The 111378-nt window shown below is 72.5% G+C and carries 108 protein-coding genes and 1 pseudogene (2 of these 109 cut by a window edge); 54 read left to right on the top strand and 55 right to left on the bottom strand.

Going from position 1 to position 111378, the window contains the following annotated elements; translation table 11 throughout:
* A protein-coding gene (locus ACWDX7_RS05270) for a roadblock/LC7 domain-containing protein (RefSeq protein ID WP_451488161.1) crosses the window boundary here: on the bottom strand, positions 1-5 show its beginning. It extends 394 nt beyond the left edge of the window; only the first 5 of its 399 coding nucleotides appear in the window; the start codon lies at positions 3-5; the stop codon falls past the left edge of the window.
* A gap of 109 nt (positions 6-114) precedes the next feature.
* Here ACWDX7_RS05270 and ACWDX7_RS05265 point away from each other — a divergent pair.
* Positions 115-549, top strand: a pseudogene (locus ACWDX7_RS05265) (PPOX class F420-dependent oxidoreductase); the annotation flags it as partial.
* A gap of 33 nt (positions 550-582) precedes the next feature.
* Here the strand turns inward: ACWDX7_RS05265 and ACWDX7_RS05260 are convergent.
* The 5 genes from ACWDX7_RS05260 to ACWDX7_RS05240 form a co-directional block, all read right to left on the bottom strand.
* On the bottom strand, positions 583-1311 hold the full coding sequence (locus ACWDX7_RS05260) for a GTP-binding protein (protein WP_451488160.1): 729 nt from the start codon (positions 1309-1311) through the stop codon (positions 583-585).
* Positions 1311-1691 (bottom strand): DUF742 domain-containing protein, encoded by a 381-nt coding sequence (locus ACWDX7_RS05255; protein WP_451488159.1) that lies wholly within the window; start codon positions 1689-1691, stop codon positions 1311-1313. The genes ACWDX7_RS05260 and ACWDX7_RS05255 overlap by 1 nt, the downstream gene beginning before the upstream one ends.
* A gap of 15 nt (positions 1692-1706) precedes the next feature.
* Positions 1707-2195 carry a roadblock/LC7 domain-containing protein gene (locus ACWDX7_RS05250; RefSeq protein ID WP_451488158.1) on the bottom strand — a complete coding sequence of 163 codons (489 nt, stop codon included), beginning with the start codon at positions 2193-2195 and terminating at the stop codon, positions 1707-1709.
* Complete coding sequence (locus ACWDX7_RS05245) at positions 2192-4852, bottom strand: sensor histidine kinase (RefSeq protein WP_451488157.1); 2661 nt, start codon at positions 4850-4852, stop codon at positions 2192-2194. The genes ACWDX7_RS05250 and ACWDX7_RS05245 overlap by 4 nt, the downstream gene beginning before the upstream one ends.
* A gap of 147 nt (positions 4853-4999) precedes the next feature.
* Complete coding sequence (locus ACWDX7_RS05240; RefSeq protein WP_451488156.1) at positions 5000-5887, bottom strand: MHYT domain-containing protein; 888 nt, start codon at positions 5885-5887, stop codon at positions 5000-5002.
* 160 nt (positions 5888-6047) lie between these two features.
* Here ACWDX7_RS05240 and ACWDX7_RS05235 point away from each other — a divergent pair, with 160 nt between their 5' ends.
* A complete protein-coding gene (locus ACWDX7_RS05235) occupies positions 6048-6647 on the top strand; it encodes a class I SAM-dependent methyltransferase (protein ID WP_451488155.1) in 600 nt (199 codons plus the stop codon).
* A 73-nt stretch (positions 6648-6720) separates the two neighbouring features.
* Here the strand turns inward: ACWDX7_RS05235 and ACWDX7_RS05230 are convergent, their stop codons facing one another.
* The gene (locus ACWDX7_RS05230) at positions 6721-7635 is read right to left on the bottom strand and encodes an oxygenase MpaB family protein (RefSeq protein ID WP_451488154.1); all 915 of its coding nucleotides are present in this window, start codon (positions 7633-7635) and stop codon (positions 6721-6723) included.
* A 133-nt stretch (positions 7636-7768) separates the two neighbouring features.
* On the opposite strand from ACWDX7_RS05230, the gene ACWDX7_RS05225 reads away from it, so the two are divergent.
* Positions 7769-8548, top strand: coding sequence for a hypothetical protein (locus ACWDX7_RS05225; protein ID WP_451488153.1), 780 nt, complete (start codon positions 7769-7771; stop codon positions 8546-8548).
* Positions 8549-8672: 124 nt separating this feature from the next.
* On the opposite strand, the gene ACWDX7_RS05220 is transcribed toward ACWDX7_RS05225, so the two are convergent.
* Both ACWDX7_RS05220 and ACWDX7_RS05215 read right to left on the bottom strand, forming a co-directional pair.
* Entirely contained in the window at positions 8673-9227 is a 555-nt protein-coding gene (locus ACWDX7_RS05220; protein WP_451488152.1) for an MOSC domain-containing protein, read from the bottom strand.
* A gap of 20 nt (positions 9228-9247) precedes the next feature.
* On the bottom strand, positions 9248-9430 hold the full coding sequence (locus ACWDX7_RS05215; protein WP_451488151.1) for a hypothetical protein: 183 nt from the start codon (positions 9428-9430) through the stop codon (positions 9248-9250).
* 666 nt (positions 9431-10096) lie between these two features.
* Between ACWDX7_RS05215 and ACWDX7_RS05210 the strand changes: the two genes are divergently transcribed.
* Together ACWDX7_RS05210 and ACWDX7_RS05205 are read left to right on the top strand one after the other, a co-directional pair.
* Positions 10097-11161, top strand: a complete 1065-nt coding sequence (locus tag ACWDX7_RS05210) for a globin domain-containing protein (RefSeq protein ID WP_451488150.1) — start codon at positions 10097-10099, stop codon at positions 11159-11161.
* Positions 11162-11196: 35 nt separating this feature from the next.
* On the top strand, positions 11197-11841 hold the full coding sequence (locus tag ACWDX7_RS05205) for a pyridoxamine 5'-phosphate oxidase family protein (protein ID WP_451488149.1): 645 nt from the start codon (positions 11197-11199) through the stop codon (positions 11839-11841).
* A gap of 7 nt (positions 11842-11848) precedes the next feature.
* On the opposite strand, the gene ACWDX7_RS05200 is transcribed toward ACWDX7_RS05205, so the two are convergent.
* Complete coding sequence (locus ACWDX7_RS05200) at positions 11849-13816, bottom strand: helix-turn-helix domain-containing protein (protein WP_451488148.1); 1968 nt, start codon at positions 13814-13816, stop codon at positions 11849-11851.
* Positions 13817-14151: 335 nt separating this feature from the next.
* On the opposite strand from ACWDX7_RS05200, the gene ACWDX7_RS05195 reads away from it, so the two are divergent.
* Complete coding sequence (locus ACWDX7_RS05195) at positions 14152-14790, top strand: methyltransferase domain-containing protein (protein WP_451488147.1); 639 nt, start codon at positions 14152-14154, stop codon at positions 14788-14790.
* Positions 14791-14802: 12 nt separating this feature from the next.
* Positions 14803-16944: an aminodeoxychorismate synthase component I gene (pabB, locus tag ACWDX7_RS05190; protein WP_451488146.1), complete on the top strand. Its 2142-nt coding sequence runs from the start codon at positions 14803-14805 to the stop codon at positions 16942-16944.
* Here the strand turns inward: pabB and ACWDX7_RS05185 are convergent.
* The 6 genes from ACWDX7_RS05185 to ACWDX7_RS05160 all read right to left on the bottom strand — a co-directional run bounded on the left by ACWDX7_RS05185 (position 16934) and on the right by ACWDX7_RS05160 (position 25062).
* Entirely contained in the window at positions 16934-17923 is a 990-nt protein-coding gene (locus tag ACWDX7_RS05185; RefSeq protein ID WP_451488145.1) for a transaldolase family protein, read from the bottom strand. The two genes, pabB and ACWDX7_RS05185, sit on opposite strands and share 11 nt — an antisense overlap.
* Positions 17924-18126: 203 nt before the next feature.
* Positions 18127-19572, bottom strand: coding sequence for a glyceraldehyde-3-phosphate dehydrogenase (locus tag ACWDX7_RS05180; RefSeq protein ID WP_451488144.1), 1446 nt, complete (start codon positions 19570-19572; stop codon positions 18127-18129).
* Between the two features lie 119 nt (positions 19573-19691).
* Entirely contained in the window at positions 19692-20345 is a 654-nt protein-coding gene (locus ACWDX7_RS05175; protein WP_451488143.1) for a hypothetical protein, read from the bottom strand.
* 98 nt (positions 20346-20443) lie between these two features.
* Positions 20444-22510 carry an RICIN domain-containing protein gene (locus ACWDX7_RS05170; RefSeq protein WP_451488142.1) on the bottom strand — a complete coding sequence of 689 codons (2067 nt, stop codon included), beginning with the start codon at positions 22508-22510 and terminating at the stop codon, positions 20444-20446.
* A 392-nt stretch (positions 22511-22902) separates the two neighbouring features.
* The gene (locus ACWDX7_RS05165) at positions 22903-24522 is read right to left on the bottom strand and encodes an MFS transporter (protein WP_451488141.1); all 1620 of its coding nucleotides are present in this window, start codon (positions 24520-24522) and stop codon (positions 22903-22905) included.
* Positions 24523-24588: 66 nt separating this feature from the next.
* Complete coding sequence (locus tag ACWDX7_RS05160) at positions 24589-25062, bottom strand: MarR family winged helix-turn-helix transcriptional regulator (RefSeq protein WP_451488140.1); 474 nt, start codon at positions 25060-25062, stop codon at positions 24589-24591.
* Positions 25063-25235: 173 nt separating this feature from the next.
* On the opposite strand from ACWDX7_RS05160, the gene ACWDX7_RS05155 reads away from it, so the two are divergent.
* The 6 genes from ACWDX7_RS05155 to ACWDX7_RS05130 all read left to right on the top strand — a co-directional run bounded on the left by ACWDX7_RS05155 (position 25236) and on the right by ACWDX7_RS05130 (position 30751).
* Positions 25236-25913: a CBS domain-containing protein gene (locus ACWDX7_RS05155; protein WP_451488139.1), complete on the top strand. Its 678-nt coding sequence runs from the start codon at positions 25236-25238 to the stop codon at positions 25911-25913.
* A 379-nt stretch (positions 25914-26292) separates the two neighbouring features.
* On the top strand, positions 26293-27984 hold the full coding sequence (locus tag ACWDX7_RS05150; protein ID WP_451749590.1) for a sensor histidine kinase: 1692 nt from the start codon (positions 26293-26295) through the stop codon (positions 27982-27984).
* Positions 27981-28388: a roadblock/LC7 domain-containing protein gene (locus tag ACWDX7_RS05145; RefSeq protein WP_451493081.1), complete on the top strand. Its 408-nt coding sequence runs from the start codon at positions 27981-27983 to the stop codon at positions 28386-28388. The genes ACWDX7_RS05150 and ACWDX7_RS05145 overlap by 4 nt, the downstream gene beginning before the upstream one ends.
* Positions 28385-28744, top strand: coding sequence for a DUF742 domain-containing protein (locus ACWDX7_RS05140; protein WP_451493082.1), 360 nt, complete (start codon positions 28385-28387; stop codon positions 28742-28744). Before ACWDX7_RS05145 ends, ACWDX7_RS05140 begins: the two co-directional genes overlap by 4 nt.
* A complete protein-coding gene (locus tag ACWDX7_RS05135) occupies positions 28725-29375 on the top strand; it encodes a GTP-binding protein (protein ID WP_451493083.1) in 651 nt (216 codons plus the stop codon). Before ACWDX7_RS05140 ends, ACWDX7_RS05135 begins: the two co-directional genes overlap by 20 nt.
* A complete protein-coding gene (locus ACWDX7_RS05130; RefSeq protein WP_451493084.1) occupies positions 29372-30751 on the top strand; it encodes a cytochrome P450 in 1380 nt (459 codons plus the stop codon). Before ACWDX7_RS05135 ends, ACWDX7_RS05130 begins: the two co-directional genes overlap by 4 nt.
* A 10-nt stretch (positions 30752-30761) precedes the next feature.
* Here the strand turns inward: ACWDX7_RS05130 and ACWDX7_RS05125 are convergent, their stop codons facing one another.
* The 6 genes from ACWDX7_RS05125 to ACWDX7_RS05100 form a co-directional block, all read right to left on the bottom strand.
* Positions 30762-31871 (bottom strand): terpene synthase family protein, encoded by a 1110-nt coding sequence (locus tag ACWDX7_RS05125; protein WP_451493085.1) that lies wholly within the window; start codon positions 31869-31871, stop codon positions 30762-30764.
* Between the two features lie 3 nt (positions 31872-31874).
* Positions 31875-32786, bottom strand: coding sequence for an SAM-dependent methyltransferase (locus tag ACWDX7_RS05120; protein WP_451493086.1), 912 nt, complete (start codon positions 32784-32786; stop codon positions 31875-31877).
* Between the two features lie 199 nt (positions 32787-32985).
* Positions 32986-33252 (bottom strand): DUF4235 domain-containing protein, encoded by a 267-nt coding sequence (locus ACWDX7_RS05115; protein WP_451493087.1) that lies wholly within the window; start codon positions 33250-33252, stop codon positions 32986-32988.
* A complete protein-coding gene (locus tag ACWDX7_RS05110; RefSeq protein WP_451493088.1) occupies positions 33249-33395 on the bottom strand; it encodes a hypothetical protein in 147 nt (48 codons plus the stop codon). Before ACWDX7_RS05110 ends, ACWDX7_RS05115 begins: the two co-directional genes overlap by 4 nt.
* A 134-nt stretch (positions 33396-33529) precedes the next feature.
* The gene (locus tag ACWDX7_RS05105; protein WP_451493089.1) at positions 33530-34624 is read right to left on the bottom strand and encodes a baeRF2 domain-containing protein; all 1095 of its coding nucleotides are present in this window, start codon (positions 34622-34624) and stop codon (positions 33530-33532) included.
* A 167-nt stretch (positions 34625-34791) separates the two neighbouring features.
* Entirely contained in the window at positions 34792-35550 is a 759-nt protein-coding gene (locus ACWDX7_RS05100; protein WP_451493090.1) for an STAS domain-containing protein, read from the bottom strand.
* Between the two features lie 124 nt (positions 35551-35674).
* Here ACWDX7_RS05100 and ACWDX7_RS05095 point away from each other — a divergent pair, with 124 nt between their 5' ends.
* The 5 genes from ACWDX7_RS05095 to ACWDX7_RS05075 all read left to right on the top strand — a co-directional run bounded on the left by ACWDX7_RS05095 (position 35675) and on the right by ACWDX7_RS05075 (position 40279).
* The gene (locus ACWDX7_RS05095; RefSeq protein WP_451493091.1) at positions 35675-36082 is read left to right on the top strand and encodes a helix-turn-helix transcriptional regulator; all 408 of its coding nucleotides are present in this window, start codon (positions 35675-35677) and stop codon (positions 36080-36082) included.
* Positions 36083-36466: 384 nt separating this feature from the next.
* Positions 36467-37204, top strand: coding sequence for a VOC family protein (locus ACWDX7_RS05090; protein WP_451493092.1), 738 nt, complete (start codon positions 36467-36469; stop codon positions 37202-37204).
* 129 nt (positions 37205-37333) lie between these two features.
* Positions 37334-37609, top strand: coding sequence for an isoamylase early set domain-containing protein (locus ACWDX7_RS05085; protein WP_451493093.1), 276 nt, complete (start codon positions 37334-37336; stop codon positions 37607-37609).
* 135 nt (positions 37610-37744) lie between these two features.
* Positions 37745-38434, top strand: a complete 690-nt coding sequence (locus tag ACWDX7_RS05080; protein WP_451493094.1) for a HemK2/MTQ2 family protein methyltransferase — start codon at positions 37745-37747, stop codon at positions 38432-38434.
* 372 nt (positions 38435-38806) lie between these two features.
* Entirely contained in the window at positions 38807-40279 is a 1473-nt protein-coding gene (locus ACWDX7_RS05075; RefSeq protein ID WP_451493095.1) for a nucleobase:cation symporter-2 family protein, read from the top strand.
* Positions 40280-40412: 133 nt separating this feature from the next.
* Here the strand turns inward: ACWDX7_RS05075 and ACWDX7_RS05070 are convergent, their stop codons facing one another.
* A complete protein-coding gene (locus ACWDX7_RS05070; RefSeq protein WP_451493096.1) occupies positions 40413-41144 on the bottom strand; it encodes a transcriptional regulator in 732 nt (243 codons plus the stop codon).
* A 322-nt stretch (positions 41145-41466) separates the two neighbouring features.
* On the opposite strand from ACWDX7_RS05070, the gene ACWDX7_RS05065 reads away from it, so the two are divergent.
* The 3 genes from ACWDX7_RS05065 to ACWDX7_RS05055 all read left to right on the top strand — a co-directional run bounded on the left by ACWDX7_RS05065 (position 41467) and on the right by ACWDX7_RS05055 (position 46851).
* Positions 41467-41832, top strand: coding sequence for a hypothetical protein (locus ACWDX7_RS05065; protein ID WP_451493097.1), 366 nt, complete (start codon positions 41467-41469; stop codon positions 41830-41832).
* A 149-nt stretch (positions 41833-41981) separates the two neighbouring features.
* The gene (locus ACWDX7_RS05060) at positions 41982-45869 is read left to right on the top strand and encodes an nSTAND1 domain-containing NTPase (RefSeq protein WP_451493098.1); all 3888 of its coding nucleotides are present in this window, start codon (positions 41982-41984) and stop codon (positions 45867-45869) included.
* 142 nt (positions 45870-46011) lie between these two features.
* Positions 46012-46851 carry an NlpC/P60 family protein gene (locus ACWDX7_RS05055; RefSeq protein WP_451493099.1) on the top strand — a complete coding sequence of 280 codons (840 nt, stop codon included), beginning with the start codon at positions 46012-46014 and terminating at the stop codon, positions 46849-46851.
* A 20-nt stretch (positions 46852-46871) separates the two neighbouring features.
* On the opposite strand, the gene ACWDX7_RS05050 is transcribed toward ACWDX7_RS05055, so the two are convergent.
* The 6 genes from ACWDX7_RS05050 to ACWDX7_RS05025 form a co-directional block, all read right to left on the bottom strand.
* Positions 46872-47066, bottom strand: a complete 195-nt coding sequence (locus ACWDX7_RS05050; protein ID WP_451493100.1) for a hypothetical protein — start codon at positions 47064-47066, stop codon at positions 46872-46874.
* 98 nt (positions 47067-47164) lie between these two features.
* On the bottom strand, positions 47165-47824 hold the full coding sequence (locus ACWDX7_RS05045; RefSeq protein WP_451493101.1) for an ABC transporter ATP-binding protein: 660 nt from the start codon (positions 47822-47824) through the stop codon (positions 47165-47167).
* Positions 47817-48902 (bottom strand): ABC transporter ATP-binding protein, encoded by a 1086-nt coding sequence (locus ACWDX7_RS05040; protein WP_451493102.1) that lies wholly within the window; start codon positions 48900-48902, stop codon positions 47817-47819. Before ACWDX7_RS05040 ends, ACWDX7_RS05045 begins: the two co-directional genes overlap by 8 nt.
* A gap of 62 nt (positions 48903-48964) precedes the next feature.
* On the bottom strand, positions 48965-49879 hold the full coding sequence (locus tag ACWDX7_RS05035) for an ABC transporter permease (protein WP_451493103.1): 915 nt from the start codon (positions 49877-49879) through the stop codon (positions 48965-48967).
* Positions 49872-50837, bottom strand: coding sequence for an ABC transporter permease (locus ACWDX7_RS05030; RefSeq protein WP_451493104.1), 966 nt, complete (start codon positions 50835-50837; stop codon positions 49872-49874). Before ACWDX7_RS05030 ends, ACWDX7_RS05035 begins: the two co-directional genes overlap by 8 nt.
* Positions 50838-50869: 32 nt before the next feature.
* Positions 50870-52471: an ABC transporter substrate-binding protein gene (locus ACWDX7_RS05025; protein ID WP_451493105.1), complete on the bottom strand. Its 1602-nt coding sequence runs from the start codon at positions 52469-52471 to the stop codon at positions 50870-50872.
* A gap of 172 nt (positions 52472-52643) precedes the next feature.
* Here ACWDX7_RS05025 and ACWDX7_RS05020 point away from each other — a divergent pair, with 172 nt between their 5' ends.
* Together ACWDX7_RS05020 and ACWDX7_RS05015 are read left to right on the top strand one after the other, a co-directional pair.
* Positions 52644-53594, top strand: a complete 951-nt coding sequence (locus tag ACWDX7_RS05020) for a fibronectin type III domain-containing protein (RefSeq protein WP_451493106.1) — start codon at positions 52644-52646, stop codon at positions 53592-53594.
* Between the two features lie 62 nt (positions 53595-53656).
* Entirely contained in the window at positions 53657-55756 is a 2100-nt protein-coding gene (locus ACWDX7_RS05015) for an ATP-binding protein (RefSeq protein WP_451493107.1), read from the top strand.
* 162 nt (positions 55757-55918) lie between these two features.
* Here the strand turns inward: ACWDX7_RS05015 and ACWDX7_RS05010 are convergent, their stop codons facing one another.
* Positions 55919-56104, bottom strand: a complete 186-nt coding sequence (locus tag ACWDX7_RS05010) for a DUF5999 family protein (RefSeq protein WP_451493108.1) — start codon at positions 56102-56104, stop codon at positions 55919-55921.
* 154 nt (positions 56105-56258) lie between these two features.
* Between ACWDX7_RS05010 and ACWDX7_RS05005 the strand changes: the two genes are divergently transcribed.
* A complete protein-coding gene (locus ACWDX7_RS05005; protein WP_451493109.1) occupies positions 56259-56708 on the top strand; it encodes an SRPBCC family protein in 450 nt (149 codons plus the stop codon).
* A 57-nt stretch (positions 56709-56765) separates the two neighbouring features.
* Here ACWDX7_RS05005 and ACWDX7_RS05000 read toward each other — a convergent pair whose 3' ends face one another.
* Positions 56766-57995 (bottom strand): acyl-CoA dehydrogenase family protein, encoded by a 1230-nt coding sequence (locus tag ACWDX7_RS05000; protein WP_451493110.1) that lies wholly within the window; start codon positions 57993-57995, stop codon positions 56766-56768.
* Between the two features lie 194 nt (positions 57996-58189).
* Here ACWDX7_RS05000 and ACWDX7_RS04995 point away from each other — a divergent pair, with 194 nt between their 5' ends.
* A complete protein-coding gene (locus ACWDX7_RS04995) occupies positions 58190-58834 on the top strand; it encodes a TetR family transcriptional regulator (protein ID WP_451493111.1) in 645 nt (214 codons plus the stop codon).
* A gap of 52 nt (positions 58835-58886) precedes the next feature.
* Here the strand turns inward: ACWDX7_RS04995 and def are convergent, their stop codons facing one another.
* Complete coding sequence (gene def / locus ACWDX7_RS04990) at positions 58887-59441, bottom strand: peptide deformylase (RefSeq protein ID WP_451493112.1); 555 nt, start codon at positions 59439-59441, stop codon at positions 58887-58889.
* Between the two features lie 123 nt (positions 59442-59564).
* On the opposite strand from def, the gene ACWDX7_RS04985 reads away from it, so the two are divergent.
* The 6 genes from ACWDX7_RS04985 to ACWDX7_RS04960 all read left to right on the top strand — a co-directional run bounded on the left by ACWDX7_RS04985 (position 59565) and on the right by ACWDX7_RS04960 (position 64785).
* Positions 59565-60803: a MurT ligase domain-containing protein gene (locus ACWDX7_RS04985; RefSeq protein WP_355412910.1), complete on the top strand. Its 1239-nt coding sequence runs from the start codon at positions 59565-59567 to the stop codon at positions 60801-60803.
* 29 nt (positions 60804-60832) lie between these two features.
* A complete protein-coding gene (locus ACWDX7_RS04980; RefSeq protein ID WP_451493113.1) occupies positions 60833-61561 on the top strand; it encodes a type 1 glutamine amidotransferase in 729 nt (242 codons plus the stop codon).
* Between the two features lie 190 nt (positions 61562-61751).
* Positions 61752-62777 carry a 6-phosphofructokinase gene (locus tag ACWDX7_RS04975; RefSeq protein WP_451493114.1) on the top strand — a complete coding sequence of 342 codons (1026 nt, stop codon included), beginning with the start codon at positions 61752-61754 and terminating at the stop codon, positions 62775-62777.
* Between the two features lie 103 nt (positions 62778-62880).
* Complete coding sequence (locus tag ACWDX7_RS04970) at positions 62881-63831, top strand: cytochrome c oxidase assembly protein (RefSeq protein ID WP_451491992.1); 951 nt, start codon at positions 62881-62883, stop codon at positions 63829-63831.
* Between the two features lie 32 nt (positions 63832-63863).
* Positions 63864-64022, top strand: a complete 159-nt coding sequence (locus ACWDX7_RS04965; protein WP_030711544.1) for a hypothetical protein — start codon at positions 63864-63866, stop codon at positions 64020-64022.
* A gap of 49 nt (positions 64023-64071) precedes the next feature.
* On the top strand, positions 64072-64785 hold the full coding sequence (locus tag ACWDX7_RS04960) for a lysophospholipid acyltransferase family protein (protein WP_451491907.1): 714 nt from the start codon (positions 64072-64074) through the stop codon (positions 64783-64785).
* Positions 64786-64814: 29 nt separating this feature from the next.
* On the opposite strand, the gene ACWDX7_RS04955 is transcribed toward ACWDX7_RS04960, so the two are convergent.
* The 6 genes from ACWDX7_RS04955 to ACWDX7_RS04930 all read right to left on the bottom strand — a co-directional run bounded on the left by ACWDX7_RS04955 (position 64815) and on the right by ACWDX7_RS04930 (position 69422).
* Positions 64815-65579 (bottom strand): urease accessory protein UreD, encoded by a 765-nt coding sequence (locus ACWDX7_RS04955; RefSeq protein WP_451491993.1) that lies wholly within the window; start codon positions 65577-65579, stop codon positions 64815-64817.
* 80 nt (positions 65580-65659) lie between these two features.
* Positions 65660-66355 carry an urease accessory protein UreG gene (gene ureG / locus ACWDX7_RS04950; protein ID WP_451491908.1) on the bottom strand — a complete coding sequence of 232 codons (696 nt, stop codon included), beginning with the start codon at positions 66353-66355 and terminating at the stop codon, positions 65660-65662.
* Between the two features lie 22 nt (positions 66356-66377).
* Positions 66378-67052 (bottom strand): urease accessory protein UreF, encoded by a 675-nt coding sequence (locus ACWDX7_RS04945; protein WP_451491909.1) that lies wholly within the window; start codon positions 67050-67052, stop codon positions 66378-66380.
* 28 nt (positions 67053-67080) lie between these two features.
* Positions 67081-68802 (bottom strand): urease subunit alpha, encoded by a 1722-nt coding sequence (locus ACWDX7_RS04940; protein WP_451491910.1) that lies wholly within the window; start codon positions 68800-68802, stop codon positions 67081-67083.
* Complete coding sequence (locus ACWDX7_RS04935; protein ID WP_451491911.1) at positions 68795-69106, bottom strand: urease subunit beta; 312 nt, start codon at positions 69104-69106, stop codon at positions 68795-68797. The genes ACWDX7_RS04940 and ACWDX7_RS04935 overlap by 8 nt, the downstream gene beginning before the upstream one ends.
* Before the next feature lie 13 nt (positions 69107-69119).
* A complete protein-coding gene (locus ACWDX7_RS04930) occupies positions 69120-69422 on the bottom strand; it encodes an urease subunit gamma (RefSeq protein WP_355412892.1) in 303 nt (100 codons plus the stop codon).
* Between the two features lie 326 nt (positions 69423-69748).
* On the opposite strand from ACWDX7_RS04930, the gene ACWDX7_RS04925 reads away from it, so the two are divergent.
* Positions 69749-70141 carry a VOC family protein gene (locus ACWDX7_RS04925; RefSeq protein WP_451491912.1) on the top strand — a complete coding sequence of 131 codons (393 nt, stop codon included), beginning with the start codon at positions 69749-69751 and terminating at the stop codon, positions 70139-70141.
* Positions 70142-70276: 135 nt separating this feature from the next.
* Here ACWDX7_RS04925 and ACWDX7_RS04920 read toward each other — a convergent pair whose 3' ends face one another.
* Positions 70277-70726: an ATP-binding protein gene (locus ACWDX7_RS04920; RefSeq protein ID WP_451491913.1), complete on the bottom strand. Its 450-nt coding sequence runs from the start codon at positions 70724-70726 to the stop codon at positions 70277-70279.
* 196 nt (positions 70727-70922) lie between these two features.
* On the opposite strand from ACWDX7_RS04920, the gene ACWDX7_RS04915 reads away from it, so the two are divergent.
* On the top strand, positions 70923-71807 hold the full coding sequence (locus tag ACWDX7_RS04915) for a helix-turn-helix domain-containing protein (RefSeq protein WP_451491914.1): 885 nt from the start codon (positions 70923-70925) through the stop codon (positions 71805-71807).
* Between the two features lie 11 nt (positions 71808-71818).
* Positions 71819-72043 carry a DUF397 domain-containing protein gene (locus ACWDX7_RS04910; RefSeq protein WP_451491915.1) on the top strand — a complete coding sequence of 75 codons (225 nt, stop codon included), beginning with the start codon at positions 71819-71821 and terminating at the stop codon, positions 72041-72043.
* Positions 72044-72151: 108 nt separating this feature from the next.
* On the opposite strand, the gene ACWDX7_RS04905 is transcribed toward ACWDX7_RS04910, so the two are convergent.
* Positions 72152-73330, bottom strand: coding sequence for an 8-amino-7-oxononanoate synthase (locus tag ACWDX7_RS04905; protein WP_451491916.1), 1179 nt, complete (start codon positions 73328-73330; stop codon positions 72152-72154).
* A 276-nt stretch (positions 73331-73606) separates the two neighbouring features.
* On the opposite strand from ACWDX7_RS04905, the gene bioB reads away from it, so the two are divergent.
* The 4 genes from bioB (at position 73607) to ACWDX7_RS04885 (ending at position 77973) form a co-directional block, all read left to right on the top strand.
* Complete coding sequence (bioB, locus tag ACWDX7_RS04900) at positions 73607-74866, top strand: biotin synthase BioB (RefSeq protein WP_451491917.1); 1260 nt, start codon at positions 73607-73609, stop codon at positions 74864-74866.
* Between the two features lie 190 nt (positions 74867-75056).
* A complete protein-coding gene (locus ACWDX7_RS04895; RefSeq protein WP_451491994.1) occupies positions 75057-76289 on the top strand; it encodes an adenosylmethionine--8-amino-7-oxononanoate transaminase in 1233 nt (410 codons plus the stop codon).
* An 8-nt stretch (positions 76290-76297) separates the two neighbouring features.
* On the top strand, positions 76298-77056 hold the full coding sequence (bioD, locus tag ACWDX7_RS04890) for a dethiobiotin synthase (protein WP_451491918.1): 759 nt from the start codon (positions 76298-76300) through the stop codon (positions 77054-77056).
* Positions 77057-77298: 242 nt separating this feature from the next.
* Complete coding sequence (locus ACWDX7_RS04885) at positions 77299-77973, top strand: class I SAM-dependent methyltransferase (protein ID WP_451491919.1); 675 nt, start codon at positions 77299-77301, stop codon at positions 77971-77973.
* 13 nt (positions 77974-77986) lie between these two features.
* Here the strand turns inward: ACWDX7_RS04885 and ACWDX7_RS04880 are convergent, their stop codons facing one another.
* The gene (locus ACWDX7_RS04880) at positions 77987-78412 is read right to left on the bottom strand and encodes a GNAT family N-acetyltransferase (protein ID WP_451491920.1); all 426 of its coding nucleotides are present in this window, start codon (positions 78410-78412) and stop codon (positions 77987-77989) included.
* 225 nt (positions 78413-78637) lie between these two features.
* Here ACWDX7_RS04880 and ACWDX7_RS04875 point away from each other — a divergent pair, with 225 nt between their 5' ends.
* The 5 genes from ACWDX7_RS04875 (at position 78638) to mug (ending at position 83892) form a co-directional block, all read left to right on the top strand.
* Positions 78638-79969, top strand: a complete 1332-nt coding sequence (locus ACWDX7_RS04875; protein ID WP_451491921.1) for a hemolysin family protein — start codon at positions 78638-78640, stop codon at positions 79967-79969.
* On the top strand, positions 79966-80985 hold the full coding sequence (locus ACWDX7_RS04870; protein ID WP_451491922.1) for a hemolysin family protein: 1020 nt from the start codon (positions 79966-79968) through the stop codon (positions 80983-80985). Before ACWDX7_RS04875 ends, ACWDX7_RS04870 begins: the two co-directional genes overlap by 4 nt.
* Positions 80986-81050: 65 nt before the next feature.
* Complete coding sequence (locus ACWDX7_RS04865) at positions 81051-81842, top strand: SGNH/GDSL hydrolase family protein (protein WP_451491923.1); 792 nt, start codon at positions 81051-81053, stop codon at positions 81840-81842.
* A gap of 71 nt (positions 81843-81913) precedes the next feature.
* A complete protein-coding gene (purB, locus tag ACWDX7_RS04860; protein ID WP_451491924.1) occupies positions 81914-83347 on the top strand; it encodes an adenylosuccinate lyase in 1434 nt (477 codons plus the stop codon).
* Entirely contained in the window at positions 83344-83892 is a 549-nt protein-coding gene (gene mug, locus ACWDX7_RS04855; protein WP_451491995.1) for a G/U mismatch-specific DNA glycosylase, read from the top strand. The genes purB and mug overlap by 4 nt, the downstream gene beginning before the upstream one ends.
* Before the next feature lie 101 nt (positions 83893-83993).
* Here the strand turns inward: mug and ACWDX7_RS04850 are convergent, their stop codons facing one another.
* From ACWDX7_RS04850 to ACWDX7_RS04840, 3 genes are all read right to left on the bottom strand, one after another.
* Positions 83994-84431, bottom strand: coding sequence for a hypothetical protein (locus ACWDX7_RS04850; RefSeq protein WP_451491925.1), 438 nt, complete (start codon positions 84429-84431; stop codon positions 83994-83996).
* A gap of 40 nt (positions 84432-84471) precedes the next feature.
* A complete protein-coding gene (locus ACWDX7_RS04845) occupies positions 84472-85224 on the bottom strand; it encodes an ABC transporter permease subunit (protein ID WP_451491926.1) in 753 nt (250 codons plus the stop codon).
* A 75-nt stretch (positions 85225-85299) separates the two neighbouring features.
* On the bottom strand, positions 85300-86214 hold the full coding sequence (locus ACWDX7_RS04840; protein WP_451491927.1) for an ATP-binding cassette domain-containing protein: 915 nt from the start codon (positions 86212-86214) through the stop codon (positions 85300-85302).
* A gap of 107 nt (positions 86215-86321) precedes the next feature.
* Between ACWDX7_RS04840 and ACWDX7_RS04835 the strand changes: the two genes are divergently transcribed.
* The 3 genes from ACWDX7_RS04835 (at position 86322) to ACWDX7_RS04825 (ending at position 89408) form a co-directional block, all read left to right on the top strand.
* On the top strand, positions 86322-87497 hold the full coding sequence (locus ACWDX7_RS04835; RefSeq protein WP_451491928.1) for a sensor histidine kinase: 1176 nt from the start codon (positions 86322-86324) through the stop codon (positions 87495-87497).
* Positions 87498-87501: 4 nt separating this feature from the next.
* On the top strand, positions 87502-88152 hold the full coding sequence (locus tag ACWDX7_RS04830) for a response regulator transcription factor (protein WP_451491929.1): 651 nt from the start codon (positions 87502-87504) through the stop codon (positions 88150-88152).
* A 98-nt stretch (positions 88153-88250) separates the two neighbouring features.
* Positions 88251-89408 carry an ROK family transcriptional regulator gene (locus ACWDX7_RS04825; protein WP_451491930.1) on the top strand — a complete coding sequence of 386 codons (1158 nt, stop codon included), beginning with the start codon at positions 88251-88253 and terminating at the stop codon, positions 89406-89408.
* Positions 89409-89838: 430 nt separating this feature from the next.
* Here ACWDX7_RS04825 and ACWDX7_RS04820 read toward each other — a convergent pair whose 3' ends face one another.
* Together ACWDX7_RS04820 and ACWDX7_RS04815 are read right to left on the bottom strand one after the other, a co-directional pair.
* The gene (locus ACWDX7_RS04820) at positions 89839-90240 is read right to left on the bottom strand and encodes a hypothetical protein (protein WP_451491931.1); all 402 of its coding nucleotides are present in this window, start codon (positions 90238-90240) and stop codon (positions 89839-89841) included.
* A 97-nt stretch (positions 90241-90337) separates the two neighbouring features.
* A complete protein-coding gene (locus tag ACWDX7_RS04815; protein WP_451491932.1) occupies positions 90338-91114 on the bottom strand; it encodes a GntR family transcriptional regulator in 777 nt (258 codons plus the stop codon).
* A 299-nt stretch (positions 91115-91413) separates the two neighbouring features.
* Between ACWDX7_RS04815 and ACWDX7_RS04810 the strand changes: the two genes are divergently transcribed.
* The 4 genes from ACWDX7_RS04810 (at position 91414) to ACWDX7_RS04795 (ending at position 97547) form a co-directional block, all read left to right on the top strand.
* Positions 91414-92292: an alpha/beta fold hydrolase gene (locus tag ACWDX7_RS04810; RefSeq protein WP_451491933.1), complete on the top strand. Its 879-nt coding sequence runs from the start codon at positions 91414-91416 to the stop codon at positions 92290-92292.
* 115 nt (positions 92293-92407) lie between these two features.
* Positions 92408-94048 carry an alkaline phosphatase D family protein gene (locus tag ACWDX7_RS04805; RefSeq protein WP_451491996.1) on the top strand — a complete coding sequence of 547 codons (1641 nt, stop codon included), beginning with the start codon at positions 92408-92410 and terminating at the stop codon, positions 94046-94048.
* 164 nt (positions 94049-94212) lie between these two features.
* Positions 94213-95685: a GNAT family N-acetyltransferase gene (locus ACWDX7_RS04800; protein ID WP_451491934.1), complete on the top strand. Its 1473-nt coding sequence runs from the start codon at positions 94213-94215 to the stop codon at positions 95683-95685.
* Positions 95686-95843: 158 nt separating this feature from the next.
* Positions 95844-97547: a DUF885 domain-containing protein gene (locus ACWDX7_RS04795; RefSeq protein ID WP_451491935.1), complete on the top strand. Its 1704-nt coding sequence runs from the start codon at positions 95844-95846 to the stop codon at positions 97545-97547.
* Positions 97548-97679: 132 nt separating this feature from the next.
* Here the strand turns inward: ACWDX7_RS04795 and ACWDX7_RS04790 are convergent, their stop codons facing one another.
* The 4 genes from ACWDX7_RS04790 to ACWDX7_RS04775 form a co-directional block, all read right to left on the bottom strand.
* The gene (locus tag ACWDX7_RS04790) at positions 97680-98234 is read right to left on the bottom strand and encodes a rhodanese-like domain-containing protein (protein WP_451491936.1); all 555 of its coding nucleotides are present in this window, start codon (positions 98232-98234) and stop codon (positions 97680-97682) included.
* Positions 98235-98283: 49 nt separating this feature from the next.
* Positions 98284-101295, bottom strand: a complete 3012-nt coding sequence (locus ACWDX7_RS04785) for an AAA family ATPase (protein WP_451491937.1) — start codon at positions 101293-101295, stop codon at positions 98284-98286.
* Positions 101292-102461 (bottom strand): exonuclease SbcCD subunit D, encoded by a 1170-nt coding sequence (locus tag ACWDX7_RS04780; protein WP_451491938.1) that lies wholly within the window; start codon positions 102459-102461, stop codon positions 101292-101294. Before ACWDX7_RS04780 ends, ACWDX7_RS04785 begins: the two co-directional genes overlap by 4 nt.
* 76 nt (positions 102462-102537) lie before the next feature.
* Positions 102538-103164 (bottom strand): YigZ family protein, encoded by a 627-nt coding sequence (locus ACWDX7_RS04775; protein ID WP_451491939.1) that lies wholly within the window; start codon positions 103162-103164, stop codon positions 102538-102540.
* A gap of 349 nt (positions 103165-103513) precedes the next feature.
* On the opposite strand from ACWDX7_RS04775, the gene ACWDX7_RS04770 reads away from it, so the two are divergent.
* Positions 103514-103921, top strand: coding sequence for a CoA-binding protein (locus tag ACWDX7_RS04770; protein ID WP_451491940.1), 408 nt, complete (start codon positions 103514-103516; stop codon positions 103919-103921).
* 38 nt (positions 103922-103959) lie between these two features.
* Here ACWDX7_RS04770 and ACWDX7_RS04765 read toward each other — a convergent pair whose 3' ends face one another.
* Positions 103960-104754 carry an acyltransferase gene (locus ACWDX7_RS04765; RefSeq protein ID WP_451491941.1) on the bottom strand — a complete coding sequence of 265 codons (795 nt, stop codon included), beginning with the start codon at positions 104752-104754 and terminating at the stop codon, positions 103960-103962.
* Positions 104755-104894: 140 nt separating this feature from the next.
* Here ACWDX7_RS04765 and ACWDX7_RS04760 point away from each other — a divergent pair, with 140 nt between their 5' ends.
* Positions 104895-105440 (top strand): gamma carbonic anhydrase family protein, encoded by a 546-nt coding sequence (locus ACWDX7_RS04760; protein ID WP_451491942.1) that lies wholly within the window; start codon positions 104895-104897, stop codon positions 105438-105440.
* 46 nt (positions 105441-105486) lie between these two features.
* On the opposite strand, the gene ACWDX7_RS04755 is transcribed toward ACWDX7_RS04760, so the two are convergent.
* From ACWDX7_RS04755 to ACWDX7_RS04740, 4 genes are all read right to left on the bottom strand, one after another.
* Positions 105487-106167, bottom strand: coding sequence for a DedA family protein (locus ACWDX7_RS04755; protein ID WP_451491943.1), 681 nt, complete (start codon positions 106165-106167; stop codon positions 105487-105489).
* A gap of 58 nt (positions 106168-106225) precedes the next feature.
* Positions 106226-108739 carry a beta-glucosidase gene (locus tag ACWDX7_RS04750; RefSeq protein WP_451491944.1) on the bottom strand — a complete coding sequence of 838 codons (2514 nt, stop codon included), beginning with the start codon at positions 108737-108739 and terminating at the stop codon, positions 106226-106228.
* A 115-nt stretch (positions 108740-108854) separates the two neighbouring features.
* On the bottom strand, positions 108855-109055 hold the full coding sequence (locus tag ACWDX7_RS04745) for a DUF2191 domain-containing protein (protein ID WP_451491945.1): 201 nt from the start codon (positions 109053-109055) through the stop codon (positions 108855-108857).
* A gap of 78 nt (positions 109056-109133) precedes the next feature.
* The gene (locus ACWDX7_RS04740; RefSeq protein WP_451491946.1) at positions 109134-109586 is read right to left on the bottom strand and encodes a DUF4442 domain-containing protein; all 453 of its coding nucleotides are present in this window, start codon (positions 109584-109586) and stop codon (positions 109134-109136) included.
* A gap of 96 nt (positions 109587-109682) precedes the next feature.
* On the opposite strand from ACWDX7_RS04740, the gene ACWDX7_RS04735 reads away from it, so the two are divergent.
* Both ACWDX7_RS04735 and ACWDX7_RS04730 read left to right on the top strand, forming a co-directional pair.
* Positions 109683-110738, top strand: coding sequence for a hypothetical protein (locus ACWDX7_RS04735; protein WP_451491947.1), 1056 nt, complete (start codon positions 109683-109685; stop codon positions 110736-110738).
* A gap of 149 nt (positions 110739-110887) precedes the next feature.
* Positions 110888-111378 carry the beginning of an MFS transporter gene (locus ACWDX7_RS04730; RefSeq protein ID WP_451491948.1) on the top strand. It continues 841 nt past the right edge of the window, so the window shows 491 of its 1332 coding nt (coding positions 1-491); its start codon is at positions 110888-110890; its stop codon lies off the right edge, out of view.

Below are 111378 nucleotides of genomic sequence, written 5' to 3'. Positions count from 1 at the left end.
GCCATTGCCAGCCCCTCCCCGTCGACGCGGCGGACGTGGCCGCGCCCCACCCGCCCGCTCCGTAGTTCCGCAAGCCTTCCCCAGCGGTCCCTCTCCGGCAAGGAGGATGTCTCCATGGCGAAGAAGATGACTCAAGAGGAATGGCGGGCATTCGTCTCCTCCTGCACGCGCACCGGGAAGCTCTCCACCGTCCGCGAGGACGGAAGCCCGCACATCGCGCCGGTCTGGTTCGTACTCGACGGCGACTCCTTCGTCTGCACCACCGGCAGGGACACGGTCAAGGGGCGGAACCTGGCCCGCGACGGCCGAGTCGCCCTCTGCGTGGACGAAGAGCGGCCGCCGTTCTCCTATGTCGTCCTCCAAGGCCGTGCGGAGATCGGCGAGTACACCGAGCACAGGGAGGAGATGCTCGCCTGGGCCATGAGGATCGCCGTCCGTTACATGGGTGAGGCGGGCGCCGAGGCCTTCGGGCGCCGCAACGCGGTCCCCCGTGAGGTCCTCGTACGGGTGCCGATCGACAAGGTGATCTCGGCGGCCGGCGTGGCCGACGGAGGCCGCCGCGTACGGGCCGGCCCTGCCCCTTCACGCAGAACCGGCCTGTGGCCCCACCGAGTCCAGCAGCCGGGCGGTGTGGACCCGGCCGGCGTACTCCACCAGTCTGATCAGCACTTCCTTCCCCGAATCCTTGTCCCGCGCGTCGCACAGGACTACGGGCGTGCCCTGGTCCAGGTCGAGCGCCCGCGATACGTCGGGCGCGCCGAACCGCCGGGCGTCCGTGAAACAGTTGACGGCCACGACGAAGGGGATGCGCCGGTGTTCGAAGTAGTCCACCGCCGGGAAGCAGTCCTCCAGCCGCCGCGTGTCGGCGAGCACGACCGCGCCGAGCGCCCCCTGCGACAACTCGTCCCACAGGAACCAGAAGCGGTCCTGGCCCGGCGTCCCGAACAAGTACAGCGACAGCCCGGACCGGATCGTGATCCGCCCGAAGTCCATGGCCACGGTCGTGGTCGACTTCCGCTCCACCCCGCCGGTGTCGTCGACCAGTTCACCGGCCTCGCTCAGCAATTCCTCCGTACGCAGCGGACGGATCTCGCTCACCGCACCCACCAGTGTGGTCTTGCCGGCCCCGAAGCCGCCCGCCACAAGGATCTTCAAGGCGAGCCCGGCCGATTCGCCGTCGTCCTCGGACCCGGGCTCGGACCCGGACCCGGACCCGGACCCAAGCTCGGACTCGGGGTCGATGTGCGCGTGCGCGTCCGCGTCCGCGTCCGTGTCGGTCGCCGGCTGAGGCCCGCTGTCGTCTCGTCCCATCACAGCGCTCGCAATCCCTCGATGACTTCCCGCAGAATCCGCCCGCCCGGCAGCCGGGCGGGCGGTACCGGCCTGCTGACCTTGACGTGCCCGCCCTCCAGCAGATCCCCGAGCAGCACCCGCACCACCCCCACGGGCAGGCCGGCGTCGGCCGCCAGCTCCGCCACGGACTGCGTCCGCGACCGGCAGAGCCCGAGCAACGCCCGGTGTTCGGGGCCGAGCAGCGATTCGGCCGCCTCGTCGGCGCCTTCCGGGAGGACGACGACCAGGGCGATCAGGTCGAAGGCCACCCCGTGGGGTCCCGGTTCCGTACGCCCGCTGGTCATGGCGTACGGACGGACGAGCGGGCCTGCGTCGGCGTCGTACCAGTGGCCGTGCATGTTCCGGACCGCCCCTCAGCCGGCGCTCGGCGGCCGCGCCGCGAACCGGGGCGGGGTGTGCAGGTGCTCCCCGACCCGCTTCACCAGCCGGGCCATCTCGTAGGCGACCAGCCCGACATCGGCTTCGGCGGCGCTGAGCACGGCGAGGCAGGAACCGTCCCCGGCGGCCCCGACGAAGAGGAAGCCCTTGTCCATCTCCACCATCGTCTGGCGCACGCCGCCCGTGTGGAAGTGGCGGCCCGTGCCCTTGGCCAGGCTGTGGAAGCCGGAGGCCACCGCGGCCAGGTGCTCGGCGTCCTCACGGCTGAGCCCGGTGGAGGCTCCGACCACCAGCCCGTCGTTGGAGAGCACCACGGCGTGCCGCACTTCGCGGACCCGGAGCACCAGATCGTCCAGCAGCCAGTCCAGCCCGCCGGACCCGCCGATGCCACCGAGGCGGTCGACGCCAGCGAGGCGGTCGGGGCCGTCGGCACCGTCGAGGCCGGTTCTGCCGTGTTCGGTCATGCTCTTTCTCCTTCTTTGCCTGCCTGACGGGAGGTCTCCTGGACGCCGCGGACCCAGCCGGCCCGGTAGGCCGCCATCCGGGCCCGTGCCTGCTCCGGGCTGCGGCCCGGCCGCTCCTCGGGCGGGCGCACGCCGGCCGCAGGCTTGGCCACCGGGGCCTCACGCAGCTGAGGGACGAGACTGGCCTGGCGTACCCGGCGCGGCAGTTCGGTCACCGTGGCAGCGACGGGGGCGGCCTGCACCGTCCCCCCGGCGACCGCCGCCGCGTGCGTACGGGTGCCCCCGCCGCCAGGACCGCGCGGCCGGAGCGGCGCCACCGGCGCGGGGCGCGGTCCCTGTGGTACGGGAGTCCCGTCCCGGGCCGGGATGCCGCGCGCGGCGCCCCGTACGGCCTGGGCCCCCGCGTCCTCCCGTACCGCCGCTTCCCGCAGGTCCTCCCGTACGGCGCTCACCGCGGAAGGCGGGGGCGGCGCCGGGGCAGGGCCGTGGGTGGTGGCCGCCGCCCCGGCTTCCTCCGTACCGGGCTCGGCGCCAGCCGTCATCCCGCTCTGGAGCAACGGCTTCGGCAGCAGCACCACGGCGGTGGTGCCACCGTACGGCGACGTGCGCAGGTGCACCTTCACACCGTGGCGGGCGGACAGGCGGCTGACGACGAAGAGCCCGAGCCGGTCACTGTCGAAGAGGTCGAGCGCCTCGCACTGCTGGATGCGCCGGTTCGCCTCGCTGAGGGATGCGCGGCCCATGCCCAGCCCTCGGTCCTCGACCTCCAGGACGTATCCGGCGCCGACCGGCTCGCCGCTGACGCGGACCTTGGTGTGCGGCGGGGAGAACTGGGTGGCGTTTTCGATCAGTTCGGCCAGCAGGTGCGTGAGATCGGCGACGGCGCCGCCGATGACCCCCGCCTCGCCGAGCCTGCTCACCTCCACGCGCTGGTAGTCCTCGATCTCGGAGACGGCTGCGCGGACGACGTCCGTGAGCGGGACCGGCATCCGCCAGGCCCGGCCCGGGGCGGCGCCCGACAGGATGATCAGACTTTCGGCGTGCCGGCGCATCCGGGTGGTGAGGTGGTCGAGCCGGAAGAGGTCGCCCAGTTCGTCGGGGTCGTCCGCGCGCCGTTCCATCGAGTCGAGCAGTGTCAACTGCTTGTGCACCAGTACCTGACTGCGACGGGCGAGGTTGACGAAGACCCCGGACACCCCGCTGGCCAGCTCGGCCCGCTCGACCGCGGCACTGAGCGCGGCCCGGTGGACGGTGGCGAGCGCCTCGCCGACCTCGGTGATCTCGTCATCGGCCGGGGGCCCGGGCGGCGTCTCGGCGGCGACGTCGATGTCCTGGCCGGCGCGCAGCCGGTCCATGGCCTGCGGGAGCGTGCGGCGGGCGATCTCCAGGGCCCGGTTGCGCAAGGAGACGAGTTCCACGACCAGGGCGCGCCCGATGCGCACGGAGATGAGGAGCGAGGCGGCGACGGCGGCCAGGCCCAGGAGTACGGCGGCTCCCGCCGGGCTGAGAGCTCCCTCGGTGAACGGATCCGCGCGCTCGGCGGCCGCCGCGTGCGCGGCCTCGTCGATCTCCCGCATCGAGGCGGCGACGCTCGTACAGGCGGCATCCCAACCGGCGGCATCCCAACCGGCAGCGTCCCAACCGGCAGCGTCCCAGCCGGCGGGCGCTCCGTGGGGCTCCTGAGCGGCGCCGGCGGCCAGCACCCGGTCCTCGGCGGCGGTCAGTTCGGCGTAGGCGCCGCTCTCGGCGACGGCCTGCCAGGCGGCGCGCTGGGCGGGGGCGAGGTCACGGGCGGCGACGGCCGTGAGGGCGCGGCGGGTCTCGATGGTGCCGCTCAGCCGGCGAAGCGTTTCGGCGGTGCGCGGGCCCGGTGCAGCGAGCAGCGCGTTCTCGCGGGCGAGGAACTCCTGAGCGCGGGCGAACTCGTCCAGGACCCGGGCGTCGGAGCCCAGTTCGGCACCTTGGCCGCCGGAGAGGGCGCCGCCGACGGCGAGGGCCGCGTCGATGGCCCCGGTGTAGACCTCGTAGACGGCGTCCGCGGTGGCCCGGCGGCCGGTGATGTCCTCACGGCTGGCGGCGAGCGCCTCGGCGGCGGCGACGAACACGCCCAGCCGGAGCACCACGTCGGAGCCGTAGTCGCCGGTGTCGGCGACCGTGTGCCGGTCGCCGAGCCGCAGCCGCTGCACGGCGGCGTCGGTGCGGCGGGCCTGCGCGTCCAGGGCCGCCCCCCGGTCGGCGGCGGGGCTGGCGAGGAGCCGGACGGCGGCGCGCCGTTCCGCTTGGAGCTCGGTGACGGCGGCGGCTACGGGCGTACGGATCTGCGTGTCAGCCCGCTGGACGCGGCTCAGGCGGGCGATGTCCTGGGCGGTGCTGACCGTGGCGAAGGCCCAGAGCGCGAGCAGTGAGACGACCGGGACCATCAGCAGCGCGACGATCTTCGCGCGCACGGTACCGAGGCGCAGCCGCGGCCGTCGCCCCGGCAGGGCAGCGGCAACGGAGGGCGGGGCAGCGGCGGCGGACGAGTCGGCGCCGGCGGGGGCGGCGTGCTGTGCCACCGGTTCCGCGGCCGGCGGACCGGCGTGGGCCCGGCGGCCGCGCGCCGGGGGCGCGGGCAGTCCCGGCGCCGTTGCTTCCGGTTTCCTGCGGGGTGTGCGCATGGGCTCCTCGATCTGGGGCGGTACGTACGGGTGCGGTGCTCGGTCGCGGGCCGGACGGCGGCCACGTACGCGGCTGGGTGCTGTGGACGGCGGCCGGGCGGGGCAGCTGTACGGGGGCCGCGGCCGGGCTCGCCCCCGCCGGCCGGCTCAGTGCGCCGCGGCGGCCCGCTCCGCCGGCGGCTGCACGGAAGCGGAAGCAAGAGCGGAAGCGGGAGCCAAATCGAAACCGGAGCCAGAACCAGAAGCAGAAGCAGAACCGGAACCAGAAGCAGAACCGGAACCAAAGGCCGAAGCAGAAGCCGATGCGGCGCGCTCGTCGGCGGTCGGGGAGAGCGCGACGAAGGCGGAGGTGATGAAGAGGTAGGAGCCGAGTCCGACGGCGAGCGGGAAGACGAACTGCATGGCTGCGGCGCCGGGCAGGGCCGCGTCGGACGGGGAGACGCTGACCGCGACGGCCGCCATCCCGGTGTAGTGCATGCTGCTGACGGCGGCGCCCATGACCAGCGAGGCGACCGCGACGGCGACCGGTGACTTGATGTTGAGGGCCGCCCAGAGGGCCGCGGTGGCGGCGACCACGGCGATGGCGAGGGAGAGTCCGACGGTCAGCGGCTCATAGCTCACGTCACCGTGCAGCCGGAGGGCCGCCATGCCGAGGTAGTGCATGCTGGCGACCCCGAGGCCGGTGGTGAGGCCGCCGAGTACGAGGGCGCGGCGGCGGTCTTCGCCGTAGCCCACGGCGAAGACCCCGGCTCCGGTGACCAGCATCGCGACGAGCAGGCTGAGGACGGTCAGCGGCACGTCGTAGTGGACGGCGGTTCCGGTGACGTGGAAGCCGAGCATCGCGACGAAGTGCATCGTCCAGATGCCGGTGCCGATGGCGGAGGCCGCGGTGAGGAGCCAGTTGCGGCGGGAGGGTCCGGTGGCGGCGAGCGCGCGGACGGTGCAGCGCAGCCCGAGGGCGGCGCCGATGCATGCCATCACGTATGACAGTGCGGGTGTCAGCCAGCCGTAGGCGGCGTGGTCCAGGTGTCCCATGGCCACCGGACGCTAGTCCGGGTGAGGGCGCGAACAAGGGGAGCATTTCGAAAGCCGCTGGAACTGCTGGAATATGACAGACATGCGTTCATCTTCGATCGCAGCGCGTATCACCTTGCACACGGAACGCAGGCGTGCGGGCATGGGGGATCATGACTGTATGAGCGAAGACCACACACACGTGCAGGAGTTCTTCGGGGCCCGCGCCGCCGACTGGGACACCAAGTTCCCGCAGGACGCGCCCGCCTTCAAAGCCGCCGTGGCGGATGTCGGGCTCCGGCCCGGGGATCGCGTGCTCGACGCCGGCTGCGGCACCGGGCGGGCGCTCACCGCGCTGCGGGCGGCCGTCGGCCCCTCCGGGATGGTGCTGGGCGTGGACCTCACCCCGCAGATGCTGGCCGCCGCGCGGGAGGCCGGGCGGGGCGCCGAGGGCACGCTGCTGCTCGCGGACGTGGCCCGGTTGCCGCTGCGCGATGAGGTCCTGGACGCGGTCTTCGCCGCCGGGCTCATCGCCCATCTGCCCGACCCGGCGGCGAACCTGCGCGAACTGGCACGGGTGGTGCGCCCCGGCGGCCGGCTCGCGCTCTTCCATCCGATCGGCCGGGCGGCGCTCGCCGCACGCCACGGGCGCGAGCTGACTCCCGAGGACCTGCGGGCCGAGCCCAACCTCCGCCCGCTGCTGTCGGCTTCGGGCTGGGAGATGACCTCGTACGCCGACGAGGACACCCGCTTCCTGGCGCTCGCGGTACGTCACCCGTGACCGCCCGCCGTATCCCCATGACCATGCGCCTGTACGTCGGCACCGCGGCCGGCGTGCGCGGACCGGGCCCGGATCACGCCGGAGGCTGGGCCTCGGCTCCGGCGGGCCGGCGGGGATGCGGCACGGGGCAGCCGCCCGTGCCGGGCATGGGGAACGTGCCGAGCTCACCCACGTCATAGCCGCCGGGGTAGCTCTTGATCTCCCGGTTCTGGCGCGCGTAGTGCGGGGCGCCGCGCGGGGGCAGCAGCCGCACCGCGCGGCCGCGCAGCCGCAGGGCTCCCCGGACCAGCCGCCGGACCGCGGGGCGCGGGGGCTCGTACCGGAAGGCGCTCAACAGCGGCTCGTCGAGCAGGGCGAGGCTCGCGCCGCGGACGGCCGGGGCGAGCGGCGCCGGGTACCAGGAGGCCATCAGGTCGAGGGTCGAGTCGGCGACCTTGCGGCCGCCCTCGTCCCAGCCGAAGTGCGCCTCTTCGTAGGCGTTCAAAGTGGCTTCGAACTCCTCGTAGGAGCCCGGGACGTCCTTGATGCCCATGTGCCGGCCGAGGGTGGCGTAGTAGTTCGCGCAGGCCCGGCGTTCGTGGTGCGTCAGCGGGCGCCAGCCGTAGGCGTCGAGCCAGCGCGCCGGAATCACCACGAAGGTGCACAGGACATAGCGCATCTCCTCCTGGGAGATGTCGTAGCTGCGGTGCATCTGGTTGACGCGGCGGATCGCGGTGCGGGCGGTGTCGCTCTCGAAGCCGTGCTCCACGATCGCGTCCAGGAGCAGCGCAGTGTCGTCGTAGCGCTTCTGGCCGCGGTCGGTGAACTCGGCGGTCTCGGCCAGGAGGCGGCCGATGCCGGGGACGGCGTACGTGCGGAAGAGGGCGAGCTCCAGGGCGCGGGTGAAGTCCCAGGGGAACTCGTAGGTGGCGGTGAGCCGGTAGATGGCCAGGAAGTCCTTGTCGGGGTCCAAACGGAGGATCTCCCTCAGCCGGTCGTATCGCTGCACCCGGTGTCCCTTTCGGTGGCGGGTACCCAACTCTACGTGCAGGTAGTGGGCTTGGAAATCGTCACCGGCGGGCTCTCGACTGCTGGTTACCGGCTCGTTAAGGTGCGCCGGAGACAGAGCTACGGGAGGCAAGGTGTCCGACGACGAGGGCGACGGCTCGCTGTACGTGCTGACCGCCGTGCTGCTGACCCCGGCGCAGTTCCCCGGCATCCTGGGCGATGACTTTCCGGAAGCCTGCGCCCTGCTGGGCGTGGAGTCGGCTGCGGACGGGTACGGGCTGGTGCTGGGGCAGGACGGATCGGGGGCGCGCTGGACGGTCGTCGTGGACGACGTCTCACTGGTGGCCACGGCGATCGCCGCCTGGGACTGCGGGATGGAATACGAACTGTCCCCCGACGAAAGCTCGATCGTGGTCTCCCTGGCGGGGTGGCCACTGGAGCTCACCGTGGCGGCACCCGGGATTCCGGAACCACATGATCCGGAGCAGGGCGCGGACGGCACGGGGCGGGTGCCCCTGACGCCGCCCTCGGCCGAGACCTGGGGACCCGTGCAGCGGCGGATGGGCGCTGACCAGATCGCCCGGGAGTGGGCGGACTGGCGCGGGCGCGTGGTGACGGACGGCGGGGCGGCGGCCGCCGCCCACCCCGGTCTGGCCCGCGCGCTGCGGGAGGCCCTGGAGTACACGCGGACAGCGCCGCCGCCGGGCCGGGTGCGGTCCTCCTTCGCCGGTGAGGGGTCGCGGACGCTGCGGGCCGACGGGCCGGGGTGGTCGCTGGTGGCCCGGACCGGCGACACGGCCTTCGTCCTGCTGGACGAGGAACCGAGCGAGGTGCTGCCGGTCCCGCAGGACGCGGGCGAGGCCCTGCCGGAGCTGCTGGCGGCGCTGGAGCGCGTCGCGGTGCGGCCGACGTGATCACGAGCGGAAGCGTGGGAGAAGGCAGGGTCCTGATCGTCCGTGCGGGGGCCCGACGGCTGGGCCCGTGCGCAAGGCCCGGCGGCTGGGCCCGCCGGACCGGTCCTCGTATGCGGGCCGTACCTCAGACCCGGTCGAGCGGAGTGTGCGGAGCCGGAGGCAGCGTCACCGTGATCGGGTCGCCGGGACGGATCGTGCCGCCCCGGTGGACCACGCCCATGACGCCGGCTTTGCGGATCAGCCGGCCCTGGTCGTCCCGCCCTACGACCTGCTTGAGCAGCCCTGGCTGGAAGCCTTCGATCTGACGGCAGGGATTGCGCAGCCCGGTCACCTCCACCACCGCCTCCTCGCCGAGACGCAGGAGCGTCCCGGCGGGCAGCCCGAGCAGGTCTATGCCCTCGGTGGTCACATTCTCCCCGAGCTGGCCCGGTTCCACGCTGAAGCCCGAACCGGCCACCTCGTCGAAGAGCTCCCGGTGTATGAGATGCACCTGGCGGAGATTCGGCTGCGTCGGGTCCTGCGCCACCCGGGAGCGGTGCTTGACCGTCACCCCGGCGTGCACATCCCCCTCCACACCGAGCCCGGCGAGCAGGGTGATGCTCTCGCGTGTGGGCTTGGTGAAGGAATACACACCGTTGCTGCTGACCGCCGCCACCCGGGCGAGCTCTGCTGCGCTCATGAACATCCCCCTTGCCGCCGTCAGCGGCCGATCTGCTTCCTGGACATGCCCCGCAGGCGACGACGCTGGGAGGAGTCGAGCAGCAGATAAGCGGCCGCCGGCACCCCGATGAGGACCAAGAGCCCCGCCCAGAACCCGACCGCCCAGAACAACACGATGGCTGCCACGACTCCGGCAACCGCGATCTTTCCGCTCGTGGACATCCGCGGACACCTCCTCCTGTCGTCGACTACTACCCCCCTCAACGCGCCGCACCGGTCGCGCGTTCCCGGAGGCCGGACTCCGCGCGAAGCAACCGGACGACCAGCGGGCGGCCCACCGGCCCTTGCCGCACTCCGCTCGCACTCCGCTCGGGCCGGACCGGTCGCGAAGCATCCCTTAAAGGGGGATACCGACGCGCCCGGAACGGATCCGAGCCAGTCGGACCCCGTAGCTACTTCTGAGTCACCACCACGATCATGTAGCCTCCGGAGCCGCCTGATCCGTTTAAAGGCTCCACCAAGACCTCCACCCCCACATCGAGGAATCATGCTCGCCACCACCGACGCCACGACCAGCGCCTTCCCGAGACTGCGCTCCGACGACACTCCCGCCCGCGGCGGGCTGCGGGAACGTGACTGCGCGAGCGGCGCCGCCATGCGGTCCGGTGGACGGAAGCCATGCCGAATACCGGCTGGAGGAGCGTTGGTCTCTTGAGGTTCCGGATCAATCGCTCACGGCACGCGTCCGCGCACCCCTCTGCGGAGGAACCGGGACCCGCCCCGGCCTTCATCAGCAGTGAGCCTGAGCCCGTCCAGGCGGTTCTGTCGCCCCGCGAGATAGAACTCATCCGGGCTTCCGTCGCCGTGGTCGAGCCGCTTGCCGCGGACATGACGGTTTACTTCTACGCGATCCTCTTCGCCCGCTACCCCGAGGTCCGTCCGATGTTCCCGCCGGGAATGGACGCCCAGCGCGGTCGCCTGCTGCGCGCGCTGCTGCGTATCGTGGACCTCGTCGACGACCCGGAGAGCCTGGTCCGCTTCTGCGGGCACCTCGGTCGCGATCACCGCAAGTTCGGCACGCTCAGCGCACACTTCCCGGCCGTGGGCGAATGCCTCCTGGCCTCCCTGGCCCGCTACGCCGGCCCCGCGTGGACCGAGGACATCGCCGCCGCCTGGACCAAGGCCTACGGCGCGGTCGCCGGGGTCATGATCAGTGCGGCGGAGGAGGACGAGGCGCTCCGCCCCGCCGTCTGGCCGGCCACCGTGGTGCACCGCGTCTCGCGCGGACACGGCATCGCGGAGATCACCGTACGTCCCCACCTGCCCTACGCGTATGCCGCCGGGCAGTACGTCAGCGTGGAGACCCCCTGGTGCCCCAAGCAGTGGCGCTACTACTCCCCCGCCAACGCTCCCCGCCAGGACGGCACGCTCACCTTCCACGTGCGCGCGGTGTCCGGCGGCTCGGTCAGCACCGCGCTGGTGCACCGCGCCGCGGTCGGCGATGTGCTGCGTCTGGGCGCCCCGATGGGGGAGATGGTGCTGGACTCGGCCGTCTTCAGCGACCTGCTCTGCGTGGCCGGGGGCACCGGCCTCGCCCCGATCCGCGCGCTCGTCGAAGAGGTGGCCCGGCGCGGCGGGCGCCACCAGGTCGACCTGTTCCTCGGCGCCCGCACCGGCGCCGAACTGTACGGGGTCGACGACATGCTCCGGATGGCCCAGCGGTATCACTGGCTGACCATCAGGGGCGCGGTCTCCGACGAGTACATCCCCGGGATCAGAGGGTCGCTGCCGGAGGTGCTGGCCGAGTACGGACCGTGGTACCAGCACGACGTCTACCTCAGCGGCCCTGCCGCGATGGTCGTCTCCGCCAGTGAAACCCTCACGCTGGGCGGCACCCCGCCCGACCGCATCCACCACGACCCCTTCGAGACGCCCGTCCTGTCCACTCCCTGAGCCACGCGCTTGCCCGTCCTGCCAGGAGAACGCCCGTGTCCTTGTCCCCGCCGCCCTTCGGATCAGCAGGTGAGCGCCGACTGCAGCAGCAGCTGGGCACCGCCGACCGCGCCGCCCGTTTCTACGACCGGCAGGTGCGCCCCTGCCTCACGCCGGAGATGCGGGACTTCATAGGCCGCCAGTCGATGGTCTTCCTGGCCACGGCCGACTCCCACGGAGAATGCGATTCCAGCTTCCGCGCCGGGCCGCCGGGATTCGTCCACGTCATCGACGACCACACGCTCGCCTACCCGGAGTTCCGGGGCAACGGCGTCCTCGCCAGCGCCGGCAACATGATCGAGAACCCCCACCTGGGCATGCTGTTCGTGGACTTCACCCACCACCACGTGGGCCTGCACGTGAACGGCGTGGCCCGGCTCTACGGGGACGCGGACCTGCGCTCCGTCCTTCCCGGACTGCCCACCGACGTGGCGCCGGGGCGCAGTCCCGAGATGTGGGTCCACCTGAGCGTCGAAGAGGCCTACATCCACTGCTCCAAGTACATACCGCACCTGGAGCCGGCCCCCCGTCCCACCGGCCACGACTCCGCGCGCCCCAAGGACGCGAACTATTTCACCGGGCTCGGATCGGAGCCGGCCGGACCCCCCGCGCACACGGGCAGTGTCCCCTGGCGCCGGTGACGAGCGATCAGCGGCCGGGCCACCGGGACTGGTCCCGGTGGCCCTTGCGCAGCGCCCGCCGGGTGCGGTGCATCTGCAGGGCCAGCTGGACCTGGAGCGCCTGCGCGGGCTCCAGCCAGTCGGCGCCCAGCAGTTCGGAGATCCGCTCCAGACGGCGGGAGACCGTGTTCGGGTGGACGTGCAGGCTTTCGCCGGCTCGTGTCGGGCTGCCCGCCGAGGCGAAATAGGCCTCCAGGGTGCGCGTGAGCTCCGTGCGCTGCTTGGCGTCGTAGTCCAGTACCGGGCCGATGGTGTGGTGGATGAAGTCGCCGGTGTTGGGGCTGTCGGAGAGCAGCAGCCCCAGGAAGCCCAGTTCCTGCGGCGAGGCGGTACCGCCGGCCCCGCCGAGGGCCGTCAGGGCGTCGAGGCAGCACCGCGCCTCCTGGTAGGTGCGGCTGATGAGCGCGAGGTCGGTCACCGGCCCCGCCGTGCCCACCGTCACGGGATGGTTCAGCGCCGCGGACAGTTCCTCCGAGGCGGCCCGCGCCGCTGCCCCGGGGTCGGTTCCGGGGAGCAGCAGGATGATGCAGCCCTCGTCGACGCTCTTGAGGCCGGACAGCCGGTGGGCGTACGAGGACGCCCACATGACGGCCCGGCCGAGGGAGCCGCCTTCGGGCCGGGCGACCACCACGACCTGCGGGCCTTCCAGGTCGACGCCGAGCCGCCGGGCGCGTTCCGTGTACTTCGCCGCGGAATGCGGCCCTCCCCTGAGCAGGTCGTTGAAGAGCTCATCCCGCACATGGCCCTCCACCGCGGCGGCGCTGCGCTGCATCATCAGCAGGACGGCGGTGGCCTGGGATACCAGGGCGAGGAGCTGCACGCGGTGCGCGGTGTCGGAGTCTTCGAGGGCTTTGTCCTTGGTCCGGGCGTGCGGCGCGAGCAGGAGGGTGCCGAGGACCTCTTGGCCGGCCACCGCCGGGGCCACCCAGACCCCGTCGGCCGAACGGACCGGCCGGCGCTCGGTCTGGGCGTCCAGGCACAGGGCCCGGATCTCGTTCTCGTCCAGGTCCGGGAACTGCCCCGTGGCTTCGAGGTCCCGTCCTGCCTGATCGCGGATCAGCAGCGTGCTGCCGAGCAGGGTGGCCGCCTCGGAGGCCAGGGCGGACAGGCCGCCGCCTTCCAGCACCAGCTCGATCAGGCGGCTGTGCGTGTCCCGCAACCGCTGGGCGGCCGCCGAGGAGTGCCGGGCCCGGGAGGTGTCGAGCTCCAGACCGGCGACCTCGTCCCGTACGCGGTCGAGCAGGCGGGTCTTCTCGATGGCGACGGCGGCGAGGTCGGCGAGCGAGCTCATGAGGGATATCTCGTCCGGTTCGAAGTAGCGGATCTGCCGGCCCGCCACGTAGAGGTTTCCGAGGTCGACGTCCCCGTGGCGCAGCGGTACGGCCATCAGCGCGTGCAGGCCCTCGGCCCGGACCACGTTGTCGATGACCTCGGAGTGCGGAAAGCTGTCGTCCCGGAGGTAGTCGGCGGACCAGAAGGGCGCCGATCTCTGCCGTGCCTGCTGGCCCGCTCCCCCGTTCATCGGGACCGCGAACCCCACGGTGATCGCCGACGTGTGGCCGTCGGCGGCGCGCACGTAGGAGCGTCCGTCCTCGAAGTGGTGGAAGGAGACCCAGGACATGTCGAGTCCCAGCAGCAGCCGGGTCCGCCGGGTGATGACCTTGAGCAGGGTGTCCAGGTCGTACGGCAGGGTGAGGTCGCGTGCGGTGTCGACCAATGCGCTCAATCCGGCTTCCCGCTGCTGGCGTCGCGCGAATAGGCCGCGGATGTTCAGGGAGATGTCCTTGGCCCGTGTCAACCGGGCGAGTTCCTCGTGGTCGACTCCCGATTTGCGGGCCGTTCGCACGATTTGCTCGAACTCCTCTACGGGTGCCTCTCGGGCCAGCAGCTCCAGCATCTCGGATATGTCCGTCTGCGGATTTTGACTCGCCGGCATCCCCTGTGTCCCCTCTCAGGGAGCGGTCCCGTTGCCCACTCCCGTGGTGAACGTAATGCCGCAGGCCCGACTTGGTCAACATTTTGGTAGAGTAAAATGGCCTGGTCAGAGGGGTCGACGTGTGACTCGGTCACCGGCTCACCTGACCATGGCGGTTGCCGGGCCACCTCCTGAACGGGCGGTTCCGCCGATAGAAGGTACACCGGACGCCACGACCGGGCGTCGTACCGAAGGTGTTTGTGGGGGGTTTCATGTCGCAGCTCCAGAACTTCGAGCGTTCCCTTGAGCGCAGTCGCCTGTCTTTGACGAGACCTGACCGGCCAAAGGTCTTCTCCATGTGCGGACGCGAATGGGATCTGCTCAACGAGGTGTTTGCTCCCATTTACTCCCCCTCGACCGGGATGGCACTCGAATTCCTCGGCCTGAACCAGCCGTCGCCGCGCCAGACGGGGTCTTTCCTGGAAATAGGGTGCGGCACCGGAGTGACGGCCGTGATGGCCGCCCTGGCCGGGCGCGAGCGTGTCGTGGCCTCGGACATCAGCCCGCGGGCCGTGGAGAACGCCGCGGCCAACGCGGAGCGGCACGGGGTGGGTGACCGGCTGCGTGCCCTGCACAGCGACCTCTTCTCCGGTCTGACCGAGGGCGAGCGCTTCGACACCATCTTCTGGAGCTCCAACTACGTACTGGCGCCCGAGTCCTACGAGTACAAGTCCGTTCACGAACGCGCCTACGTGGACACCGGGTACCAGGCCCACCGCCGGTACCTGGAGCAGGCCACCCGCTGGCTCACCCCGACCGGGTCGGCGCTCCTGCACTTCAGCGACCGCGGCGACGTGGCGGCCCTGCACCGGGTCGCCCGGGAGAGCGGGCGCGAGCTGCGCCTCCTGAGCAGCCACCGCATACGCGAGGGGGAGTACGGCAGCGACACCGTGGAGCACATGCTCCTGCAGATCCTGCCGACCCGCCCGGAGTGACGAGAGGCCGACGTGCGCACCCTCCTGATCGACAACTACGACTCCTTCACCTACAACCTCTTCCACCAGATCACCGAGGTGAACGGCCGCGAGCCGGAGGTGGTGAGGAATGACGACCCGACCTGGCGCCCGCGCCACCTCGCGGCATTCGACGCCGTGGTCATATCCCCCGGGCCCGGCACCCCGGCGCGCAGCAGCGACCTCGGCATCAGCCGCGAGGTCATAGAGCGGGGGACGCTGCCGCTGCTCGGAATCTGCCTGGGGCATCAGGCGATCGGACTGCTGCACGGAGCCACCGTGGGCCGGGCGCCGGAGCCCCGGCACGGCAGGATCTCGCCCGTACTGCACGAGGGCAAGGGCTTGTTCGCCGGCATCCCCGCTCCCCTGGAGGTCGTCCGCTACCACTCCCTTGCCGTGACCGGGCTTCCGCGAGAGCTGCGGGCCACGGCCTGGACCGAGGACGGTGTCCTCATGGGGCTGGAGCACCTCGACCGGCCCGTGTGGGGCGTTCAGTTCCACCCCGAGTCGATCTGCGCCGAGTACGGGACCGGGCTGCTCGGCAACTTCGCGGCCCTCAGCGCCTCCTGGCAGCGCACCCGTTCCGGACGCGCACCCGCGGCCCGGCCCGCGCCCGCGGCTCGGCCCGCGCCCGTGCGGGGCGTGCGGACACCGCCCGCCACGGGCGCGTGCGCCCCTGCCCCGCGCCGCCGGCTCCGGGTCCTCGTCGAGGAGATTCCCGCCTTCGGGGACGCGGAGACGGCCTACGACAAGCTCTTCCGCGGTCGTCCGTACGCGTTCTGGCTCGACAGCAGCCGTACGGATCACGGCGCCGGCCGCTTCTCGGTCATGGGCGACGCCTCCGGCCCCCTCGCCCGGATCGCACGCGCCGACGTCTGGAGCGGCACCGTCCAGGTGGAGTCCGCGGCCGGGTCCGAGATGGTCGCCGGCCCCTTCCTCGACTGGATCGACCAGGACCTGCGCGGAATCGAGACCGAAGTGCCGGAGCTGCCCTTCGAGTTCGCCCTCGGCTGGACCGGCTACCTCGGCTACGAGCTCAAGAGCGAATGCGGTGGCGACCTCGTCCACCAGTCGCAGGACCCGGACGCCGTGATGGTCTTCACCGACCGGGCGCTGGTGGTGGACCACCTCACCGAGACCGTCCACCTGCTGGCACTCATGGACCAGGACGTGGCCGGGTCCGAGGCGGCCGCCCGGCTCCGGCTGGCGGACATGGCCGCGCAGGTCGCCCACCTGCCCCTGCGGACGCCGGGGCCGCCCGCGCCGCCCGAGCCACTCGGCGACATCCGGCTGCGCCATGACCGCGAGGCCTACCTCGGACTCATCGCCGCCTGCCAGGAGAAGATCGGCGCGGGTGAGACGTACGAGGTCTGCCTCACGAACATGGCCGAGGCGAGCGGCACCCTGGATCCCTGGGCCGGATACCTGCGGCTGCGCCGCACCCATCCCGCACCCTTCAGCGCGTTCCTCCAGTTCGCGGAGCTCTCCGTACTCAGCAGCTCGCCCGAGCGGTTCCTGCGGATCTCCCGCGACGGGCTGGTCGAATCGAGGCCGATCAAGGGCACCCGCGGCCGCGGCGCCACCGCCGCCGAGGATGCCGTGCTGGTGGCGGACCTGATGAGCAACGAGAAGGACCGCGCGGAGAACCTGATGATCGTGGACCTCGTCCGCAACGATCTCGGGCGCTGCGCCGAGCCCGGCTCCGTGGAGGCCGACGACATCTTCCGGGTGGAGAGCTACGCAGGCGTCCACCAGCTGGTGAGCACGGTCCGCGCCCGGCTGCGCTCGGACAGCAGCGCCGTGGATTGCGTGCGTTCCGCCTTCCCGGGCGGTTCGATGACGGGGGCTCCGAAGGTACGGACGATGCAGATCATCGACCGTCTCGAAGGCGGCCCACGAGGGGTCTACTCGGGCGCCATCGGCTATTTCTCGCTCTCAGGCGCCGCCGATCTGAGCATCGTGATCCGCACCGCCCTGGTCACCGAGGACCGGGTCCGCTACGGCGTGGGCGGGGCCGTGATCGCCCTCTCGGACCCCGACGAGGAGTTCGCCGAGACCATCGTCAAGGCGGCCCCGCTGCTGTCGCTGACGGAGGCCCCGCTGCGGCACACGCGCGAGGAGACGCTCAGCACCTGAGCGCCCAGTCCCGCTGGAGACGGGTGAGTTCGCCCGTCTCCAGCGCCCGGGCCACCTCCGTCATACGCACGCCCAGCTCTTCGAGGGCTTCCAGCGCGCCGCGTCCCTCGCCGTGCGCGTTCAGCAGGGTGTCCCCGCTGAGGTCCACATGCCTCGCGGCGGCTTCGAACACCTCGGTGGAGGCGGCCTGGGCGGTGTTCCATCCGATGAGCGAGCCGATGTGCTGCGGCGCGGTCGCCGTCCACAGCAGGCCCGGTGGCTGCGCTCCCGCGGCGCGCAGGACCCGCCACCAGTCGCTGCACAGCCAATGTTCCCGTACCCGGAAGATCTGCCGGGCGACGGCCAGGGCCGCCGTACCGCGTGCCGTGGCCGGGTCGGCCGGCGCTCGTACGGGAAGCGCCGCCAGCCGGGTGTTCACCTCGGCGTCGAGCACCCCGACCGGCACCGAGGCCGTGGCGACGATCCCGTCCAGGGGAAGCCCGGCCGTGAACGCCCGCTCCAGACCGGCGAGCAAAGCCTCCAGCACCTCCTCGTACCGGTCGGCCGAGAAGATCAGGTCCGCGTCGACGCTGATGCCGAGGGACAGGCACTCCTCCAGGGCGACGAGGCCGGCGCGGGTGGCGGGGATCCGCATCAGCACGTTGGGCCGGTCCACCGCGCGCTGCCCGGCTCGGGCGGCGGCGACCAGGGCCTTGGGATCGTCGGCGCCGCGCGGGTCCACCGGTACGGAGACGCGCCCGTACAGCCCTTCGCTGGTCGAGAAGATGTCGCCCAGGGCGTCGCAGGAGCGGCGCACGGCCGACACGGAGGCGACGGGCGCCACAGCGCCCTGGAGCAGAGGGGGACCGTCCGGGCCGGCGCCGGCCGGACGCAGCAGCGTCTCGGCGAGGGACTCCTCCCCCGGTGCGGTGGCCAGCCACGGGGATACGCCCTCGGCTGCCAGCCGGTTCAGCAGCCCCACGGCCAGTCGGCTCAACATGGAGCGAGCGTAGGTGGACCGGATCACCGATTCACAGGAGCGGCCTGCGGCACTGTCAAGTCGCCCTGGCGGGCTCGGCGGCGGCCTCGTGCGGCCGGGCCGTGCACGGCCGCCCCGGCCGGCGGTGGGGGGGGGAGGGCTACCGGATCCCGGACCGGTCGCCCTCCCCGCTGCCTGCCCGCCCGCCGGGACGGTCGGCGGGGTCAGACCCCCGGTGCCGGGTACGTCGGGTACTCCACCCCGGAGACGTGCTGCACGACGCGGATGACCTGGCAGGAGTAGCCGAACTCGTTGTCGTACCACAGGTACAGGATCGCGTTGTCGCCGTCGACCTTGGTGGCGCCCGCATCGACGATCGAGGCGTGCCGCGAGCCGATGAAGTCGCTGGAGACCGCGTCGGGGGCGGTGGTGAAGTCGATCTGGCGCTTGAGCGGAGAGGTCAGCGACACGTCGCGGAGGTAGTCGAGGACCTCCTCGCGGGTCGTCTCGCGCCCGAGCCGCAGGCTGAGGATCGCGATCGACACGTCCGGCACCGGGACCCGGATCGAGCTGCCGGTGATCGGCGCCTTGAGCTCGGGCAGCGCCTTGGCGACCGCGGAGGCGGCACCCGTCTCGGTGATGACCATGTTGAGCGGCGCGGAACGGCCTCGACGGTCCGAGCTGTGGTAGTTGTCCAGCAGGTTCTGGTCGTTGGTGAACGAGTGGACGGTCTCCACGTGGCCGCGCAGGACGCCGTACTCGTCCGCCATCGCCTTCAGCGGCGGGACGATCGCGTTGGTGGTGCACGAGGCGCAGGACAGGATCTGCTCGTCCGGCTTGATCGTGTCGTGGTTGACTCCGTGCACGATGTTGGGGACGTCGCCCTTGCCCGGCGCGGTCAGGACGACCTTGGCGACACCGGGGCGCAGGTGCTTCGAGAGGCCCTCGCGGTCGCGCCACTTGCCGGTGTTGTCGATGAGGATGGCGTCCTTGATGCCGTACGCCGTGTAGTCCACCTCCGACGGGTCGCCCGCGTAGATGACCTTGATCTCGTTGCCGTTGGCGATGATCGTGCTGTTCGCCTCGTCGACGGTGATCGTGCCCTGGAACTGGCCGTGGATGGAGTCGCGGCGCAGCAGCGAGGCGCGCTTGACGATGTCCTGCGCGCCGCCCTGCCGGACGACGATGGCCCGCAGCCGCAGACCGTTGCCGGAACCGGCCTTCTCGATGAGCAGGCGGGCGACGAGGCGGCCGATGCGGCCGAATCCGTAGAGGACGACGTCGCGCGGCTCGCGGCGCTCGATCTTGTCGGCGCCCGTGGCGCCCGCGACGGCCTCGGCGGTGAACTCCTGCACGGACAGACCGCGGTCGTCGGTCTTGTACGTCGCGGCGAGCATGCCGATGTCGATCTGGGAAGGACCGAGATCGAGGGTCGAGAGAGCCTGCAGGAAGGGCAGCGTCTCGGTGACCGACAGTTCCTCACCGGCGATCTGCCGGGCGAAGCGGTGGGTCTTGAGGATGCTCACCACCGACTTGTTCACCAAGGAGCGGCTGTGGAGCAGGATCGTGACGTCCCGCTCCCGGTGCAACTTCCCCACTATGGGGATCATCGATTCCGCGATCTCCTCGCGGTTCTTCCAGTTGGTGAACGAGTCGTCGTTGACAGTCACAGATTTATCTTTCGAGCTAGGCGGCGCTCATATGCTAACCCCCCGCCCCGTTGATCTTCCAAGCGGCCCGGTCTCTCGGTGTCCGGCCCTCGCGGCCGGCCTCTCGCCCCCGCCCGCGATCACCTGATCCGCCGCCCTCTCCTGCGGCGGATGAGGAGTCCGACGACCGCTCCGGCCAGAGCGGTCGCCACCACCCCCACCGTCGTCCACCACGCCGTACGGCCGGAGGCGGGGGCCGGAGTACGCGCCTCCGTGGCGGAGGGCGACGGTGTGACCGGTACCGGAACGGTGGCGGTCGCAGCGGCGGCCGTCGGGCTGCCGGTGGCAGGGGCGCCGGTGGGCGGAGTGCCGGTCGGCCGGACCGGATCGACCACGGGCACGCCGACCACCGCTTCCCCGTGCCCGAGCGCCGGGAACGCCACGTCGACGGTGACCTTCCAGGTGCCCGGTGGCAGGGCCTCGGCCGTCATCCAGCCGGCGGCCGACGCGCCGGGATCGCGGACCAGGCGCCAGGGCCCCAGCGAGCGGGCCCCGTCGGGGCTGACCGCGTTGACCGTGGCGGCGACGGCCTTGTCCACGGGATCACCGTCGTTCTCCCAGGTGATGTCCGCGGTGACACGGCCTTCGCGGTGCCCGGTCACCTCCACCTTCAGGGTGTCGCCGTGGGCATGTGCCGCGGTGGGGAACAGGAACATGAGGGCCAGTGCGGCCAGCGCCGCCGGTGCCCCCAGCAGGGACCGTACGGCCGAGGAGGGGGTGCTTCGTCTGCGCATCGTCGCTTGCTCCGTGTGGTCGGGGAAGGGGCCCGGCGGACGGCCGCGCGAGGCGGCCGCCCACCGGGCATGACACTGCCGGGGAGTTCCCTGGCCGGTCAGCCGGCCTTCTGCAGGCTCCATACCTGCGTCGCGCGCCCGTCCGCGCGCTGGAGTTCGAGCAGCCGGTTGCCGTAGTACGGCCGGTTGCTGACGGTGAGGGCGTAACCGCCGCTCGGGTCCGTGACGGTCACGGCCCCGTCGCGGGTGGACAGCCGCCATGCCTGCGCGCCGTGGTCGCCGCAGGGCTGCTGTGCGATCCACATGCCCGCGGCAGGGGCGCCGCCGGGCTGCAGGCACTTGCCGGAGACCGCGGACCGGATGCGGACCTGGCCGCCGCCCGCGTCGTCGAAGTACCACCGCTGCTGGGCGTATCCGTTGGAGCGACCGCCGACGAGCACCGTGCCGTCCGCGGTCCGGCCGCCCCAGAGCTCGGCGGACATGCCGGTGCTGCCGTTGCCGAGCAGGTACGCGGCGCCGGGGGTGGTGGCGCCGCCGCCCGCGGCGGACGTACGGAAGGACGCGGCCTTGCCGGGTCCGGTGTCACGGCCGCCGCTGTCGCGGACGGAGACGGCCACCGTGTACGCGGTGTCGGGCCGGAGGTTGTGGATGCGGACCACCTGGGACTGGACCCAGGTCAGGTGCTTGCCGTTCAGCAGCACCTGGTACCAGGCGGCGCCCTCGGCCTTGGGCCAGCTCACCACGACGGAGCCCGAGGTCACCTGGCCGGCGGTCACCGCCGGGCCTGCGGTGGGCTTCTTCGTCGGGGTGGGCGTCGGCTTCGCGGTGGGCTTGGTCGTGGGGGTCGGTGTGGGCCCGGGATCGGTGCCGCCGCCCCGGGTGCGCATCAGGAACTGGTTGTCGGCGATGTTCCAGTGGGTGGCCAGATAGCTGCCGGCCCGGGGGCTGGTGTGGAAGTAGTCGTCGTGGTTGCAGTCGAGGATGTTCTCGGACGCCCGGTTGGTGCAGACGTTGCGCATCGTCGGGTAGTACGGGGTGTCGGAGTAGCACATGACGTCGAACTCGTCGGTGCAGTGGGCTCCCCGGCTGGTGTTCGGGGCGCTGTTGTTGACCGCTCCCAGGTTGTGGCCGAGTTCGTGGGCCGCGGTGTGGCCGCCCCAGCACCCGGAGTCCGTACGGCCGTAGGAGGGGCCGAAGTTGCTCAGGTTGGCCTGGCCGGGTCGCTCGTCGCCGTTGAAGGTGCCGATGCCGCAGTAGACCTGCGAGTCGGCGAAGATCATGTACTTGCGGTCCCGGCGGTCGAGGCCCTTGGCCGCGAGGGCGGCGTTCGTGGCACTGAACTCCGCCAGTGCCGAGGCCGGCAGCTCGATGTTCAGTACGGTGGGAGTGCAGTCGGCCGCCGTCACATAGCGGATGTGGCGCACTCCGCCGGTTTCCTGGGCGCTCGCCGCGTAGATGAGGTCGGCATCGGCCGCCCACTTGCGGAAAGAGGCCACGTACTCGGAGTACCGGTCGCGGTCCGGGGCGTGTACGTACACCACCTGTACGCGGTTTCCGGTGCTGCCGTCGCCATCGCACTGGACGGTCTGGCCCGCGGGGCCCGCGGCTGCGGCAGCGGCCTGGGCGCCGGCCGAGGGGGCGGGCGCCGGCGCGTCGGCGGTCGCGGCCGCCGCGTCGGCGGCGGGCGCGTCCTGAGAACGCCCGCCCCCTTCGGCGGTGGCCGGGTCATCGGCGGCGGGACGGGCCGGATCGGCTGCCGGAGCCGTCTCCTTGACGGCCGGCGGTACGTTCTTCTTGATGTCGACGCCCTTGGGCGGGGCGTCGGGGCCGTGGGTGCAGTGCCCGGCTTCGGTGCGGTAGACGCCGACGCACGGGTCGCCCTTCGGCGCGGCCTTGAGCCCGTCGAAGACCAGGCCCCGCCCGCCGTCGTTGGCCGGCGCCTCCGCCAGCGGGTCCGGTTCCTCGTCCCGGGCGGCCGCGGCGGCGGGTACGGGAGTTTCGCCGGGCGCCGCGGCCTGTGCGGGCGCCGCCGCCTGAGCGCCGTCGCCCAATCCGGAATAGGCAACTCCGGTGGCTATCACCGCCGCCGCGGCCAGGGCGGCGGTGACGAGTATCAACCGCCGGGGTTTGCGCCGGTGGTCCCGCCGTTTGCGCCTGGCTGTCATGGGCACCTCAACTCTTGATCGGAAGACTGGGTGCGCGGAAGCCTGCCAGACGAATGTGGGACGGAATTCCAACAAAGAGGAGACGACCTTGCGAAACCGTCCCGTTACCTGACGGTTCGAATCTGATGAACACTCAATTTGCCTTCAAAATAACGGAGTTACACCATCCCCCACCCCAATGGTCCAGGCCTTCCAGGGTCTACCGTTATAGAATCGAAATAATCTGGAGGGGCCTATTGACGCGAATTCAGTCAGGTATTCACCTAATTACTACCTGTCGAATTCCCTCCGTCACGACCCGTGAGGAAGCGGACCGGGGCCCGGCCGGGCGGGATACGCGCCTCACGCATGCACGCACGCACACCGCCCCGACCGGGCCGCCCCTTTCGCTCTCAGCTCCCGGTGGGCGCCTGGGGAGCGCGGCGGACGCCGACCGCGGCCATGACGGCGCCGGCCAGACACAGCACCCCGGTGAGCAGGGCCGCGGAATGCACGCCGTTGATGAAGGCTTGGCCGCTGCCCTCGACGACCGCGGCCCTCAGCTGCCCCGGCATGTCACCGTTCACCGGTGACACGCCCATCGCGACGGCGTCCTTGGCCGTGTGCAGGCCCTCGGCCACGGGCGCCGGGACCCCGGCCGAGGTGAGCTCGCCGGTCATCGTGGCACCGACCCTGGCGCTGATCAGGGACATCAGTACGGACGTGCCCAGAGCCCCGCCGATCTGGAGCGCGGTGGCCTGCAAGCCGCCCGCGACGCCCGCGTCCTTGACCGGCGCGTTGCCGACGATCGCATCGGAGGAGGCGGCCATCACCATGCCGACGCCGAGGCCCAGGGCGATGAACGGCGGCCACATGGCGGCGTACGAGGAGTGCACTCCCCAGCCGAGCATCCCGAAGGAGGCGGCCGCCTGCAGCGCCATGCCCAGCGGCATGGTCAGCCGGGCGCCGAACTTCTCGGTGAGCTTCGCGCCCAGGGGTGAGGCGACCACCGAGGCCAGGCTGAGCGGCAGGGTGCGCACGCCGGCCTCGACGGGGGTGAACCCGCGGACGTTCTGCAGGTAGAGCATGACGAAGAAGATCACGCCGAGCAGGACGAAGAAGTTGACCGCCGTGATGACGGCGCCGACGCTCAGCGCCGGGCTGCGGAACAGCCGCATCGGCAGCAGGGGGTGCTGGACGCGCGTCTCGTACCAGCCGAACACCGACACCACGACGAGTCCGGCGGCGAGCGTCCCCAGCGTCGAACTGGAACTCCACCCCCACGACTCGCCCTTGACGACGCCGAAGACGATGAGGAGCAGCCCGAGCGCCAGCAGGATGACGCCCAGGACGTCGAAGCGGTCCTCAGCGGTGGAGGCGTTCTTGCTCTGCGGCAGCACGAACGCGCTGAAGGCCAGCGCGACGACACCGATCGGGGCGTTGATGTAGAAGACCGACTCCCAGTTGACGTGCTCCACGAGCAGTCCGCCGACGATGGGGCCGAGCGCCGTGGAGACGGACGACACCATCGCCCAGATGCCCACGGCCATGCCGAACTTCTTCGGCGGGAACACCGCGCGCAGCAGGCCGAGCGTGTTGGGCATCAGCAGGGCGCCGAAGAAGCCCTGCACGGCCCGGAAGGCGATGACTCCCTCGATGGAGCCCGCCAGACCGATGGCGACCGAGGCGGCGGTGAAGCCCGCGACCCCGACCAGGTAGTACGTACGCCGGCCGAACCGGTCGCCCAGCTTCCCGCCCAGGATCAGCGCCGCGGCCAGCGCCAGCAGGTAGGAGTTGGTGACCCATTGCAGGTCGGCGGTGGAGGCGTGCAGGTCCCGGCCGATCTCCGGGTTCGCGATCGAGACGACCGAGCCGTCGAGGCCGACCATGAACAGTCCGAAGGCGACCGCGATCAGGGTCAGCCAGGGATGGCCGCGGCGGCCACGGACGTCACGGTTGTCATGGGCGTCAGAGGTGCCTGCCGGCGGGGAGTCTGCGGGCAGGGGTGAGCGGTCCACGGCGGTGGAGGACATGGAGGTGCCTTGCTTCTTCGAAGGACGGGTGCGGCCGGCGGACGGCGGCCGGCCGCGGGAGGGACGTCAGCGCGCGGCGGGGTGAATCCGCCGGGCGAGTCCGTGCAGGGCGCCGAGGGCCGAGCCGATGGCGTCGAGGTCCCCGTCCGTGAGGGTGTGGAGCGCCTCGACGAGGTACCCCTCCACCAGGTTCCCGAACTCGGCGAGCCGGCGGCGGGCCTCGGCCGTCAGGTGCAGGTGCGCCACCCTCTTGTCGGCCCCGTCCTGCCTGCGCTCCAACAGCCCCTCGGCGACCAGCTGGGTGACCAGGGCGCTCACGTTGTTGGGCTTCATCAGGAGCGCGTCGGCCGCTGCGCGGACGGTGACGCCGTCGTGCTCCGCCACGAACCGCAGCACCGCGAGCTGCCCCTCGGGGAGCTTGGGGTGCGGGAAATCCTGGAAGACCCGCCGGTCGACAGCGCGGTGCAGCGCGGGCAGGACGGCCGCGAGCCCGGAGGCGATGTGGCGGGTGTCCTGGTCGGACGCGCTGGAGGCGGGCATCCGTCGAGCATAGGTATGACTACATACCTATGTCAACCGACCTACGCGCCTGACCTGCCCCGCACAGGCCGGCCGCGGTGTCGACCCGGCCGGCCGGCCCTCGCCGGGGCGGCCGCCCCGTCGGAAACTGGGAGGGGGAGGCGAGCGGGAGTGGGAAGCGAACGGAGAGCGCCATGGCCACGAACCCGTACACCGTGAGCGACGTCATGAGCCACACGGCCGTCGCCGTGGGACGCGAGGCCTCCTACAAGGAGATCGTGGAGCTCATGCACCAGTGGAACATCAGCGCCGTGCCGGTACTGGAAGGCGAGGGCCGCGTCGTCGGCGTGGTCTCCGAGGCCGACCTCCTGCCCAAGGAGGAGTTCCGGCGGGATGAGCCGAGACTCCCAGAGCAGCTGGACGAGGCATCGAAGGCCGCGGCGGTCGTCGCGGAGGAACTCATGTCCAGCCCCGCCATCACCGTCCACCCGGACGCCAGCCTCGCCGAAGCGGCCCGCATCATGGCCAGGAAGCGCGTGAAACGGCTGCCGGTGGTGAACGACATCGGGCTGCTGGAGGGCATCGTCAGCCGCAGCGACCTCCTGAAGGTGTTCCTCCGGCCGGACGAGGAGATCGAGGGCGAGGTCCGCCAGTCGGTCCTGGCGGAGCTGACCGCCCCGCTGCACCTCGACTGCTCGGTCGTGGAGGGCGTGGTCACCGTGCGCGGCGCCCTGCGCAACCGCGCCCTGGCCCCTCTCATCATCCGCGCCGTCCGCGCCGTCGAAGGGGTCGTGGACGTGCGGATGGAACTCGAAACACCCGTCGGGCGCCCGGAGAACGTGACCCCCGATGACGTGAGCCCGGCGTACTGAGACCGGCGGCCCGAGGCCGATGGGGCCCAGACCGATGAGCCCAGACCGATGGGCCGAGGCCGATGGGCCCAGACCGATGAGCCGAGGCCGATGGGCCGAGGCCGATGGGAACCAGCCGATTCGCGGGGCACCCGGCGCCACCCCGTACGGACATCCGTACGGCCGCCGACCAGGCGTCCGGCGGTGTCGGGGCGCAGGCGGCGGGCCCCTGCGGGGAGTCGGCGGACCGGAGGCCGGAACTCTTTTCGGTCACCGCCCGCGCATCCAACTCAACGGTCACGTCCGCATCATGACCTGTTGTCAAGACCCTTACGAAGAACCGATAAGATCCCGGGCTGTTGTCCTATGATCTTTCGTTTTCGATCGTTTGAGGGTTCTGATGGTTCGAGAGGGATCGTCGCCCGGCAGTCCAGGGCCGGCCTCACCCGCCGTTTGGGCGCTGCCCGCCCTGGTGACCGCGGTGGGCGCGGCGGTGGCCGTGGCGCTGGTAGCGGCTCCTGCCCGCACCTCCGTGGCATGGGTGGGTGTGACGGCCTTCGTCGCGGTCGCACTCTCCTGCGGTGAGGCGGCCCGGCGAGGCAAGGCGGTGGCCGCGCTCCGCGCCACGGTCGCCGCGCAGGAGGCGGCTCTGTCGCAGCAGCAGGCCGAGACCGTCCGATTGGCCGAGACGCTGCTGCCCGACGTCGTCGCGCGCCTGCGCAAGGGGGAGTTCCCCGAGGATGTGCTCACGTCCCTGGAGGACCCCGACGCCTACCGGCCGGGCCTGACGCCCGAGTTCAGGGCGGCCCATCAGGCCGTACTGCGCTCGGTGCTCGACGCCGTCATCGCCGAGGAGGACCTGCGCGACTCCGCGCAGCGGGCCTTCGTGAACATCGCCCGCCGCGTGCAGGCGATCGTGCACCAGCAGGCCACGGAGTTGCGGGACATGGAGGACCGGCACGGTCAGATGCCGGCCGTCTTCGGTGACCTGCTGAGGCTCGACCACGGCACCGCGCTCATCGGCCGACTCGCCGACTCCATCGCCGTGCTCGGCGGTGCGCGGCCGGGCCGCCAGTGGAGCAAGGCCGTACCCCTGTACAGCGTGCTGCGCGGCGCCATGTCCCGGATCATCGACTACCAGCGCGTGGAGCTCCACTCGGTCTCCCAGGTCGCGGTGGTCGGCCCCGCCGTCGAACCGCTCATCCACGCGCTGGCCGAGCTGCTGGACAACGCCACCCGCTACTCCCCGCCGCAGACGAAGGTCCACCTGACCGCCGTCGACGTGAACTCGGGCATCGCCGTGGAGATCGAGGACGGCGGGCTGAGCATGAGCGAGGAGGCCCGCAAGCGGGCCGAGCGCATGCTGCGCCAGGCGCAGCAGGGCATCGACCTCACCGATCTGGGCGAGACGCCGCGCCTGGGCCTCGCCGTGGTCGGCCGGCTCGCCCAGGCCTACAACTTCCGGGTCTCGCTGCGCGCTTCGGCATACGGAGGGGTGCGTGCCGTCCTCGTCATCCCGCAGGACCTGATCACGACCGTCTCGGCCGCGACCGGCGTCGCCCACGGCATCGGCACCTCCTCGGGCCCCCGCGCCCTGACGGCCGCGAGCGAGCGGGCCACCGGTCCGACGGCGGCGGCTGCGCAGGCGCAGCCGGCCGCCCGACCGGCCGCGGCTCCTGCCACGCCTCCGGTCAGGCGGACTGCCGCCCGTCCGGTCGACGGACCGCAGGAGACGCGCCCGGCCGGTGATCCCCGGGTACCCGTGTCCGCGGGCGCCGCCGACGAGTTCGCCGCCGTGACCGAGCGGACGTCGAACGGACTGCCGCAACGGCGGCGCAAGGCCCGCGCCACGGCGCCGGCCGACCCGGCTCCCGGCTGGATCCCCGCCGGGGCTCCCGACCGGGCCGAAGCCCGGCCCGAGCCGGAGGTGCAGCCGGGGATGTGGCTGGCCGCCTTCCAGAGCGGCGTATCCGGGGAGGACCAGCCCGGTACGGGCCAGACCACCGCAGGGCCGACCGGCGAGAGCCGGACCGGTGCAAGTCAGAACACAGACGCCTCGCCGCACTCGGCGAGCAAGGGGGAACAGCCATGAGTCAGCTTCGGACCAATATGGACTGGATGCTCAAGGACCTGGCCGAGAGCGTTCCGCAGACCCGCCATGTCATCGTGCTCTCCGCCGACGGCCTGCGCATGGCCCAGTACGGCGCGGAGACCGATACGGCCGACCGGCTCGCCGCCGCCTGCGCCGGTCTGCAGAGCCTCGCCGCAGCGGTCGCCTCCGAGCTTCCCAACAGCAGCGGCCGGATGCGGCTGGTCGTCATCGAGATGGACGGCGGCTTCTTCTACCTCATGGCGGCCGGCACCGGCGCGTATCTCGCGGTGCTGGCCGACGAGGGAGTCGACGCGGGACTGATGGGCCAGCGCATGCGCGACCTGGTGGCGCGGATCGGAGAGCACCTCAGCAGCCCGCCGCGCAGCGACGGGACAACCGCGTGAGCGACCCGGGCCGGGATTGGGAGGACAGGACTCCCGAACGGCTCTACGTCATCACGGGCGGTCGCAGCGGACCGTTAGTACCCACCGCTCTCGACCTGGTCACGCTGATCGTGGCCAGGTCGGGGCCCGGGCCGGGGATGCAGCCGGAACAGGCGGCGATCATGCGGCTGTGCCAGTCGCCGCTCTCGGTGGCCGAGATCTCCGCGTATCTCGGCCTGCCGGTGAGCGTGGTGACCGTACTGATCGACGATCTTCTCACCGCGGGCCGGGTGCTCTCCCGGGCACCCGTCGCCCTCGCACAACTCCCGGACCTGGCATTGATTGAGGCAGTGATCGATGGACTTCAGAAGCTCTGAGCCTCCCCCGGCTCCCGCCCCGAGGGAGTATTCCCAGGCGGGGCCGCGGCGCGAGGACGTACTGCCGGCCACGGCCGCCGCCGCGGTCAAGGTGGTGATCGTGGGCGGCTTCGGCGTGGGCAAGACGACCCTGGTGGGCTCGGTGAGCGAGATCCGGCCGCTGACCACCGAGGAGACGATGACCCAGGCCGGCGTCGGCGTCGATGACACGGCGGGCGTGGAGCGCAAGAGTTCCACCACCGTGGCCATGGATTTCGGCCGGATCAGCATCAACGAGGAGCTGGTGCTGTACCTCTTCGGCACCCCCGGCCAGCAGCGCTTCTGGTTCCTGTGGCACGGCCTGTTCGAGGGCGCGCTGGGCGCGGTGGTGCTGGTCGACACGCGCAGGCTGGAGGTCAGCTTCGATGTGATCGGCCGGCTGGAGGAACGCGGGGTGCCCTTCGTGGTGGCCGTCAACACCTTCCCAGGGGCCCCCGAGCACCCGGCGGAGGAACTGCGCAGCGCTCTCGACCTGCCCCCGACCGTCCCCCTCGTCTTCTGCGACGCCCGGCGGCGCGACTCCAGCCGTGACGTCCTGATGACGCTGATGCGCTATCTGCACTCGCTCGCCGTCACCCCGGAGGCATCATGAGCACGCCCGAGCACACTCTCGTCCCGCCCCCGGGCTGCCCCGCCCACCGGCTCTACGGGCCCGAGGCCGAGGCCGACCCGAGGGGCCTGTACGAGAAGCTGCGGGCCGAATACGGCACGGTGGCCCCCGTCCTCGTCCACGGTGACCTCCCGGCGTGGCTGGTGCTCGGCCACCGCGAGAACCTGGACGTGGCCCGTACGCCGTCCCGTTTCTCCCGCGACCCCCGCCGCTGGCGCGACCAGCAGGAGGGAAGGGTGCCCGCGGACCATCCGCTGACCCCGATGACGGCCTGGCAGCCGGTGTGCCACTTCGTAGACGGGGCGGAGCACGAGCGGCTGCGCGGCGCGGTCACCGAGTCCCTCGAACGCTTCGACCGGCGCGGTGTGCGCCGCTACGTGAAGCGCTTCGCCGACCACCTGATCGACGGGTTCGCGGCCTCCGGGAAGGCGGACCTGATAGCGGATTTCGCCGAACCGCTGCCGATGCTGGTGATGACCCAGCTGGTCGGGGCACCCGACTCGTACGGACCGCGCCTCGTCGAGGCCGCCCGCGACATGATCAAGGGCACCGAGACGGCCATCGCGAGCAACGAGTACGTTTCCGTGGCGCTGCGGGAGCTGGTCGCGCGCAAACACACCGCACCCGGCCGGGACTTCACGTCCTGGCTGCTGGAGCACTCCTCGTCCCTCTCGGACGAGGAGATCGTGGAACACCTGCGGCTCGTGCTGATCGCGGCCTTCGAGACGACGGCCAATCTCATCGCCAACACGCTGCGGCTGATCCTCACCGACCGGCGCTTCCGCGCGAACCTCTCCGGCGGGCACATGACGCTGCCCGACGCCCTGGAGCAGGTGTTGTGGGACGAGCCGCCGCTCACCACCGTCCTGGGCCGCTGGGCCACCGGCGACACCGTGCTGGGCGGCCGGCAGATCAAGGGCGGGGACATGCTGCTGCTGGGCCTGGCCGCCGGCAACGCGGACCCGGAGATCCGTCCCGACCCGGCGGCGTCCGTGCACGGAAACCGCTCGCACCTGGCCTTCAGCACCGGCCCGCACGAGTGCCCCGGCCAGGACATCGGCCGGGCCATCGCGGACACCGGCATCGATACGCTGCTCTCGCGGCTGCCGGACCTCGAACTAGCCGTCCCTGACGGTGCGTTGTGCCGCAACAGCTCATTGATGTCCCACCAGCTGGTGGCCCTTCCGGTGTCGTTCACGCCGCGCGGCAGCACCGTGACGGGCTCCTCCCCCGTGCCCCCGAGGGCGGACCCGCTGCCGGAGGCGGCCGCCCCGCCGGTCCCCGCGCCGGCGGGCGGGGGGCGGACGGCGCGGCCGTCGTGGTGGCGCCGGCTGTTCGCCGCGGGCCGCCACAGCTGAGCCGGGCGTTTCAGTCGTCGAGCTGCTCCCACCACCAGGCGATCGCCGGTATGGGGAGCGGCTCGACGCTCGGATCGCTGGGGGTGTCCCGCCAGACGATGTCGTAGGAGGCACCTTCCACGGGGAGTTCGTTGCGGTTGCGCGGGCTCGCGTAGCGCGGCGCCAGGTTGTGGTAGGCGAGGTCGCCGGCGATCCAGTGCTCCAGCGACAGGAGGTACCGGCCGAGTTCCTCGTCGGCGTCCCGCGCGAGCTGCTCGCTCAGGCGGATGAAGAGCGTGAGCGCGCGGTCCCGCACGGCGGCCGCAGCGGGCAGCGCCTGCGCGGGAGTGCAGCCGTTCTCCCGGGCTAGGACGTTGATCAGGTTCGGCTCCCAGGGCTCCTGGTCGTCGTCCTTGTTGTACGAGAACAGGTCGTTGTCGCAGCTCACCACGTAACCGGCGGCGTCGGTCAGCGCCTGGACGGGAGCCGAGTACAGCACGTCGGCCGGCAGGTCGATGCCGTTCGCGACGTCGCACCAGGTCAGCGTGAAGCGGGTGCCGTTGACGGAGACCCGCATGGCGGCCAAGTCGTTGAGGCTCGGCATCACCCCGCGCTCGGCGTTGGAGGTCTGCCAGCTTTCGCCGAACATCCAGTCCCGCATGCCTTCGGTGAAGCGGCGCAGCTGGAAGGGCGTGAGCATGGCGCGCGTGCGGGTCACCAGGTCTTCGAGCGCCGCGGTGTGCGGGGTCGGGGGCAGCAGGCCGGAGCCGGGTGCCTCGACGGCACGGATGAGGCGGGCGCTGTGGTCGGCCAAGTGCGCCGTGCGGTGTTCGGCGGGTCCCGAGGCCTGCCCGTCATCGGTGGCGAAGGCCCAGTAGTTCCACTGGGTGAACAGCAGCATCGCCTCCACGTCGCCGTACGGGAGGATGCGGCTGGTGAAGTCGGCGCTGTGGGTGGCCAGTCCCCAGGCGCGCTCGGTGGCGTCCGGGTAGAGGCCGTACCGGTCGATCCAGGCGATGGCCCGCTCCGTCAGCTCTTCCGCCTTGGGGTGGATCAGGTTCGGCTCGAACGGACAGTAGACGGGCGGCAGCCGCCAGCCTATGCGGGAGGGCGCCGTGCCTGCTGCGTAGACGGGTGGCATCGGTCAGTTGCCCCCGCCCAGCCGGAAGAGCAGCAGCCGGGTCTCCAGCGCGCGGTCCCGCCAGATCCGGAACAGCTTGCCGTGCGTGATGGTGGACTCCCGCAGCCGTTCCCGGGACCAGGCGGACGGAGCCCCGGAGCTCTCGACCCGGTCCAGCTCGGCCGTGTTCCAGGCCATGGACTGCACCCAGAACTCGGCGACCCGGTCGGTCACGTCCTCGTCCTGCTCCAGTTCGAAGCCGGCCGCCCCGGCCGCGGTGAGGTACTCGGTGAGGGTGCCCAGGCGCGTCTTGTAGTAGCCGTCGATGAATTCGGTCCACTCCGGGCGGCAGATGAAGTGCTCCTGGATACCGAACCAGCCGCCCGGCTTCAGCGCCTTGGCGACCACCTCGAAGAGCCGTCTGCGGTCCATGTAGCCGGAGCTCTCATTGGCGTAGGCGGCGTCGAACTTCTGCTCGGTGGTGAAGTCGTGGACGTCCGCGAGCAGCGGGGTCACCCGGTCCGCGACCCCGGCCTGACGGGCGAAGTCGCGGATGACCGGGACGTGTTCGCCCGCGACCGTGAGACCCGTGACCATCGCGCCGTGCTCCTGCGCCCAGTAGAGGGAGCCGCCGCCGACGCCGCAGCCGATGTCGAGGAGCCGGGCGGGCGGGGTGGCGTACGCGCCCCAGGTCCGGGCGGCGTGGTCGACTATCGCCTCCTGGGACTCTATGATCCGGCGCTTCAGTACGCGCTGGGACACCGTGGTGTTCGGGGCCGCCCCGGGGGCGAAGAGACCCATGTGGAAGTGGACCCGGGGACCCGGCCCGTACTTGTGGATGATGTCCGCGGTCTTGCGGCTGTAGTAGAGAGGCACTTGGCTCTCGTCGAACGCCTGGTCATCGGTGGGGGCCTGGATGACGAGGTTGCTGTCCATCGGTTCTCCGGTCCTGCGGTCATGTGGGGGTGTTGATCGGCCGCCCCACTCTGCCCATGAGTGATCGATAAAACGCCTCGATTACCTAGGGCTTGAGCATAGTCACAGCCAAAATGGCCACATTCCCGAACAGTTGACGTCCTGACTCCCTCAATCACCCACCGCCGCACGGCGCGACGGCGGGACCGTCGCAGCCTCCTCAGGCGGGCCAGACGCCGGTGAGGCGCTTGGTGACGACGGCTCCACCGCGGTCGACGATGGCCTTGACGGCGGCGAAGACGGCGCCCTGCAGCGCCGCGGCGATGAGGATCTCGCGCCAGGCGCGGTCCTCGTCGGTGGCGTTCGGCGCGTCCTCCTCGTGCCGCAGCCTCTTCCAGAGCTGCTTGAACACGAACCCGGCCACGGCGCCGGTCAAGGAGCCCAGCACCAGGCCGACGGGCTTGTAGACGACTTTCGATGCCCTCATCGGCGTCTCCGCATCTCTCGCACCAGGATCCACACCGTGAGCAGGGCGGCGCACAGCTGCCACCGGCCGCTCCACATCGCCTGGGTGACCAGATAGGTCTTCTCCTGCCCGGTCTGCCCGAGCGGGGCACCCCTGTGTTCCACCTGCTCGCTCCCTCCGGCGCCGCGCGCCCTGCCCGGCGCCCACCATCCGCCTCCGTCGTCCCGGCGCTTCGCGCCTACCCGGGCGGGGTGCGTTCACCCGCGCCGCCGTGACGGCCCTGACCGCCATACGGGTATCAGGTGCCGGTGTAGCGGAGCAGTACGCCCACGCCGTCGTCGAGCGGCAGTTCCTCCCGGTGGACCACGATGAGCTCCGCCTGCGTGGCAGCCGCCGCGCGGATCAGGGCGTTGCCGGCCTCCTCCTCCCAGTAGTAGTCCACGCCGAAGCTCTTCAGCTCCTTCCCGGACAGCGCCAGGTGTGTCGGCTCCGTACCGACCCACAGGTTCGGGGCGGAGGGCAGCGGACGGCTGAGGACGAGGGCCTGCGCCCGGCCCTGCTGGAGAGCGGCGACGGCGGCCGTGACGCCTTCCACCTCGTGCGGCGCGCGGGCCCGCTGGGCGTGGAACGCGTCGAGCTGCTGCCGCTCGGCGTGGGGGCGCAGGCCCGCGAAGAGCTCGGCCAGTTCCTCCTCCAAGAGGGCGCGGCCGCTCTCGCGGCGCCTGGGGCCGTCGCTCTTGATCTTGACGAGACGGTCGCGCAGCCGCTTCGGGGCGAGTCTGGTCACCGTGTTGGCGGCCCACGGGTCACCGGCCAGCACGATCACCTCCAGGGTGGAGGCCTCGTCGGCCCGCGTCAGCTCGTCGACGAGTTCCTCCGCCCGCCCCGGCCAGTCGTCCACCGGAACCCTGCGGTCGGGGCGGTGATCGGCGGCCACCCGGCCCATCGGCCACCGGCCGGTGTCGAAGGCGACCTCCAGCTCCTCCCCGGTACCGCTTCCCTCCGCCCGGTGTACCCGGTGCAGCGCGACGGCCGCGTACGCCGTGTCCGGGGAGCGGCGGAGCGCGAGGGGCAGGACGTCGGGCACCGAGCCGAAGCGCGCTCCGTCCTGCCCCGGCGGTTCGGGCAGGCACTCGGCCAGGGCCAGTCGGCCTCGGGCGGCGAAGACCGCTTGTCCGTGGGGGCCCGCAATCTGGCGGTCCGCGCCGATCGCTTCCTCGACGGCGCCGACGGTGGCCTCGTCCGCGTCGTGGGCGAGAAGGCTGTCCCGCAGGTGGCGCCATCGCAGCTGGAGCGCCCGGTCCGGGTCTTCGATGTCGCGGGAGGTGTCTAGGTACACCGATGCGACGGGGCCGGCGTGTGCGTAGACGGGGGTCAGGAAGTCCAGTTTCACTTCGGCTGCCCTCCTCTGGTCGCGCTGCTGCTGTCCTCCCACGGTGGCGCCTCCCCGACGGCTCTCCCCCGGCGGCGCGGTGGTCGCGGGCGGCTCCAGGAGTACGGGGCCCGCGCCCCTGCCTGTTCCCGGGGAGGTGCGGGTCGGCAGGGGCGGGGTGTGGTGGGTCAGGGGGCCTGGAGGTCGTCCGGGGGGCGCGGGACCTGTTGGTGGTGGCACCAGAGGACAGCGGCTGCGAGTTGCTTCTCGTCCATACCGGATTCGGTGGCGAGGGTTTCGAGGTTGATCTCCGCGGAGTGCCCGGCGAGCGTGCGGGCGACCCTTCCGGCCCAGAGCTCGGCCTCCGTGAACGGGCGACCGCCGTAGTGGGACACGAGTCGGCGCAGGTGCTCCTCGGAGCAGGCGGCCACCGGGCGCTTGCCGTCCCGGCGGTGGTCACGGGAGTCGATGTAGGAGGAGTCGGGGACGACCGCGCCGCGGTTGGCCGACGCCGGCTCGCCGCAGAGGGCGCAGGTACGCGGGTCCGCGGCGGCGGGCTCGCGGCCGGTCAGCGAGCTCCGGGTGCCCGTGAGCGACAGCAGCCGCTCGACCGGAGGGCTCGCGGCCGTGACGCGGAAGGGGCGTGCGCTCTTCAGGGCGAGCAGGCGGGCGCGCAGCAGGGCGTTGAGACCGGAGCAGTCGCAGAAAGTGACCTGCGACAGGTCGACTTCCAGCCCCCGGCGGTAGGCGCTCAGAGCGGATGCCATGACGTGGAAGACCTCGGGCGAGGTGTTGAAGTCGATCTCTCCGGCCACGACGACCTTGGTGGGGCAGCCGGGCGCCTGGGTGACGCTGGTGCGCATGCGCGTGCCGTCCTGCGCTGCCGGCGGTGGTGATGCCGCGCAGCCCGCGGACGTGTGCGGTGTGAGGTCCGGGATGGGGGACATGACGCGCTCCCTTGGCCAAACCACGTTTTCTTGATGCTCACCCCGACGGGCATGACGCGTCAAGAGTACCCGAAATTCATTTCCTGACTTGTGCAGCGTGAATAATCCGGCAGATAATGACGAAATGGCCCATAACGTGCCGAGCCGGCCGATGTGGACGTTCCTCACCAACCATGCCCGCGTCCTGATCGCGATCGCGGGCGATCCCGGCATACGTCTGCGCGATGTCGCCGCCATCTGCGAGCTCACCGAGCGGTCGGTCCAGACCATCGTGACCGACCTGGAGGAGGCGGGTTACCTCACCCGGTCGCGTACGGGACGCCGCAACCGGTACGACATCGCCCAGCACGCGAGGTTCCGCCACCCGGCCGAGGCCGACCGCGAGGTGAACGACCTGCTGACGCTCCTGGCCACCGGGCCGACGCGGCCGGATACGGAGGACCGCGCGGCGGCGAGGACGGACCCGCTGGCCTCCGCCGCCGGGGCCGGCGGCGCGCCGGAATCCCGGCGTCACCTCCCCCACGGGCGCTGAACGCGAGCCGCCGCGCCGGTTACCGCTCGCGCCGGCCCGCTCACCGGGGCAGCCCGGCCGGATCCGGCAGCGCTTCCCGGCTCAGGCGCCGCCCCATCAGGGCGCGCGCCACCTCGCCGGGTCGCCGGCCGTGCCGTGCGCAGTAGGCCTGCAGGGCCCCGGCCGCTTCGCGCGGGGATCGCAGCGGCCGCCGCCAGCATTCCGGTGGCCGTGGCACCGAGCGGGTGCGGGCGGGCCCGACACGCGGTGCCGCGCCATCCGGCAGGCGTCCCGGCGCAGCGGATACGGTGATCCGGTCCCGTCCGAGGTGAGCGGCAGATGAGGTTGGCAGCTGTGTCGACGTCAAGTCATGAGGTGTTCGGGGCGCCGTGCTGGGTCAGTCTGATGACCCAGGACCTGTCTTCCGCACAGCGGTTCTACGGAGCCGTGATGGGCTGGGAGTTCCGCGCCACCCGGCTCGGCGAGGGCTTCGCCGTCGTCGTCCGCGACGGGGCGCCGGTCGCGGGCATCGGAGCACTGGCCCGCAGCCTCTCGGTGCCGGTGGCGTGGACCCCGTACTTCGCCGTGGACGACGCCGACGTGACCGCGTCCCGGATCCGCGAGCGCGGAGCCACCATGGCGGTCGGCCCGCTCGCCTTCGGCACGGGCCGCGCCGCCCTGGCCGCCGACCTCGACGGGGCCGTCTTCGGATTCTGGCAGGGTGAGATCATCCCCGACTGGTCGGTCGGCCGGGGGAAGGCTCCCGCCCTGCTGGAGCTGCGTACGCGCGACGCCTTCGCCGCGGCCATCTTCTACGGGCAGGTCCTCGAATGGGCCTCGGAACGGCCGGACTCCTGCGTGGTCTCCTACGAGGAGAACCACGTCGTGGTGCGCCACGGCCACGACACCGTGGCGCGGATCAGCGGCGGCGCCGTCGAAGCGGCCCCCGACCCGCAGGTCCGGCCGCGCTGGCACGTCCACTTCCAGGTGTCCGATCTGGAGGCGGCCGTGGAAGCCGCCACCCGGATGGGCGGCAGTACCGCCTCGCCCGTCGAGACCTCGACGGACGGCCGCCGGGTCTCCCTCAGGGATCCCGCGGGGGCGCTCTTCACCGTGGTCGCGCCCCGGACACCGCCGGCCTGACGGGTGGACCGCGGGGTACACCCGGCCGGTGGACCCCGCTTCGTCACAACGGACCGACCGCACTGCGCTCTTCGCGACCAGCAGGCACGATGGGGCTCCACACTCCTCCCGACGACGCCGGAGTCCATCGTGCTGGAACGCAGACAGGACCACGACCACACCGAAGTCACCTTCATCCTCCCCGCCGAGGTCCCCGCCGGGCCGGTCAGCGTCGTCGGCGACTTCAACGACTGGCACCCCGACACCCATCCCCTGCGGGCAAGGGCCGACGGCACGCGGGCGGTGAGCGTCACGCTCCCCCGCGAGGCCACCCACACCTTCCGCTACCTCGCCGCGGGCGACTACTGGTTCAACGAGGACCAGGCAGACGGCCAGGACGGACCCAACAGTCGGCTGGAAACCTGACCCCCCGGAACCATCGTCCGATCCTACGAATCTTCGTAGCGCGGCGGGGTTGGAGCCGCCCGTACGGGGCAGCCGTCCCCTGTCGGTCGAAAACCGTGCACCGCTCCGCGGAGCGCGGCCGGTTCGGGAGGTGTGTTGGTGCCGTCTACTGCCCTGACCTCGGGTATCGCGCCCGAGAAGCTGATCGCGCTGCCCGGGGTCTACTCCCCTCAAGCCGATACCCGCCTCCTCGCCGAGGCGCTCTCCCAGGAGGACCTGGGACCGGGTGTCGACGTGCTGGAGATAGGGACCGGGACAGGCGCGGTCGCGCTCGGCGCGGCCGCCACGGGAGCGCGGGTCACGGCGGTTGACGTCTCCTGGCCCGCGGTGGTCTCCGCCCGCCTGAACGCGCTGCGGCTCGGCCTGCCGCTGCGGGTGCTCCACGGGGATTTCGCCGCCCGCGGCCTGGGGCGGCGCTACGACCTGGTCGTGGCCAACCCGCCCTACGTACCGTCGCCCAGCGCGGAACTGCCGTCGCGCGGGGCGCAGCGGGCCTGGGATGCCGGGCCCGACGGGCGCGCCGTGATCGACCGGATCTGCGCCGGCGCCCCGGGTCTGCTGCGCCGCGGCGGCGCCCTGCTGATGGTGCACTCGGGGATGTGCGGAGCCGGGACCACGGTGGACCGGCTGGCGCGGGCCGGACTGTCCGCGCAGGTGAAGACGCGGGTTTCCGTACCGTGGGGGCCGGTCCTGCGGTCACGGCGGGCCTGGCTCCAGGAGCAGGGGCTGGCCGACGACGGCGAGCAGTGGGAGGAGCTCGTGGTCATCCGGGCCCGCTCCCTCTGACGGCGCCCGGCCCCCTCCCGGCCCCGATTCAGGCGGCCTCCCCTTGCGAACGCCCGGCGGGATTCCCGCCGGGCGTTTCCGCATGCCTCAGGGACGAGCCGCTTCCGGTTACTCGCGAGGAAACAGCCGCGTTGGCTATGGTGAGCGCCCTCGATCGAGTCCTCCTTCGGATCGCATGAACAAGCACGGCTCCGATGCGTCGATCGAAGGAAGTCCTGCCAATCCAGGGCATACATCGCAGTGCAGAGCGACGCGGTACGGCAACACCGCCCGGCGTCCGCCCGGTACCTCCGCCTGCCCTCGTCCTGCCCACCCGGGACTGGAGGGCGGCGGTCTCCTCTCATTCACCTACCTCGCGAAGGCAAGGCAGAGATGACGCGACGCGTCCCCCGACAGTCCGCACGAGTGTCCGCACGCCAGTCGGCCGCACATCCCTCCGGTCAGCAGCCGCATCCGGTCGACGAGCTGCTCCCGCTCCCCCGGCTCGCCCTCTACGGTTTCCAGCACGTCCTCGCCTTCTACGCGGCGGCCGTCATCGTCCCCGTCCTCCTCGGGAACGCCCTGGGACTCTCCCCCGAAGAGCTCGTCCACCTCATCAGCGCGGACCTCCTGACCTGCGGCATCGCCTCGATCATCCAGGCGCTCGGCTTCTGGAAGGTAGGCGCCCGGCTGCCCCTGGTCCAAGGCGTCACCTTCACGGCCGTCTCACCGATGATCGCCATCGGCCTGGGGGCGGGCGCCGGAACCGCCGGGCTGCTCGTCGTCTACGGAGCGGTGATCACGGCGGGCATAGCGACCTTCCTGTTCGCCCCCGTCTTCAGCAAGCTGGTGAAGTACTTCCCGCCGGTCGTCATCGGCACGATCCTCACGATCATCGGCATCACCCTGATCCCCGTGGCCCTCCAGGACGCGGCCGGCGGGGCGCGTCTGATCGGCACCCCCGCCTACGGGGACCCCAAGAACCTCGCCTACGCGCTGGGCACACTGCTGTTCATCCTGGCCATGGTCCGGATCGGCAGGCCCTTCCTCAGCAGCCTCGCCGTCCTGCTCGGACTCGCCGTCGGCACGGCCGTGGCATGGCTCTTCGGCGATGCCGACTTCAGCGGGGTCGCGGACACCGCCTGGTTCGGCGTCACCACGCCCTTCCACTACGGCATGCCGAGATTCGAGCTGCTTCCGGTGATCGCCATGCTCGTCGTCATGCTGATCACCATGGTGGAGACCACCGGCGACGTCTACGCCATCGGTGAGATCACCCGCAAGAGGGTCGACACGGACACGGTCGCGCGGGCGCTGCGCGCGGACGGCGCGGCCACCGTGCTCGGCGGCGTCCTCAACTCGTTCCCGTACGTGGCATTCGCGGAGAACATCGGCCTGGTGCGCATGTCCAAGGTCATGAGCCGGTACGTGGTCGTGGCGGCCGGGGTATTCATGATCGTCCTCGGGCTGCTGCCGAAGGCCGGCAGCGTGGTCGCCGCGATTCCGCATCCGGTGCTGGGCGGCGCGGCGCTCTCGATGTTCGGCATGGTCGCCGCGGTCGGCATCCAGATCCTGGGCAAGTCCGATCTGCGGGAGGAGCGCAACGCCCTGATCCTGGGGGTCAGTCTGGGCGCCGCGCTGCTGCCGGCCACCGTCGGGCCCTTCTTCGACCGGCTGCCGGACGACGTCCGGGCGGTGCTCGACAGCGGGATCACGCTCGGCGCCCTCACGGCCATCACGCTGAACCTGCTCTTCAACGTCTTCACCAGCCGCAGCACCATGGAGATCGACTGGGACGACCTCGGTGACGGCGGCGCCCGGGACCGGCACCCGGCGGGTCCGGGGCTCGGCGCGCCCGCCCACTGAACCATCCCGCCGGCAACACCCGGGCGGGACGCGACGTTCGGCACGGCGCGGCCGTAACGCCGCGGCCGCCGTCGGCCCGGGAAGGACGCTCGGCGTCCTTCCCGGCCGGCGGTCGGCAGGCGCTCGCTCCGCCTCAGCCGCCTGCCCCGTAAGGTGACGCCGTGTCACCGGTTCCGCCCGCTTCACCCGTCAGCTCCCAGAAGTGGTCGACGAGGCGGCGCAGGTACGCGGCACGCTCGGCCGCGATCTCCTTGAGCCGGGCATCGTCGTTCAGCGCGACCAGGTGTCCCATGTACCGCTCCGAGAAGGCCGAGAACTCCGCGTGCATGGTGTGCAGCGCGTCACCCACGAGCGTGGCGTCGGTGATGACGAGCTCCACCACCGGTTCGACGTGCGCCTTCCACCGGCCGTCGACGGCCGCGCGCAGATGACCGGCCAAGTCATCGGCCCGGCCCAGGATCTCCACGAGCCGGCGCAGGGACAGCCCCAGCGCCTCCACCAGGGCCCTGGTCTGCCAGGTGTCGCCGTGCCATTGCCCCGCGGCCTCGGCCGCCCGGTACTCGGAGGGGTCCATGCCTATGCGGGCGGCCAGTCGCTCCACGCTGAGCTGGCGGGCCAGCCGGTATTCGGCGACGGTCTGCGGCCGAGTGCCCATCAGGGTCTTCGCGTCGCACCACAGGACGTCGGCGAGTGCGAAGAGCTGACGGTCCGACGGCACATGGGAGCCCTGCTCCCACGCCGTGACCAGCTCGGGGTGGACGGGCGTGCCGCAGGCCGCCATCGACTGGGCGACCTGAGCCGTGCTCAGGCCCATGCGGGCTCGCGCGGCCCGGGCCTCGGCGGGGGAAAACGGAGTGCTGTACACGTACAAGACACCTCGCAGCACCCTCGAACGCGCACGCTCAAGGGGAGACGGATCGGTGGATGAACATCCAGGAGCGGGCACATTAACAGATGTTCAACAGGTGCGATCCTCCATGCCCCTTCGATCCGAAGGCATCGTCCGGCCGGCAGCAAATGATCTACAGATGCGCCACCCCCGTCGACCGCCACGGCGCGGCAGCGCTGGTCACGGGCCGTTTCCCGGTCGGTCGTCGGACGGGCAACGGGAAACCCGTCGACCCCGGTGCGCTCCGCGGACAGGCTGAAGTCGTCAGCACCCAGCAAGACCCCACGAGGTGGACACCATGCGCAAGATGATTCGCGGCGCCGCCGCACTCGCCACTGCGGCCGCCGCCCTGATCGCACTCAGCGGGCCGGCCGGGGCCCAACCGGCCGACGCCTGGGCCGGATGCCCGGACGGCGCGGTCTGCATCTACCCGCAGAACCAGAACCCCGCCGTCAAGCCGAGCCACATCTACTACCGGTACGGGGCCCACAACCTCGTCAACCAGTACGGCAACCACTGGGTCCTCAACAACCAGACGGGCGGCGCGACCGCGAACCTGTGCACCGGTTCCAACGGCGCGGGCTGCGGCGGCGCCATCGCCGCGCACACCGGTGTCTACGCCGACCTCACGCCGATCAACTCGATCCGCCTGAACCGGCCGTAGCCTCCCCGTCCGTGACGGACTTCCGGAGCCGCCGGGCGGCGGTCTCCGGAAGTCCGTCTTCTCGTCATACCGGACGAAAGACCCGGTTTCCCGCCCCTCCCCCGCTGTAGCCTGGGCCCTGCCGTCTCACGGCCTGGGCTCGCTTCGCCATGGGGGTTGTCTTGCGGGATCCGGACCGCAAACAGAACACCGATCAGCAGCAGGACCCGTCCGACGAGGACGCCGTCTCCTTCTCCGCCCAGCTCCGGCGCAGGCGGGTGGCAGGCGGCCTGTCGCTGGCCGATCTGGCCCGTCGTACGCACTACAGCAAGGGCTACCTCAGCAAGATCGAGACCGGGGCGAAGCCCGTGACCGTCGACGTCGCACGCCGCTGCGACGAGGTGCTGCAAGCGGACGGCGAACTGCTGCGGCTGGTCCGGGACACAGCAGCGCCCGGCCCCGGCAGCGGTTCCACCGCGCCCGGACCGCAGTCGCAGGGCGCATGCCCCTACCGCGGCCTGCCGGCCTTCGCCCCGCAGGACGCACGGTGGTTCTTCGGCCGCGAGCAGGCGACGTCGGCGCTCGTCGAGCGGGTCTTCGAACGGATCGGGACCGGACCGCTGATGCTGGTCGCCCCCTCCGGCGCGGGCAAGTCCTCCTTGCTGAATGCCGGGCTCCGGCCGGCCCTGCGCCGCAGCGGCGGCTTCCCGATGCCGGGCGCCGACGCATGGCCGGTGGTGGGCTTCACTCCCACCGCGCATCCGCTGCAAGAGCTGCTGGACCGCACCGCGAAGGTCCTCGGAAGCGATCTCGGCATCACCCTGAGCGAGTTGAGCGATCGCCCGCGGATCCTGCTCGAAGCCGTCCAGCGGCTGTCGGAGCAGACCGCGGCGGGGCCCCTGGACCGGCGCCCGCCGCCCGTACGCCCGGTGCTGATCGTTGATCAGTTCGAGGAGCTGTTCACCCTGTGCTCGGACGAGCAGGAGCGACGCGCCTTCGTACGGGTCCTCTCGGCCCTGGCCGCCTCGTGCCCGGCGGGGACCGGGCCCGATCCCGCCGTCGTGGTGCTCGGCGTACGGGCCGACTTCTCCGGGAACTGCCTGGACCTGCCCGAACTGGCCCCGGTCTTCACCGGAGGCCTGTTCGTGCTGCCCCCGATGTCCGTGGCCGAGCTGCGCGAGTCCATCACGCGCCCCGCCGAGCTCGCCGGGGTCACCCTCGAACCGGGTCTGGTCCCGCTGCTCCTGCGGGACGCCGGGCTGCGCGAGGAGCCGGGGCCGGCCGGCCCGGCGGGCGTCCCCGGTCACACGCCGTCCGGCGTGCTGCCGCTGGTCTCGCACGCGCTGATGGCCACCTGGCAGCGGCGCGAGGGATCCACCTTGACCGTCGCGGGATACGAGCACACCGGTGGTATCCAGGGGGCGATCGCGCGTACGGCCGAGGACGTGTTCGCCGGGCTGTACCCGGCCGAACAGAAGACGATCCGCCGGGTACTGGTGCGGCTGGTCCACGTCGCCGACGGTACGGGGGCCACGCGGCGCCGGATGAGCCGCACGGCCCTGATGGAGCAACTGGTCGACGCGGAGCGGGCCGCGGCCGCGCTCGACGCCTTCGTACGGGCCCGGCTGATCACCCTGGGCAGCGATACCGTCGAGATCACCCACGAGGCCCTCCTCCATGCCTGGCCGCGGTTGCGCGGGTGGATCCACGCCGACCGGGCCGGACTGCTGATCCACCAGCAACTGGCCCACGCGGCCGCCGAGTGGGAGCGCGAGGGCCGCGAGCCCTCCCTCCTCTACCGGGGTACCCGGCTGGAGACCGTCCGTGCGTGGGCCGGCGAACGCGACGGCCGCAACCGGCTGGCGCCGCTGGAAGAGGAGTTCCTCCGGGCCGGCCAGGCCGCCGAGGACCATCGTGCGCGGCAGGCCAGGCGCCATGCCCGCTTGCGGCACCGGATGCTGGTCACGCTCGTCTGCCTGCTGGTCGTCGCCCTGACCGCCGGCGGGCTGGCCTATCAGCAGCGGGCCGGCGCGCTCGGCCAGGAACGCGTCGCCCGTTCACGGGCCCTGGCCCTGCAGTCCGTCTCCCTGGCGGCCGGTCAGCCGGAGCTTTCGATGCTGCTCGCCGGGGAGGCGTACCGCATCGAGGAGACGAGCGAGGCGCGCGGGGCGCTGCTCAGCACGCAGTCACAGCCCTTCGTCGCCCGGCTCGGCGGGCACGGCGGACCGGTCAACGCGGTGGCCTTCGCGCCCGGGAACGCGTCACTTGCGGCGGCCGGCTCCGACGGGACGGTGCGGCTGTGGCGGTTGGGCGACCGGCGGATCACCGCGACCTTCACCATGCCGGGGCGCGTCCGCTCGGTCGCCTTCAGCCCCGACGGCAAGATGCTGGCGGCGACCTCCACGAGCGGGCCCGCGCGGCTATGGGACACCGCCGGCCACCGGACGGCGGCGGTTCTCGGGGAGAGCACGACGGGCGCCCGGGCGGTGGCCTTCGCTCCCGACGGGCGGACGCTGGCCACGGCGGACGCCGACGGCACGGTCCGGCTGTGGGAGACCGGCGGGGACCGGCGGGGCGTGGGGGTGCTCACCGGCCACACCGGAAGGGTCAACGCCCTGGCCTACGCGCCCGACGGCCGGACCCTGGTCTCGGCCGGGGCCGACCGGACCGTACGGCTGTGGGACACGGCGCGGGCCGGCCCGCTGGCCGTGCTCACCGGACACACCGACGAGGTGCTGGGGGCGGCCTTCGCCCCGGACGGGCGGACGGTCGCCACCGGCGGCACGGACCGCACGCTGCGCCTGTGGGACGTGGCCGGGCACCGGACGACCGCGACGCTCACCGGGCACAGCGACGACATCAACGCGGTCGTCTACACGCCCGACGGCACGACCGTCGTCAGCGCGGGCGGCGAGGGCGCCACCCGTCTGTGGGACGTGCGCAGCGGCCGGCTGACGGCCGTCCTCGCCGGACACACCGACTACGTGCTGGGGGTGGCCGTCGACTCCGGCGGCGCGGTGCTGGCGACCGCCGGCTTCGACCAGTCCGTCGTGCTCTGGGACCTGCGCGGCCCGGTGCTGACACCCCGTCCGTTCACCGAGGTCTGGCAGGCGGCCTACAGTCCGGACGGCAGGCTGCTGGCCACCGCGGAGGCCGACCACGCCGTACGACTGTGGGACGTGGCGGGGCGCCGGGTCCTGGCCACCTTCACGGGCCACGGCGAAAGCGTGTTCGCGGTGGCCTTCTCCCCGGACGGACGGACCCTGGCCTCCGCCGGCTCGGACGGCACGCTCCGGCTCTGGGACACCTCCGCGGGCGGCCCGCCGGCCGCGCTCACGGGCCAGGGCGGCACCGTGTTCGCGGTGGCCTTCTCCCCGGACGGACGGACCCTGGCCTCGGCCGGCTCCGAGGGCACGGTGCGCCTCTGGGACCTCGCCGGGCGCCGCGCGCTGGCCACGCTCACCGGGCACACCGACTTCGTCAACGACCTCGTGTTCAGCCCGGACGGGCAGACCCTGGCGAGCGCCGGTGACGATCTGACCGTGCGGCTGTGGGACGTGTCCGCGCGCCGCCCCCTCGGCACGCTGAGCGGGCACACGGGGGCGGTACGGGGGGTGGACTTCGGCCCCGACGGGCTGGCGCTGGCGAGCAGCGGCAATGACGGGACCGTACGCCTGTGGGACGTCCGCCGCCGCGGCCTCGTCGCGGCGCTGACCGGTCACACCGGCTCTGCCCGCGGCATCTCCTTCTCCCCCGACGGCCGGACGCTGGCCAGCAGCGGCAACGACCGTACGGTGCGGCTGTGGGACGTGGCCGCGCGCCGGGCGACGGCCACCCTGACGGGCCATGCGAGCGCGGTGTGGGGCGTGGTCTTCGCACCCGACGGCAGGACGGTGGCCAGTAGCAGCACCGACGGCACCGTACGGCTGTGGGACCTCGACGTCTGGGAGCGGCTGGAGCGGATCTGCCGGCTGCGGGCGAGCCTCGGCCCCCAGGAGCGCGAGACCCTCCTGCGGGGCCTGCCCCTCTCCCCCGGCCGCGGCTGCGGCCGCCCTTAGGGGGTGTTTCCCCAGGGGTTTCCCGTTGCCCATCGGCGTGGTGCGCCGCAAGGTCCTCGACCTGGCGGGCCGCGGCCCGCAGGCTGCCTCAGAGACGTCACCACGTGAACTCCGCACCGGACCACAGGAAACGAGGCCCCGCATGTTCCGCCGATCCGCTCTCCTCGGCACCCTCATCGCCCTCCTGACCTTCCTCCTCTCGGCTCCCGCGCCGGCCGCCACCGCCGGCGCGGAGTGTGCCGTACGGGCGCCGGGCGCCTCGGCGGCGGCCGAACGGGCCGTCGCCGCCGCCTGCGCCCAGGTCGCGGCGGACGTCTGGTACACCTGGGGCGGCGGCCACGGTCCGCGGCCCGGCCCCACCTACGGACAGGTGGACCCCACCGACCCGGCCAGTGAGCACGATCCCGAGCGGCTCGGCTTCGACTGCTCCGGGCTGGTCCGTTACGCGTACGCCGAGGCCACCGGCTCGGACATCCTGAACGGCGTGGCCAGCGCCCAGTACTACACGCACCGCGCCGCCGAACGCTTCACGGCGGCCCAGGGCCTGGACCCGCTGCTCCCCGGAGACCTGCTGGTGTGGGGCACCTCGCAGCGTCTGCACCACATCGCCATCTACCTGGGCGCGGGCAAGATGGCCGAGGCCAGGCAGTCCGGCACCAAACTGATGGTGAGCGACGTCCGTTCGGCGGGCTACTACGGCGCGGTCCGCGTCAACACCGGCCCCGTGACCGGGCACGTCTTCAAGACGTGGGGCTCCGGGGTGTGGACCAAGGCGCAGCCCTCCGTCAGCGCCGCGCGGGTCTACGCCTTCCCCGGTCCGACGACCATCCGCGTGGAGTGCCAGAAGCACGCGGAGACGGTCACCGCCGAGGGCTACACCAATGACGCCTGGTCCTACCTCCCTGATTACCAGGCCTGGGTCACGAACATCTACATCCAGGGGCCGGCGTGGCTGGACTCCGTGCCGACGTGCCGTACCTGACGGGGTGACGGACCACCCGGTCAGGGATTGAGTCCGGAGACCACGTTCGCGGTGGCGGCGACGCTGTTGTGGATGGTCGCGGCGACGCTGCTGCTCGCGAGGTAGAAGCCGAGCAGGACGCAGACGATCGCGTGGGAGACCTTGAGGCCGCCACCGCGCATGAAGATCGACGCGAGGACGAGGAGCAGGACGACCACGGAGAGGGAAATCACCATAGAAACCTCCTTACGCGCCGCCATGGTGGCGCAGGAGGGGGCGCCTGCGGGCGAAAGGGGTGTCCGCCGTACGGGTGTTGACCGTCCGTGACCGCCGGTCAGGCCTCGACGATGTCGTCCCAGTGGGTCGTACGGCCGCACCAGCGCGCGAGCAGGACCTGATCGTGCCCGACCGCGAGGAGTCCCGCTCCGGTGTCGGCGCGGTACTCCTCGACCACGCCGACCAGTGCGGCCGCGGTGGAGGCGTCCAGCATCGCGGTCATCTCGTCACAGACCAGCCAGCGCGGGCGCAGCACCAAAGCCCGCGCCAAGCAGGCGCGTTGGAGCTGCCCGTCACTCACCTCGTGGGGGCGCCGGGTGAGCAGATCGCCCCCGAGGCCGACGCGTTCGGCCAATTCGGCGACGGTGGCTTCCACTTCTGTACGACGGCCCGTCGCGCGGAGGGGTTCGGCGACGAGGTCGCGCAGCGTGAGGCGGGGGTCCGCGGAGAGCCGGGGCTGCTGGAAGACGACGCCGACCGTGACGCGCAGGGAGCGCGGGGCCCGATGGCGGAAGCCGGTCACGGCGCGGCCGTCGAGGAACACGCTTCCCCGGTCCGGACGGTGCAGCAGGGCGGCGACCCGGGCCAGGGTGGACTTCCCGCATCCGCTCGGGCCCAGCAGGCCGACGGACTCACCCGGACGCAGGGAGAGGTGCGCGCCGCGGACGACGGGCGCGCGGCGGTCGTAGCCCGCGGTGATGTCCTTGAGCTCAAGCATGGTGGCAGGCCACCCCTTCGGTGAGCGGGGGCAGCGCGGCGCGGCAGGTCTCGTCGGCGCGGGTGCAGCGGGCGGCGAAGGCGCAGCCCGCTGGGAGCGCGCCGAGCTCGGGCGGTGCGCCGGGGATGGGGGTGAAGGCCCGCTCGGGAAGGGCGTCGAGGAGGCCGCGGGCGTACGGGTGCCGAGGGCCGGGCACGCCGAAGAAGGCCCCCGCAGGGGCGACTTCGACGATGCGGCTGGCATACATGACGGCGACGGTGTCGGCGATCCGCTCCGCCGCGGCGAGGTCGTGCGTGATCATCAGCAGGGCGGCGCCGGCCTCGCGGGTGTGGGCGCGCAGTTCGTCGACGGTGCGGTGCACGAGGTCCCGGTCGAGGCCGGTGGTCGGCTCGTCGGCGAGCAGGAGGGGTGCGTCCCCGATGAGGGCGAGAGCGGTGGCGGCACGCTGCGCGAGGCCCCCGGAGAGTTCGTGGGGGTAGCGGTCGAGGTGGGTGGCGGGGAAGGCGGCCCGCGCGGCCGCGGCCTGCGCGGCTGCGCGCAGCCCGGCCCGCGTCTGCCGTCCGCCGGTCAGCTCGCGGACGGTCTCCTCCAGGTGGGCCCGGACGGTGCGGACCGGCGTGAGGTGCGCGGCGGGGCTCTGCGGGACCAGGCCGATGCGGCGGCCCCGGACGGTCCGGGCGAGGGTGCGCTCGTCGGCGGCGAGCACGTCGAGGCCGTCGGCGAGCCGGGCCGACCCGGCGGTCTCGGCGTTGCCGGGGAGCAGGCCGAGCAGCGCCGAGGCGAGCACGGACTTGCCGCAGCCGCTCTCGCCGACGAGGGCCAGGCATTCGCCGGGGCGGAGGGTGAAGCCGACGTCGCTGACCGCGGCGACGTACCGGTCCGCGCGCATGCGGAACCGCACGGAGAGCCGCTCGACGGTGAGGACGGCCTGCGGCGACGGCGCGTCCGCCGAACCGTCGGCGGCGGCTGGGCCGGTGGCGAGAACCCCATGGGGGCCGGCCGTGGGAGCCGCCGGCCCGGGCGCGGTCACGGGCTGGGCCGCCGGATCGGGTCCCGCATGGGCCACGGGCCCGGTCATGGCATCGGATCCCGGCGCGGTCACGGAATCGGCCACGGGCTCGGACACGGGACGGCGGCGGGTCACAGGGTCAGCTCCGAGCGGCGGCGGGGGTTGAGGCGGTCCCGCCAGGCGCCGGCGAGGCCCGCGATCGCCAGGGTCGGGATGATCAGGAGGAGGCCGGGGAAGAGTGTGGGCCACCAGTCGCCGGCCAGCAGGGAACCGCGTGCGCTCTGTACGAGCCCGCCCAGGCTGGCCTGGTGGGAGGGCAGGCCCAGGCCGAGGAAGGACAGGGCCGACTCGTGCCACATCGCGTGCGGGATCATCAGTACGGCGGCGAGACCCGCCTGCGGGAGCACGCCCGGAGCCAGGTGCCGCACGGCGACCCGCCACCGCGAGGCGCCGCCCGAGACCGCCGCGTCCACGTAGGGGCGGCCGCGCAGGGACAGGACTTCCGCGCGGACGATCCGGGCCGTCGACAGCCAGTGGGTGACGGCGACGGAGACGATGACCGGCCAGACACCCGGCCGGAACATCGCCACGATGAAGACGCCCAGCAGCAGGTGCGGAATCGAGGACAGCGTGTCCACGGCGCGCATCACCACGCGGTCCGCCCAGCCGCCCAGCGCCCCCGCGGCCGCGCCCACCGCCGTACCGATCACGGTGGCGGCCACCGCGGCCACCAGGCCGACCAGCAGCGAGACCCGCAGCCCGTAGACGCAACGCAGGAGCAGATCGCGCCCCATGTCGTCCGTACCGAAGGGGTGGACCCACGACGGCGGCCGGAGCCTTGCCGACAAGTCGACCGCCTGCTGGTCGAGTTGGGCCAGCGGCGGTACCAGCAGCACCGCCAGCACGATCAGCGCCACGATCGCCGCCGAGGTGCGCACGCGCAGCGTCCGCGTCGAACGCCGCGCCCGCCCCGACGACTTCCAGACCACCTCGCCCCTCGCGCCAGCCGCGGCCCCGGCCCTCAGCCCCGCCTTCGCTTCAGCCATCGAAGCCCACCCTCGGGTCCGCCAGGCCGTACAGCACGTCGGAGAGCAGGTTCCCGGCCAGCACCGCCACCGTGGCGAGCACCGTCAGGGCCGCCAGCAGGGGGAAGTCCACCGAGGTCGCCGCCTGGACGGTCGCCGCCGCGATGCCCGGCCAGCTGAAGACGGTCTCCACGAGCAGGGCGCCGGTGATCAGCTCCGGCACCCGGGAGCCGATCAGTGTCAGCGTCGGGAGCATGCCGGAGCGCAGCCCGTGTCCGAGCAGCACCCGGCGCTCGGCGAGGCCCCGCGCACGGGCCCCCCGTACGGGATCCTCCGCCAGCGCGTCGGCCACGCCCTGGCGGACGTACAGGAAGAACCACGGGAGCTGGGAGACGCCCAGCACCAAGGCGGGAAGGACCAGGTGCGAGGCGACCTGGCCGAAAGTGACCACATCGCTGTCCGCGTCCGTCAGGCCACCCGCCGGCAGCACGCCCAGGCGCACGGAGAAGAACCAGATGGCAAGGAGTCCCAGCCAGAAGGCGGGGGCCGCTTCCAGGGTGTACGCGAGCGAGGAGGCGCCCCGGTCCAGCGCACCGCCCGGGCGGCGGGCGGCCAGTACGCCGAGCACCGTGCCCGCCAGCACCGCCACCGCGAAGGCGCAGGCCGCCAGCAGCGCCGACCAGCCCACGCGTTCGGTGATGACGTCTGCCACCGGCTGCCGCATGACGGCCGAGGTCCCGAGGTCACCCGTGAGCGCGGCGGTGAGCCAGTCCCACCAGCGGGTGAGCAGCGGCTGGTCCACACCGAGGTTGGCCCGCAACTGGTCGAGCTCGGCCTGCGAGGCGGTGAGGCCGGCAGTGCCGGCGTACGCCTTGACCGGGTCGAAGGGGGACAGCGCGGCGACGGCGAAGACGCCGAGGGTGACGGCGAGCAGGACCGGGGCGGCGGACAGGGTCCGCCGCCCCGCCATGCGGGCCATCGGCCTCCAGGGCAGGCGCGCGGAGCGGGAGGTCACTTCTGCTTCGGCTTCCAGCTCTCGACGTTCCACCAGGGGCCTGCGCCGAGGCCGTGGTCGTGGGGCTCGGTCTGGGTGGTCAGCCCGTCCCACTTGTCGTTCACGACGTACAGGTGGTCGATGTGGGTGAGGAAGACGTAGCCCGGATTCTTCACGAGCTCGCGCTGCACGGTGTCGTACGCGGCCTTGCGGGCGGTGTGGTCGCCGCTCTTGCGGGCCTCGGCCAGCGCCTGGTCCACCGTCTTGTTGTCGTACCACGCCATGTTGTTGAAGCCGTCACCGGCGAGCGAGGAGGTCAGCAGCTGGTACTGGTCGAAGTCCGGGTCGGCCGGGGAGCCGCCGCCCGCGAGGACGGCGTCGGTCTTCATCCGCGGCTCGATGACCTCCCAGGTGCCGGCTTCCGTCCTGATCTCGATGCCGGCCTTCTTGGCGTCGGAGGCGAAGGCGAGCGCGTGGTCCTGGCGGAGCTTGTCGCCGGAGGGGTACCAGAGCGGGAAGGAGGCGCGGACCCCGTCCTTGACCCGGATGCCGTCCTCGCCCGTCCGCCACCCGGCGGCGTCGAGGATCTGCTTGGCCCGGTCCAGGTCCTGGGTGCGCTCCGTGCCGGCCGTGAACCACGGGCTGTCGGTGGGGACGGGGCCGTAGGCGGGCTTGCCCGCGCCCTCCATGAGCCGGTCGACCATCGCCTTGCGGTCGACGGCGATGTCCAGGGCCTGCCGGACGGCCACGTCACCGGTGACCTGGTGGTGCGTCGGCAGGGTCACCGTGCGGTAGTCGAAGGATTTGGCCGCGTAGGTCCTGCGGGCCCGGTCCCCGGCGAAGCCCTTGGCGAGGTTCGGCGGCAGGATCGCCGCGTCGAGCTCTCCGGAGCGCAGCCGGGTGGCGCGTATGTCGTCGTCCTTGATGACGGCCATGGTGAACTTCTTGACCGCGGGCTCGCCGCCCCAGTAGCCGGGATTGGCCTTGAAGCCGAGCTTCTCGCCCTTGGACCAGCCCGTGAGCACGTAGGGGCCGGTGCCGATGGGCTCGGTGGTGAAGTCCCCGCTGTTGACGTCCTGCCTGCCCGCGACGTGTTCGGGGGCGATGGGCAGGACGGTGCGTTCGGCGAACGGCGCGTAGGGGTACTTCAGGGTGAACACGACCGCGTCCTCGCCCCGAGCCTCGACGCCCGCGATGGCGTCCAGCTCGGTCTTCGAGGCGTTGTTCGTCTTCGGGTCGAGGATGGTGCGGTAGGTGAAGACGACGTCCTTGGCGGAGAAGGGCGCTCCGTCGCTGAACTTGACGCCCTGGCGCAGCTTGTAGGTGTAGGTGAGGCCGTCCGCGGAGACCTCCGGCAGGGCCTCGGCGAGCGCGGGCTTCAGCTTCATGCCGGCGTCGTGCGTCAGCAGTCCGTCGAAGATCTTGGAGTTGCCGTCCTTGCCGTAGCCCAGGAGCGGACTGAGGCTCTCCGGCTCGCTCGCGATGCCGACCACGGCGGAATCCGCTTTCTCCGGCCCCGCGCCGGCGCCGCCCGCGGGGTTGGAGCAGGCCGCCACGCCGGTGATGAGCGCGGCGGCCAGGGTCGCCCTGGCCGCATCCCTTACTGTCCGGGCCGTCATGCTCTGCACATCCCTGTTCACGATAATCCGCTGTTGCAAAGAGCTCGCAATAATGCCAGACGGGTCCGGAAGGCACCGAACCGGGCCGCCCGGGTCTTGTCCCGCCCCGGCTCCCCATGCCATAAATGTCTAGACCTTTACGCGGAGGGCGGAGAACGTGGTGGAGGAAGCCGTGCGACGCACCGCCACCCCCACGCTCCTCCTCTGCGTGCTCCTCGCCGGCCTGACGGCGTGCGCGGGAGCCGACACCGACCCACCGCCCGCCCCCGCCGGCCTCACCGCCCAGGCGGGCAGCGCCACCACCGTGCACGTCATGTGGGACGCGGCGGCGGACCGTGACGGGGTGACGGGCTACCAGGTGTTCCAGGCCGGCGTCCTGGTGCGGGAACTCCCGGCCGACAAGACCATGACGGACGTCACCGGCCTCACCCCGCAGACGCCCTACGTCTTCACCGTCCGGGCCGAGGACGCCGCCGGCAATCTCTCCGCACCCGGCGCCGCCGCCCGGGTGACCACCCCGGCGGCCGGGACCGAGGACCACCGGGCGCCCACCGCTCCGGCGGCCGCCACGGGCTCGCCCACCGGACCCCGGAGCGCGCGGCTGTCCTGGACCCCGGCGACCGACGACACGGGCGTGACCGCGTACGACGTCTACCAGGGCGGTGTCCGGATCCACACCGCCGGCCCCGGCGAGAGCGGCACCGCGCTCGGCGGCCTCCAGCCGGACACCGTCTACACCTTCACCGTGCGCGCCCGCGACGGGGCGGACAACTCCTCCCCCGACGGCCCGGCTGTGGACGTGACGACCCCGCCCGCCTCCGGGCACGGGCCGGGCACCGCCCCGGCCGACTTCGCGGCGGCCGCCTCCCCGGGCGCCCTGACCCTGACCTGGACCGCTCCGGACACCGGCCGCGAGACCACCGAGTACGAGCTGTACGTCAACGGCCGGCCCACCACCGTCATCCAGTTCGGTGCGGGCGCGGTACCGGCCGGCCGCGCAGAGTACCGGCTCACGGTCACCGAACCGGCCGGCACCGTATGGGCCGTGAAGCTGCGCGCCCGGCTGCCGGACGGCAACTGGGGCGCCTTCTCGGCGGAGCGGCGGATCTCTCTCGCCAGGTGAGACGTGACAGCGATCCGCCCCGAACGGCCGCGTCGCGAAAGAAGATCACGCACAATACATCCGTGTTCGGTGAGTACGCGTTCAACAACCATCAGACCGGCTCCCAAGGGGTCGATCCCGAGCCGGACTCCGGTGCCGCGCGGGGTGACCTGCCGCCGAAATCGCCGGTCTTCGTCGGCCGTGAGCGCGAACTCGCTCTGCTCGACGGATTGTTGCGCGAGCGACGACTGATCACCCTCACCGGAGTGGGCGGCGTCGGGAAGTCCCGGCTCGCCCTGCGGGCCGTCACCGACGCCCGCCAGGCACGGCCCGACGGCGTCCGGTGGGTGGAGCTGTCACCGCTGCGCGACCCCGGCCTGCTCACCGCCACCGTCGCCCGCGCCGTCGGCCTGACCTACCACTCCCCGCGCCCCCTCGACGAGGAGCTGTGCGCCTGGATGGCCGACAAGAAGCTCCTCCTCGTCCTCGACACCTGCGAGCACCTGGTCGCCGACTGCCGGCATCTGGTGGGCGAACTCCTCCAGTCGGCGCCCGGCTTGACCGTGCTGGTCACCTCGCGCGAGCCGCTCGGCTCTCCTCGGGAGACGGTCGTGGAGGTGCGTCCGCTGCCCTGCGAGGGGACCGACAGCGACGCCCTCGCCCTCTTCCGCGCCCGCGCCCTCCTCGCGACCCCTCAGCTGACGGGCTTGTTCGAAGACCCCGGACGGGCCGCCGTCGCGGCCGAGGTGTGCCGGCGCCTGGACGGAATCCCGCTCGCCCTGGAGCTGGCCGGCGCCCGGCTGCGGCTGTGGACGCTGGAGCAGATGGCCGAGCGGCTCGGCGCGCGGTTCGACGTGCTGTCGGATACCGGGAGCGCGCTGCCGCGCCGGCACCGGACGATGCGGACCGCGATCGGCTGGAGCCACGAGCTGTGCGAGCCGCTGGAGCGGCTGCTGTGGGCCCGGCTGTCGGTCTTCACCGGGGACTTCGACGTCGCCGCGGCCCGGGCCGTGTGCGCCGGGGGCCCGCTGCCCGCCTCCCGGGTGGAGCGGGCACTGGACGGCCTGGTCGCCAAGTCGGTCGTCCGGCGCACCGAGGAGCGCGGGGCCGGGGCCCGCTACCGGATGCTGGACACGATCCGCGAGTACGGACACGACTGGCTGAGCGAGCTGGGGGAGGTGGGGTCCGTCGCCGCCCGGCACGCCCACTGGTACGCGGCGCTCTGCGAGGCCGGTGACCGCGCGTGGCTGGGCCCGGGCCAGGTGGACTGGTACCGCAGGACCACGGCCGAGCACGCGCAGCTGCGTACGGCTCTGGAACACCTGCTGGTCTGCGACCCGACGGCGGCGCTGGAGATGGCCGGGGCGCTGTGGTTCTTCTGGTTCGCGTGCGGACACGTGCACGAGGGCCGCTCCTTCCTGGAACGCGCCCTGCGAGCGGCCCCGGCCACCGGGCCCGCGTACACCCAGGCCCTGTGGGCGCTGGGGCTCACCGCGCTGCTCCACGGCGATATGGACCGGGCCCGCGCCCTGGGCGAGGAGTGCACCCGGGAGGCGGCCCGGCTCGGGGACCCCGAGGCGGAGCTGCGCGCGGCCTATCTGCACGCGGTGTCCGTCCTGATGCCGGGGGACCCCGAACGGGCCCTCTCGCTGGCCGGTCCCCGGGTGCGGGCCGGCCACGGGGACCGGACCAACGGCCCGGGCTGGCTGCTGTGCCGGCTGGCCAGGGGCTACGCCCTGTGCGCGGCGCAGCGCTACGAGGAGGCGGCGCAGGAGGCACGGGCCCTGCGGGAGGCCTGCGCACGGCTGGGCGAGCGCTGGCTGCGGGCCTACGCGGACTACGTCCTGGCGGTGTCCGCCATGGGGCTGGGCCACCACGGGGAGGCGGCCCGGCACGTGCGCGCCATGCTGTCCGGCAAGCGGCTGCTGGGCGACCGCCTCGGCATCGCCCTGGGTCTGGACCTGCTCGCGGCGTCGGTCGCGGCGCTGGGGGACGGGGAGCTGGCGGCGCGCCTGTTCGGTACCGGGCACGCCTGGTGGCGCACGGTGGGGCGGCCGCAGATGGGCGGGGCACCCTCACTGACGGCCCTGCGGGACGAGGGCGAACGGCAGGCCCGGGCGGCGATCGGCGACGCGGCCTACGAGGCGGCGTTCCTGGGCGGCGCGAGCGCGCCCACCGGCTGACGGACAACCGGTGGACGGGCAGCGGGTGGACGGCGCACGGCCCGGATGCCCGCCGTCAGTACGGCAGGGGCCTGCCGGACGGTGTGCGCAGATCCAGGTCTCGGGGGGCGGGCTTGGGGACGGGCTTGCGGATCAGCTGCTGGCGCATGCTGCCTCCTCAGCTCAGACCATGGCCGGTCGGCGGGGTTGCACCGCGCGGCCGTCGGGGAGCAGTTCACCGGTGTCGTCGAAGACCACGGCGCCGTTGCAGAGCAGGCTCCATCCCTGTTCGGGATGGAAGGCCACGGTGTGGGCGGCATCATGGTCGGCGCTGTCGGCCGTAGGGCAGGGGGGCTGGTGAGAGCACATGGCGCACCTCCTCGCGAAGTGGGGCGGGAGGGCCGGTGGTCACCCGGTCGAATCCGCGATCCACGTGGCGGTGAGTATTGCTGATCGCCACCCCTGGACGGAACCCGTATTCGTGGTTCAGTTCAGTGTGTGTATGCCCGATTACGATGCGCTCATGCCCGTATTCCGGATCATTCACCACACGCTCCTGCCCCCTGCCGAAGCGTGGCGGCGGCTGACGGACTGGGAGCGGCACGGCGCGCAGGTCCCCCTCACCCGGACGGTCGTCGAAACGGCGCCTCCCACGCGGGTCGGCACGGTCTTCACGGCGCGCACCGGTGTGGGCCCGATCGGCTTCGCCGACCGGATGGAAGTCGTCGTCTGGCGGCCGCCGTCCGACGGCAGGCCGGGGCTGGTACGGCTGGAGAAGCGCGGCCGGGCGGTGGCGGGCTGGGCGGAGATCGAGATCCGCCCGATCACGGCGGGCGGGGCGGAGGTCCTGTGGCACGAGGACCTGCGCCCGCGCGGGTTCCCCCGCGCCTTCGGCCCCCTGATCGCGGCGGCGGGGCGGCTCCTGTTCACCCGCGCCCTGGTGCGGCTGCTCGAAACGCCGTCGGCGCGCTGAGCAGGGGCGCGCCGGGAGGCGGCCGGCCCCGCCCCGGGGCCGGCCGCCTCCCGCGCGTCAGCGGATGGGCATGCCGGAGATGGTGCGGGCGATCACCAGGCGCTGGATCTCGCTCGTTCCCTCGAAGATCGTGTAGATCGCGCTGTCCCGGTGCATGCGCTCCACCGGGTACTCGCGGGTGAAGCCGTTGCCGCCGAGGATCTGGAGCGCCTGGGCGGTGACCTTCTTGGCCACCTCGCTCGCGTAGAGCTTGGACATCGAGCCCTCCGCCGAGGTGAAGGGCCGGCCCGCGACCGCCATCCAGGAGGCCCGCCACACCAGCAGCCGGGCCGCGTCGATCTGGGTGCGCATGTCGGCGAGCTGGAAGGCCACGCCCTGGTTGTCGATGATCGGACGGCCGAACTGGGTGCGGGTCCTGGCGTAGTCGAGGGCGACCTCGTACGCCGCGCGCGCGGTGCCGACGGCCATGGCGCCGACGGCCGGACGGGAGGCCTCGAAGGTGGCCATGGCGGCGTTCTTCACCCTCTCGCCACCGCCGCCGCGGGCCCGCTCGTGCGCCCGCGCGAGCCGCTCGTCCAGTTTCTCCTTGCCGCCGAGCAGGCAGGAGCCGGGGACCCGTACGTCCTCCAGGACCACTTCGGCGGTGTGGGAGGCGCGGATGCCGTGCTTCTTGAACTTCTGGCCCTGGGAGAGGCCCGGGGTGTCCGGCGGGATGATGAAGGAGGCGTGCCCCTTGGTGCCGAGATCCGGGTCGACGACGGCGACGACGATGTGGACGTTGGCGATGCCGCCGTTGGTCGCCCACGTCTTGGTGCCGTTCAGCACCCACTCGTCCTTGGCCGGGTCGTAGACGGCGCGGGTGCGCATGGCGCCCACGTCGGAGCCGGCGTCCGGCTCGGAGGAGCAGAAGGCGGCGACCTTGACGTCGTTCTGGTCGCCGTACATCTGCGGGATCCAGGTGCCGATCTGCTCCTCGGTGCCGTTGGCGACGACGCCGATGGCCGCGAGCCCGGTGCCGACGATGGACAGGGCGATGCCCGCGTCACCCCAGAAGAGCTCCTCCATGGCCATCGGGATGCCGAGGCCGGTGGGGTCGAAGAACTGCTGGGCGTAGAAGTCGAGCGAGTAGATGCCGACCTTCGCGGCTTCCTGGATGACGGGCCACGGAGTCTCTTCGCGCTCGTCCCATTCCGCGGCCGCGGGGCGGATCACGTCGGCGGCGAAGCCGTGGATCCAGTCCCGCACCTGCTTCTGGTCGTCGTTCAGCTCCATGGTGAACTCCGCCATGTCCCCTCCACCTGTCTGCGCTCGTCCATGTGCGGGTTACTAGCGGTAACCACACGGGGGGCACAGTCTGTTACCGGTGAGTAAGTACTGTCAAGCAGGACCGGGACCGCACCACCATTCGATCGTCAGGGTGTGCGGGGTGTTACGTTGCGTGGGCGTCACGCACATCGCAAGGGCGGGGAGAGAAACACGTCATGGAGACCACGAAGCAGGCCGGCGACCCGGGAGGGGCCGATCGCCGGCGACGGGAACTGCTCGAAGCCGCCGACCGGGTCGTGCTCAGGGACGGCCCCCGAGCCTCCATGAACGCCATCGCGGCGGAGGCGGGCATCACCAAGCCCATCCTCTACCGGCACTTCGGCGACAAGGCGGGCCTCTACCAGGCGCTCGCCGTCCGGCACACCGACGCCCTGCTCGACTCGCTGCGGGCAGCCCTCGACGCGCCGGCCGAGCGGCGGCGCCGGGTGGAGGCCACCCTCGACACCTACCTCGCCGCCATCGAGGCGCGCCCCCAGGTCTACCGCTTCCTGATGCACCCGGCCGAGGACTCGCACAGCGCCGAGCGCGGTTTCGACGTCGGGCTGCATTCCGCTCCGCTGCTGCGCCGGCTCGGCGAGGAGCTCGCCAAGGTGATCGGCGAGCGCGTGGACCTCGGCCCCGGCGGCGAACGCCTCGCCCGGGTCTGGGGGCACGGCATCGTCGGCATGATGCACGCCGCCGGAGACTGGTGGCTGGGCGAGCGCCCGTGCGGGCGCGCGGAGTTGGTCACCGGCCTCACCGACCTGCTGTGGGGCCGGCTGGGAACGGCCGGCAACCGGGCGGACGGCCCGGGTTTCTGACGGGTACGGAAGGCGCCGGCTGCTGACGGTGGCAAGACGCCGGGCGGCCGGTTCAGCCGTGCTCTGCCCGCGCACCCCACGGCGCCTTGCGGATCGCCCGCCGCAGCCGCCGGGCCCGCAGCCCCGTGACCCGGTCCGCGTAGACGGTGCCCTCCAGGTGGTCGCACTCGTGCTGGAGGCAGCGCGCGAAGAAGCCGGTGCCGGCGATGCGTACGGGGGCGCCGTCGGAGGTGACGCCTTCCACGACTGCGTGGTCGAAACGGACCGTGCCGGCTTCCAGCCCGGGCAGCGACAGGCAGCCCTCAGGACCGCGGAACTCGTCCCCGTCGGCCGTCACCAGGCGCGGGTTGACGATGTGACCGACATGGCGGACGTCCTCGTCGTCGGGGCAGTCGTAGACGAAGACCCGCTGCCCCACGCCGATCTGGTTCGCGGCCAGGCCGACGCCCTCGGCGGCGTACATGGTGGCGAACATGTCCTCGATGAGCTGGTCGAGGGCCGGACCGAACGCCGTGACCTCCGCGCACGCCGAGTGGAGCACCGGATCGCCCAGCAGGCTCATGGTGCGGACGAGTCCGGTGGTACCGGGGATGGGGCGCTGTCGCATGGCGGTAAGCGTACGACGGACGGCTGTATGAGCAGATCCGCGGCGGAGCGGGGGCGCCGCGGTCAAGGCCGCGGCCGGTACTGGATAGGCTGGGGCCGACCGACGCAAGGAGGACAAGGGACGATGGCAGGCAACACAGAGCCGCTTTCGCCGCGGGCCAAGCTGGCCGTGACGGCGGGCAAGGCCGCGGCGGCGGTGTCGCGGGCCGCGGGACGCGGAAGCGGATCGGTGATCGGTGGCAAGGTCGCACTCAGGCTCGACCCCGATCTTCTCGGAGCGCTGGCGCAGCATCTCGACGTCGTCCTCGTCTCCGCGACGAACGGCAAGACCACGACGACACGGCTGATCGCCGAGGCGCTGCGCGCCAGCGGTCCGGTGGTCTCCAACGCCCTGGGCGCCAACATGCCGGCCGGCATCACCTCGGCGCTGGCGGGCGGCTCGGACTCCAAGTACGGCGTCATCGAGGTGGACGAGAAGTACCTCGCCGGAGTGGCCCGGGACGTCACCCCCAAGGTGATCGCCCTGCTGAACCTCTCCCGCGACCAACTGGACCGCGCCGCCGAGACCCGCATGCTCGCGGAGAAGTGGCGCGAGGGCCTCTCGGGCTCCAAGGCGGTCATCGTCGCGAACTGCGACGACCCCCTGATCGTGTGGTCGGCCTCCTCCTCGCAGAACGTGGTGTGGGTCGCCGCCGGCCAGGAGTGGAAGGACGACGCCTGGTCGTGCCCGTCCTGCGGTGGTGTCATGCAGCGCCCGGGCGACGACTGGTTCTGCGGCGAGTGCGGCTTCCGCCGCCCCACGCCCAGCTGGGTACTCTCCGGCGACCACGTGCTGGACCCGCACGGTTCGGCCTGGCCGATCCACCTCCAGCTGCCGGGCCGCGCCAACAAGGCCAACGCCGCCACCTCGGCCGCGGTCGCCGCGGTCTTCGGCGTCCCGCCCCAGGTCGCGCTGGAGCGGATGTACCAGGTGCAGGCCGTCGCCGGCCGCTATGACGTGGTGAACTTCCAGGGCCGCGAGCTGCGGCTGCTGCTGGCGAAGAACCCGGCGGGCTGGCTCGAAACGTTTTCGCTGATCGACCCGCCGCCCACCCCGGTGATCCTTTCGGTGAACGCGCGGGGCGCGGACGGCACCGACACCTCCTGGCTGTGGGACGTGGACTACCCGCGCCTGGCGGGCCACCCGATCTTCGTGATCGGTGACCGCAAGCTGGACCTCGCGGTCCGCCTTGAGGTCGCCGGCCTGGACTTCCGGGTGTGCGAGACCCTCGACGAAGCCGTGCAGCTGGCGCCGCCCGGACAGATCGAGCTGATCGCCAACTACACCGCCTTCCAGGACGTGCGCCGCCGCGTCGGCAACTAGCCCCGTCAGAAACCGCAGAGGACAAGAGCATGAGCGACAACAGCCTGCGTCTGGTGTGGGTCTACCCCGACCTGCTGAGCACGTACGGAGACCAGGGCAACGCCCTCGTGGTGGAGCGCCGGGCGCGCCAGCGCGGCCTGGACGTGCAGCGCGTGGACGTGCGCAGCGACCAGCCGATCCCCACTTCGGGCGACATCTACCTGATCGGCGGCGGTGAGGACCGGCCCCAGCGCCTGGCCGCCGACCGCCTGCTGCGCGACGGCGGTCTGGAGCGCGCCGTCTCGAACGGGGCGATCGTCTTCTCCGTCTGCGCCGGCTACCAGATCCTCGGCAACGAGTTCGTCAACGACGTGGGCGAGCGCCAGCAGGGCCTCGGCCTGCTCGACGTCGTCACCGTCCGCGGTGAGGGCGAGCGGTGCGTCGGCGACGTCCTCGCCGACATCGACCCCCGCCTGGGCCTGCCGCAGCTGACCGGCTTCGAGAACCACCAGGGCGTCACGCACCTCGGCCCGACGGCGAAGCCCTTCGCCCGCACCCGGCTGGGCCGTGGCAACGGCACCGGCGACGGCACCGAAGGCGCGTACAACGACACGGTGTTCGGCACCTACATGCACGGTCCCGTGATGGCCCGCAACCCGCTGATCGCGGACCTGCTGCTGAAGCTGGCCCTCGACGTGAACGCGCTGCCGCCGCTCGACGACCAGTGGTACGACGCGCTGCGCGCGGAGCGCATCGCGGCGGCCACGCAGCCCGTCTAGGTCCGGCGTCACCTGCCGTCCGGCCCGGATTCCCTGGGGGAAGCCGGGCCGACGTGCGTTCGCACGACGCGTGCGACCAGCATGTGGAGGATGGTTCAGCCCACCGGTCTTCCGCTTGTAGGGTGACGGTAGATCCCACCGGACGACGTGGTCCGGTCGTCGGCCCACGTTGCAAAGGTCTCTTCCCGCCATGCGCATAGGTGTGCTCACTTCCGGTGGCGACTGCCCCGGCCTCAACGCCGTCATCCGCTCCGTCGTGCACCGCGCCGTGGTCGACCACGGCGACGAGGTGATCGGCTTCCACGACGGCTGGAAGGGCTTGCTGGAGGGTGACTACCGCAAGCTCGACCTCGACGCGGTGGGCGGCATCCTCGCCCGCGGCGGCACGATCCTCGGCTCCTCCCGCGTCCAGCCCGCGCATCTGCGCGACGGCGTGGAGCGCGCCCGCGGCCATCTCGCCGACCTCGGCCTGGACGCCGTCATCCCCATCGGCGGCGAGGGCACCCTCAAGGCCGCGAACCTGCTGGCTCAGGCGGGTCTGCCGATCGTCGGCGTCCCGAAGACCATCGACAACGACATCGCGTCCACCGACGTCACCTTCGGCTTCGACACCGCCGTCGGCGTGGCCACGGAGGCGCTGGACCGGCTGAAGACCACCGCGGAGTCACACCAGCGGGTGATGGTCGTGGAGGTCATGGGCCGCCACACCGGGTGGATCGCCCTCCACTCGGGCATGGCCGCCGGCGCGCACGCGATCGTCGTGCCGGAGCGCCCCTTCGACATCGAGGAGCTGACGGCCATCGTCGGCGAACGCTTCTCCGCGGGCAAGCGGTTCGCGATCGTCGTGGTCGCCGAGGGTGCCAAGCCGCGCGCCGGTTCGATGGAATTCCAGGAGGGCGGCACGGACATGTACGGGCACGAGCGGTTCGCCGGCATCGGCAACCTGCTCGCCGTGGAGCTGGAGAACCGCCTGGGCAAGGAGGCCCGGCCGGTGATCCTGGGCCACGTCCAGCGCGGCGGCACGCCCACCGCGTACGACCGCGTCCTGGCCACCCGCTTCGGCTGGCACGCGGTGGAGGCGGCGCACCGGGGGGAATTCGGCATGCTGACCGCGCTGCGCGGTACGGACATCGTGATGGTCCCGCTCGCGGAGGCCGTGCAGACCCTGAAGACGGTCCCGGCGGAGCGGTACGCCGAGGCCGAGACCGTTCTCTGACTCCCCCGCCGACTCCCCCGCCGCCCGCGGGCGGCCCCCGGGCGCATGAGCGCCCGGGGGCCCCACTACTGTGGTGGGGCACCACAGTCAAGGGAGTGAACAGATGGATCACAGCGGGCACGGCATGGAGATGGACCTGCCGCCCTTCACTCTCGGACGTGGGCTGGAGTTCTCCTTCGACTCCTTCTTCCTGACCGGCTCCCTGGTGATGCTCGCCCTGTACGGGTGGGGCGTGCTGCGGCTGCGCCGGCGCGGGGACTCCTGGCCGGTCGGCCGGACCGTCGCCTTCACGCTCGGTGTGCTGACCGTGATCCTGGTGCTGTGCACCAAGCTGAACGACTACGGCATGGTCATGTTCAGCGTCCACATGGTCCAGCACATGGTGATCAGCATGATCACCCCGATCCTGCTGCTGCTGGGCGCGCCGATGACCCTGGCCCTGCGCGCGCTGGCGCCCGCCGCCCGCGGGCAGAAGGGGCCGCGCGAGCTGCTGCTGATGCTGCTGCACAGCCGCTACATGAAGGTGATCACGCACCCCGCCTTCACGATCCCGATGTTCATCGCCAGCCTGTACGGCCTCTACTTCACCCCGGTCTTCGACTTCCTGATGGAGAGCCGGACTGGGCACATCGCGATGATGCTGCACTTCCTCGCCGTCGGCCTCGTCTTCTTCTGGCCGATCATGGGCGTGGACCCGGGTCCGCACCGTCCCGGCTATGTGATGCGCATGCTGGAGCTCTTCGCCGGCATGCCCTTCCACGCCTTCTTCGGTATCGCCCTGATGATGGCGAGCGAGCCGATGATCAAGACGTACGCGAACCCGCCGGCCTCCCTGGGCATCGACGCCCTGCTCGATCAGCAGTGGGGCGGCGGCATCGCCTGGGCCTTCAGCGAGATCCCCTCCGTACTGGTGCTGATAGCGCTGGTGTACCAGTGGTACCACTCCGAGCAGCGGGCGGCGAAGCGCTCGGACCGGGCCGCGGACCGTGACGGCGACCAGGAGCTGGCGGCGTACAACTCCTATCTCGCCGCACTCCGAGCGCGTGGCCAGTAGCGGAGCACGGCCCTCGCGCGCCACCATGGGGCATGACCGGATCCGTTAAGGCGATGGCAGTCATGACCTTCGCCGCCCTGGTGGCCGTCGCCACGTACTCCGTGGCCCTGGGCAGCAACGGCTGGCTGTGGTTCGGCTGGGTGGTGCTGGGACTGCTGACCGCCGGCATGGCCGCTTCACGTAATGTCTGACCACTGAGGCTCGCGACTGCGACGACAGGACATCGACGGGAGCGGCCTGTTGTTCTACTACTTGCTCAAGCACGTGCTGCTCGGGCCGCTGCTGCGGCTGATCTTCCGGCCCCGTATCGAGGGGCTGGAGAACATCCCGGCGGAGGGCGCCGCGATCATCGCGGGCAATCACCTGTCCTTCTCCGACCACTTCCTCATGCCCGCCATCCTCAAGCGGCGGATCACCTTCCTCGCGAAGGCCGAGTACTTCACCGGCCCGGGGATCAAGGGGCGGCTCACCGCCGCCTTCTTCCGCAGCGCCGGGCAGATTCCGGTGGACCGCTCGGGCAAGGACGCCGGGCAGGCGGCCCTGCGCGAGGGTCTGGGCGTCCTGGCCAGGGACGAGCTGCTGGGCATCTACCCGGAGGGCACCCGCTCGCACGACGGACGCCTGTACAAGGGCAAGGTGGGGGTGGCGGCGATGGCGCTGCGCGCCGGGGTGCCCGTCGTGCCGTGCGCGATGGTCGGCACCTTCGAGATCCAGCCGCCGGGGCAGCGGATCCCGAAAATCCGGCAGGTGACGATCCGCTTCGGCCCGCCGATGGACTTCTCCCGGTACGCCGGGCTGGAGGGCGAGCGGGCGGTCCTGCGGGCGGTCACCGACGAGATCATGTACGCGATCCTCCATCTGTCCGGCCAGGAGTACGTCGACCGCTACGCGGCCGACGTCAAGGCCGAGGAGGAGGCGGAGCGGAAGAAGAAGCCCCGACGCAAACCGCGCTGAGGCCTCGTCCCCCGCCGGTCGGCAGGCCGTCAGGTGCTGCCGTCGGGCCGGCGGGCGTAGGTGCGGCAGGCCGTGTCGAGGAGTTCCCGCAGGCGCAGGGCGTCCGGGGCCAGGGCCGTCACCAGCACGGCCGGACCGGCCAGCGGGGTCACCGCGGCGAACTCCCCCAGCAACCCGGCGGCGGGCGGCGCCCCGGCGAACGCGGGGTCGACCACGAGGAGTTGCCCCAGCGCCCGGTGGCCCGCCAGACCCGCCGGGCCGTCCCACCCGCCCGGAGCCCCCGGCCCGCAGGCGAGCTCCTGGTCCAGCAGCGGACGGCCGCCGCGGGTGACCGCGAGCCGGCTGCGCAGCAGGCCCGGCGCCTCACCGGTGCGGCCCAGCACCTGTTCCTCGCGCAGCACCAGCCGTGCGGTGGGCGCGAGCCGGACCCGTGTCCGCACCCGCAGGTCACTGCCGCGCACGGAGACCAGCGGCTCCGGCGTCCACCACACCGACGCCTCCTCCTCCAGGGTCAGCCGTACGTCGTACCGCGCGGGCTCCCCGCCCGGGCCCGGCAGCGCCAGCGTGGCCGCCGCCGAGGCGAGGGCGAAGTGCGCCCCGGGCCCGGCGGTGGCCTCGACGGTGAGGTGGTCCCCGCCCAGCGGGGCGCTCATCGCGCCGACCAGCGTGACCCCGGCCGTGGCCCCGTGGCCCCGGGTGCGGCGCAGGGCGAGCGGGCCCTCCCCGGCCAGCAGGGGCAGGGCGGTCCCGCCGCGCCCGTCGGCGACGGCGTGGATCCGGGCGGTGGCGTGCAGCCCCCGCGAGGGCGGGGCGGCGGGCCGTGCGGCGGCGGGAGGCGGGGTGACGGTTGGCGGGGTGACGGGGGCCGCGGTGGTCACCGTACGGCCCAGGCGGCGATCCGCTCCCGTACCCACGCGGCTACCGGAGCGACCCCCTCCGGTCCGCGCAAGGACTGGAAGATGACGGGCAGTTCCCCGCGCTGCTGCGCGGCGTCGCGCGCCATCCGGCCCAGGTCCGAGCCGACGTGGGGGGCGAGGTCGGTCTTGTTGACGACGAGCAGGTCCGAGGTGGTCACGCCGGGACCGCCCTTGCGCGGGATGTCGTCCCCGCCCGCCACGTCGATGACGAAGATCTGCGCGTCCACCAGCCCCCGGGAGAAGGTGGCGGTGAGGTTGTCCCCGCCGGACTCGACCAGGATCAGATCGAGGGGGGCACTGTGTCCGTGGGCCTCCTCCAGTTCCTCGACGGCCTCCAGGTTGGCGGAGATGTCGTCGCGGATGGCGGTGTGCGGGCAGGCGCCGGTCTCCACCGCGGTGATCCGCTCGGGCGGCAGGACGGCCTCGCGGAGCAGGAACTCCGCGTCCTCCCGCGTGTAGATGTCGTTGGTGACGACGGCCATGGACAGTTCGGTGCGCAGGGCGCGGCACAGGGCGGCCACGGTGGCCGTCTTGCCGGAGCCGACGGGGCCGCCGAGCCCGATGCGCAGGGCGCGGCGGGTGCCGTCGGCCCGCAGGGGCCCGGCGCTGTGTGTATGCCGCTGGGGAAAGGTCACGGCGTGGTCGAGGTGCACGGGATCTCCTTGGAAGGGGCGGTCAGGAGGCGAAGAGACGGACCGGCCAGTCGGCATGGACCTGCGCGGCGATCTCCAGCAGGGGTGAGGAGGCTGCGGGCAGCGCGTCCAAGCCCTGTGAGCGGGCCCGCAGCGCGGCCCGCTCCGCCTCGGCGGCGACGGCGTCGAGTTCGGGCGCGAGGCGGGCCAGGACCCCGCTCGCCTCGAAGGGGTCCAGGCCCAGCAGCCGCACGGTCGCCATCGCGGGCCCGCCGACGCTTTCGTACGCCGCCACCCGCGCGGCATCGGGCGCCCCCAGGCCGGCCGCCCGGGCGGTGAGGCCGAGCACCACCGGCTGGTGGGCTCCGCGCGGGAAGGCGGCGGCCAGTGCCTCCAGTTCGGCGGTGGGCCAGGTGGCCCGGGCGGCCCGCAGCAGCTGCCGGCCCAGCCGCCGTGCGGCGGTGCGCAGCGCGGGCGAGGGGGTGCGGGCATCGGCGGCGGCGTCGAGTTCGGCCGGGTCCATTCCGAGGGCTGCCGCGGCGGCGAGGGCGGCGCAGACGAGCCCGGTGGTGTGCAGCCGGCCCCGGCAGAAGTCCTCCAGGGTGGCGGCGTCGTGGATCCGGCCCGCCTTGCAGGCGGCCTCGGCCCCGCCGGAGTGGGCATGCCCTCCGGCGGGGAAACGGCCGTCGGCGAGGATGAGCAGGGCGGCGAGGCTCATCGGTGTGTGTCCATCAGCGGGCCCCGCATCAGAAGAGGAAGTATCTCTGTGCCATGGGCAGTTCGGCCGCGGGAGCCGGCTCCACGGCCTCCCCGTCGATGGTGACGGTGAAGGTGTCGGCGTCGACCTCCACCCTCGGCATGGCGTCGTTGCCCCGCATGTCCGCCTTGCTCACCTTGCGCGTGTTGTCGATGGCGACGAAGGCCTTGCCGAGCCCGAGCCGTTCGGGCAGTCCGTCGTCGAGTGCGGCCTGCGCGGTGAAGTTGATCGAATTGAGGCCGGGCGCCCTGCCCCGACTGCCGAACATCGGTCGCGGCAGAACGGGCTGCGGGGTGGGGATGGAGGCGTTGGCATCGCCCATCTGGGCGTAGGCGATCTGCCCTCCCTTGATGACCAGCTGGGGTTTGACCCCGAAGAAGGCCGGGTTCCACAGCACCAGGTCGGCCAGCTTCCCGGTCTCGACCGAGCCGATCTCCCGGGCGAGGCCCTGGGCCACCGCGGGGTTGATCGTGTACTTGGCCACGTAGCGGCGGGCCCGGTGGTTGTCGGCGGGTCCGTCACCGGGCAGGAAACCGCGCCGCTCCTTCATCACGTGGGCGGTCTGCCAGGTGCGGAGCACCACCTCGCCGATGCGGCCCATGGCCTGGGAGTCGGAGGAGATGATCGAGATGGCTCCGAGGTCGTGCAGGATGTCCTCGGCCGCGATGGTCGAGGGCCGGATCCGGGATTCGGCGAAGGCCAGGTCCTCGGGGACGGCCGGGTTCAGGTGGTGGCAGACCATCAGCATGTCGAGGTGCTCCTCGACGGTGTTGACGGTGTGCGGCCGGGTGGGGTTGGTGGAACTGGGCAGGACGTTGGGCTCGGAGACCACGGTGATGATGTCGGGGGCGTGCCCGCCGCCCGCTCCCTCCGTGTGGTAGGCGTGGATCGTCCGCCCGTTGATGGCCGCGAGGGTGTCGGCGACGAAACCGGCCTCGTTGAGGGTGTCGGTGTGGATGGCGAGCTGGGCGCCGGTCTCCTCGCAGACGCCAAGGCAGGCGTCGATGACCGCGGGGGTGGCCCCCCAGTCCTCGTGGATCTTGAAGCCGAGCGCCCCGCCGCGCAGCTGCGAGTGCATGGCCTCGCGGGACGTGGTGTTGCCCTTGCCGAGGAGCCCGATGTTGACGGGGTAGGCCTCCAGCGCCGCGAACATCCGGGCCAGGTGCCAGGGTCCGGGGGTGATGGTGGTGGCCTTGGTGCCCTCGGCGGGCCCGGTGCCGCCGCCGACGAGGGTGGTGATGCCGGAGGCGAGGGCCTCGTCGACCAGGGTCGGGGAGATGAAGTGCACGTGGGCGTCGATGGCCCCGGCGGTGAGGATCTTCCCGTTGCCGGCGATGATCTCGGTCTCCGGGCCGATGACCAGGGCGGGGTCGACGCCGTCCATGGTGTCGGGGTTGCCGGCCTTGCCGATGCCGCAGATGCGCCCGTCGCGGATGCCGATGTCGGCCTTGACGATGCCCCAGTGGTCGAGGACGACCGCCCCGGTGATCACGGTGTCGGGGGCGCCCTCGGCGCGCGTGGTGCGGGCCTGGCCCATGGACTCGCGGATCACCTTGCCGCCGCCGAAGACGGCTTCGTCGCCGGACCGTCCGGGGCCCCCGGCGAGATCCCGCTCGATCTCGACGAAGAGGGCGGTGTCGGCCAGGCGGATCCGGTCACCGGTTGTCGGCCCGAAGAGGTCGGCGTACACCTGGCGTGACAGCTCAGCCATCGAGCGGCCCCCCGGTCTCGCCGCGCAGACCCGGTACGGTGCGCAGCCCGCCCAGCGGTACGAGTTCCACCGCGACGGGGATGCCCGGCTCGAAGCGTACGGCCGTACCGGCGGCGATGTTGAGCCGGAGCCCGTGGGCGGCGGGGCGGTCGAAGTCCAGGCCGGGGTTGGCTTCGGCGAAGTGGTAGTGGGAGCCGACCTGGACGGGGCGGTCGGCGGCGTTGAGCACGGTGAGCCGGGTGACGGGGCGGCCCTCGTTGAGGGGCACCGGGCCGTCGCCGAAGGCGATCTCTCCGGGGATCATGCGGTACTCCCCTTCAGACGATCGGATCGTGGACGGTGACGAGCTTGGTGCCGTCGGGGAAGGTCGCCTCGACCTGGACGTCGTGGATCATCTCGGGGATCCCCTCCATGACGTCCTCGCGGCGCAGTACGGTGCGGCCGGAGGCCATCAGTTCGGCTACGGTCCGGCCGTCGCGGGCGCCTTCGAGGAGGTGCGAGGTGATCAGGGCGACCGCTTCGGGATGGTTGAGGCGGACCCCGCGCGCCTTCCGCTTCGCGGCCACGTCGGCGGCCACGTGGATGAGCAGTCTCTCCTGCTCGTGCGGTGTCAGTTGCACTCGTATCACCAAGCTCCCAGGACAAGATCAACATCGCGCCGAGGCGACCTTAGCGGTCACCAACACTCTGTTGACCTGGGCTTATCCGAGCCAAGAGTGTCTTGCCCAACGCGAAGAGAAGTTTTTCCGTGGCGACCACCGCGGCTTTACCGGATCATGGGTGATCATTGACGGTCGAACGTGGCCACCACGCTAGGGGCCCCGTTTTTCCGCTGGGTTAACCCACGTTTCGGGCAGGTACCCGGTTCGGGTCCCGGACTCCGACGCGAACTTTCCGTATACGGGCCCGCGCACGGCGCGCGACCGGCCCGCAACCGAGGAGACGCATGTTTCTGAATCCCGTCCGGCACATCACCTTCGACGCCGTGGACCCGTACCGCGTGGCCGAGTTCTGGTCCGCGGTGACCGGTTATCCGATCCATCCGGACGATGTGGAGGGTGACGACGAGATCCTCCTGGAGCCCGGGCAGCCGGGTGTGCCGGGCCTGCTCTTCATCCGGGTTCCGGATGCCAAGACCGTCAAGAACCGTGTGCACTTGGACATCCAGCCGCCCGTCGGCACCCGGGACGAGACCGTGGAGCGCCTGGTCGGCCTCGGGGCGAAGGTCGTGGACGACCGGCGCGCGCAGGACGGCGTGATGGGGTGGGTCGTGCTCTCGGACCCGGAGGGCAACGAGCTGTGCATCGAGCGCGGCGCGGCGGAGCGCGGCCTCGGCTGATCCCGGGCGGGGCGCATCCGGGGTCCCGCCGGGCGCCCCGCCCGGGTTCCCGGGCGCGCATTCCGGGCGCGCATTCCGGCCGGGCATTCCGGCCGGGCGGGCGGTGGCCGGTCTTCGGGCGGCGCAGCCCCCGGTTCAGGCGCCGGTGGAGCTCTTCACGGCCGCCGGGAGGTTCCACGGCAGGGCGATCCACACCGTCTTGCCGCCGTCCTCGGTCGGAGTGACCGACAGCCGGCCGCCCGCCTCCGCGGTGAGCCAGCGGATGATCACCATCCCCCGGCCGTTGTCCTGCTGGACGGCGGCCGGCAGCCGCTTGGGCCAGCGCGGGTGGCTGTCGGTCACGCCGACGCGGAGCCATTCCCCACGCTCCAGCCGGACATCGACGGTGAAGGTGGGCGACTGCCCGAACGTGTGCTGGACGGCGTTGGTGGCGAGCTCCGAGACGATCAGCCGGATACTGTCGGCGGCGTCGGCCTCATCGGGCAGTCCCCATTCGCTCAGCACCTCCGCCACATAGCGGCGGGCGGCGGCGACCGAGGCGGGATCGCTCGGCAGAGTGACGGATGCTTCCTGATGGTCTGCCATGGCGACGGTCCCTTTCCCACCGGGGCGAACCGCCCCGGATCTGTGCTGGACGCCAGAGTGCCACCCATGGTGCCGCCCTTTCTGCCGTTCTCCCGGGATATGCATATATCTGTCGCCCAATGCGGTGAACTCTGCTACGGAAGAGCGTATTCGGACGGCAGACTGGTGCGAGGTGTGCCGGTGGAAGGAGGCGGGTGTGCAGCACGGACCCGCGGTGCGTCGGCGCAAACTCGGCGAGGAACTGCGTGCACTGCGCGACCGGGCCGGACTCACCAGCGGTGAGGCGGCCCGGCTCGCGGGATGGCACCAATCGAAGATCAGCCGCATCGAGACGGGGCGCAGCGGCGTCAAACCGGAGGACATCCGTGTGCTCCTCGATGCCTACGGAGACGTCGTCAGCGCGCAGCAACGCGCCTTGCTGGAAGCCCTGTCGGCCTCGGCCGCCGGCCCCGGACCGGGGGACGACACCGGGCGGGGCCGCCAGTGGTGGCACGACTACCGGGGGCTGCTTCCGCAGGAGTACCGCGACTTCATCAGCCTGGAGGCGGGCGCCCGTTCGGCCCGCACCGTGGAACTCTCGGTGGTTCCGGGGCTGTTGCAGACCGCCGAGTACGCGCGGGCCGTGACCCGCGCCGCCCTGGGCGGGCTTCCGGAACCGAAGGTGGACGCGCTGGTCGACGTACGCCTCGCTCGGCAGTCGGTGCTGCGGGCCGATCCGCCGCTGGAGCTGAGCGCCGTACTGGACGAGGCGGTGCTGCGCCGGCAGATCGGCGGTTCCCGGGTGATGGCGGAGCAGCTGCGACACCTGGTCGCGGTGTCCCGGCTGCCCCAAGTCCACTTGCAGGTACTGCCGTTCAGCGTCGGAGGACACCTCGGCCTGACAGGACCGTTCGTCATCTTTTCATTTCCGGACATGGTCGATCTGGATGTGGTGGTACTCGACCATTTGACGAGTAGCCTCTATCTGGAGCGGAAGGAAGACCTTGAGGCCTACAGCGCCGCGTTCCGCACCATCCAGGCGCACGCCCTCCCGCCCCAGGACTCGTCGGATCTCATCAGCTCACTTGCTGACGATGCGTAAGGAGGCACCCTGTGTCCGCAACCCCCTTATCCACCAGCGGACTTCTCAGCAGCGCGACCCGGTGGCGGCGCAGCAGCCGCAGCACCGGAATGAACAACTGCGTGGAAGCAGCCGTCCTCGGCGGCGGTCTGCTCGCCGTCCGCGACTCCAAGCGGACGGACGGCCCGGCCGTACTCTTCACCGGGCCGGCCTGGGACGGATTCCTCGTTCACGTACGGAGTGACGCGCTCCTTTAAGCCGTCTTTCCGGATCTGGGCCGCCCCTTGCGGATTCCGCCGGATTCCGCCGGATCTTGCCGGATCCCGCCGGGCCTGGGCCGTCGCCCGGCACGCCTGCTGCGTCGCCTACTGGTCCGCGGCTCCGGCCGGAGCGGTCCGCAGGATCGTCGCCACGGCCCGGGCGATCTCCTCCCCCGTGAGATCGGCCCGAGCTGTCAGCCGCAGCCGGGAGATGCCGTCGGGCACCGACGGCGGCCGGAAGCATCCCACGGACAGCCCTGCCTCGCGGCAGTCGGCGGCCCAGCGCAGTGCCGCCGAAGCCGACGGGGCCCGTACCGACACCACGGCCGCGTCCGGCCGGGCCGCGGTCAGGCCGGACGCGGTGAGCCGCCCGTACAGCTGGGCGGCCACCTGGCGGGCGCGGGCCGCCCGTTCCGGTTCCCGCTGGAGCAGGCGCAGGCTCGCGAGCGCCGCGCCGGCGGCGGCCGGAGCGAGCCCGGTGTCGAAGATGAAGGTCCGGGCGGTGTTGATCAGGTGCCGGATCACCTTGGCCGGTCCGAGCACGGCCCCGCCCTGGCTGCCCAGGGACTTGGAGAGGGTCGTGGTGGCGACCACGCCGGGGGCGCCCGCGAGCCCGGCGGCGTACAGCGCGCCGCGGCCTCCCTCACCCAGCACCCCCAGCCCGTGCGCGTCGTCCACGACCAGAGCCGCGCCCTCGTCCCGGCAGGCGGCGGCGTACGGAGCCAGGGGCGCCGCGTCCCCGTCGACCGAGAAGACCGAATCGCTGACCAGCAGCGCGCGGCCCTCGTGGGCAGCGAGCGTCTTGCGGGCGGTGTCCGGATCGGAGTGCGGGATCACCGCGGTCTCGGCGCGCGAGAGGCGGCAGCCGTCGACGATCGAGGCATGGTTGCCGGCGTCGGAGACGACCAGCGTGCCCCGGTCGGTGAGCGCGGTCACAGCGGCGAGATTGGCCGCGTAGCCGGAGGAGAGGACCAGCGCGGCCTCGAAGCCGCAGAAGGCGGCGAGCTCCCGCTCCAACTCCGCGTGAAGCTCGGTGGTCCCCGTGACGAGACGGGAGCCGGTGGCCCCCGCACCCCAGCGCTCGGCCGCCTCCCGCGCGCCGGCAACGGTCTCGGGGTGCCGGGACAGGCCGAGGTAGTCGTTGCTCGCGAGGTCCAGCAGCGGCGAGACGGGCGGGCGGGGGCGCAGCGTCCTGACGAGTCCGGCTTGTTCACGGACGTTCGCCGCGGCGTCGACCCAGGCGAAGACGTCCACGGGCTCAGGAGCGGGAGCGGGCTGGAGCATCGGCAAGGTCCTCGCATGTCTTCGGCTGTGTCGGCTGTGTCGGCTTTGTCAGCTGTGTCGGCAGTCTTGGCAGCGGTGCGGCGGCGGTTCGGTAGGCGGTGCGGCGGGGCGGTCTGACCCGCGGGGCGTCGGCGGTTTTGTCGGCAGTCCACAGATCTGCCCGACCCTAGCCGCCGCGAGGTGAGCGTCAGGTGTGGCGATACACACACTCCCATCCGGCCATGTTGTGCGATCTCTCCTTGGCCGGGAGTGGTGGTGTGGTCCAGGATCGGCGTCATGGACCTGCTGAACACCCTGGTGGACAAGGGGCTGCGGCGCGAGCTGCCGACCCGCGAAGAGGCTCTCGCCGTACTGGCGACTTCCGACGACGAACTGCTCGACGTGGTGGCCGCGGCCGGCAAGGTGCGCCGCCAGTGGTTCGGCCGCCGGGTCAAGCTGAACTACCTGGTCAACCTGAAGTCGGGCCTGTGCCCGGAGGACTGCTCCTACTGCTCCCAGCGCCTGGGATCGAAGGCCGAGATCCTCAAGTACACCTGGCTGAAGCCGGAGGAAGCCTCTCAGGCCGCCGCCGCGGGTGTCGCGGGCGGCGCGAAGCGCGTGTGCCTGGTGGCGAGCGGCCGCGGGCCCACGGACCGTGACGTGGACCGCGTCGGCAAGACGATCGCGGCGATCAAGGAGCAGAACGAGGGCGTCGAGGTCTGCGCCTGCCTCGGCCTGCTCTCGGACGGCCAGGCGGAACGGCTGCGCGACGCGGGGGCGGACGCCTACAACCACAACCTCAACACGTCCGAGGCCACGTACGGGCAGATCACCAAGACCCACACCTACGCGGACCGGGTCGATACCGTACAGAAGGCGCACGCCGCCGGTCTGTCGGCCTGCTCCGGTCTGATCGCGGGCATGGGCGAGAGCGACGAGGACCTGGTCGATGTCGTCTACTCGCTGCGGGAGCTGGACCCGGACTCGGTGCCGGTCAACTTCCTGATTCCCTTCGAGGGGACCCCGCTCGCCAAGGAGTGGAACCTCACCCCCCAGCGGGCCCTGCGGATCCTCGCGATGGTGCGCTTCGTCTGCCCCGACGTCGAGGTCCGGCTCGCCGGCGGGCGCGAGGTGCACCTGCGCACGATGCAGCCCCTGGCGCTGCACCTGGTCAACTCCATCTTCCTGGGCGACTACCTGACCAGTGAGGGCCAGGCCGGTCAGGCGGACCTGGACATGATCGCGGACGCCGGGTTCGAGGTGGAGGGCGCCGGTACGTCGACCCTCCCCGCGCACCGGTCGGACGTGGAGGCGGCCCGGGCCGCGGGCGGCGGCTGCGGTTCGCACGGCGCGGACACGGGCGCCTCGGTATGCGGTTCGGGCGCGGCTTCGGTGGATGCCCCGGCGGCGGGCGGCTGCGGTTCGGCCTGCGGCGGCTGCTCCGGGCACGCGGAGGCGGCGCCCGCAGCGGCGCAGGCCGGCGCGGGGGAGGCCCGGTCGGACCTGGTGGCGGTACGGCGCCGCGGCGCGGGGACGGATCTCGCCCCCAATGCCTGATCTGCCTGACCCGTTTGGTTTGCCTGACCCGTCTGGTCTTTCTGATCCGTTCGATCTGCCCGGTCCGTCTGATCCGCACCACGCGTACGAGCCGCAGGCCGAGCCGACCGCGACCCCGCCCGGCGGCGTCGCGGCCGGCGCCGAGTTGCTCGCGCTGGACCGGCAGCACGTCTGGCACCCGTACGGCCCGATGCCCGGGCGGCAGGAGCCGCTGGTCGTCGCCTCGGCCGCCGGGGTCCGGCTGCGGCTGGCCGTCCCGTCCGAGGGGCGGGACGAGCTGGTCGACGGCATGTCGTCCTGGTGGTCCGCGATCCACGGCTACAACCACCCGGTGCTGAACGAGGCGGCGACCGACCAGCTGGGCCGGATGTCGCATGTGATGTTCGGCGGGCTCACCCACGAGCCCGCCGTCCGGCTGTCAGCCAAGCTCGTCGAGATCACCCCGGCGGGACTGGAGCACGTCTTCCTCTCCGACTCCGGTTCGGTGGCCGTCGAGGTCGCGGTCAAGATGTGCCTCCAGTACTGGCGTTCGCTGGGCCGCACGGGCAAGACCCGGCTGCTGACCTGGCGCGGCGGCTACCACGGCGACACCTGGCAGCCCATGGCGGTCTGCGATCCCGAGGGCGGGATGCACGAGCTGTGGTCGGGCCACCTGCCGCGGCAGGTCTTCGCGGACGCGCCGCCCGGCGACTTCGACACCCCGGTGGACGCGGCGTACGCCGGGCACCTGCGCTCCCTGATCGCTGCGCACGCGCACGAGCTGGCCGCCGTCATCGTGGAACCGGTGGTGCAGGGCGCGGGCGGCATGCGGTTCCACAACCCCGGCTACCTGCGGATCCTGCGCGAACTGTGCGACGAGTACGGGGTCCTCCTCATCCTCGACGAGATCGCCACGGGCTTCGGCCGTACGGGAGCGCTCTTCGCCGCCGGCCACGCCGGGATCACCCCCGACGTGATGTGTGTGGGCAAGGCGCTGACCGGCGGCTACCTCAGCCTCGCCGCGACCCTCTGCACGGAGCGGGTCGCCGACGGGATCTCGCAAGGTGACGTTCCGGTGCTGGCGCACGGGCCGACCTTCATGGGCAACCCGCTCGCCACCGCCGTGGCCTCGGCCTCCATCGACCTGCTGCTCGGCCAGGACTGGGCGCGCGAGGTGAAGCGGATCGAGGCCGGCTTGCGCGAGGGCCTGGCGGCGGCCGCCGCCCTCCCCGGAGTCCTGGACGTCCGCGTCCTGGGAGCGATCGGCGTGATCCAGCTGGCTCGCCCGGTCGACATGGCCGCCGCCACCCGGGCGGCGGTCCGCGAGGGCGTCTGGCTGCGCCCGTTCCGGGACCTGATCTACACGATGCCGCCGTTCGTCGCGGGCGACGCCGACATCGCACGAATCTGCCGCGCGGCATGCGCCGCGGCGCGGGAAGGCTGAGAGCGTCGATGACCGTACTGATCGTCTCGGGCACGGGCACGGAGATCGGCAAGACGATCGTCACATCGGCGATCGCCGCCGCGGCGGTGGCCGCCGGGCGCTCGGTGGCGGTGCTCAAACCCGCCCAGACCGGCGTCGGCCCGGACGAGCCCGGGGACGCCGCGGAAGCGGTACGGCTGGGCGGCCCGGCGGTGACGGCGGTCGAGCTGGCCCGCTATCCGGAGCCGCTGGCCCCGGACACGGCGGCCCGCCGCTCAGGCCTTCCCACGCTCGCGCCCGCCGACATCGCCGAGGCGGCCGGGCAACTGGCCGCCGCACACGACCTGGTGCTGGTGGAGGGCGCGGGCGGGCTCCTCGTCCGCTTCGACGAGGCGGGCCACAGCCTCGCGGACGCGGCCCGGCTGTTGGGCGCCCCGGTCCTGGTGGTGGCTCCGGCGGGGCTCGGCACCCTCAACTCCGCCACGCTGACGGCGGAAGCCCTCCGGGCGCGGGACCTGACTCCGCTGGGCGTGGTGGTCGGCAGTTGGCCGGCCGTCCCCGACCTGGCCTCCCGCTGCAACCTCGTCGACCTCCCGAAGGTGTCGGGCATCCCCCTGCTGGGGGCGGTGCCGGAGGGCGCGGGAGGCCTGGCGCCCGCCGACTTCCGCGCCTCGGCGCCCTCCTGGCTGGCCCCGCCCCTCTCGGGCACCTGGTCGGCGGAGTCCTTCCTCGCCGCCTGGGCCCCACCGGCGTTCGCGGCGGGACCCTCCCGGCCCGTCGGCGTGTGAGCCGCGGCCTGGGCGGACCGGGCCCAGACCCGCCCGGGTGAGGCGGGGAGTACGGGGTGCGGCACACCGGCCGCCGCCGCGCGAGATCGGGAGTCCGGGCGTGGCGGGTCCGGGCCTCGTACCGCCAGGCCGCCCGGCGTCGCGGGCCCCGCAGCCACCCGGCGGGCGCACCGCAGGGATGAGGCGCCGCAGCCCGGGCATCCTGGAGGTACGGGTATGTCCGCCGCTCCCGGAGGTCCGCCATGCCGCTGCGCACGAAACCGGCCCTGCCCCGCGATCCGGTCCACCATCCGCTCTTCGCCCGGTTCTACGCCCGTGCCAGCGTCGCCGCCGAGACCCGCGGCGGCATCGCCGCCCTCCGCCGCGAACTGCTGCACGGCGTCAGCGGCCGCGTCATCGAGATCGGCGCGGGCAACGGGCTCAACTTCGCCCACTACCCCCGTGCCGTCTCCGAAGTGGTCGCCGTCGAACCGGAGCGCAGCCTCCGCCACCTCGCGACCAGCGCCGCCCGGCGCGCCGAGGTCCCGGTGGACGTCGTACCGGGCGCCGCCGAGGCCCTCCCGGTCAAGAGCGAGGCCTTCGACGCCGCCGTCGCCTCGCTCGTGCTGTGCACCGTCCGGGACCTGCCCCGCTCGCTCTCGGAGCTGCACCGGGTGCTGCGGCCCGACGCCGAGCTGCGCTTCCTGGAGCACGGCCTCGCTCCCGGTCCCGGCATGGCGGCCGTCCAGCGCGCCCTGGACCGGACCGTCTGGCCCCACCTCTTCGGCGGCTGCCACACCGCCCGGGACCCGCTCGCCTCGATCGAGGCCGCCGGTTTCAGGATCGTCTCGCAGCGCAGCTTCCGGCTGCCCGAGCGCGGTCCGGCCTTCCCCACCTCGTACTGCGTGATCGGATCGGCCCGCCGTTCCCCCGAGTGAGCGTCCCGGGCCCTCAGCCGCCGAGCGGCTTGACCCATCGGGTCCAGTGGTCCTCGGGCCCGTATCCGGCCGCGTCCCACGCGCGGTGCGCCTGCTCGTTGCGGTCGAGCACCATGGCGTCCCCGCGGCGGCCGCCGAGCGCCCTGAAGCGCTCCTCCGCCACGGCCAGCAGCGCCGCCCCGATCCCCCGGCGGCGGTGCCCGGGGTGCACGGCGAGCCGGTAGAGGTGGCAGCGCCACCCGTCGAAACCGGCGATGACGGTGCCGACCAGCACGCCGTCGTGCCGGGCGAGCAGCAGTGCGTACGGGTCGCGCTCGTGGAGCAGCTCGACCCCGGCGAGGTCGTCGCTGATACTCGTTCCCTCGGCGGCGGTCTTCCAGAAGTCCAGAACGGCGCTCAGCTCGGCCGCCGACGCCGGACCGATGTCAAGATCACTCATGTCCCGGATCCCATCATCCGGGTGCCTCCGCCAAGGAAATGATCCGGCCTCTTTGCGTTTCCTTTACTATGGCGGGTAATAGTTCCTCACGAACGACTCGAACGTCTCGAATGAAAGGTGTGAGCGTCCGCCCATGGGCGAGCCTCCCAGTCCCCGGCCCTGCCGACCGCGACATCGCGCGATACCCCTCCTCCTGGCTGATCATGGGACGGAGGTGAGGGACCGATGATCGAAGTGCTCCTGCTCGTCGTGGCGCTGCTGCTCTGCCTTGCCTGCGGAGTCTTCGTCGCGGCGGAGTTCTCGCTGACGACCATCGAGCGCAGCGAGCTCGAACGAGCCGTCGAGCGCGGTGAGCGGGGGGCCGACAGTGCCTTGGCCGCCGTCCGCAGCCTGACCTTCCAGCTCTCCGGAGCCCAGCTCGGCATCACCGTGACCGGCCTGATCATCGGCATGATCTCCAAGCCCTCGATCGCCGCGCTGCTCCAGGGACCCTTCAAGTCCATGGGGCTGTCGGCCGGGGCCGCCTCCTCCACCGCCCTGGCGCTGGGCACCGTCCTGTCAACCATCGTCCTGATGGTCGTCGGCGAGCTCGTGCCCAAGAACTGGGCGATCTCCTCGCCGCTGGTGATCGCCAAGCGGGTGGCCACCATGCAGCGGGTGTTCAGCCGCGCCTTCCGGCCGCTCATCGGCCACCTGAACACCACGGCGAACCACATGGTGCGCCGCTTGGGCATGGAGCCGGCCGACGAACTGGCCTCCGCGCGCACCCCGCAGGAGCTGGTGGCGCTGGCCCGGCACTCCGCCCGGGCGGGAGCGCTGGAGAAGGACACCGCCGAGCTGTTCGTGCGGACGCTGAACCTCGCCGATCTGACCGCCGAGAATGTGATGACCCCGCGCGTGCAGGTCACCGCCCTGGACGTGCAGACCACCGCCGAGGACGTCGCCAACGCGACGCTGGCGACCGGCCTGTCGCGCTTCCCGGTCTACCGGGGCAGCCTCGACACCGTCGTGGGCATCGTCCACATCAAGGACGTGGTGGCGCTGCCCGCCGAGGACCGCCGACGCCATCCGGTGGCGCAGCTGCTGCGCGAGCCGCTCCTCGTACCGCAGTCGCTGACCGTGGACCGGCTGCTGGACCGGCTGTCGGGGAAGCAGACGATGGCCGTGGTCATCGACGAGTACGGCGGCACGGCCGGTGTGGCCACCCTGGAGGACATCGTGGAGGAAGTCGTCGGCGAGGTCCGCGACGAGCACGACCCGCACGAGACCCCCGACCTGGCTCCGGCCGGTACGGATCCCGCCGGGCGCTCGCTGTACTCGGCCGACGGCGCCGCTCGCACCGACCAGCTGGAGCGGATCGGGCTGCGGGTGCCGGAGGGACCGTACGAGACGCTGGCCGGTCTGATCGCGACCGGCCTGGGCCGGATCCCGGTCGTCGGCGACAGCGTGGAGCTGGACGGGTGGGACCTGGAAGTGGTGGACGCCGGTGGTCGTCGCGCCGCCCGGGTCCTGCTGCACATGCCGGCTGAGAACCAGGGTGGGGAGAAGACCCGATGACCGCGGTCCAGTTGCTGATCGGCTTGGCGACCCTGCTCGTCAACGCCTTCTTCGTCGGTGCGGAGTTCGCGCTGATCTCCGTCCGGCGCAGCCAGATCGAGTCGTACGCCGACCGGGGCGACCGGCGGGGCCACGCCGTCCTGTGGGGTCTGGAGCACGTGTCGGCGCTGATGGCGGCGGCGCAGCTGGGGATCACCCTGTGCACCCTGGTGCTGGGTGTGGTGGCCGAACCGGCCATCGCGCACCTGCTGACCCCGCTGTTCGACCTCTTGGGCGTACCGGGCGGGCTGACGCACGCGATCTCCTTCGTGGTGGCGCTGGCACTGGCGACGTACCTGCACATGCTCTTCGGCGAGATGGTCCCGAAGAACGTGGCGCTGGCCGAGCCGGTGCGCACCGCCCTGCTGCTGGGGCCGCCGCTGGTGGCCGTCACCAGGGCGCTGCGGCCGGTGATCTTCGCGATCAACGCCTTCGCCAACGCGCTGCTGCGGCTGCTGCGGGTGGATGTGAAGGGGGAGGTCGCGGCGACCTTCTCGTACGACGAGCTGGCGCGGATCGTCAAGGACTCCAGTGAGGCGGGGCTCTTGGACGACCGGGCGAGCGAGCGGCTGCACGACGCCCTGGCACTGGGCCAACGGCCGGTCACCGATGTGGTGCTGCCGGCGGACCGCGTGGTTCCGGCCCGGGAGGGCATCACTCCGGCGGGGCTGGAGCGGCTGTCGGCCGCGTCCGGGTACTCCCGCTTCCCCGTGATCGACGCCCAGCAGAAGATCCTGGGCTACCTGCACGTCAAGGACGCGCTGGAGGCCGAGGACCGGGACGCGCCCTTCCCGCTGTCGGCTCTGCGGCCGATCGCGCAGGTGCGGGCGCAGACCCCGCTGGACGACGTGCTGACCGCCATGCGGCGCAGCCGTACGCATCTGGCGGCGGTGCTCGGCCCGGACGGCGCCATGACGGGGCTGGTGACGATGGAGGACGTCCTGCGCGAGCTGTTCGGCAGGCCGGCGGTCGCGTAGCCGGCGCGTGAGGTGCGGTCCCGGCCCTGCCGCGTAGGCATACCGCGCGGTAACATCGCTCCCTCATGGAAATGAATGCCTCATACACCAGTCTTGTCGCGGTCGGCGACTCCTTCACCGAGGGCATGTCGGACCTGCTGCCGGACGGCTCCTACCGCGGCTGGGCCGACCTGCTGGCCGCCCGGCTCGCCGCGCGCGAGCCGGGCTTCCACTACGCGAACCTCGCCGTGCGGGGCAAGCTCATCGGGCAGATCGCCGAGGAGCAGGTGCCGGCGGCCGCGGCGATGCGCGCCGACGTGGTGACCCTGGTGGGCGGGCTCAACGACGCGCTGCGCCCCAAGGTGGACATGGGCCGGGTCCGCGGCCACCTGGAGGCGGCGGTGGAACTCCTCGCGCCCTCCTGCGAGCGCCTCGTCCTGATGCGCTCCCCCGGCCGCAACGGGCCCGTGATGGACCGCTTCCGGCCCCGCATGGAGGAGCTCTTCGCGATCATCGAAGAGCTCGCCGCCCGGCATGGCGCCCTGGTGGTGGACCTGTACGGGGCTCCAGCGCTCGCCGACCAGCGCATGTGGGGCGTCGACCGGCTGCACCTGACGGCCGAGGGCCACCGCCGGGTGGCGGAGGCCGTCTGGCAGGCGCTCGGTCTGCCGCCGCAGGAGGACTGGCGCACCGGTCTGCCGGTCGCGGTGGCGCCGGGCTGGGCGGTACGCAGGGCGCAGGACCTGAGCTTCGCCCGGCAGCACCTGCTCCCCTGGGTCGGCCGCCGTCTGACGGGCCGCTCCTCCGGGGACGGCCGCCCGGCCAAGCGCCCCGAACTGCTTCCGTACGAGGAGGCGGCCCGCGAGCGGCTCTCGTAGCAAGGCACCATCAGGAGTGAAGCCGCCACCTGCGTGAACGCACAGCGGCAGCCCAAGTAGAATTCCTCCACGTGACAGCCAAGCCCCGCATCCCCAATGTCCTGGCCGGCCGCTACGCCTCCGCGGAGCTCGCCGTCCTGTGGTCCCCCGAGTACAAGGTGACGCTGGAGCGGCGGCTGTGGCTCGCCGTGCTGCGCGCCCAGAAGGACCTCGGTATCGAGGTCCCCGACGCGGCCCTCGCCGACTACGAGCGCGTCCTTGAGACCGTCGACCTCGCCTCCATCGCCGAGCGGGAGAAGGTCACCCGGCACGACGTGAAGGCCCGGATCGAGGAGTTCAATGCCCTCGCCGGCCACGAGCACGTGCACAAGGGCATGACCTCCCGCGACCTCACCGAGAACGTGGAGCAGCTGCAGATCCGGCTCTCGCTGGAGCTGGCCCGCGACCGCACGGTCGCCGTTCTCTCCCGCCTCGGCAAGCTCGCCGCCGAGCACGCCGAGCTGGTCATGGCCGGCCGCTCCCACAACGTGGCCGCGCAGGCCACCACCCTGGGCAAGCGCTTCGCCACCGCGGCCGACGAACTGCTGGTCGCCTACGACCGCCTTGAGGACCTGCTCGGCCGCTACCCGCTGCGCGGCATCAAGGGCCCGGTCGGCACCGCGCAGGACATGCTGGACCTGCTCGGCGGCGACACGGCCAAGCTCGCCGAGCTGGAGCAGCGGATCGCCGGCCACCTCGGCTTCGCCCAGGCCTTCACCTCCGTCGGCCAGGTCTACCCGCGCTCGCTGGACTACGACGTGGTCACCGCCCTGGTGCAATTGGCCGCCGCCCCCTCGTCGATCGCCAAGACGATCCGCCTGATGGCCGGCCACGAACTGGTCACCGAGGGCTTCAAGCCCGGCCAGGTCGGCTCCTCCGCGATGCCGCACAAGATGAACACCCGCTCCTGCGAGCGCGTGAACGGCCTGATGGTCATCCTGCGCGGCTACGCCTCGATGACCGGCGAGCTGGCCGGCGACCAGTGGAACGAGGGCGACGTCTCCTGCTCCGTGGTCCGCCGGGTGGCCCTGCCGGACGCCTTCTTCGCCTTCGACGGCCTGTTGGAGACCTTCCTGACCGTCCTGGACGAGTTCGGCGCCTTCCCCGCCGTCGTCGCCCGCGAACTGGACCGCTACCTCCCCTTCCTCGCGACCACCAAGGTCCTCATGGGCGCGGTGCGGGCCGGCGTGGGCCGCGAAGCCGCCCACGAGGTCATCAAGGAGCACGCCGTGGCCTCGGCCCTCGCCATGCGCGAGCAGGGCGCGGAACGCAACGAGCTGCTGGACAAGCTGGCCGCCGACGAGCGGATGCCGCTGGACCGGGCCCAGCTCGACGCCCTGATGGCCGACAAGCTGTCCTTCACGGGCGCTGCCGGTGACCAGGTCGCGGCGGTGAGCTCCCGTATCGAGGCGATCGCCAAGCAGCACCCGGAGGCCGCCGGGTACGCACCGGGGTCGATCCTCTGACCCCCGACGAGCTGTCCGCCGCCCGCGGCCGCGTCCTCCCGGACGTGGTCGCGGGGGGTCTGCGCGTCCTCTTCTGTGGCATCAATCCAGGACTCCTCTCCGCTGCGACGGGCCACCATTTCGCCCGCCCCGGCAACCGCTTCTGGCCCGTGCTGCACCTGTCGGGCTTCACCCCGCGCCGGCTGGCCCCCGCCGAACAGGACGAACTCCTCACCTACCGCCTGGGCATCACCAACGTGGTCGCCCGCGCCACCGCCCGCGCCGACGAACTGTCCGCCGAGGAGTTCCGCGAGGGCGGCCGCATCCTGACGGCCAAGGTGGAACAGCTGCGTCCGCAATGGCTGGCAGTGGTCGGTGTGACCGCATACCGCACCGCCTTCGGAGAGAGGAAGGCGCAGATAGGCCCCCAGGAGCGGACCATCGGCTCCACCCGTATCTGGGCCCTCCCCAACCCGAGCGGCCTCAACGCCCACTGGACGGCCGAGTCCATGGCCCACGAGTACGCCCGCCTCCGCGCCGCCGCCGAAGACCCCGCCGGCTCCTGACCCGTCCGCCCCCCCACGGCGGCGGTCGGTCTGCGCCCACCTTTCCTACGGCGGCGGTCGGTCTGCCCCTTTCCTCGGCGGCGGTCCGTGTGCGCCCCCGCCTACGGTGGGTCGATCACGGTGACTCCGGCCATCAACAGGTACGGGCCCTCGGCGTCCCACTGCGCCACGTACGCGACCACCCACTGCTCCTCGGCCCGCCACAAGCGGAGATGGTCGGTGGTGTTGCTCATCTCATGCCATGGCTGCGCTATCGCCTCCCCCTCCAGGGCCCGGTCCAGCGTCGAGGTCAGGCTGAACATCTGCGGCTCCCCCCACCGGCCGGTCAAGGCCTGTGCCAGGGACCCACACTCGGCGCCGATCTGGTCGGCCGCCTCCGTCCGTCCCGAACCGTCGTCGTCCCAGAAGTCACCCGTCCGTCCGAGCTCGACGAGGTGGTAGCCCGGGCCGCTGGTCCGGCCGCCGGACCTTTCCCGATCGGTGGGGAACTCCCGCGCCCGGAGCCGATCGATCGTGTCGAGATGCTCTGCCGTGGTCATATCGTCAGTATCCCGAGAGGCACTGACAGCTGGCGCGGCGTCACGCGGCCCGGCGCCGCACAGCGATCCAGCCGGCGACCAGCGCCGTAAGCGACCACAGGGCGGCCACCGCGAGCCCCGTCCACGGGCCGAGCGAACCCTGCGCCTCCATCCGCATGACCATCTGACCGGCCCGGTCCGGCATGAACTGGCCTGCTCCACCGACGACTTCACCAACCACGAACGGGACGATGAGGAGGAAGGGTATGAGCAGGCCCATCACCAGGGTGCCGCTGCGTGCCAGGGCGGTCAGGCCGGCGGAGAGCAGCGCGATCAGCGTCAGGTAAACACCGCTGCCGAAGACGGCCCGCACGGTGCCCGGATCGCCCAGGGCGAGGGCGTGGTCGCCCATGAAGGCCTGACCGGCCAGGAAGCTGACGAGCCCGGTGATCTGCCCGACGATGAAGGCGAGCCCGGCAATCATGGCGACCTTCGCGAGGTAGAGGCGAGTCCTGTTCGGCACGGCGGTGAGCGAGACCCTCAGGGCTCCGTCACGGAACTCACCGGCCAGAGCGGTGGCACCGAACGCGATGGCGGCTATCTGCCCGAAGTTGATGCCGTAGAAGGCCGCGAGTAGCGGATCGTCCCCCATCGCGTCCTCCTGCGCTGTGCCGAGCACCGCCGCCGTGAGGACCGTTATACCCGCGGTGGCGACGAAGACCGCGATGAGGGACCCGAGGACGGAACGGGCGGACCGTATCTTGATCCATTCCGAGTGCAGTACGGGGATGGTGGGCAGGGCGGCTGCGCTCATGGCAGGGCCTCCAGTCGGGGTGAGCTGGGTACGGGCAGGCAAGAGGGCGGGGACGATGTGGGACGAGGGGGTGGTTCAGGCTGCGGAAGAGGAGAACTGGACACGGTCGGCCGTGAGGTCGAGATACGCCTCCTCAAGCGACGCCCGATCGTCGGAGAGCTCCAGCATCGGGACGCCCTCGCGGGCCGCCAGAGCGCCCACCGCTTCGGCCCGTAGGCCCTCGACGGTCCAGCGGCCGCCCTCGGCCGCGACCAGATGGAAGCCGTCGCGGGCCAGCGCGGCCCGCAGACGGACCGGATCTGAGGTCCGCAGCCGCACACGTGGAGTACTGCTCGCGTCGATGAACTCCGCTATCGAGGCGTCGGCAAGCAGCCTGCCCTGCCCGAGCACCACCAGGTGGTCGACGAACGAAGCGGTCTCGGCCATCAGATGGCTGGAGACGAGGACCGAACGCCCATCGGCGGCCAGAGCGCGCAGCAGCTCTCGGATCCAGATGATGCCCTGCGGGTCGAGGCCGTTGGCCGGCTCGTCCAGCAACAGCACACCGGGATCGCCCAGGAGCGCCGCGGCGATGCCCAGTCGCTGACGCATGCCCAGCGAGAAGGTCTTGATCCGGCGCCGGGCCACCGACGCTATGCCGGCCTGCTCCAGGACCGCTTCCACCCGCTTTGCCGGGATCCCGTTGCTCACGGCGAGCGTGAGGAGGTGATCACGCGCCGTGCGCCCGCCGTGGGCAGCCTGCGGATCGAGCAGGGCGCCCACCGCGTGCAGGGGGTTGTGGAGTTCGGTGAAGCGGCGACCGCCGATGGTCGCCGTGCCCGAGGTGGGCCGGTCCAGACCGAGCAGCAGCCGCATCGTCGTGGATTTGCCGGCGCCGTTGGGGCCGAGGAAGCCGGTCACCCGGCCGGGCAGGACATCGAAGGTGAGGTGGTCCACGACACGTGTGGTGCCGTAGTCCTTGGTCAGTTCGCGGATCTCGATGCGGTTCATGTCTCAAGATTCGCGACCCGGCCACCCTCCTTCCTCCCCCATGCGAGGGTGGCGTCTCCCCCACGTGGGGGAGACGTCCGTGACCTGGTCGCTGCCACGATGGAAGCATGTACCGACTGCTCCGTGCCCCGTTCCTGCCGGTGACGTACTCGCGCTGGCTGCACCTGTGCGTTCCGCTGCTCCTGCTGGCCATCTGGATGTACATCATGCCCACGCAGCCGTGGGTGCCCTTGCTGATCGTCATACCGTTCGGCTTCGTGCCGTGGGTGCGGCTGGCCGAAGGACTGCAGGCACAGCTGCTGCTGACGCCGCATGACCGGGGCTCCGCCGACAGCGTCATCAGCACGGCCCCGTCGGTGCGCTGGGGCGACCGGTGGCGGACGGTGTTATGGCTGGAGATACGGCTGGTCATCTCCGGAGCGGCCATGTTCGCGACCGTGTGGCTGCCGCTCATGTCGGTCGAACTCATCGTGGCGGCGCTCGGATCCTCCCTGACCGATGACCCTGTGGTGCCCTTCACTCCGCCGCGCTGGGCAGCGGCCCTGCTCGCTCCGGTACCGCTGGTCGTTCTCATCCTGCTCGTGGTCCTGCTGGGTGAGGTGATCACCGCCATCGCCCAGCGGTTGCTGGGTCCTTCGGCGGTGGAGCGGCTCAGCGCGCTGGAGGCGCGCACCGAGCAGCTGCTGGAGCGCAACCGGATGGCGCGGGAGCTGCACGACTCGATCGGCCACGCGCTGACCGTGGCGGTCGTGCAGGCCGGCGCGGCGCGGGCGGCGGCCGACCCTGACTTCACGGACCGGGCGCTTAAAGCGATCGAAGAGACGGGCAGAGCCGCACTGGAGGATCTGGAGCGGGTCCTGCTCGTACTGCGGGAGTCGGCGCAGCCTCCGTCGGAGCGGCCGACGCTGGTGGAGGCGGACCGGCTGCTGGAGGCGGCCCGGGCCTCGGGCGCCCTGGTGGACGTGCGGCTGACGGGGGCCCTGGAGAAGCTGCCGGGACCGGTCACCCGGGAGGGGTACCGGATCCTGCAGGAGGCACTCACCAATGTGCTGCGACACTGCGGCCCCGTACCGGTTCGAGTGCGCGTGGAGATGGCCGTGGGTCGGCTGGACCTGGAGGTGACCAACCCGCTGCCGGAGCGGCCCGCCGTCACGGTCGGCGGCGGGAGCGGTCTGCGCGGTATCCGGGAGCGGGCCGCGCTGCTGGGCGGGGACGCGGAGAGCGGGCCGTATGAGGGCGGTTGGAGAGTGCTCGCCCGGCTTCCGCTGGACCGAATACGCTGACCGGATGCCGGTTACCGTACTGCTCGTCGATGACGAGCCCCTGGTGCGCGCGGGTCTGCGTGCCGTCCTGGACGCCCAGCCCGATATCGAGGTGGTGGGTGAGGCGGCCGACGGGGCGTCCGTCGTCCCCCTCGTACGGCAGCTGAGACCGGATGTGGTGGCGATGGATGTACGGATGCCGCTCCTCGACGGGATCGAGGCCACCCGGGCGGTGCTGCGGACGGTGGACTCTCCGCCGAAGATCCTCGTGGTGACGACCTTCGAGAACGACGAGTACGTCTACCAGGCGCTGCGGGCCGGCGCGGACGGGTTCCTGCTGAAGCGGGCCAAGCCCTCGGAGATCGTGCACGCGGTCCGGCTGGTGGCGGAAGGGGAGACTCTGCTCTTCCCGGCTGCCGTACGGGCCTTGGCCGCCGAGTACGGGAACCGGCAGGCGCGGTCCGTGCTGCGGCGGGCCGCACTGACCGAGCGGGAGGAGGCCGTCCTGCGGCTGATGGCACGGGGACTGAACAATGTGGAGATCGCCGCTGAGCTGATCGTGGGCACGGAGACGGTGAAGTCGCATGTGAGCGCGATTCTGGCGAAGTTGGGTGCACGCGACCGCACCCAGGCGGTGATCATGGCGTATGAGTCGGGCTTCGTCGCCCCGGCCTGAGAGAGGGTGTTTCCGGCCTATGGGGGGCTGCTTCTCGCCGCCGCACCGGGTGCGCAGTACGATCCGCCTGACAGGCTAGCCAGCTGGGAGGACACACGTTGGGGCAGCTGACCGGCGGGGACCCCTCTCTGCTCCGGCGGATCAATTCAGCCGTGGTGCTCCGGGCGCTGCGCGCGGCCCAATCGCCGACACTCACCGACCTCACCCGCGTGACCGGGTTGTCCCGACCGACCGTCGAAGGGGTCGTGGAGGGGCTGATCGCAACCGGGCTCGTCGCCGAGGCCGACGCGGAGGAAGGCGCACGGCGGCAGGGGCGGCCGGCCAGACGATTCCGGTTCCGGGCCGAAGCGGGCCACCTGCTCGGCATCGAGATCGGCTCCCACCGCGTCGCGGTGCTGCTGTCCGGGCTGGACGGGCGGGTGATCGGCGCCGGTACCAAGGAGGTCGCCGAGGCGGCAACCGCGGACGAACGGCTGGACCGGGTGCGGGCCGCGGTCGCCGACCTGCTGCGGCGGGCCGGCGTACCGCGCGACTCCCTCCGGGCGGTCGGGGTGGCCAGCCCCGGGATCGTGGAGGCCGACGGAACGGTCCGGCTCGGGACGGCGCTGCCCGGCTGGACCGGGCTGCCGCTGGGGGAGCGGCTGCGCCGCTCGTTCCGCTGCCCCGTACAGGTGGAGAACGACGCCAATGCGGCGGCGGTCGCCGAGCACTGGAAGGGCTCCGCACGGGACACCGATGACATCGTCTTCGTGATGGCGGGGCTGAGCCCCGGAGCGGGTTCGCTGATCGGCGGCCGGCTGCACCGGGGCTTCGGCGGAGCGGCCGGAGAGATCGGCGCGCTGCACCTGCTGGGCCGCGAGGTCACGCCGGAGAAGCTGCTGTCGACCACCGGGGAACCGCTGCATCCGCTGGACGAGCCGGCGGTCGCCGAGGTCTTCGCGATGGCCAAGCGGGGCGACCGGCGAGCGGTGGCGGCAGTGGAGCGGTTCCTGCAGCGGCTGGTGCACGACGTGGCGGCGCTGGTCCTGGCGCTCGATCCGGAACTGGTGGTGGTGGGTGGCTGGGCGGCCGGCCTGGACGGCGTCCTGGAACCGCTGCGCCGGGAGCTGGAGCGCTACTGCCTGCGCCCGCCGCGGGTGGTGCTGTCCCTGCTCGGCGAGGCCGCCGTGGCCACGGGAGCGCTCCGGCTGGCGATGGACCACGTCGAGGAGGAGCTGTTCGCGGTGGAGAGGACCGTCACGGCCCGCCGCCGCTGAGGCTGCGGCTGCGGCCGCCGCTGAGGCTGCGGCTACGGCTGAGGCTGCGGCCGCGGCTGCGGCTGCGGCTGCGGCTGCGGCTGCGGCTGCGGCTGCGGCTGGTGAGGTTCGAAGAAGTCCCCGCCCTCCGCCAAGGGGGTGGACGCAGTCGCTCACTTTGATTCCCCACCCACGGCGTGCTGACCGCAGCGGCGAAGCGGCACGGCCTCTGCGTGAGGTGCGGGAAGTGGCGCCGAGAGCGATCACTGCCGTTCACTCGGCCCCGGGTCGGGGGAGACAGTCGGCGACCGCCGCCCCGCGGCCGCGCCGGAGCGGACGACACCTCCGCCTGGAACGGTTCCCGTAGTCCCTCCGGCACCATCCGCTTACCTCGTCACAAGCTCAGACCATCGACTGACCCACACGAGACGACCTCTCACTCGCCCAGGCTTCAACGGCCGTACGGTGGCGCCGGCCTTCCTGGGCGAACTGCCGTACACGTGGCCGTTTCCTCCCGAGGGGTGGGGAAGCCGAGCAGGCAGCGATCCGCGGAGACGTAGCCGGGCCCCATGCACTCCTCCACGGCGGCGGACGCCGACTTGCCGAACGGGATGACGAGGGCGTCGGGGGTCACCTTGAGTTCCGCGCCGAGCACCTGCGTGGTGCACGCCTGCACGATGGGCACCGGGCGACCGACCCAGGCCGACGCAGACACCGACAGGAAGCACCCTGTCGACCGTCCCACGCGCCGCCACGGCAGTGCCGGAATCACGATGAACCCGACGCCTGGGAATGTGGGATGGTGGGGGCCGTCGGCCAGCGCCACGAAGACCCGGCCCACCGGTTCGTGCATCAGCGTGAGCGGACCGACAGCCGCCGGTTCAGTCGCACCCGCCGCCCGCGGCCACACGCCGCGCCAGCCCCCGACGCCTTGATCAGCCGGACGGGTCCTATGAGGCGACGCGGGGGGTGTGGGTGATCTCGACGTTGCCCGAATCGCCGAAGGTGAGGCGGCAGGTGTCGGCGCGGTAGGTCGCCACCGAGACCGCCGCCGTGCCCGCGGCGGTGAAGTAGCGGCTGGTAACCAGCAGCACCGGGGCGCCGGGCAGGCGGTCCAGCTCCTTGGCGTCGTCGGCGCGGGCGGAGCCGAGCTCCACCGAGCGGTCCTGGCCGTGCAGGGCCAGCCGCTGGAGTTCACGCAGGACGGCGCGGGCGCGGGCGGGTCCCGCCGGGGATTCGATCGCGGGGAGGCCGGGCACGGAGGCGGCGGGCACGTACAGCAGTTCGGCGGCGATGACCTGGCCCTGCGTGACACGGGTCCGGCGCACCACGTGGACGGGCTCGCCGGCGGCGAAGCCGGCTCCCGTACCGGTGCCGAGGAGCTTCAGGACCGCGGCGGGCGGCAGCGCCTCCGCCGCGTCCACCGGCTCCCAGCCGTCGACGCCCTCCCCGGGCCAGCTGTGCTGCGCGGTTCCGACGGCGACGCCGACGCGCGGCGGGGCGACGGTGGTGCCGACGCCGCGGCGGCGCTGCAGGCGGCCTTCGAGTTCGAGCTGTTCCAGGGCCTGGCGCAGGGTGGCACGGGCAACTCCGAAGCGAGCGGCGAGCTCGCGCTCGTTCGGCAGCACCTCGCCCACGGCGAAGTCCTGGTCGAGCGCCTCACTGAGGACGGTCTTGAGGTGCCAGTACTTCGGCTCCGGCACCGTTTCGAGCTGCGTGGTCCCCACCCTGACTCCTCCTGCCATCGCCGCACTCGCCCTGTTCCGGCGGCAGTTCCGCGCCCTTGTTTATGAAAGGTTCTTGCACTATCCCTGCGACGATAGGACGGCGCTTCCCCCTTGGTCAAGACCAATGCTCTCCCCTTGCCGGGCAGATCGGGGCATATGTATCAAGCCGTTCACTGGATGTTCTCGCTCCGCCTGAAGGCTCGCAGTCAAGGGCTGGTCAAGGGCTACCGGACGGTAGTCATGGCGGTGGTTCGCCTGACAGCCTGTCTCCCACGCGTCCCCCGACGAGGAGCAGCAGCATGACCGCCACGATCTCCTTCCCGATCGATTCGCCGCTGGGCCCCCGCACCGCCACCGCCGCCTACGAGCGCAAGGGTTCGGGCGAACCGATCCTCCTGCTGCACGGCATAGGCCATCACCTCCAGGCCTGGCATCCGGTGACCGGCATCCTGGCCGCCGAACACGATGTCATCGCCGTCGATCTGCCCGGCTTCGGCGCCTCCCAGCCGCTGCCCGAGGGTGTCCCGTACGACTTGGCCACCGTCGCCCAGGCGCTCGGGGCCCTCTGTGCCGCCCTCGGTGTCGAGCGCCCGCACGTCGCGGGCAACTCCCTCGGCGGGTTGCTCGCGCTCGAAATGGGCCGCGGCGACCTCGCCCGCTCGGTCACCGCCCTGTCTCCCGCCGGGTTCTGGACGGAGGGCGAGCGCCGCTACGCCTTCGCCACCCTCCTCGCGATGCGGGCCGGGGCGAAGGCCCTGCCCCTGCCCCTCCTGGAGCGCCTTTCGCGCAGCGCCGCCGGGCGGGCCGCCCTCACCGGCACCATCTATGCCCGCCCCGCCCGCCGTACGCCGGGGGCCGTCGTCGCCGAGACCCTCGCCCTGCGCGATGCCACCGGCTTCGAACAGACCCTGGCGGCGGGCGCTTCCGTACGGTTCACCGACGATGTGCCCGGCCTGCCGGTCACCATCGCCTGGGGCACCCGGGACCGGTTGCTGCCGCGCCGTCAGGGCGTGCGCGCGAAGCACACCGTCCCCGGCGCGCGCCTGATCCGGCTGCCGGGCTGCGGACACGTCCCGATGAGCGACGATCCGGCGCTCGTCGCCCGCGTGGTTCTGGACACGGCGCGGAGCACCAGCCTCCGGGCGCTGGGCGCGGACGGCACCCGCCGGGCGGCCTGAGCCGCTGACGGTTGTTCACCCGCGGTTGGCGCGGGAGACGCGGGCGGGCCGGTGTGCGGCGGCACGCTGGTCCGACCCGTCCTCGCCACCCCCTGGAGACGCACTGATGACATCGATGCCGTACAGCCGACGGTCCTTGATCGGCGGTTCCCTCGCCCTGTCGTCCGCTCTGGCCACTCCCGCACTCACCACACCGGCCCGCGCGGCCGCGCCCCTGCTCGGCATGCCCCTCACGGCCGGCGCGCTCCTCGGCGCCCACGCCCCCGCGCCCGCCTTCGCCCGCTCCGGCCGCCCGAGCGCGCTGTGGGGCGTCCAGTCCGGCGAGATCACCGCCCATGCGGCCACCGTCTGGACGCGCGCCGACCGCCTCGCCCGCATGGAGGTCGAGACCTCCCCGAGCGAATCGTTTCGCTACGGCGTACGCCGCCACCGCGGCCCCCTGCTCGGCCCGTCCACGGACTTCACCGGCACCACGGTCCTGCGCGACCTCCCGCCCGGCCGGCAGATCCACTACCGGGTCCTCCTCTCCGACCCCGACGACCCCCGCCGCAGCGGTGAGCCGGTCCGGGGCTCCTTCCGTACGATGCCCGTCTCCCGCCGCCAGGACGTGCGCTTCCTGTGGTCCGGGGACCTGGCGGGGCAGGGCTGGGGCATCAACCCGGACCTCGGCGGTTACCGCGTCTTCGAGGAGATGCGGCTGCGCGACCCCGATTTCTTCCTCTTCAGCGGGGATACCGTCTACGCGGACGGGCCGATCCAGGCTTCCGTTCCCCTGCGTGAAGGCGGCGTCTGGCGCAACGTCACCACGGAGGAGAAGGCGAAGGTCGCGGAGACCCTCGCCGAGTTCCGCGGGAACTTCCGCTACAACTTGCTCGATCGCAACCTGCGCGACTTCAATGCCCAGGTCCCCGTCCTCGCCCAGTGGGACGACCACGAGGTACGCAACAACTGGTACCCGGGCCAGCTGCTCGACGACCCCCGCTACACCGTCAAGGACGTCGACACCCTCGCCGGCCGCGCCCGCCGGGCCTTCGGCGAGTACTTCCCCGTCACCGACCTGCGCGGCGGCCGCGCCGAGGGCCGGATGTACCGGGTGATGCGGTACGGCCCGCTGCTCGACGTCTTCGTGCTCGACATGCGCACCCACCGCAACGCCAACTCCCCCGGCACCCAGACGCAGGACCCCGTCGGCATCCTCGGCACGGAGCAACTGGCCTGGCTGAAGCGCGAGCTGTCGCGCTCCCGCGCCATCTGGAAGGCCATCGCCGCCGACATGCCCCTCGGTATCGTGGTCCCCGACGGGGCCGCGGACTTCGAAGCCGTCGCCCAGGGCGATCCCGGCGCACCGCTGGGCCGCGAGCTCCAGATCGCCGAACTTCTGCGGCACATCAAGCACCGGCGCATCACCGGCACCGTCTGGCTCACCGCCGACGTCCACTACACGGCCGCGAACCACTACGCCCCCGAGCGGGCCGCCTTCACCGACTTCGCGCCGTTCTGGGAGTTCGTTTCCGGGCCGGTCGGCGCGGGCGGCTTCCCCGCCGGACGGCTCGACGCCACCTTCGGACCGCAGACGGCGTACGTGCAGTCCGCTCCGGTCGCCAACATGTCGCCGTCCGAGAACCCCCCGTACTACGGCGAGGTGGAGATCGACGGGGACAGCGGCGAACTCACCGTCCGGTTGCGGCGCCAGGGAGGCGGCGTCCTGTTCACCACGACGCTGGCGCCCGGCCGGGTCGGCCAGCCCCGGACCTGACCCGGACCTACCGGGACATGGCCTTCGGGCCCGACCCGGGGCCCGACCCAGACCTGACCCGGACCTGACCCGGACAACCGGGTGAAACCGGCCAGATCCAGACTTAACCAGTCGGTCACAGATCGTTCGTGATCACGCAACACCCCTGCGTCACAGTGGTGTGCATGACTGAAGGTAACCGTGCGTCTTCCCAGCGTCCCCACCACCACTGGCGACGTGACCTCGTCGAACTGGCCGCGCTCTTCTGCGCCGTCGCGGTCGCCGACGCCATCGCCAACCTCGTCGTGCACGGTCCGAGGGGACCAGTCCTGCTGGTCGCCTCGGCCGTCGCGCTCCTGGTCACCGCCGCCTTCCACACCTGGTGGGCCCGCCGGCACAGCCATGCGCCGCCGCCCGGCAGCACTGCGCCCTCGGATCCGCCGGCGTCCCCGGCCGCGGTGACGGGGACGCCGACAGGCACCGCCTCCGCCGCCGCCGCGCTCTGGCGGATGCGGACGACCGTACGGGACGAGCCCGGCTCGCTGGCCGCCGTCTGCATCGCCCTCGCGCGTAACGGCGCGGACATCCTGACCCTCCAGACGCACCCGCTCCCCGAGGGCGGCACCGTGGACGAGTTCCTGCTGCGCGCCCCGCAGCAGCTGCCCTCCGCCGACCTGACCCGTGCCATCGCCCGGGCCGGCGGCCACAGCACCTGGATCGAGCGCGCCGACGCCCACGACCTGGTCGACACACCCACCCGGGTCCTCGGCCTGGCCACGCGGACCGCGCTCGACGCCGCCGAACTGCCGCTCGCGCTGCGCCAGCTGCTCGGCCGCTGCACCATCCACTCCATCCCGGCGACCACGCTCTCGGGCCGCCCCAACGCGGGAGCCGACGCCCCCGTCGAAGGGGTCCTGGAAGCGACCGTCATGCGGCTGCGCGATCCCTCGGGCGGCGCGATCACCGTGGAGCGGCCCTACCTGCCCTTCACGCCCACCGAGTTCGCCCGGGCCCGCGCCCTGGTGGAGCTCGACGCCCGCCTCGGTCACCGGGTCCCGCGCAGCCAGGACGTACTGACCCTGCCCGAGGGCAACGAGATCACCGTCCGCCGCGCCGACGGATCCGACCGGGCCGCGGCCCGCGCGATGCACGACCGCTGCTCCGAGCGCACCCTGTCGCTGCGCTACCACGGCCCCGTCAGCGACGCCGACCGCTACCTCGGCCACCTGCTGAGCCCCCGCTTCGGCCGCACCCTCGCCGCCACCACCGCCTCCGGCAAACTCGTCGCCCTCGGCCACCTGCTGTGGGACGGCGACGAGACCGAGGTCGCGCTGCTCATCGAGGACGACTGGCAGCGCCGCGGCATCGGCTCGGAGCTGCTGCGCCGCCTCATCGCGATGGCGGTCGAGGCCCGGTGCGACAGCGTGTACGCCGTCACCCAGTCCTCCAACACCGGCATGGTCGCCGCCATGCGCGGCCTCGGCCTTCCGCTGGACTACCAGATCGAAGAGGGCACCTTGGTGATCACGGCCCGGCTCGACGCGGCCGCCCCGGTCAGCTCGCGGATGCCGTACGAGGCCGCGCGCGGCTCGGCACGCCAACTGCCCCCAGAGTCGACCCGCGAGCTGCCCCGCAACCGCCCCGCGAGCTCCCGCTGAGGCACCAGCTCTGAGCGGCCCTCACCGGATGTCCGCGCCGCGGCGCGCCGGCCGTCGCCGGCCCGCCCCGGCCCGGACTGGCGTTCCCCGGCCGACCGTCAGCAGGCTGTGAGCGAACGGTGATGACGCGGGCCCGTCTCACATACGAAGATGGGCCCATGTCAGAGACCCTCAACAGCGGCAGCGCCACCCGGCTGCCCCGGCAGGTGGCCGACGCCTACGTCGACGACCTCATCGCCATCGACCCGATCACCGGCACCTACCTCGGTGTCGCCGAGAGCTCCGGCAAGCTCCCGGACTTCTCGCCGGCCGGCCGCGCGGCCGCCGCCGAGCTGTCCCGTACGACCCTCGCCCGCCTGGACGCCGCCGAGCGGCTGCCCGGCGCGGACAGCGACACCGAGCGCCGCTGCGCCCGCCTGCTGCGCGAACGCCTCACCGCCGAGCTCGCCATCCACGAGGCCGATGAGGACCTGCGCGCGGTCAGCAACATCCACTCGCCGGTGCACAGCGTGCGCGACGTCTTCACCCTCACCCCGGCCGACACCGATGAGGACTGGGCGGCGATCGCCGAGCGGCTGCGCGCCGTCCCGGCGGCGCTCGCCGGCTACCGCGAGAGTCTCCAGCTGGGCATGGAGCGCGGGCTGTACGGTGGCCCGCGCCCCACGGCCACCATGATCGGCCAGCTCACCACCTGGGTCGGCGAGGACGGCGACGAGCCGCCCTTCTTCGAGGGCTTCGCCGCCGGCGGCCCCGCGGCCCTGCGCGCCGAACTGGACGCGGCAGCCGCCGGCGCGACCGCTGCCGTCGGCGAGCTGCGCGACTGGATGCGCGCGGTGTACGCCCCGGCCGTCGAGGGCAAGCCGGACACCGTGGGCCGCGAGCGGTACGCCCGCTGGTCACGGTACTTCAACGGCACCGACCTGGACCTGGACGAGGCGTACGCCTACGGCTGGTCGGAGTACCACCGGCTGCTCGGCGAGATGAAGACCGAGGCGGCCAAGATCCTTCCGGGCGCCGGCCCCTGGGAGGTGCTCAAGCACCTGGACGAGCACGGCACCCACATCGAGGGCGTCGAGGAGGTCCGGGCCTGGCTGCAGGGCCTCATGGACGAGGCCGTCGAGAACCTCGACGGCACCCACTTCGAGCTCGCCGAACGGGTACGGAGGGTCGAGTCCCGGATCGCGCCGCCGGGCGGGGCCGCCGCCCCCTACTACACCTCGCCCTCGGAGGACTTCTCCCGCCCCGGCCGCACCTGGCTGCCGACCATGGGCCAGACCCGCTTCCCCGTGTACGACCTCGTCTCCACCTGGTACCACGAGGGTGTCCCCGGCCACCACCTCCAGCTCGCGCAGTGGACGCACGTCGCGGACCAGCTCTCGCGCTACCAGGCCACCGTCGGCATCGTCAGCGCCAACGCCGAGGGCTGGGCCCTGTACGCGGAGCGGCTGATGGACGAGCTGGGCTACCTCAAGGACTCGGAGCAGCGCCTCGGTTACCTGGACTGCCAGATGATGCGCGCGGCCCGGGTCATCGTGGACATCGGCATGCACCTGGGTCTGGAGATCCCGGCGGATTCGCCGTTCCACCCGGGCGGGACCTGGACGCCCGCACTGGCGCAGGAGTTCTTCGCCCTGCACAGCGGCCGGCCGGCGGACTACATCGAGAGCGAGCTGACCCGCTACCTGTCCATGCCGGGGCAGGCGATCGGCTACAAGCTCGGCGAGCGCGCCTGGCTGCTCGGCCGGGACAACGCACGGGCGGCGCACGGCGATTCCTTCGACCTGAAGGCGTGGCACATGGCGGCGCTGTCGCAGGGCTCGCTCGGGCTGGACGACCTGGTCGACGAGCTGTCGAAGCTCTGACCCGCCGGACGGGCCGCTCCCGCCGGAGGGATGCGAGCGGCCCGTCCGCGATTGCGGCCGCCACCGATCAGCCGCTCAGCCCATGGCCTGTCCCGCAGCAAAGGCGACCCGGGCGTACAGGCATGCGGGCGTTCAGCAGCCGCAGTCGTCCGAGTCGGTGGGCGCGGTCAGGGGGTCGGCCTCGGCACGCTGCTGCGTACCCTGCCAGGTCTCGACCTCGAAGCCCTCGCGGATCCAGTACTCGATGCCGCCGAGCATCTCCTTGACCTGGAAGCCGAGTTCGGCGAGGGCGAGGGCGGAGCGTGCACCGCCGTTGCAGCCGGGGCCCCAGCAGTACGTCACCACCGGCACGTTCTTGTCGAGCAGCCGCTCGGCCTGCTCGGGGATGAGCGCGGTGGGCAGGTGGAGGGCGCCCGGTATGTGGGCCTGCTCCCAGGACGGGGTGGAGCGGGAGTCGATCAGCTGGAAGCCGAGCTCGGTGCCCTGCTCGCGGTGGGCCTTGAAGGCGGCGGCGACATCGGACGCGTCCGTGTGGAAGGCGAGGCTCGCGGCGAAGTAGGCGGCGGCCGCGGCCGGGGCTGCCGGAGGGACCCGCAGCACGGGGTTGGAGCTCGCGGGGCTGGAGCTCGCGGGGGCCGGGACCGTACCGGAGGCGGCGGGCTGCGTGGTCGTCTGCTGCGTCGTCATGGCAGGAAATCTACGATTCCTTGATCGTCCGCGGAAGTGGTTTTCGACCTCAGTCCATAAGTACAGCCGTACGGTGGCGCACCACCGAGCCACCGCGCTGCTTGACGATCTCCAGCTGCGTCTGCACCCGGCTCCGCAGGTCGGCGACATGGCTCACGATGCCGACGCTGCGGTCCCGTTCGCGCAGCGAGTCCAGCACGTCGAGGACCTCGTCGAGGGCCTGTTCGTCGAGGCTGCCGAAGCCCTCGTCGATGAAGAGGGTGTCCAGCCGCATGCCGCCCGCCTCGTCGGTGACGACATCGGCCAGGCCGAGCGCCAGGGCGAGCGAGGCGAAGAAGGTCTCGCCGCCCGAGAGGGTGGCGGTGTCCCGCTCACGGCCGGTCCAGGCGTCCACCACGTGCAGCCCGAGGCCGGAGCGGCCGCGTCCGCTCGCCTTGGCGTCGGAGTGGACGAGCGTGTAGCGGCCGCCGGACATGCGCAGCAGCCGTACCGTCGCCGCGGCGGCCACCTGCTCCAGCCGCGCTGCGAGCACGTAGGCCTCCAGGCGCATCTTGCGCTCGTTGTCGGCTGAGGTGCCCGCGGTCAGTCCGGCCAGCCGGGCCACCCGGTCGTAGGCCTCGCGCAGCGGGCCCAGGGCGCGCAGTTCCTCCTCGGCCCTGCGGGAGAGCCGGTCAAGCTCCGCGCAGCGGACCCGGGCGGCGTCGAAGGCCGACCCTGCCGTACGAAGCTTCGCCGCGGCCTGCTCCGCGTAGGCCTCGGCGGCATCCGGCTCGGCCGGAGGCAGGGCTGCCGCTTCCGCGGTGCCGGTTTCGCGGCGGCGGTCCGCCAGCAGGGCCTCCTCCGCCTGCCAGGCGTCCAGCCGGTGCTGGAGCGCGGTGCGTTCGTACTCCGGAAGGACCGCGTCGGCGGCGGCCTCCACGGTGTCGAAGCCGGCCTTGAACGCGGCGTCCGCGAGCTGGTCGTCGGCCTCCTTCAGCCGGGCGGCGGTCGTCTCGGCCCGGCGCAGCGCGGCGGCGGCAGCGGAGACCATCCGGACCCGGTCCTCCAGGGTCCGGGCGCGGGCCGCGACCGTGGGCGCGTCGCCCCGCACGAGGGCGAGCTCCGCTTCCAGGGAGGCCTGCTCCTGGTCCAGGGCCTCGCGCCGGGACACCCGGGCGGCGGCGCGGCGCTCGTCGTCGAGCCGGTCGGCGCTGCGCGTGGCGTGCTCGCGCTCGGCGCGGGCGAGCTGCTCCCGAGCGGCGTGGAGTCCGGCCGCGGCGGCGTGGGCGGCGGCGTGGCGGGAGCTCAGGTCGGAGGTCAGGGCGAGGAGTTCCCCGGTGGTGGCGTCCCCGGCGGCGGCCGCCGCCTCGGTGCGGGCCTCCTCGACGGCGGCGAGGCGGCGTTCGACGGCGGCCCGCCGTTCCTCGGCCTGTTCGAAGAGGGCGTGGGCGGCGTCTTCGGCCGCCCGGTCCACGTGGCCGGGGGCCGGGCGGGCCGGAGCGGGGTGCTCCGCGGACCCGCACACGGTGCACGCCTCCCCGGCGACGAGCGCTTCGGCCAGCTCGGCGGCGATCCCGCGCAGCCGGGCCTCCTTCAGCTCCAGCCAGCGCTCGCGGGCGGCGGTCGACTCCTCGCGCAGGGAGAGCAGTTCGCCCGCGGCCCGTTCCGCGTCGGCGGCCAGCGCGTCGCGGCGCCGGGCGGCGTTGAGGTGCAGGCGGGCCGGTTCCAGTCGTCCGGCCAGTTGCTCGGCGAGGGTCGCCGACTGCTGGGCCGCTTCCACCCGCTCCAGCAGCGCGGCCCGGGTCGTCTCCCAGCGCTCCAGCCACTCGGCGGACTCCTGGCGCTGTTCCTCGGCGGCCCGGGCCTCCCGGTCGAGGTTGGCGCGCTCGCGGCCGATCTCGGCGCTGCGCTGCTCGGCACGGTGCGCGGCGCCCACCGCGCCCAGTTCCTCGCGCAGCCGCTGTTCGACGGCGGCCAGCTGCTCGATGCCGGCCTCTGCGAGGGGCGCGGGGAGTTCGGTCCGGGCGGCCGTCTCGGCGTGCGCGGCCGCCAGGTGGGCGGCGGAGGCGGCGCCGCGCAGTTCCAGTGCGGGGGCCACCAGGGCGCCCCGCCGGGCCCGGTCCAGCAGGGCGCGCACCCGCTGCCGCTCGGGCTCCGCCTCGGCCAGGACGGCGGCCCGGCGGACGGTCTCGGCGTGCCGGCGCTGCAACCGGTCGAGCTCCCGCGCCTCTTCGGCGGCCCGCCGGGCGGCGGCGTGCCGGCCCTCCACGGCGGCCAGCGCGTATTCGGCGACGGTCAGCTGCTCCCGGGCGGCGCACCGGGCGACGGCCGCCCAGGCCCGGACGGCCTCGGCGAGCCCTGGATCGCCGGGCTGGTGGGCGGGCATGGGCCAGGCCCGCAGGTCGGCGCTGTCGCCGGCGGCCTGCGCCAGCCGCTGGGCGGTGCCGAGGACCCTCTCGTCGCCAGCGCGCACCTTGGCCTCGGCGGCCCGGCGGCGTTCGGCGAGGAGGGTTTCGACGGCGGCGAAGCGGCGGGTGTCGAAGAGCCGCCCCAGCAGGCGGCCGCGGGCCGCCTCGTCGGCGCGCAGGAACTTCGCGAACTCCCCCTGCGGCAAGAGCACGACCTGGCAGAACTGCTCGCGGCTCATGCCGAGCAGCTGCTCTATCTCCTCGCCGATCTCCTGGTGCGACTTGCTGAGGGCGCTCCACCCCTCGCCGGTGTGCTCGCGCAGCCGGCTCTGGGCCTTGTCCTTGGTGGTGCCGGTGCCGCGCTTCTTCGGCCGTTCCTGTTCGGGGCGCCGGGTGATCTCCAGGCGGCGTCCGCCCGCCGTCAGTTCGAGGGTGACCTCGGTCGGGGTGTCGGCCGCGGCGTGGTCGCTGCGCAGGGTGGTGCCGGGGGCCTGGCGGGAGCCGGGCACGGATCCGTAGAGCGCGTAGCAGACGGCGTCGAGCACGGAGGTCTTCCCGGCGCCGGTGGGCCCGTGCAGCAGGAAGATCCCCGCGCCAGACAGCGCGTCGAAGTCGATCTCCTGGGCCTCGGCGAACGGCCCGAAGGCGGCGACCCTGAGCCGGTGCAGCCTCATCGGTGGGTCTCCTGGCGGGCGTCCTGTGCGCGTACGTCGTCGAAGGCGCCCCGCAGCACGGTGCGTTCGGCCTCGTCGGCGGGTCCGCCGCCGCGCACGTGGGCGACGAAGTCCTCGGCGATCTCCTGGTCGCTGCGGCCCCTGAGCCGCTGGGCGTAGGAGACGCCGGACTCCTCCGTCCGGCCGTCCGGGTCGAAGGCGAGGCTGAGGGTGTGCGGGAAGCGCGCGGCGATCCGGCCCATGGGGTCCTCGGGGCGGACCGGGTCGGTGAGCGTGGCCTCCACCCAGCAGTCCTCGTACGGGCTGTACGCGGGATCCTCCAGCAGGTCGTCCAGCCTGCCGCGCAGCCGCCGCAGGGCGCGCGGCACGGGGGTGTCGATCCGGTCGGCGCTCACGATCTCCCCGCGCGCGCCCAGGTCGATCAGCCACATGGTCTTGCGGTGGTCGGCCTCGGAGAAGGAATAGGCCAGCGGGGAACCGGAGTAGCGGACCCGTTCGTTGATCGTCTGGCAGCCGTGGAGGTGGCCGAGGGCGGCGTAGTCCACCCCGTCGAAGACGGAGGCGGGCACGGCCTCCACTCCGCCGACGGTGATGTCGCGCTCGCTGTCGCTGGCCTGACCGCCGGTGACGAAGGCGTGCGCCAGGACGACGGAGCGGGTCCCGGGGGCGCGCCCCGCCAGGTCGGCCCGGATCCGGTCCATCGCCGCGCCCAGCACCGCCTCGTGGCTCACCTTCCGCGCGCCGAACTGGTCCTTGACCAGGGCGGGTTCCAGGTACGGCAGTCCGTACAGCGCTACCTCGCCGTGTACGTCGGCCAGCACCACCGGATTCGCGCAGCCGGCCGGGTCGGTCCTGAGGTGGATCCCGGCCCGGTCGATCAACCCGGCGCCGACTCCCAGGCGGCGGGCGGAGTCGTGGTTGCCGGAGATCATGACGGTGGGCACCCCGAGGTCCGCGAGCCGGTGCAGGGCCCGGTCGTACAGCTCGACGGCGGGCAGCGGCGGCACGGCGCGGTCGTAGACGTCACCGGCGACGAGGACGGCGTCGACCTCGTGCTCGCGGACGGCCGCGATCAGGTGGTCGATGAAGGAGGCCTGGGCGCCGAGCAGGTTCACGCGGTGGAAGGACCGGCCGAGGTGCCAGTCGGAGGTGTGCAAAAACTTCACTCGCCGGGCCCGCCGCACATACCGTCTCCCCCTGGTCGTCTCCCGCTCGATGAACCCCTCTACGCTAACCCGTCCCTCAGGGCGCGTAGGTCTCTCCGCCGAGGGTGAGGGTGGCACTGCCCGCCGTACTGTCGGCGAGCCAGGCCCCGAAGGCGGGCAGCTCGGCCTCCGGGAGCGCGATGTCGATCTCCACGGCGGCCCCGTACCGCAGGTCCAGGACGGTCCGTCCGGTGGAGCGCAGATCGTTCTGCGTCCTGCCCGCCCGCTGGTGGTCGACCGTGACGGTGGCCAGCCGGTAGCGGCGCCGGGTGACGGTGCCGAGCGCGTCGAGGGCCTCGCCGACGACACCGCCGTAGGCCCGGATCAGCCCGCCGGCGCCGAGCTTCACGCCGCCGTAGTAGCGGGTGACCACGGCGACCGCGTAGCGGATGTCACGGCGCATGAGCATCTGCAGCATGGGCACCCCGGCGGTGCCGCCGGGTTCGCCGTCGTCGCTCGCCTTCTGGACGGCCGCGTCGGCGCCGACGACGTAGGCGAAGCAGTTGTGCGTGGCGGCGGGGTGCTCCTTGCGAATGCGCGCGACGAACTCCTGCGCCTCCTGCTCGGTCGCGGCGGGCGCGAGCGAGCACAGGAAGCGCGAACGGTTGATCTCCGCCTCGTGCACACCCTCGCCCGCCACCGTCACGTACTGCTCTGCCGTCACCGCTCCACCCTAATCCGTGACCGAGAGCGCCCCGTCCGCACGAGAACCGGGCGGGCCGTTCGACCGCGAGGGCCGTCAGATCGCATCTGGCTCCATCCGGGCCCGTGAGGCGCCCGGACCGGTCTGATCGGGAGCTCGTCGGGATGGACGTCCTGGCGGTACACCTCCGGAGGGGAGCCGTCGCGGTGAGCGTTGAAGCCGCGGGGTAACCCGTCCGGACCACACCCGCGCCGTTGAGCCGGTAGGGAGGGGCCTACGGGGAATCAGGCATGCGGCTTTTCGGTTGACCGGGGATGCGGGGCGGCATCGGGCCGTCCGGTGGGACGGCAAGCAGCAGGAGGCGGCGCGCGTGTACGGCGATCCGGAAACCATTCGCAAGATCCTCACCGAACTCGGCGACACGTGGGCCGTCGTGGGGCTCTCCCAGAACCAGGACCGGGCGGCCTACGGCGTGGCCCGCGTGCTCCAGCGGTTCGGCAAGCGTGTGATCCCCGTACACCCCAAGGCGGAGACGGTGCACGGCGAGGCCGGCTACCCCTCGCTGGAGGCGGTCCCCTTCCCGGTGGACGTGGTGGACGTCTTCGTGAACAGCCGCCTGGCCGGCCCGGTCGCCGACCGGGCGGTGGCCATCGGCGCGAAGGCCGTCTGGTTCCAGCTGGGGGTGATCGACGAGGCCGCCTACGCACGGACCCGAGCGGCCGGCCTGGACATGGTCATGGACCGCTGCCCGGCGATCGAGATCCCGGTCCTCCGGTAGCGGCTGCCCGCGCCCGGGCGGCCGGCCGCCCGGCTCGGCTACGCCGGGCTCTGCTCCGCCGCCGGGGCCGGCCGCGTCGCGTCCGTCCCCCGTTCTGCCCGTTCCGTCAGTTCCGCGAGCGCCGTCAGCTGCTCCGGCGTGACCCCGTCGGGGATCGGCACCGGCGCCGGGGTCCGCAGCGGCGGCTGCCAGCCCGTGTCCGGTTCCCAGCGCCGCACGATGCGCGCCGGGGCGCCGGCCACGACGGCGTGGTCCGGTACCTCGCCCCGTACGACGGCCCCCGCGGCCACGACGACGTTTCGGCCCAGCCGCGCACCCGGCAGGATCACCGCTCCCGTGCCCAGCCAGCAGCCCGGGCCGATCTCGACCGGCGCGCTGCGCGGCCACTGCCTGCCGACCGGCTGGTGCGGGTCGTCGTAGCTGTGGTTGGTGGAGGTGATGTACACCCCGGGGCCGCAGAAGGTGTCGTCGCCGATGGTGATCCGCGTGTCGGCGATGACGTGGCTGTCCCGGCCGATCACCACCCCGTTGCCGAGCACCAGCACCGGCTCCGTACCGAGGTCCAGATCCGGCATCATCCCGGCGGTGAGGGTGACCTGCTCACCGATGATGCAGTGGTCGCCGAGCCGGATCCACCGCTCACCGAAGACCGTGCCCTGCGGGAAGGCCAGCCGGGTGCCGTGCCCTATGGCGGCGAAGCGCAGCGGCCCGGGGGTCTGGGCGGTGACCGCGCCGGCCTGCCGCATCCAGCGCCAGCCGGCGTGGACCGCGCGGCTCGTGAGCCGGCGGCGCAGGGCCGTCATGGATGAGAACGTGTTCTGGTTCTTCGGCACCCGGCCACGGTAGTGCGCCGCGCCCCGGTCGTCCGGACGGTGATCCTGTGATCTGCACCCCATCGCGGCACAGGACGGCGCGTGCCCTACGGTGCCGGTAGCGCGGCACCCGCAAGACGAAGGACAAGAGGAAACAGAACATGACGCATCAGGCGGCCCGGGCCCTCGTCGCGGGCGTGGGCGGAAAGAATCCGGCCATCGACCCCGCGGCCTTCACGGCACCCACTTCCGTCGTCCTCGGCGACGTCACCCTGGCCGCCGGCGTGAGCGTCTGGTATTCCGCGGTGCTGCGTGCCGACTGCGGACCGATCACCCTGGGCGCCGACAGCAATCTGCAGGACAACTGCACGGTGCACGTGGACCCGGGCTTCCCCGTCTCCATCGGCGAGCGCGTCTCCATCGGTCACAACGCCGTCGTGCACGGCTGCACGGTCGAGGACGACTGCCTGATCGGCATGGGCGCGACGGTCCTGAACGGCGCGGTGATCGGCGCCGGTTCCCTGGTGGCCGCGCAGGCGCTCGTCCCGCAGGGCATGGTGGTCCCGCCCGGCTCGCTGGTGGCGGGAGTCCCCGCCAAGGTCCGCCGTGAGCTGACCCCGGAGGAGCGCGAGGGGATCAAGCTGAACGCCGCGATGTACCTGGAACTGGCCCGGCAGCACCGCGCCTCGGTCACCCCGGCCGGATAGCGCCTTCGCCCCCTGACCGGCCATGCCCTGCCCTGCCCCGACCGCTTTACACGCGGTCGGGGACGGGCTGCGCGGTCACCGGCTCCGCCGGCTCCGGCGAGGGCGCCGGCTGGGCCGCCTCCTCCACCGCCTTCTTCATGCGCATGCGCAGCACCACCGTCACCGTGATCGCGAACAGCACGGCCAAGGTCAGCGCCAGCCAGGAGAACCGCTTCAGCCACGGCTCGGCGACGATCCCGACCGAGTAGATGACCGCGGTGGTACCGCCGGCCCAGAGGATTCCACCGAAGACGTTCGCGATGAGGAACTTCCAGTACGGCATGTGCAGCACGCCCGCCAGCGGTCCGGCGAAGATCCGCAGCAGCGCCACGAACCGGCCGAAGAAGACCGCCCACATGCCCCACTTCTCGAAGGACCGTTCGGCCATGGCCACCTGGTCCGGGCCGAAGTGCTTGGGGAACCGCCTCCCGAGCCGTTCCAGCAGCGGCTTGCCGCCCCGGCGCCCGATCGCGTAGCCGATCGAGTCGCCCACGATCGCCCCGACGGTCGCGCAGACTCCCAGCACCACGGGGTCGATGTCCCCGTGCTGCGAGGCCAGCAGCGCCGAGCTGACCAGGACGATCTCCCCCGGCAGCGGGATGCCCAGGCTCTCCAGCCCGATCACCAGTCCCACCAGGAGATAGACGGCGAGCGCCGGAATCGTCTCCAGCCATTCCTGGATGTGCACCGGTACGTCCTCCCGAGTCCTCGCGGGCGTGCCCCCTGCGGCTCGCCGAACGGGCAGCCTACCGGCTCCCCACCACGGCATTGACCCGCAGCGGCAGCTCGCGCGAGGAACGGCCGACGAACACCTCGCGGCGGCCGTGCCCCAGGACCCACGCATGCTGTTCGGGGTCCCACGACGACAGCGCCCGGGCGTCGATGTCGAGGCTGACCCGCAGCGCGCGGCCCGGATCCAGGGTGATCCGCCGGTAGCCGGCCAGGGCCCGCACCGGCTGGTCGAGTTTGAGCGCCGGCGAGGGGCCGACGTACACCTGGGCCACCTCCGTGCCCGTGCGGCGGCCGGTGTTGCGGACGGTGAACTCCACCCGCAGCCCGTCCCCGTGCGGGCGCAGCGCCGGCTTCTCGTACTGCCAGGTGGTGTACGAGAGCCCGTGGCCGAAGGGGAACAGCGGGGGGACCCGCCGCGCGTCGTACCAGCGGTGGCCGACGTGGACGCCCTCGGTGTACTCCTGGCGGCCGCCGACCCCGGGGTAGCGCAGCGGGTCCCCGCCGACCGGGGTGGCGCGTTCGGCGGCCGGGAAGGTCTGGGTGAGCCGGCCGCCGGGATCCACGTCACCGAACAGGACGTCGGCGGTGGCGCCCGCGCCCTCCTGGCCCGGGTAGTACATCTGCAGGACCGCTCCGGTACGGGAGAGCCACGGCATGGTCGTACTGGAGGAGGTGTTGAGCACGACCGTGGTACGGGGATTCGCGGCGGTGACCGCCTCGATCAGCCGCTCCTGCCCGCCCGGCAGGCCCAGCGAGCTCCGGTCGCAGCCCTCGGTGGCGTCCTCGTAGGCGAACAGCACCACGCTGGGGGCCGACTTGGCCGCCTTCACGGCCTCGGCGAGGTCCGCGGCGCGGCTCGCCCTCGTGGTGTGCCGCAGCCGGAAGCGCTGCCCCCGGGCGCCGCCCCGGACGGTCACGGCGAGCCGGTGGGTGCCCACCGTGAGGGCGAGGGTGCGGCGGCGTACGGTCATCCCGTCGGGCGCGGAGCCGAGCAGTCCGCCCGCGAGGTGCTCGGCCGCGCCCGCCTGGGCCGGAAAGAGCTCCTCCCCGTCCAGGCGTACGCTCGGCCGCTCCCCGGTGTAGTGGACCAGGAGCGTCCACTCGTCGTCCGCCGTCAGGCGGAACGATCCCTCGTAGCTCCAGCCGCTCCCGGCGGCCACCCGCCGGTCCTCCAGATCGGTGGCGGGGTCCAGCAGCCCCGGCGGGAGCGGCCTGCCGTACAGGTCCTCCCCGAGGGCGTAGCGCACGGTGGCGCCGGTCCCGGCGCGCTGCCGGATGGCGGTGAGCGGGGCGGCCGCGCGGTCCGCGACCACGTGCGCGCTGCCGCCGCCGCTGACGAAGGGCGCCCGGGCGGTGGGTCCGATCACCGCGATCGAGCGGACGGCGGCGCCGGTCAGGGGCAGGGTGGCGCGCTCGTTGCGCAGCAGCACGGCCCCGGCGGCGGCCACCTTGCGGGCCACTCGCGCCCCCGCGGCAGCGTCGCGTGCGGGCCGGGGCTCGGGGCGTGAGGTCAGCAGGCCGAAGCGGTCCATCGCGGTCAGGATGCGGCGTACGGCCTGGTCGACGGTGTTCTCGGGCACGGTGCCGCCGCGCACCGCCTCGCGCAGCGGGCCGCCGAAGTGGGTGCCGCCGGGCATCTCCATGTCCAGGCCCGCGGTGATGGAGGCGACCGTGCCGTGGACGGCGTTCCGGTCGGACATCACCCAGCCCTCGAACCGCCACTGGTCGCGCAGCAGTTCGCCGAGCAGCGGTCTGCTCTCGCAGGCGTACACGCCGTTGACCTTGTGGGAGGCGCCCATCACCGCCCCGACGCCCGCCGTCACGGCCGCCTCGAAGCCCCGTAGTCCGGTCTCGTGCAGGGTCTGCTCGTCGGCGATCACGTCGACGGTGTCGCGCCCGTGCTCCTGGTTGCCGAGGGCGAAAGGGGTGACGGTGGCGATGAGCCCCTCGTCCTGGATGCCGCGGACGACTGCGGCGACGAGGTCGGCGGTGAGGCGGGGATCCTCGGCGAAGGCCTCGAAGTTCCGGCCGGCGTACGGGGTGCGGATGAGGTTCGCCCTCGGCGCCAGCACCACGTCCTGGCCCAGCGCGCGGCCCTCGCGCCCGATGACCCGGCCGTACTCGCGGGCGAGCGCCGGATCGAAGGCCGAAGCCAGCAGGACCGGCGCGGGCAGTGCGGTGGCCGGCTCGGCGACCCGGACGCCTGCGGAGCCGTCGGCGAGCCGCAGCGCCGGGATGCCGAGGCGCGGTACGCCGGGCAGGTAGCCGGCCTGGCCGAGGGGCGCCGGATCCCGGCCGCCGTGGAGCAGGGCGGTCTTCTCGTCGAGGGTGAGCCGCTCCAGCAGGGCGTCGATGCGGGCGGCGCTGCCCGGCTCGGCGGCGGCCGCGGGCGGCGGGGGCGAGGCCCTGCGGACGACGGCGCCCGGCGGGACGGTGGCCACGCAGCCGCCCGCCCCCATGGCCGCGCCCACCACGCCGACCGCCCCCAGCAGCCGCATCACCGAACGTCTGGACACGGACTCGCTCATGGGCGCTCCCTGCGGCGTCGGGCGGCGGGAGCGGCCCGCGCCGGACCGCTCCCCCGCCCACTGTGCGCCGAGGGTCCGCCGCCCGTGCTCAGACGCGCCATCAGAACGCCCAGGTTCAGCCCTGCGGCGGCTGGGGCGTGCTCTCGGGGTCGCGCCGGGGCTCGTTCCGCAGCTCGACCACGGCCTCCGTGCGGTGCCCGCGCGCGATGTAGTCCCGTACGACGGCCTCCACCGCGTCCTGCGGCGAGCCGACGCCGGCGAGGACCATCACCTCCACCACGAGCTCGGCATCGAGGCTGATGCTGACCTTGGCCACGGGTACCCCCTCCGTCCTCGTGGAAGGGACTCTAGGACAAAGGCCAGGCCCTGCCGACGAGTTGCGCACGAAGAGAAATCACGCGTTGGGCCGCAGCGTCCAGACGACCGTCATCTCGCCCGTCACCGCCTCGTCCTCGCGCTGGATGGCGACGGTGACCGGGAACTCGGGGCGACCGCCCGCGTCGAGTTCCGCGACGACGTCGGCGGCCGGGCGGCCGAGCGTCGCGGTCGCGGTGACGACGCCCTTGGCGAGCTTCTTGTAGCCGATCTCGGCCCGGACGGCGAGCGGCACGGCGCGCGAGAGCTGGTCGCCGAAGGCGGCCAGGACGATCGCGCCGCTCGCCGACTCGGCGAGGGTGAACATGGCTCCGGCGTGCGGGCCGCCGACGTGGTTGTGGAAGTCGGGCTGGTCCGGCAGCCGGACGACGGCACGCTCGGGCGTGGTCTCCAGGAACTGGAGGTTCAGGGTCCGGGCCATCGGCACGGTCGCGGCGAGCAGTTCGCCCACGTTCATCTGTTCTGCGCTCATGGGCCGCGACGTTACCCGCGAGTAGACACTCTTGGCCAGACCCGTCCCGGGGGCGGCCGTGGCTCCGGCGGCCCACGCCCACTATCGTTACCGGCCATGTGGCCAGGACAGCAGCAGCCGCCCGGGGGCGAGCACAACCCTCAGGACGCGCATCAGAACCCGTACCAGAAGCAGCAGCCGGGACAGCCCGGGCAGCCGAGCCCGTACCAGCAGCAGCCCGGGTACGGCGAGCAGCCGCCGGGCTACGGGTACCCGCAGCAGCCGGGACAGCAGCCGGGGTACCAGCAGCCCCCGACCGTCCCCGTCCCCTCGTGGGGCCCGCCCCAGCAGGCCTCACCGCCGCCGGGCGGCGGCGGGAGCCCTTACTCGACCAAGACCGTGGCCATCGTCGCCGCCGCCGCCGTGATCGTCGTGGCCGCCGCGACCGGTGGCTTCGTCCTGACCCGGGACGACAAGAAGACCCCCCTGGCCGACGACAAGCCCGTGGCGTCCTCGCCCCCCGCCAGTTCGCCCGCCCCGGTCGGCAGCAGCGGGAACCCGCGCGCCGGCGGCGAGGTGAAGCCGGTGATCCCCGGCTGGAAGGTCGTCATCAACCCGAAGTACGGCACCGCCTTCGACGTCCCGCCGGAGTGGAGCGTCTCCAGCTCCGGCATGTCCAGCGGGTTCGAGGACGCGGCCAAGAACGACGGCTCCCCGATCGTGATGATGTCGGCCCCCGCCTTCCTCAAGGACGGCTGGTGCAAGGTCGACTCGGACAAGAACGGCAGCGAGGAGACGTTCTCGCTGGCCGGCACCGGCACCAAGGGCGGCCAGGGAGCCAAGGACACCGCCGAGGCCGTGCGCAACGAGGCCGGCAACTGGGCGTTCGCCGCCTACGCGCAGAAGGCGCCCAAGGGCACCGTCAAGGTCTCCGAGGCCAAGGAGTACACCACCGCCTCCGGCCTCAAGGGGCACATGGCGACCGCTACGGCGGCCGGCCTGCCGAAGGAGCACAAGTGCTCCTCCGACGGCAAGTCCATCGCCTTCAGCTTCATGACCGCCAACGGCGACTTCTCCAGCTGGATCCTCTACGGCGCCGCGGGCGTCGAGGGTGAGGTCAAGCCGGAGACCTACGAGAAGATCCTCAGCTCGGTCCGGCTCAGCGCCGGCTGACCTCTGCGCCGGCCTCGCCGCGCCGGCCCGGGCGGGCCCTCACCGGCCCTCACCGGCCCTCACCGGCCTTCGCCGCGCCCGCCCGCACCATCCCGCCCCGGGACGACAATCCGTTTGGATTCTCGGCCCGGGGCGGCGATAGTCCGGGGGTGAGTTCTCCCCCCGCCGCCTCCCCCCGTACGCCCGCACGCCGCCGCCGGCCCGCCTGGGCCGGCCGCAACTACAGCCTCCTGACGGGCGCCGCGGTCGTGACGAACCTCGGCAGCCACGGAGCGCTCATCGCGGCCGCCTTCGCCGTACTGGAGGCCGGCGGCTCCGGCGGGGACGTCGGCCTGGTCGCCGCCGCCCGTACGCTGCCCCTCGTCCTCTTCCTGCTGATCGGCGGCGCCCTCGCCGACCGGCTGCCGCGCCACCGCGTGATGGTGGCGGCCAACGCCCTCAACTGCCTCTCGCAGGCCGCGTTCGCCGTGCTCGTGCTCGCCGGCGAGCCCCAGCTGTGGCAGATGATGCTGCTGACGGCGCTGTGCGGCACCGGCACGGCCTTCTTCAACCCGGCGGCCGAGGGCATGCTGCTCTCCACCGTCTCCGGCGAACACGCCAACCGTGCCTTCGCGCTCTTCCGCATGGCCATGAGCGGCGC

It is taken from the genome of Streptomyces sp. NPDC003034 (genome assembly GCF_053591375.1).
This window is presented reverse-complemented; position numbering and strand designations above follow the sequence as displayed.

Excerpts from the sequence above, each read along its gene's own strand:
- ACWDX7_RS05260 (WP_451488160.1), bottom strand. The coding sequence starts at position 1,311 with ATGGGACGAGACGACAGCGGGCCTCAGCCGGCGACCGACACGGACGCG.
- ACWDX7_RS05255 (WP_451488159.1), bottom strand. The coding sequence starts at position 1,691 with ATGCACGGCCACTGGTACGACGCCGACGCAGGCCCGCTCGTCCGTCCG.
- ACWDX7_RS05250 (WP_451488158.1), bottom strand. The coding sequence starts at position 2,195 with ATGACCGAACACGGCAGAACCGGCCTCGACGGTGCCGACGGCCCCGAC.
- ACWDX7_RS05245 (WP_451488157.1), bottom strand. The coding sequence starts at position 4,852 with ATGCGCACACCCCGCAGGAAACCGGAAGCAACGGCGCCGGGACTGCCC.
- ACWDX7_RS05240 (WP_451488156.1), bottom strand. The coding sequence starts at position 5,887 with ATGGGACACCTGGACCACGCCGCCTACGGCTGGCTGACACCCGCACTG.
- ACWDX7_RS05235 (WP_451488155.1), top strand. The coding sequence starts at position 6,048 with ATGAGCGAAGACCACACACACGTGCAGGAGTTCTTCGGGGCCCGCGCC.
- ACWDX7_RS05220 (WP_451488152.1), bottom strand. The coding sequence starts at position 9,227 with ATGAGCGCAGCAGAGCTCGCCCGGGTGGCGGCGGTCAGCAGCAACGGT.
- ACWDX7_RS05215 (WP_451488151.1), bottom strand. The coding sequence starts at position 9,430 with ATGTCCACGAGCGGAAAGATCGCGGTTGCCGGAGTCGTGGCAGCCATC.
- ACWDX7_RS05210 (WP_451488150.1), top strand. The coding sequence starts at position 10,097 with ATGACGGTTTACTTCTACGCGATCCTCTTCGCCCGCTACCCCGAGGTC.
- ACWDX7_RS05200 (WP_451488148.1), bottom strand. The coding sequence starts at position 13,816 with ATGCCGGCGAGTCAAAATCCGCAGACGGACATATCCGAGATGCTGGAG.
- ACWDX7_RS05195 (WP_451488147.1), top strand. The coding sequence starts at position 14,152 with ATGTGCGGACGCGAATGGGATCTGCTCAACGAGGTGTTTGCTCCCATT.
- ACWDX7_RS05185 (WP_451488145.1), bottom strand. The coding sequence starts at position 17,923 with ATGTTGAGCCGACTGGCCGTGGGGCTGCTGAACCGGCTGGCAGCCGAG.
- ACWDX7_RS05175 (WP_451488143.1), bottom strand. The coding sequence starts at position 20,345 with ATGCGCAGACGAAGCACCCCCTCCTCGGCCGTACGGTCCCTGCTGGGG.
- ACWDX7_RS05170 (WP_451488142.1), bottom strand. The coding sequence starts at position 22,510 with ATGACAGCCAGGCGCAAACGGCGGGACCACCGGCGCAAACCCCGGCGG.
- ACWDX7_RS05165 (WP_451488141.1), bottom strand. The coding sequence starts at position 24,522 with ATGTCCTCCACCGCCGTGGACCGCTCACCCCTGCCCGCAGACTCCCCG.
- ACWDX7_RS05160 (WP_451488140.1), bottom strand. The coding sequence starts at position 25,062 with ATGCCCGCCTCCAGCGCGTCCGACCAGGACACCCGCCACATCGCCTCC.
- ACWDX7_RS05155 (WP_451488139.1), top strand. The coding sequence starts at position 25,236 with ATGGCCACGAACCCGTACACCGTGAGCGACGTCATGAGCCACACGGCC.
- ACWDX7_RS05150 (WP_451749590.1), top strand. The coding sequence starts at position 26,293 with ATGGTTCGAGAGGGATCGTCGCCCGGCAGTCCAGGGCCGGCCTCACCC.
- ACWDX7_RS05145 (WP_451493081.1), top strand. The coding sequence starts at position 27,981 with ATGAGTCAGCTTCGGACCAATATGGACTGGATGCTCAAGGACCTGGCC.
- ACWDX7_RS05135 (WP_451493083.1), top strand. The coding sequence starts at position 28,725 with ATGGACTTCAGAAGCTCTGAGCCTCCCCCGGCTCCCGCCCCGAGGGAG.
- ACWDX7_RS05130 (WP_451493084.1), top strand. The coding sequence starts at position 29,372 with ATGAGCACGCCCGAGCACACTCTCGTCCCGCCCCCGGGCTGCCCCGCC.
- ACWDX7_RS05125 (WP_451493085.1), bottom strand. The coding sequence starts at position 31,871 with ATGCCACCCGTCTACGCAGCAGGCACGGCGCCCTCCCGCATAGGCTGG.
- ACWDX7_RS05120 (WP_451493086.1), bottom strand. The coding sequence starts at position 32,786 with ATGGACAGCAACCTCGTCATCCAGGCCCCCACCGATGACCAGGCGTTC.
- ACWDX7_RS05115 (WP_451493087.1), bottom strand. The coding sequence starts at position 33,252 with ATGAGGGCATCGAAAGTCGTCTACAAGCCCGTCGGCCTGGTGCTGGGC.
- ACWDX7_RS05100 (WP_451493090.1), bottom strand. The coding sequence starts at position 35,550 with ATGTCCCCCATCCCGGACCTCACACCGCACACGTCCGCGGGCTGCGCG.
- ACWDX7_RS05095 (WP_451493091.1), top strand. The coding sequence starts at position 35,675 with ATGGCCCATAACGTGCCGAGCCGGCCGATGTGGACGTTCCTCACCAAC.
- ACWDX7_RS05090 (WP_451493092.1), top strand. The coding sequence starts at position 36,467 with ATGACCCAGGACCTGTCTTCCGCACAGCGGTTCTACGGAGCCGTGATG.
- ACWDX7_RS05075 (WP_451493095.1), top strand. The coding sequence starts at position 38,807 with ATGACGCGACGCGTCCCCCGACAGTCCGCACGAGTGTCCGCACGCCAG.
- ACWDX7_RS05065 (WP_451493097.1), top strand. The coding sequence starts at position 41,467 with ATGCGCAAGATGATTCGCGGCGCCGCCGCACTCGCCACTGCGGCCGCC.
- ACWDX7_RS05060 (WP_451493098.1), top strand. The coding sequence starts at position 41,982 with ATGGGGGTTGTCTTGCGGGATCCGGACCGCAAACAGAACACCGATCAG.
- ACWDX7_RS05055 (WP_451493099.1), top strand. The coding sequence starts at position 46,012 with ATGTTCCGCCGATCCGCTCTCCTCGGCACCCTCATCGCCCTCCTGACC.
- ACWDX7_RS05050 (WP_451493100.1), bottom strand. The coding sequence starts at position 47,066 with ATGGTGATTTCCCTCTCCGTGGTCGTCCTGCTCCTCGTCCTCGCGTCG.
- ACWDX7_RS05045 (WP_451493101.1), bottom strand. The coding sequence starts at position 47,824 with ATGCTTGAGCTCAAGGACATCACCGCGGGCTACGACCGCCGCGCGCCC.
- ACWDX7_RS05040 (WP_451493102.1), bottom strand. The coding sequence starts at position 48,902 with ATGACCGGGCCCGTGGCCCATGCGGGACCCGATCCGGCGGCCCAGCCC.
- ACWDX7_RS05035 (WP_451493103.1), bottom strand. The coding sequence starts at position 49,879 with ATGGCTGAAGCGAAGGCGGGGCTGAGGGCCGGGGCCGCGGCTGGCGCG.
- ACWDX7_RS05030 (WP_451493104.1), bottom strand. The coding sequence starts at position 50,837 with ATGGCCCGCATGGCGGGGCGGCGGACCCTGTCCGCCGCCCCGGTCCTG.
- ACWDX7_RS05025 (WP_451493105.1), bottom strand. The coding sequence starts at position 52,471 with ATGACGGCCCGGACAGTAAGGGATGCGGCCAGGGCGACCCTGGCCGCC.
- ACWDX7_RS05010 (WP_451493108.1), bottom strand. The coding sequence starts at position 56,104 with ATGTGCTCTCACCAGCCCCCCTGCCCTACGGCCGACAGCGCCGACCAT.
- ACWDX7_RS05005 (WP_451493109.1), top strand. The coding sequence starts at position 56,259 with ATGCCCGTATTCCGGATCATTCACCACACGCTCCTGCCCCCTGCCGAA.
- ACWDX7_RS05000 (WP_451493110.1), bottom strand. The coding sequence starts at position 57,995 with ATGGCGGAGTTCACCATGGAGCTGAACGACGACCAGAAGCAGGTGCGG.
- ACWDX7_RS04995 (WP_451493111.1), top strand. The coding sequence starts at position 58,190 with ATGGAGACCACGAAGCAGGCCGGCGACCCGGGAGGGGCCGATCGCCGG.
- def (WP_451493112.1), bottom strand. The coding sequence starts at position 59,441 with ATGCGACAGCGCCCCATCCCCGGTACCACCGGACTCGTCCGCACCATG.
- ACWDX7_RS04985 (WP_355412910.1), top strand. The coding sequence starts at position 59,565 with ATGGCAGGCAACACAGAGCCGCTTTCGCCGCGGGCCAAGCTGGCCGTG.
- ACWDX7_RS04980 (WP_451493113.1), top strand. The coding sequence starts at position 60,833 with ATGAGCGACAACAGCCTGCGTCTGGTGTGGGTCTACCCCGACCTGCTG.
- ACWDX7_RS04975 (WP_451493114.1), top strand. The coding sequence starts at position 61,752 with ATGCGCATAGGTGTGCTCACTTCCGGTGGCGACTGCCCCGGCCTCAAC.
- ACWDX7_RS04970 (WP_451491992.1), top strand. The coding sequence starts at position 62,881 with ATGGATCACAGCGGGCACGGCATGGAGATGGACCTGCCGCCCTTCACT.
- ACWDX7_RS04965 (WP_030711544.1), top strand. The coding sequence starts at position 63,864 with ATGACCGGATCCGTTAAGGCGATGGCAGTCATGACCTTCGCCGCCCTG.
- ACWDX7_RS04945 (WP_451491909.1), bottom strand. The coding sequence starts at position 67,052 with ATGAGCCTCGCCGCCCTGCTCATCCTCGCCGACGGCCGTTTCCCCGCC.
- ACWDX7_RS04940 (WP_451491910.1), bottom strand. The coding sequence starts at position 68,802 with ATGGCTGAGCTGTCACGCCAGGTGTACGCCGACCTCTTCGGGCCGACA.
- ACWDX7_RS04935 (WP_451491911.1), bottom strand. The coding sequence starts at position 69,106 with ATGATCCCCGGAGAGATCGCCTTCGGCGACGGCCCGGTGCCCCTCAAC.
- ACWDX7_RS04925 (WP_451491912.1), top strand. The coding sequence starts at position 69,749 with ATGTTTCTGAATCCCGTCCGGCACATCACCTTCGACGCCGTGGACCCG.
- ACWDX7_RS04920 (WP_451491913.1), bottom strand. The coding sequence starts at position 70,726 with ATGGCAGACCATCAGGAAGCATCCGTCACTCTGCCGAGCGATCCCGCC.
- ACWDX7_RS04905 (WP_451491916.1), bottom strand. The coding sequence starts at position 73,330 with ATGCTCCAGCCCGCTCCCGCTCCTGAGCCCGTGGACGTCTTCGCCTGG.
- bioB (WP_451491917.1), top strand. The coding sequence starts at position 73,607 with ATGGACCTGCTGAACACCCTGGTGGACAAGGGGCTGCGGCGCGAGCTG.
- ACWDX7_RS04895 (WP_451491994.1), top strand. The coding sequence starts at position 75,057 with ATGCCCGGGCGGCAGGAGCCGCTGGTCGTCGCCTCGGCCGCCGGGGTC.
- bioD (WP_451491918.1), top strand. The coding sequence starts at position 76,298 with ATGACCGTACTGATCGTCTCGGGCACGGGCACGGAGATCGGCAAGACG.
- ACWDX7_RS04885 (WP_451491919.1), top strand. The coding sequence starts at position 77,299 with ATGCCGCTGCGCACGAAACCGGCCCTGCCCCGCGATCCGGTCCACCAT.
- ACWDX7_RS04880 (WP_451491920.1), bottom strand. The coding sequence starts at position 78,412 with ATGAGTGATCTTGACATCGGTCCGGCGTCGGCGGCCGAGCTGAGCGCC.
- ACWDX7_RS04875 (WP_451491921.1), top strand. The coding sequence starts at position 78,638 with ATGATCGAAGTGCTCCTGCTCGTCGTGGCGCTGCTGCTCTGCCTTGCC.
- ACWDX7_RS04870 (WP_451491922.1), top strand. The coding sequence starts at position 79,966 with ATGACCGCGGTCCAGTTGCTGATCGGCTTGGCGACCCTGCTCGTCAAC.
- ACWDX7_RS04865 (WP_451491923.1), top strand. The coding sequence starts at position 81,051 with ATGGAAATGAATGCCTCATACACCAGTCTTGTCGCGGTCGGCGACTCC.
- ACWDX7_RS04850 (WP_451491925.1), bottom strand. The coding sequence starts at position 84,431 with ATGACCACGGCAGAGCATCTCGACACGATCGATCGGCTCCGGGCGCGG.
- ACWDX7_RS04845 (WP_451491926.1), bottom strand. The coding sequence starts at position 85,224 with ATGAGCGCAGCCGCCCTGCCCACCATCCCCGTACTGCACTCGGAATGG.
- ACWDX7_RS04840 (WP_451491927.1), bottom strand. The coding sequence starts at position 86,214 with ATGAACCGCATCGAGATCCGCGAACTGACCAAGGACTACGGCACCACA.
- ACWDX7_RS04835 (WP_451491928.1), top strand. The coding sequence starts at position 86,322 with ATGTACCGACTGCTCCGTGCCCCGTTCCTGCCGGTGACGTACTCGCGC.
- ACWDX7_RS04830 (WP_451491929.1), top strand. The coding sequence starts at position 87,502 with ATGCCGGTTACCGTACTGCTCGTCGATGACGAGCCCCTGGTGCGCGCG.
- ACWDX7_RS04820 (WP_451491931.1), bottom strand. The coding sequence starts at position 90,240 with ATGCACGAACCGGTGGGCCGGGTCTTCGTGGCGCTGGCCGACGGCCCC.
- ACWDX7_RS04810 (WP_451491933.1), top strand. The coding sequence starts at position 91,414 with ATGACCGCCACGATCTCCTTCCCGATCGATTCGCCGCTGGGCCCCCGC.
- ACWDX7_RS04805 (WP_451491996.1), top strand. The coding sequence starts at position 92,408 with ATGCCGTACAGCCGACGGTCCTTGATCGGCGGTTCCCTCGCCCTGTCG.
- ACWDX7_RS04800 (WP_451491934.1), top strand. The coding sequence starts at position 94,213 with ATGACTGAAGGTAACCGTGCGTCTTCCCAGCGTCCCCACCACCACTGG.
- ACWDX7_RS04795 (WP_451491935.1), top strand. The coding sequence starts at position 95,844 with ATGTCAGAGACCCTCAACAGCGGCAGCGCCACCCGGCTGCCCCGGCAG.
- ACWDX7_RS04790 (WP_451491936.1), bottom strand. The coding sequence starts at position 98,234 with ATGACGACGCAGCAGACGACCACGCAGCCCGCCGCCTCCGGTACGGTC.
- ACWDX7_RS04785 (WP_451491937.1), bottom strand. The coding sequence starts at position 101,295 with ATGAGGCTGCACCGGCTCAGGGTCGCCGCCTTCGGGCCGTTCGCCGAG.
- ACWDX7_RS04760 (WP_451491942.1), top strand. The coding sequence starts at position 104,895 with ATGACGCATCAGGCGGCCCGGGCCCTCGTCGCGGGCGTGGGCGGAAAG.
- ACWDX7_RS04750 (WP_451491944.1), bottom strand. The coding sequence starts at position 108,739 with ATGAGCGAGTCCGTGTCCAGACGTTCGGTGATGCGGCTGCTGGGGGCG.
- ACWDX7_RS04740 (WP_451491946.1), bottom strand. The coding sequence starts at position 109,586 with ATGAGCGCAGAACAGATGAACGTGGGCGAACTGCTCGCCGCGACCGTG.
- ACWDX7_RS04735 (WP_451491947.1), top strand. The coding sequence starts at position 109,683 with ATGTGGCCAGGACAGCAGCAGCCGCCCGGGGGCGAGCACAACCCTCAG.